Source organism: Campylobacter iguaniorum (assembly GCF_000736415.1).
Classification (GTDB): domain Bacteria; phylum Campylobacterota; class Campylobacteria; order Campylobacterales; family Campylobacteraceae; genus Campylobacter; species Campylobacter iguaniorum.
On sequence record NZ_CP009043.1, the window covers coordinates 1 to 115,343 of the forward strand.

A 115,343-nucleotide genomic window follows, 5' to 3' on the forward strand; every position below is an offset into this window, starting at 1 on the left:
TTGTTAGCAGATGAAATCTTAGAGCTCTTAGGTCAAGAGATATCTAAAAACGAGATGGAAAATTACATCTCACAAATCAAATTTAACGAAAAATCTTCAAATGAAGAAAATGCTGTTTTCACTGCACCAAATGAACTTATAGCAAAATTTATCCAAACTAGATATTCAGCTAAAATAGCAAACCTTTTTGAAGTAAAAACTGGCATAAAACCAGCAGTCAAAATCACAACTCTAAAAGGCAAAATCCAAACAAAAACCAAAGACGTCGATATAAAGCAAATTCGCACCCAAAGCTCACTTTTAAACCCAAGTTATACATTTGATACCTTTGTCGTGGGCGACTCAAACCAATTTGCTTATATCAGCTCAAAACAAGTCGCCACAAATCCTGGAAAAGTCTATAATCCGCTTTTTATCTACGGCTCAACTGGACTTGGCAAAACTCACTTGCTTCAATCAGTAGGAAACTACTGCTTAGAGCAGGGTAAGACTGTGATTTGTGTGACAAGTGAGCAGTTTATGAGCGATTTTATGCGAAATGTTGAAAATCGCACAATGAATAAATTTAAAGAAAAATATAGAAATTGTGATATCTTACTCATCGATGACGTGCAGTTTTTTCACAAATCAGAAAAAACACAAGAAGAATTTTTCCATACATTTAACGAAATCCACGCTAAAAAAGGTCAAATAGTCATGACCTCAGATAAGCCACCAAAAATGCTAAAAGGCTTTGAAGAGAGGCTAAAAAGTAGATTTGAGTGGGGACTTATGGCAGATATCACTCCACCTGAACTAGATACAAAAATCCGTATTATAAAAGCAAAATGTGAATTTGATGGTATAAATTTAAGCAGTGACATCATCGAATACATCGCCACAAATATGGGCGACAACATCCGCGAGATCGAAAGTGCTATCATAAACATAAACGCATTTGCAAATATCATGCGTCAAGAAATCACGCTAGAGTTTGCTAAAAACGTCATAAAAGACCAAATAAAAGAGAAAAAAGAAAATATCAGCCTTGAAAATATAATCGAATCAGTCGGTCATGAGATGAATATAAAACCAAGCGATATCAAAAGCAAAAGCCGCACAAAAGGCATAGTCGAGGCTAGGAGAATTTGCATATATTTAGCCAAAACTCTTACCCCAAATTCAATGCCTCAGCTTGCTACTCACTTTGGATTAAAAGACCACAGCGCAGTAAGCCACAACATCAAAAAAATAAATGAATTAATAAACAGCGATGATTACTTCAAAGCTAGAGTTGAAGAGCTAAAAAATAAGATAACTTCAAAGGAATAATGTGAATAACTGTGAACAATTAAAAGAAGTTTTTCAAAGTCTAAATAGTGAATTTAAGAGTATTTGGTGCTAGTTTTCACGAAATCAACACACCAACTAAAACAAAAAAAGATAATTAAAATTTAAAAAGGCAAAAAAGATGAAAGTTTTAATCAAAAAAAGCGTCCTTGAATCAATAGTCATAAACACAAATCCATACCTTGACAAAAAAGATCTAAGCTCGATAACTTCTCATATTTTTATATCAGCAAAAGATGGTATATTAAATATCAAAGCAACTGACCATGAAATAGGGCTTGCATACAAAATAAAAAACACAATTATACAAGATGAAGGCTCAGCTACAGCAAATGGTAAAAAACTTCTTGATATTATAAAAAGTCTAAAAGACGGCGATATCATGCTTGAAACTATTCAAAATCATCTTTATATCAAACAAAATAATTCAAAATATCGTTTGCCAATGCAAAATTCACAAGACTTTCCAACATTTCCAAATTTAGAAAACAAAAAGAAATTTGATATAAACGCTGGAGCTTTAAGTAAAAGTCTTAGAAAAATCTCAAGTTCAATTGAAACTATAAACTCAAAAATAGAGCTAACTGGAGCTTTGATAGATATCAAAAAAGATTATATAAATTTAGTTGGAACAGACACAAGAAGATTAAGTGTTTATAAATTAGACATTAGCTCAGATAATGATCCATTTAGCCTTATAATCCCTAAAAAAGCGATAGTTGAAATCCAAAAACTATTTTTTGAAGATATAGAAATTTATTATGATGAAAACACATTTATAGCTGTTTCTCAAAACTTTGAGTTCTTCACAAAACTCATAAATGGCAGATACCCAGACTACAATAGAGTTATCCCAACAGAAGTCAAACAAAGCTTAATTTTAAACCGTGAAAAGATAATCGAAGGCATAAAAACAATCTCAATGTTATCTGAACTCATAAAAATAACATTTACTCAAGATAATATAAGTTTTGAGAGTATAAACGAAGACAACAGCGAAGCAAAAACAGTAATAGAATATAAAAATAATATAAATGAAGATTTTATGCTAGGTATAAAAAGCAAATTTATACTTGATTTCTTATCAAGTATAGAAGATAGCGAATTTAATCTAGGATTTAATGGCTCTGGACTACCATTTGTTCTTAGTTCTGGTGATCTAAAAACAGTTGTAATGCCTGTAAATATTTAAGGAAAAATATGGAAAATTTAGAACAAAAAGATTATGGTGCTGGAAATATTAAAGTACTAAAAGGGCTTGAAGCAGTTCGCAAACGCCCTGGAATGTATATAGGTGATACAAACATAAGTGGTCTTCATCATATGATTTATGAAGTCGTAGATAACTCAATCGATGAGGCTATGGCTGGATATTGTGATACTATCACAGTTGAGCTTACTCGTGAGGGATCATGTATCGTCACTGATAATGGTCGGGGAATTCCAGTAGATATCCACCCTACAGAAAAAATATCAGCTGCAACTGTTGTTTTAACTGTGCTTCACGCTGGTGGTAAATTTGACAAAGACACTTATAAAGTCAGTGGTGGTTTACATGGTGTTGGTGTTTCAGTTGTAAATGCGCTATCTAAAAAACTTGTTTTAAATATCAAAAGAGATGGAAATTTATATCGTCAAGAATTTGCCAAAGGCATACCTCAAAATGTCCTTGAAGCAGTTAAAACCACAAACCGTACTGGAACAAGTGTAGAGTTTTGGCCTGATGATGAGATATTTGAAGTAACTGAATTTGACAAAAGTATATTAACCAAAAGATTTCGCGAGCTTGCATACTTAAATCCAAAAATAACTATAAATTTTAAAGATCAAAGAGATGGATTTAGTGAAACTTATCATTTTGAAGGTGGTTTAGAAAGCTTCGTAACTGATATGAACAAATCAAATCCAGTAAGCAAAGCTGTGAGCTTCAGTGGTGGCGAAGAAGACGTCATAGTCGATTTTGCACTGCTTTATAACGAAACTTATAGCGAAAATTTACTAAGCTTTGTAAATAATATCAAAACTCCAGATGGTGGTACTCATGAAGCTGGATTTAGAGCTGGACTTACAAGAGCTATCACAAACTACATCGCAGCCAACGCAGCAGCACGCGAAAAAGATACAAAAATCACAGGCGATGATATCCGTGAGGGTCTTATAGCTGTAGTTAGTGTAAAGGTTCCTGAGCCTCAGTTTGAAGGACAAACAAAAGGCAAACTTGGCTCAAGCTATGTAAAACCAATAGTTCAAAAGATGACTTTTGAAGTGCTTTGCAAGTATTTTGAAGAAAACCCAATCGAAGCTAGAGCTATAATGAATAAAGCTCTAATCGCAGCTAGGGGCAGGGAAGCAGCTAAAAAAGCAAGAGATCTAACACGCAAAAAAGATAATATAAATAGCGTTGGTACACTTCCTGGTAAGCTTGCTGATTGCCAAAGTAAAGATCCAAGCGAGAGTGAAATTTACCTTGTAGAGGGTGATTCTGCGGGCGGTTCAGCTAAGCAGGGCCGTGATAGAGTTTTTCAAGCTATCTTGCCACTTCGTGGTAAAATCCTAAATGTAGAAAAGTCTCGCCTTGATAAAATCCTAAAAAGTGAAGAGATCAAAAATATGATAACAGCGTTTGGCTGCGGAATCGGCGATGAATTTGATCCAGCTAAGCTAAGATACCATAAAATCATCATTATGACCGATGCCGACGTCGATGGTAGCCATATTCAGACTTTGCTTTTGACATTTTTCTTCCGTTTTCTTACTCCAATCATCGAAAACGGCTATGTTTATCTAGCTCAGCCACCACTTTATCGCTATAAAAAGGGCAAAAAAGAAATTTATCTCAAAGATGAAAAAGCCTTGAATGAATTTCTCATCGAAACTGGCATAGAAAATGAGAGTTTTGAGGGAGTTGGAAGTAAAGATTTGGTTGATTATCTTAAAATTATAGCAGCTTATAGAAGCATTTTGGTAGAGCTTAAAAAGCGTTTTAACGTGCTTGTAGCAATAAGATATATGATAGAAAATCCTGACATCGTGGGTAAAAGTTATAATGAACTTTATGAGATTATTAAAGTTATGCTTGAAAATGAGGGCTTTAATATCCTAAATTCATACGTCAATGAAGAAGAAATCAGGATTTATGTCCAGACTGAAAACGGTCTTGAAGAGCTGATTATCAATGATAATTTATTTGCAAATCCACTTTATGAAGAGGCACTTCATATCTACTCAAAGATGAAAGAGCGTGAGATAGATCTCAAAGATGATCCAGTAAAAGTGCTTGAAGAGATAGAAAAAAATGCTAAAAAAGGCGCTTATATCCAACGCTACAAAGGTCTTGGTGAGATGAATCCAGGACAGCTTTGGGAAACTACAATGAATCCAGAAAATCGCCGTTTGCTAAAAATAGATGTAAATAATCTTGAAACTGCAAGCGGAATATTTGAGCTATTTATGGGTGATGAAGTTGAGCCAAGACGTGATTACATCCAAGCCCACGCAAAAGATGTCAAACATCTGGATGTTTAATGCTATATAGCCAAACAAAAGAGCGAAGCAACCGCTTTGCTCTTGCCCTTAGGATTGCAACTCCTTTTATATTTTTACTACTGCTTTGGGCTTACACATTTGCAAATTTCAAAAACTACCAAATTTTTGAAATTTCTATGTTCGTGCTTTTAACTGTTTGCTATGTTTATTATACTTTTTATATGATTTATCATGGGTTTAACTCATCATTCATAGATCCAGTGAGCAAATGCTTCACACGTGAAAAAATCAGCAATATCTTACAAAAATCCATAAAAAATGGGGAAGATAAATGTATAGTTATGATAGGTATAAAAAACCTAAATGATATAAATGAACGTTATGGTTTTACGAATGTTGATAAGATTTCATATAAATTTTTAGTAAAATTACAAGATTTTTTAAAGTCAAATAAAATAAAAAAAGTTCCAATCGGCAAATATATTGATGGATATTTTTTGATGCTCGTTGATTATAAGGAGAGTAGTTTAAATCATTTGCTTAAAACTTTTGAGATAAGTTTATCAAAAAATGGTATAAATAATATCGAAATAAAGGTTATTTACAGCATTATTTCTACAAAATATGACTCAAATTTAAACAATGTCTTATCCACGCTTTTTTATAAAATTCTAAATAATGAAAATGAAAAATTCAGCGCCCAAGAGTATGAAAGTATCATAAAAGATGCTCTAAATAAGAAAAATTTCATCTTCAAATTTCAAACCATAAAAGATATAAAATCAAATAATGATATGATTTACGCTAGTCAAAAGCTTAAATTTGACAGTCAAAGCATGCCAAAAATTAAATTTAATCAAATCATAAATAAAATTGGCTATGAGATAGATTATGACAAAGAGGTCTTGAACTCACTCTTTAATCAAATCGATTTTAACGATATTAAAAATAAGCTTTTTATCGAAATCTCGCCAGTCACGATAAGAAATCATAAATTTAAAATTGACCTTTTCAAGCTGGTAAAAGACAAAAATATCGACCCAAAAAAGCTGGTATTTGAGTTCGTTGAAGACAGTGCTTATAGCGAAATTATCCAGTTTAGAGAGATTTTGGCTGAGTATACAAATGCTGGATTTGGCTTTGCTTTAACTCACTTTGGCGGAAACAATTCAAGCTTAGAATATTTCAAATATTTAGATGTTGATTATATAATTTATGATATGGAATTTAGCAAAAACTTTGATAATTTTAAATTTAGAAATCTTTTAGAAAATATGAACGTAGCTGCGAGCAAATTAAACGTTAAAACGATTATTCGTTTTGTTGATAAAAGTAGTTTTTATGATGAGATTATGAAAACTGGTATCGATTACGTGCAAGGTTTTTGTATAGACAAACCAAAATTAAGTTTAAAGGATTAAAATGGAAAATAAAAAATATGGTGAAAAAATTATAAACGAATTTAATATAGAAAAAGACTTTGAAATCTGGCCAAATTCAAGCAAAAATGATTATGCTATTCGCATTACTTTGCCTGAGTTTGCTTGCTTTTGCCCGCGAAGTGGATATCCAGATTTCGCGACTATTTATCTTACATACGTGCCGCGTGAGCTTGTAGTCGAGCTAAAAGCTATCAAACTATACATCAATAGCTTTCTAAATCGTCACATAAGCCATGAAGCCAGCATTAATGAAATTTATGATCTGCTCGATAAAAAGCTAAACCCAAAATATCTGCGTGTCGTTGGCGATTTTAACCCTCGCGGAAACGTGCATACAGTGATCGAAGTGGATTCAAATTTGGTTCGCGGCGAAAAATATGATACAAGTAGTATAACACTAGAAACTACTCGCAAATTTTAGCAACGCCTAGCTTCGCGATAATAAACTTAATTTCAAAGCTAAATTTGATAAAATTTAAACTGCTAAAAAGGAAAATTTATGATAAACGCAACTCTCATCGAGCATATTTTCAAAGCCGCTAGTATTTCACGTTGGAATGACTATCCAAAAATGGTAAATTTAGTCGAGCTCGATAAACAAGCGCATAAATTTATCATCGCATATTTCATAGCCAAGCTTGAAAATGACGTGGATATGAACTATATCATTGAAGGTGGTGTTTTTGAGTTTTTGAGCCGTGTTGTAGTCACCGATATCCGTCCAGATGTCTTCCATCAGATGCAAAAGACAAAAAACAAAGAGATAAACTCATGGGTTTTAACCAAGCTTGAACCAATGCTTTCAAGCATTCAAAATGGCGATTTTTTGGAGAGATTAAAGACTTATCAGACAGATTCCACACACAAAAAAGAACGCCTAATACTAAAAGCAGCAAGCTATCTTGCGACTAAATGGGAGTTTAGTATAGTTTATCAAACTAGCCAGTTTTTAAACGATATTGAAGAGCTGAAACAAAAAGTCGATGAAGAGCTAGAGGATTATTATGAGCTAATCGGCGTACGTAAAATCGCGATGAACCAAAAACTAGCTCGCATAGTCGATCTAAGCGGTCGTCTTCGCTTCCAAAAACGCTGGGCTCAAACCCAACGCATTCCAGAAACCACAGTTTTAGGTCATATGCTTGTCGTGGCGATATTTGGTTATTTTTACTCTTTAGAAGTAGGGGCTTGCCCTAAAAGGCTAGAAAACAACTTTTATTGCGCGTTATTTCATGACTTGCCAGAGAGCCTTACAAGAGATATCATCAGCCCAGTTAAATACGGTATCGACGGGCTAAATGAGATCATCAGCGAATACGAAATGCGCCTTATTGATGAGCGGATTTTGCCTTATGTACCAGCTAGCTACAAAGATGAGTTTAGTTATATTTTGGGCGTGAAAAAAGATGGCGAAATATATAAAAAAGATGAGTTTGAAAACCGCATAAACAGGCCTGAGCCAAAGCACTATGAGGGCAGTATGCAAAATGTAAATTCAGATGAGTTTAACGCAATTGATGGCAGAGCTTTAAAGTATTGTGATAATCTAGCTGCTTTTGTGGAGGCTGGGATTTCGATAAGTTATGGTGTAAAAAGCAAAGAGCTAACTGAGGGATTTGAGAAAATTTCAGATAAATTTGAGAAAAATCCAAAAATCGAAGGTGTTGATTTTAGTAAAATTTGCTTGGAATTTAAAAGGCATTTTGAGATTTAAAAACCCTTCCCCAGATGACTGCGGCACACACTAAGAAAAAGTGCTCTGCTATGTTCCCATCCTGAAGCGGTGCTTTTAAAAAGCATTGCACAGGTCTAAGGAAAGGCGATAGGAATTATAGCCAAATATACTTAAAATAGGATTATGCAATGAATATCAAATTTCACCTTTTATCGGTTTTTAGAGAGCTTTTCGTCCCTCATCACCGCTCTTTGGAGTTTCGTGCTAAGGTCTTTGCTGCTATGCTTTGTGCGAAAAAAGAGGTCAAAAATAGTGATTTTGATGATGTGAGATATATCGCTGGTGAAATTTATTCAAACGACCACAAAAGAGTAGGGGTCTTAGTCCAAACAGTCAAAGAATATGTAAATAAAGTCAAAGAATTCAATCTTCTTACCCTTGATTCTTTGCTTTTGGATATTGATTACGAGCTAAAAAATATCAAAAGATACGCCAAAAAAATCGACTTCTCACACCTGCGTCGCTTGATGATAGAGAGCGATGAAGACGATGCCTTAATCCAACAAAGAGTTTATGAATATTTTTTAGAAGAGGTTAAGAGATTTAGCTAAATATATAAATTCTAACTACATTCCTACTTAAAATTAAAAATTTAATGTATAATGCCAAACAATATAAATTCACAATTAGGAAAAAATATGCCTAAGAACTCAGCCTTTACCCCCCCCCTACTTCTAGCCACTAGTTTAGCAGTCAGCTCAGCTTTAGCTGACACACTCATTTATGACCCAGTAGGTGGCACTACTAATCCAACAACCTTTGCACCGACAACTATAACAATTGGCTCACGTAATTTGAGTAATGCCCTAGCACCAAACAACTCTACAAATAACAATACCATAACCGTAAAAAGCACTAGTGGTGCTGTAAATAATGTCTTTGGCGGATATAGTGATAATACAAACGTATATGAAAATACAGTAAATATATCTGGTGGAGCAGTAAATGATGTCTTTGGCGGAGAGAGCGATTCAGGCTCAGTCACTGGAAATATAGTCAATATTTCTGGCGGAAATATTCACTTGGTCTATGGTGGATATAGCGATTCAGGCTCAGTCACTGGAAATACTATAAATATCTCTGGTGGAACTATTGAATCTGTCTATGGTGGAGATAGTCGCTTAGGCGACATCACAGGAAATACTATAAACATTTCTGGTGGAACTATAAATGGAATGATTTATGGTGGAAAATCCTTTCGCTCAGGCAATGCCACTGGAAATACAATCAATATCTCAGGTGGAACTATAAATAGCTTTGTCTATGGTGGAGTTACTAAATCAGGCTTGGCTATCAATAATACTATAAATATATCTGGCAATCCAATATTTGGAGTTGGTGCTGGATTATTTGGTGGAGAAGCTGAAGACAATCTAACAACATTTGAATACTCAATTAAAGGCAATACGCTAAATTTAAGAACAAAAGATATAACGGTACAATATGTGGGATACTTCGAGTTTGTAAACTTTTATCTTTCAAATAATATTAAAGCAAATGATATAATCTTGGCTTCAGATCTTGTTAGAAGGCTTAATCAAGTCAAAATAGGCATAGGAGTAATGAATGGCAACACTCTAGCTATAAAGACTGGTGATAAGGTTACTCTTATAAATGCTCTAAATAATACTATAGACGCCCCATTAAATATCAATGATAAATTTACAGCCTATCAAGGCATTAGTAATGTTTATGAGTTTAGTGTCGCCCTTGAAGACAGTGACAAAAAACTAGTCGCCACCACCACAAAAGCTGGTGCCAACGAAAAACAAAAAGCCATAAATGAAGGAGCAATCTCAAGCTCACTAAGTGCTGTATCAAGTAGTGAGCAAGTAGATAGTGCGTTAAATGCTATAAACTCTTTAAGCTTTAATGGTTTTGGTGAAGCTAGTAGTGGAAGTATGGGAGCAAGTAGTATTAAGAGTAATACTGGAAGCTATGTAGATTCTAATATGATAGGACTAATAGCTGCTATTAGTAAAAGAGCAAATGATAGCTTTATATACTCAGCATTCTTTGAAGCTGGATATGGTAAGTATGATAGCTTTAATAGCTTTGATAGTGGAGATATAAAAGGAAGTGGAGATAACTCATACTTCGGGTTTGGTCTTATGAGTAAGACTAATCTAGTAAATAACTTCTATATAGATAATAGTATTAAATTTGGTCAAGTTAAGAGTGATTTTAAAAGTGATGATTTTGGAGATAGTAGCAATAAGATAAGTGCTAGCTTTGATTCTAAAAGAGCTTATTATGGATTATCTCTTGGAGTGGGTAATATAATAGAACTTGATAATAGATCAAATTTAGATATCTATACAAAGCTATATTATACTAGAGTAGGAAGTGATAGTGTAGATATGAGTACTAATGATAAATTTAGGCTTGATACATTTAACTCTTTTATAGCTAAGCTTGGAGCTAGATATAATTATGAACTAAAAGAGAGTACTACTTTATATACTGGGGCAGCTTATGAATATGAGTTTGATGCTAAACAAAAAGGATATAATCTAAGCTATAACTATGAGATAGATCCTACTGATATGCAAGGAAGTAGTGGGAGCATTGAAGCTGGTATCAAACTAAAACCACTTACTAACAGTGATAGACTTACTCTTGATCTAGGAATCAAAGGATTAAGCGGTAAGAAAGAAGGTGTGAGTGGTAATGTAGGGATTGAGTGGAGGTTGTAAGTTAAATTTAGTGTATAATATGGACGCTGGTAAAAAACTATCGTGCGTGGTATGAGTAAATTTAGATTAAAATAGTGCTATAGCATTTGAAGGTTAGAGATCGATGCTATTTGCACTATTTGATTAAGTAGTTTTAGCTACTTAAATTTGTGTTAGTAAAGTTTATATTTAGTTTCAATACCTCCTGCGATACCTTGTTTTTTGCCAGTTAGTCCTTGAAGATTTACATCTAATGAGAACTTATCGTTTTTGCCAATAGGATTTAGCTTCACTCCAAGCTCAAACAGTCCTGTGCTGCCTTTTACAGATGGCGCTTCTATATTTTGATTTGTGAAGCTGTTGTGAGCCTTGATCTTAGAATCAAACTCATGCTCTAAAGCTGCTCCAGCGTATAAATTTAAATTGTCATTAAATCCATATCCGTATCTAAAGCCTGTTTTGCTTACGATTGAGTTTATAGCTTCAAATTTTATATCTTCACCGCTAGATAAATTTACGTTTTTAGATCCTGTTCTAGTGTAGTAAACCTTAGAATATAGATCTAAATTTGACCTTGCACCCAAGTCAAATATCTTGCCAAGACCAAAATGAGTGCCATAATAGACTTTAGAAGCATTGTATTTAGTCTCAGCTTTGGCGTTTCCAATACCAAGATCGTTGCTTGAGTAGGTGCTTTTGACTTTACCGACTCTTGCGCTACCTTCGGCGTAGAAGTTGCTTGGAAGCTCTGCTTTGACTAATCCACCAAATCCAAAATGATGGCTATTACCATTACCTTTGACGTCGCCTTGAGTTGTGCTATTGAAACTATCATAAGAGCCACGACCAGCTTCAAAGAACACACCATGCAAGATATTTTCTTTTTTGTGGCTTACACCTGCTATAAGATTTATACCTTTGATATCTACGTGCGAACCTGATGAGTTGTATCTGATCTTTTTATTGTCGATTAACCCAAATGATGAGTTGCCAACTTGATTAGAAATTTGCTCTGAAGATAGGTATTTATCTAGCAGGGCTGATGCACTATTAGCAGCGTCCATATCGGCTATACCAGTTTCTGCGATATTTTTGATCTTTTTGTTTATTGTGGTTGATCCTATGGTGCCATCGACATCAAGTGTGGAAATAGCAGCTTCTTCGCTTTCAGAAGGTAAGACTTCATTGGCTACTGGTTTGTCCTCTTCAGAAAGTTCTTTATCCTTATCTTTAGGATCTACTGTTGGTTTATCAGTGTCTTTATCCTTATCTACTGTACTAGTTCCTGTACCAGCTCTGCTATCATCAGTAGGAGTTACAGGTTTAAGATCAGGATTAACTACAGGTTTATCGCTCTTATTTAAAATAATTGTGACACCTCTAGATACACCCTGCATAGTATTAATAATATCATTTTTTGGTTTACTTATAGTTCCGTTTGGTTTAGAAAAAAGTGTAATTTTATCTACAACTTTAGCTTCAAAGCTTGTTCCAAGATTGCTAACGCTAACAGTTGTTTTGCTTAAATCTGTAAGCCCATCTCCAGTAAGATTAACGATAGGGCTTCCATTTAGTGTAGCTTTAGTGACTTTGGTATTAATATTCTCAAAATTTCGTATATCTTTTGCAACGATTTTATTCGAAGTTACATTAAGAGTATTGCCTGTAAGGACGTCCCCGTGACCATTATCTGTTTTACCACCGTAAAGAATTGAATTTGGTAAATTTATACTTCCATATAAATTTACAGTATTGTTTGTGGCTTTTCCACCAAATTTACCATCGTGGACTTCACCGCCAATGACATTACCTGTGATATCAACGCCTTCTCTTATGCTTATAGTATTGTTTGTAGTTGAGCCTGTCGAGCTTTTACCACCAAGTACGTTACCATTTATAATGGAATCATCAGATAAATTTACAATATTATCCCTTACTTCCCCACTATTACTTTCACCACCAATTGCACCATTTGCAATTGTTTTTTTGCTTATATTGACAATATTTCTTATTACACTACCGTCTTTTTCGTTTTTACCACCATAAATTATCCCATTTACTATGCTTGAATTTACACTTGTGGTTGTATTTTTTATGGTTCCACTACCGTTTGCCCAAACTCCTAAGACATTACGTTTGACTTCTGAATTGGCTACGTTTACTGTTCCACCAGTTACAGAGCCATTGCCGCGAATATTTGCACCTATAACACGACCTTTTACCGTGGTATTTACTCCTATAGTGAGATTTGTTTTATCTATTGTTTTATCTTTATTCGTAGATGCTCCAACAGCCCATCCAGTTACGTTTGAATTATCAATATTACCATTAAATTTTTTTGCACCATATACATGATTTACTGTGGATTTATTTCTGATCGTTACAATAGCGTTATCGCTTGATGAAGTTAGGGTATTATTTTTTAGTAGCTCATCATTTCCATCGCCATATACTGTTCCTTTGACAGTAGAACCATCTATAGTTACTCTTGTATTTTTGGTTGTTGCACTGCTATTTTCTGCTTTAGTATATGTTCCTGCCGCATCGCCTTCGATCACTGAACCGTTAGCAATTGTTAGTGTATTGTTCTCGCCGACGCCATTTATACCAGGACGCATATTGCCAAATTGTGTTAAATCAGTTCTGTTACCATAAACGCTAGAATAAACTCCACCTTTTACTTTGGTGTTATTTACTGTAACTTTATTTCCAAATGGCATTCGCCAGTAGTTATATCCACCAAAAATACGCTTATTGATTGTAGAATCATTAACCGTCACGGTGTTAAGCGATGTAGAAAATATATCATACAAATTGCTATCAGCATTACCAAGAATCGCACCAGCTACATAATCGAGCGTAGAATTATCTACTTTGATGATATTGTTACTCATATGGTTATATGTTTCAACATGCCAAGGTTTATTATCGGCTGTGAGTTTATTGACATCCGACAAGACAGAACCTATGACAGATTTTATATTATTATCAGATTTATTTCTTACGGTGTAAATAAGTGCATTTATATCCCATCCTCCGTGAAAATTACCATTTATACCCTCTAGCATATCACCATATTGTAAACCACCTATTGGTACGTCATGTGGCTTGCCGACATAATCGAAAGTTGTTGTAAAATACAAGCTAGTAGCTGCTACTAAACTTATAATCACTGGAGCGATTACGCTTCTCCTTTTGTTGTTTGACTTTTTTGTTGAAGTCTTCATTTAAATATTTCCTTTCTTAATAGTAAATATTTTGGAATGCTATCAACAAAAAATAGAAAAATAATCGACATAATTAATGAAATTTATTAGTGTTTATTATATATCTATTAATAAATTTGGTTTTGTGTCTGAGTATTGGCTATTTAAATTTAAATTTGGATTAAATATTGTAATGAGAAAAAATATAAACTAGTAATTTAGTATATCAAATTATTTGGTAAAAAATGTAAAATTTAGACTAAATTTAGCCCATGAAAGATGAGCTAAATTTATTTCTTCATATTGATAGCTTTTTGTATCATTTGGTCGCTTGTAGTGATAGATTTCGCACTTGCGTCGTATGCTTTTTGGATGACTATCATATCAGTTAGAGCTGAGCCAAGATCCACGTTTGACATCTCTAATTTCCTATTTGAGATAGTTGCACCATAAATTACATCGCCATTTTTGTCTGTGTAAAATATCGGCTGACCCGAGTTTGAGCTGACTGCATATGTGTTGTCTCCGATCTTGGATAAGCCTTGATCATTTTGAAAATGATAGAGTGCTACTTTTGCCATTGTGGCTTGTTTGCCATTATCAAAAATAGCTACGATTTCTCCATTTGCATTCATAGTATAGTTTTTTAGTAGGCCTTCTTGCTCGCCGTCTTTTGTGATATTTAAGTTCAGATCTTGTCCAGCAAGCGATTTCATACCGTCAAATCCGCTATTTGGTACGTTTGGATCATAAAATGAGCCTAAATTTATCTCCACACCACCGATAGCTCCTAAAGTATTTGCGACTAATGCTCCATTTGGGCCAAATTCCAAAGCTCCGTTTGATGTTTCTATCAAGGTATTATCTGGCGCGTAGAGATTTGCTACCACGTCCCAAGTCGTGCTATCTCCGGCTTGTGGAACTCGCTTTGTAAATTCCATTTTTATCACGTTTTTATCGCCATTTGCTGCTATCACATCAGTGCTGAAGTTTTGTTTATTTGGTATCTCTTGTTTGAGAGTTGCGTTTGCACTTATCACAAGTGGCTCTTCTAAATTTAGATTTTTAACTGATAAATTATCCACTTTGAAATTTCCATCAGCATCGGCATCGACTCTGGTTTGGATAGATTTGCCATTTTTATCTGTTAGCGTGATATAGACGTCTTGACCATCATTTATGATTTGGATCTCTGGAGTGTCGTTTAGGTTTCCGCTGAGTGAAATTGTTTGGTTTGTCTCATCAAACGCTTGAGTAATTGCATCAGAATTTAGCTCTATAGTTGTGGTATCAACTATCTTTTGTGAGTCTAAATTTCCACTAAAATCAACCTTTGTAGTCGCAATAGCTGGTATAAAAAGCAGATCTGGAAGCTTGATATTTGTTTGTGAGCCGACATCAGTGAGATTGATTGTATTGCCAGTAGGCACGGTGAAGGCTTGATTTGTAGCCATTGTCACGCCATTTACGAGTGTGTTGCCAAGCTTTTCAGTCGCATTTTGACTAAGAGTCGTTGGCGAAATCGTAGTCATCGTCCCTTGCAAAAACAGACCATTTCTATTTACTAAATTTCCTTCGCCATCGACGCCAAAATCGCCATTTCTAGTAAAATAAATATTGCCATCACTTCCTCTAATACCAAAAAATCCATCGCCTTGTATAGCCATGTCAAAGACATTATCTGTGCTTGTCAGACTTCCTTGTTTGAAATTTAGTGAAGTGGCTGCAAGCGTGGAGCCAAGACCGATTTGTGATGTCGTAGGAGAAGAGGCAGTCTGTCCTAAAGTCTGATAAAACAAGCTTTTAAACTCAGCCGTGCTTGATTTAAAACCGACTGTATTTACGTTTGAGATATTATCAGCGACGACATCTAGCCCGTATCCTTGAGTCTTGACTCCACTTATTCCGTTGTAAAATGCACTCATCATGGCTTTGCCTTATTTTTCTGCTTCTGTAAATTCTCTAACATCGCTCATAGATACATACTCTCCAGCGATTTTGATTTTAGCCTCACCGTTTTCAAATTTGACCGCTTCGACTGGATAAGTTCCAAGAAGTGTCTCAGCGCTGTTGCCTTCTACATTTGTGTATTTTGCTTTGATTAGGTATTCACCAGGCAAGGTTTGGTCGCCGTTTTTGTCTGTTCCGTCCCAAGTGAATTTTTGTACCCCAGCAGATTTTTCGCCAAAATCGATAGTTTTTACGACATTGCCTTTTGTGTCATAGACCTCGATTTGACCTGATCTTGTGGCGTCTTTGAAATACAAACTAAAATCGATTGAGCTAGTTGTTGTGTCTTTTGATACTGAGTTTGATAAATTTGCTATCTTTCCAAGTGCGCTCATCGCAGTTAGTGAGTAGCTGCTTTGCATTTGAGTGGCTAGCTCTTGCATGATTTTGTTTGTGTTTTCTTGCATTTCTAAGCTGGCTAGCTGGCTGGTTTGCTCAAGCATACTTGCTGTATCCATAGGATCAGTTGGATCTTGGTATTGGAGTTCAGTAAGAAGGAGTTTCATAAACGCATCTTTATCAAGCGTTGCGTTTGGGTTGGTTCCAGTTCCAGCAGTGTTTGAGGCTTTTTGAGCTGCGTCTGCGGCTGCCCATTTGTCTGCTGTGAATTGCGTATCTGTAGTAGTTGCCATCATTTATCCTTTATTTTCTATATTTATCTAAGCAAATATTATTCCATTAGAAGTATTTTGGTATGACTACTTCTAGGACTACGTTTTCTTCTTCGCCGCCATTTAAGGTATCTTCGAAATCAGCGTTGTAGTTTTTAAATTTGGTATTGCCGTTTTGCTCTTTGTTGCTTCCGTTTTGGTCGCTGAAGTTCATCTCAAGCTCTGTAAATCCCATATTTACAAGGCTGTTTTTAAACTCGGCTTGGTTTTGGAGAAAAAGTTGCATTGTTTGGTTATTGGAGTTGAAATTTATATGCAAATTATTTCCACGATTTATGAGCGTGACTTCGACTTCGCCTAAATTTGTCGGATTTAGAGTTAAGTGAAAACGCGTGATTGGTGGTTTGTATTCGCTAATTTTTTCTTGTAAATTTGATGCGAAACTCTCAAAAGTCTGCTTGACTTGGTTATTTTTGACTTGGAGTTTTGCGTTTGCGACTATGTCTTTGACAAGTGAGTTTGCATTGTTTTGCTGCTCGTTTTGGCTTCCGTTTTGCTCGTTTGACTGACTAGTTTGGGCGTCTGATTTTAACTCTTTTGTCTCTAAATTTAGTGATTTTATATCAAATTTAGTAGGCTCATTTACCTGCTCTTTTAGTGCTTTTTGAGTTATGCTAGCAAGATAATCATCCACGCTTACTTCTTTTTTGTTTTTTGTGGGAGCTTGTTTTGAGCTTGGTTGAGCTTGGTTTATATCTTCTGGTTTAGATTGCAAGGCCTGTTTTGTGAGCTCTTTTTCATCAGATTTTTGGCTTGTTTTTAGCAAACTTTCTAAATTCACCTCTTTAGAGTTTGTGGGTTTGGTTTTTGTCTCTGTTTGGATCTCTTGAGTTTGCTCTTTTGATTTAGTTTTTGTCTCTGTTTTTTGGGCTAAATTTGTACTGACATTTTGCAGAAGTTTTGATAAATGTGCTGGTTCATCTTTTTTCGTGGTTTGGATCGCTGTTTGTATCTTTTTTTTGGTTATTTCGTTTAAGTTCATCTCTTTAAGGTCGAAAAATCCGCTTTTGCCAAGGTTTGTGAATTGTTCTTTTAGGGTTTTTATATCCTCTTTTGTGACGCTGATTTTGCTTAATCCAAGATCAAATTTTTTGCTTAAATTTATAAGATCAACCAAGCTTTTTGCGTCTTTTATCTCATTTACATTTTGCTCGATTGATAAAAATTTAGCCAAACTATCTGAAAAATTAGGAAATTTGCTTATGCTTTCCCCACCATTTAACGCTTCTAAAAGTCCTAAAATCTGGATAAAATTTGTATTTCCTAGTAAGGAATCATCTAAATTTTCTAAGCCAAGTCCCTGAGTTATGCTCTCTTTAGTGGCTTCATTTTTGGCTTTTTCTATGATTTTTTTAGCGTCCGATTCTGAGATTTTTTCGTTTTTGTTTATGCTATTTAAGACCATATTTAAAAAATCAGTTGAGCTAGTTTCATCTGTAGGTAGCTCTGATTGGCTAGTTTGTTTTTGTGCTTGAGGTAGTGAATTTAGGGCTAAATTTAGAGCTTCCATAGGCAATCCTGTGAATTTTTATCTTTTGTATGCAAAACTCATTCCAAATTTAAAACTCCAGTTAATTTTTGGTATATTTTTATAGTCGCAGAAAAAATTTAGTAAAATTTGGATATAATCGAGCCTTAAATTTAAAAATATCAAGGAAAAGCCTTTGGAAAAGATACGAAATATTGCAGTTATCGCCCACGTCGATCACGGTAAAACAACTATGGTCGATGAGCTCCTTAAACAATCAGGAACTTTCACAGAGCACCAAGCTGTCGGTGAAAGGGTGATGGATAGCAATGACATTGAAAGAGAACGCGGAATCACAATTTTGTCTAAAAATACAGCTATTCGCTACAAAGATCACAAAATCAACATCATAGACACCCCAGGACACGCCGATTTCGGTGGTGAGGTCGAGCGTGTTTTGAAGATGGTTGATGGAGTTTTATTGCTTGTTGATGCTCAAGAAGGCGTTATGCCACAAACCAAATTTGTCGTGAAAAAAGCACTAAGCCTTGGACTAAAACCAATCGTAGTAGTAAACAAAATCGATAAACCAGCAGCTGATCCAGATCGCGTGATAAACGAGATTTTTGACCTGTTTGTCGCTCTTGATGCGACTGACGAGCAGCTTGAGTTCCCAGTGGTTTATGCTGCAGCAAAAAATGGTTATGCTAAGCTAAAATTAGATGATGAAAACGTGGATATGAAGCCACTTTTTGAGACTATTTTGGCAAATGTTCCAGAGCCAACTGGCAAAGATGAAAACCCACTTCAACTTCAAGTTTTCACACTTGATTATGATAACTATGTTGGCAAAATCGGTATCGCGCGTATTTTCAATGGTAAAATTTCAAAAAATCAAAACGTAATGTTAGCCAAGGCTGACGGCACTAAAACAACTGGTCGTATCAGTAAGCTTATAGGATTTTTCGGACTTGATAGAATGGATATAAACGAAGCTGGAACTGGCGATATCGTAGCGATCGCTGGATTCGAAACTCTTGATGTAGGTGACAGCGTCGTAGATCCAAATAACCCAATCCCACTTGACCCACTCCACATCGAAGAGCCGACACTTAGCGTTGTATTTAGCGTAAATGACTCTCCATTAGCTGGAACTGAGGGTAAATTTGTCACTTCAAATAAGATTGATGAACGCCTTGAGAGCGAGATGAAAACAAATATCGCGATGAAATACGAAAACATCGGCGAGGGTAAATTTAAAGTAAGTGGTCGTGGTGAGCTTCAAATCACGATTTTGGCTGAAAATATGAGAAGAGAGGGCTTTGAGTTTTGTCTAGGTCGTCCAGAAGTCATAATCAAACAAATCGATGGCGTCAGATGTGAGCCTTATGAGCTTCTTGTAATCGATTCTCCAGATGATTGTACTGGAACTGTTATCGAAAAACTTGGTAAAAGAAAAGCTGAAATGGTAAGCATGAACCCAACAGGCGATGGTCAAACAAGAATTGAGTTTGAGATACCAGCGCGTGGATTAATCGGCTTTAGAAGTCAGTTCCTCACAGATACTAAAGGTGAGGGCGTGATGAACCACAGCTTTTTGGAGTTCCGCCCACTAAGTGGCTCAGTCGAGCATAGAAGTAATGGTGCTTTGATAAGTATGGAAAGTGGCGTGGCGCTTGCTTATTCGCTATTTAATCTTCAAGATCGTGGCGTGTTATTTTGCGATCCACAAACAAAGGTTTATGTAGGTATGATTATCGGTGAGCATAGCCGTCCAAACGACCTTGATGTCAATCCTATCAAAGGCAAAAACCTTACAAACGTTCGTGCGAGTGGCTCAGATGATGCTATCAAACTTGTTCCACCACGCAAACACAGCCTTGAGCGTGCGCTTGAGTGGATAGAAGAAGATGAGCTAGTAGAGGTTACTCCTACTAATATCCGTATCCGCAAACGCTACCTTGACCCAACTATCAGAAAAAGAATGGCAAAGACAAAAGAGTAATGATAGAGCTAGAAAACACCAGAAAACGCCTCAGAAAGAAGCTTCTTGGTTTGCTTTGCTTTTCTGGTGGGCTTGGCTTTGTGGTCGGGCTTGGGCTATTTTTTTTCGATCCTGCAATGGCGTTTATAGGCGCCATTTTTATCACACTTCTAATATATTATTACTTTAAATTTAAGCTAACTTCTGAGTTTGAAGCGAGCTTAAAAGAGCAAGTTTTGGCTAAATTTGCTAGTGAGTTTGGGTTTGAGATTTTGAGCCAAGATGACCCTAAAAATAACCCAAAAAGTGATTTTTTGTACTACTCAAATTTGCCTTTTAAAGATGTAAATTTTAGCTTTTATCCACTTTTTAAAACCAAAAATAGCGATGAAATTTACGATGTTTGCTTGTTTGACGGGGATCAAATTTACTTTTATGGAATGTTTATAAAGGCGTTAAATTTAAGCGATTATGAAGAAAAAATAGCAAATTTAAAAGCGGTTTTTGGCTGCGAAATCAGCTGCAAATTTGACGCAAATGTAGCATTTATCTATATAAATCAAGGTCATGATAGCCTAGCGCTCAATCTCAAAACTCCGCTAAATGATAACGGACTTGATATAAGCCAGTTTAGAGTAAAACTGCAAACAATACTAAAAAATTTAGCATAAAATTTAAAATCGTGCTAGAGAAAATCCCTAGCACTTTTAATTTATTTGGCACCTTTTGGGGCTTTGAACGCATCAAGACCTAAGGCTTTGCCTTTGTAAAGTTCGATATTTACAAGTGCAGTGTGAGAGATGTTGCCGTTTGCAAGCTTGCTTGTAGGAATGTCCATGGTTAGGACATTTGCGCAACCATTTTTGCAAACTTTGCTATCAAATCCATCATACCATGCTCCCTCTCTTAGTCTTACGACACCCTGCCTTATCTCATCGCTTACGACGACGCCAGCTAAGACCTCGCCACGTTTGTTATAGACTCTAACCAAATCGCCAGTTTTTACTCCAATGTCTTTTGCGTCTTTTGGATTTATTGTGATAGGCTCACGACCAGCTACAGCGTAGTTTTCTCTTAGGCTAGTATTGTTTTGTTGGGAGTGAAGACGATCGGTTGGGTGGACGCTTAGCATATGGAACTTAGCTGGTTTATCCTTCATGCCAAGCCATTCGACTGGCTCAAACCATTTTGGATACGCAGCGCAATCATCGTATTTCATCGCTTCTATGGTATCAGAGTAAATTTCAATCAGTCCTGATGGCGTGCCAAGAGCGTTTAAGATAGGGTCTTCTCTAAACTCGCCAAATCTCACCCAAGAGCTACTTTCCATAGTTGGGGCAAATGTAGTTGGCTCGTTTTTATTCCACCACTCATCAAATTTAGGCATACTCACGCCTAGAGCTACGTTTGCATTTACAGCGTTTGCAGCTACGTTGTAAAACTCTTCTAGCCAGTCCATCTCAGTCTTGCCATTTGCAGTATAAACCTCTACTAGTCCATCAGCGTAAGCCTTGCATAAATCGCTAAATACTTGATAATCATCTTTTGCGCCATTTTGTTTTTCTACGACTTGCTTTATTGGAGCTATATCCATGTTTGAGTAGTCTCCAGTCATGGTAAGGTCGTTTCTTTCGTATTGGCTAGTTACTGGGAAGACTATGTCTGCCATTTTAGCTGTTGGGGTCCAGTAGATCTCATTGACAACTACTGTGCGTGGTTTTCGCCAAGCTTTTATGTTTGTGTTTGTATCTTGGTGCTGGGTTAGTGGATTGCCGCCTGCCCAGTAGATGAAGTCTATGTCTGGATATGTTATTTTGTTGCCATTGTGGTCGATTGTTTTGCCTGGATTTAGCAATGCATCAGCTATTCTAGCCACTGGAAATGCGCTATCAGTTGCTTTTTGTAGCCAGCTTTGGCTAGCTGAGTTTGAGACTGCTGAGCTATTTGCTAAACCTATAAATTTATTGTTTTCAATCACACCAAGACTAGCAGCATTTATACCCCCAAGCACACCGCCAGCGCAAGTAGGAGCTCCACCATTGCTGTAGTGATAGCTTAGTCCAAATCCACCACCAGGAAGTCCTATTTGACCAAGCATACTAGCTAGAGTTACAAGCATCCAGTGAGGTTGCTCGCCGTGATGAGCTCTTTGCATGCCCCAGCCACTCATTAGCATTGTGCGGTTTTTATAAAATTTAATAGCTAGTTCTTTGATGATTTTTTCATCAATTCCACAAATTTGACTTGCCCAAGCTGGAGTTTTTGGAGTTTTGTCTGTTTGTCCAAGCAAATATGGCAAAAATTTATCAAATCCAATAGTGTATTCTTCTAAGAATTTTTTATCATAGTTTTTGGTTTCATATAGATGATAAGCCATACCAAGCATCATGGCTACATCTGTGTTTGGCACTGGAGCTATCCAGCTAGCTTTGTCACCGAAGTATTTGGCGGTTTCGCTTTTTACTGGGTCTATGATGATGATTTCTTTGCCACTATTTTTAAGCTCTTCAAAGTATTTAAACCCTTGCTCATCAGTCGAGCTCCAAGCAATCCTCAAAGTAGAAATGGGATTCATACCCCACATTACTACTACTTTTGAGCTTTCTAGCACTACGGGCCAGCTGGTTTGTTGCTCATAGACTTCTATGCCACCTACGACGTGAGGCATGATGATCTGAGTAGCACCAGTAGAATAATCACCCAAAGTACCAGTAAATCCACCGCTTAAATTCATAAATCTATGGAGCAGAATTCTTGGGTTGTGAAATTTGCCACTACTATACCAGCCATAGCTTCCTGCAAAAATGCTTTGGCTGCCTTTTTGCTTTCTGGTTTTTTTAAGCTCTCTTGCGACTAGTTTTATCGCATCTTCGTATTTGACTTCTACCCACTCATCTATGCCTCTTAGCTCTGGTTTTGGGCTATCTGGATTTTGCAAATAGCTTTTTCTCACCATTGGGGCTTTTATACGAGTTTTGTATACTAAATCTGGCATAGTGTATTGAAGTGGATTTGGTATTTTTGAGGTGATTTGATGAGGTTGTGAGCTGATAACTTTACCGTTTTTTACGGTGGCTTTTAGCATACCCCAGTGAGCTGCTGTAAATACGGTGCCATTTTTGATTATTGCTGTATTTGGGCTAGCAAACATACTACTTGGGATTAATGGAGCTAGCGACAGGGCTGCTCCAGCTTTTAAAAAGCTTCTTCTGCTATTATTTGTTTTCATTTGCTCTCCTTTGTTGTGTCTTTTGCGTGTTTTTGAAGATATTCTATGATAGTCCATTCATCTTTTTTGTCTATTGGTGTTCTTGAGATCATGGATTTGAGTAGTGAAGGCCATTGGTTGGCTGTGTATTGGCTCTCTTTATGCAAGGCATGACAGACTGAGCAGTTTTCTTGGTATTGTTTTTTTGAAGTTTCAAAAAGCGTATTTAAGTCACTTGTAAAATCCCCGCTTGTGGTGTAGGCTTCTACTTTTACTTCGTCCCAGCTTCCATTTTCGCCTTTTTTGATTAGTTCAAATTTAGGTGCTTTGGTTTTAGCAAAAGCTAAAGAGATTATTCTTTGACCGTCGCTGTAATAAATCACGTTTGATACGGCTGGATTTTGGTAGCCTTTGATACTAAATTTAACCATACCATTTTTTTCTTCTAAAACATCTATGGCGTTTGTAGGAAGCAACTTCCCAGCGACTGATTTGGAATTTGCATCTAGATAGACTGGCTTAACTGTCGTAGCATACTGGCTAGCTATGAGTGAGCTAGCTACTAGCAGGCTTGCTAATACAAATTTTTTCATATATTCTCCTTAAATTTGAAACAATTATATAGATAAAATTAAAAAAATAGTGTCATATCTATGACGCAAATTTACTTTTGTTTATGATAAATTTGTTAAAATCAAACAAAAGGACGAATATGCTTACTACTAGATTGCATCTTGGCGAATATAGGGATTTTGAGCTATTAAAAGATGATGATTTGAGTAAATTTCGTCATTCTAAAATCGCCAAATCGAGCATAATCTACGCTAATAACATAAAATTCCTTATCATAAAAGATGGTTCAGCCAAGCTTAGCTATATAGATGGGTCAAAAGAGTTTATCATAAACTTTTTGCAACCTGGCAATATGATATTTTTGGATAAAAATTGCGTGGTCGAAATACTTAACGATAGTGATATTTTGGAGCTAAATATCAAAGACATTTCTGAGCTTTTTGAAAATAGGGATTTTAGTATGTCTTTAGTCAATTCGCTCATAAGAAACGTGGTAATGCAAAGGCAGATTATAGCTGATATTGTCTTTGGAAATTTGGAGCTTAGGCTGGAGAATTTTTTGCGAAATTTGGCTAATGAACAAAATGAAAATTTGCGTGATAAAAGCATAGTCACGTTGCCTTTTTCTATCACTGTGCTTGCAAATCTGCTTGGATTTGAGAGGCAAAGCGTCTCAACTACTTTTAACAAGCTGCTTCGTAGCGGTGTTTTGCAAAAATATGGCAAAAATAAATTTATACTAGCTTAGCGTCACAGCCCACTGCCAAAACGGCAAAATTTGGCATTTTATACCCTCAAGTGCGGTGTTTGCTTCATTTGCATTGCTTATAATAATTACTTTATTAATCCCTAATTGCTTATAAAACTTCAAGTGTTTTTTAAATCTCAAAAAAATAATTTCAGGCGCAGAAAATGGAATAATGATAATCCCAAGACTCTCTTTTGGCAGGTAAAAATCGACTTCATCAGTGAAGTAAATCTCGCTTTCGAGCTTCAAAAGTTCGCAAAAAACCATATTTGCGATGATGATTTTTGGATCTTTGTCAAAGCTAAGAGCGTTTCGCAAACCAAAATCGCTAAAATAAACCCTTTTAAACATACTTTTTTCGTTAAAATTTGGAATGAAATTTATAAAATTATTCTCTTGCAAATAGCTGAAATTTTCATATAATTTGTCTTTTGAGATTTTGCCTAAATTTTTTAGATTTTTGTAAATTTGATGACCGTTGAAGTTTTGGTGGATTTGCAAAGCAATTTGTGAAAGGATCCCAATCCCAAAGCTATCAAGCCCTGCTCCAAGCTTTGTTTGCAAAAAAGGTGTAATCTCAAAATCTTGCAAAAATGCACTTTTAGCCGCGTTTCCACGAGCTAAAAAGTGGCTAAAAAGCGTCCTTGCTTCATAGCTTTTTCGGTAAAAGGCGATGAACTCTTCATAGTCTAAGCCACTAAGCCTAACCTCTGTAAAATCATCAAAATTAAGCAAATTTGAAGTGGTTGAAATAATGATATTTTCGCATTTGCAAGGTAAGATGAAGCCATTTTTTGCTCCGTCAAATCCAACGGCTTTTATATCGTTTGCTTTGATAAACTCACCTAAATTTTCCAAGCTTTGTGAGTTTAGTCTGAAATCTTCTAAATTTATATACAAAAAATTATCAAATCTCTCCAAATATTCGCACAAAAGCGTGGTTTTGCCACTATTCATGCTGCCTTTTAGCAAGATTTTATCATCATCAAAATAGACTTTTCTATCGATAAATTTAGTATTTTTAGGTGGGTTTTGGTAGAAGTATTCAAGCGTTTTCATCTAAGCTCATCAAATAGTGATTTTTCCATACTTTTGACGTGAAAACTGCTTCTTGTAAGCTCATTTGAGCCAAATTTACTAAGAGCTTCTATGTGTGCTTTTACGCCATAACCTTTGTGCTTAGCGTAGCCAAAGCTTGGAAAAACCTTGTCCCAAGCTCTCATCTGCCTATCACGGCTGACTTTTGCGATGATGCTAGCTGCACTGACTTGTTTGATTTTCGCGTCAGCCTTGATGAGCGTGGCGATGCCTCTCACGCCATAATCACAGTTGCCATCATAGATAAAATCGCAATTTTCAAAGCTAAATTTGATAACCTTTAAAGCTTGTCTTAAACATTGGCTAAGCCCGATTTCATCGACTATAGTATTGCGAAAATAAACCACTGTGTAATGGCTAAATTTGATTAATTCATCGTAAATTTTTTCACGTTTTGATTCGCTAATTTTTTTGCTATCGCCTAAGCCAAGAGATGAGATTTCACTCTCAAATCCAGGCTTAAAAACACATCCAGCCACGACAAGCTCACCAGCCAAAGCTCCACGTCCAGCCTCGTCGATACCGCAAATTTCAGCCATTTTCACGCCTATTTGCTACTAGTGAGCAGACAAAGGCTAGTACGATGAAACCAAATCCTATGGTGCCAGTAAGCGCTTCGCTGACTTCATGAAAGATGTTTATAAACATAATGATCGCAAGGGCGAGTATGGCATAATGCGCACCATGCTCAAGGTATCTAAAGCTCTCAAGCGTCTTTTTATGCACCATAAATAGTGTAAGACTTCTGACAAACATAGCTCCTATGCCAAGTCCTATCATGATGATGAAGATGTTTTCACTCATCGCAAATGCACCTATCACGCCATCAAAGCTAAAGCTTGCGTCAAGCACTTCAAGGTACAAAAATCCCATAAATCCACTTTTGACACCATTGTTGCTAAATATCTCATCGAAAAGATTTAACGCCATGTGGAGCAAAATCCCACAAAAATATGTGATTGAGTAGCTTAAATTTGACGTTATATATGAGATAATGATACCGACTAAAATAGCGATAAAAAGGGGCATAGAGCTAGTTTGAGTGAGTATTTTGACAAGGTAGCTATCTTCTATGAACTTTATCCAGCTAATCTCCTTTTCTTCAAAGAAAAATGACAAAAACACCATAAGTAAAAATGCGCCGCCAAAGATGTAAATTTGATTTTTGTTTGCCGCAAGTGCTGCGTGGTAGGCGTCTGGATCATTTAAGGCTAGGCTAAAAGTCTCCCACATACTAAGACCAGCTACAATTGAAACTATGAGTATCGGAAACAAAAATCGCATACCAAAAACCGCGATTGGAATGCCAAAAATGATAAATCTATCTTGCCATTTTTGACTCATTTTTGATAAGACTTTTGCGTTTACCACGGCATTATCAAAGCTAAGACTGACTTCTAAAATCCCAAGCAAAGCACAGATATAAACCGCCACAAATCCACCGATGAAATAAGCCAAAACAAGCCCGATTAGTGTAATAAAAAATGATGAATAAAAGTATTTCATAAACTCTCCAAAATGGGTTATTATAGCATAGATTTAATATTATGGTAATTTAAAAAGTACACTAAATTTATTAAATAAATAAAAATCTGATATAATTTCAAGGTACGCAAAAATAGTATTTTTATATCTTCAAGGTTGAAATTGTTTGATAAATTAAAGCCCAAATCAGAATTTAATAAAAACATTCTTACTTTACTTAGCGGAACTATTATATCCCAAGCCATACCTATTGCCATAAGCCCTATACTTACTAGGATTTATGCGCCAGATGACTTTGGTATATTTGCTTTGTTTTTGGCTATTTCATCTATATTTGGAACGATTGTTACGCTTAGATATGAGATGGCAATAATGCTTCCTAAAAAAGATGAAGATGCTATCAATATACTTGCTATGGGATTTATAGCAACTTGTTTTATGTCTTTGGTGTTTTTAATATTGGTAATAATATTTGGTGATTGGTTTGTGGCGAGGCTAGAAAATAAAGAGATTGGCTTATGGTTATATTTTATTCCTATAACTGTATTTTTTTTAGGTATATTTAATCTGCTAAGTTATTTTAATATCAGAAAGAAAAATTATGTAAATTTAAAAAATGCAACAATACTAAAATCAATAATTTTTTCAGTAGTTCAACTATGCGTAGGGATAATAAAGCCCGGTGCTTGCGGATTGATATTAGGTGATATAACATCAAAAATGTGTGCGAATTTGCAATTGTTAAAAAATATCATACAAGACAAGGCATTGATGTCAAAAATATCAAAAATCAAGATAATGGCTTTAGCAAAAAAATATAAAGACTTTCCTACGCACAATACTATTTCTAGTTTGTTTAACGCTTTTTCTGGGCAACTAGTATTTATAATGATTCCAAAAATATTTGGCTTTATTATTAGCGGATATTTCTTTTTGCCAAATAAAATGATAGATCTCTCATCGGCTTTAATATCAAATTCAATATCGCAAGTATATTTACAAAATATATCAGAAAATAAAAATAAAAATTTGCAAAATCTTCCTCTTTTTAAAAGCACTTTAAAAAAGCTTTTTTTAATAGCTTTATGTATTAGTATTGTTGGTTATATTTTATCGCCTTTAGTTTTTCCTTTTATTTTTGGAGAAAGTTGGGCGATATCTGGAGAAATAGCGCAATATTTATTTGTGATATTTTTGATTAAATTTTGCGTAAGACCATTGCAAGTTACTTTAATATCATATATGGAGTTAAAAAAATTAGCATTTTGGCAATATTTGTATTTTATTACTAGCGTTTCTTTATTTATAATTTCATTGCAATTAAAAGTAGATTTAAAGCTATTTTTGATATTATTTACACTTCATGAGTATTTGTTGTATGGGATATATTTATATCTGATATTTACATGCGTAAAGAAATTTGATAAACAAATAACAAAATCATAATTTTAGTATTTTTGTGTAAAAAAAAAAGGGGGGGGGTCGGTGCTAGGCGTAGCGTATTGGTTATTTTTGCTTTTTATTATTTTTTTAAATTTTATAAGCTTTAGAAATAGCATTTATTCAAAAACCATCTTACCTTTTATAATGATTTTATTGTGGTTGTTTATTGGATTTAGGTATGAAGTTGGCGGGGATTGGGCTGGATATATAGATGTTTTTAATCAAATAAATTCATATCCTTTTGTGCTGGGTAGGGATTTTGGATATTATGTTTTAAATATTTTAGCGGCTAAATTTGGCTTTGGTATAGTTTTTGTCAATGCTATGTGTGCCTCTATAGTCTGTTTGTTTTTGTATCTTTCACTGAGAAAATTAAGCTATCCATTTGCAAGTTTGCTATATCTATTTCCATTTGCTATAGTGGTGATTGTTATGGGATTTACTAGACAAGGAGCGGCTTTGTCTATCTTGCTTTTTGGCTTTATGCTTTTTGCATATGAGAAAAGATACTTGGCTTTTTTAGCCTGTGTTTTGCTCGGTAGTTTGTTTCATACATCAGTTTTGCTGATGCTTCCCCTAGTTGCATTTGGGTTCAAATTTAAGCTTAAATATACCTTGATTTTGTGTGCCGTAGTTGGCTTGGCATTTATCTCTTTATATTTTTATGGAGTGTTTGATAAATTTATAGGTAGCTATATAATAAAAGATCATTATCATTCGAAAGGGGCTATTTTTAGGGCTGGTTTACATTTGTTGCCTGTTTTTATCTATATTTTTTATAGAAAACAGATTATTAAATTTGATTTAAATTTTATATTGCTAGATGCAATGAGTATTTGTATCGCTGTTTTGTTTATTTTATCGTTTTATCTTTCTACTCCGGTTGATAGGATTATGTATTATTTTTATATCTATGATATTGTGATTTTGGATTGTTTACTTCGTTTAAACGATGGATTTAAACAAAAAATTATTTTATTTTTGTTGAGTGGATATAATATTTTATTATTTGGTATATGGTATTTTTATTCGTATTATGCGATTAATTTTTGGCGTACTGGTTCAAATTTGATTTTGGAGTATGTGTTTTGAATAAAATAATTATCATCTCAAATACTTCTTGGAGCATATATAATTTTAGATTAAATTTAGCTAAGGCTTTTATAGATAATGGCTATGAGGTTCAAATCGTCGCACCAAAAGACGGATATACAAATAAATTAAATCAAAAGTTTAACGTATATGATGTAGATATTGATTCTAACGGTATAAATCCACTAAAAGATCTTAAAACAATTTTTCAAATTTACAAAATATATAAAAAACTAAAGCCAGATATAGTTTTAAACTTTACTATAAAACCAAATATTTATAGCTCACTTGTTTGTAGATGTCTGCAAATCCCTTGTATATCAAATGTAACTGGACTTGGAACGATTTTTATAAAACAAAATTTCATTACTAAAATTGCAAAGTTTTTATATAAAATAGCCTTGAAGAAAAATAAAACAGTATTTTTTCAAAATGAAGACGATAAAAAATTATTTTTACAATATAATTTGATAGGTCAAAAAAGCAATATAGATGTACTTCCTGGAAGTGGAGTAGATCTTGATAAATTTAAGCCCATTATAAAGGCGGATAATGGTGAATTTATCTTTTTATTTGTTGGGCGACTTATAAAAGATAAAGGAATAACCGAGCTCATAGAAGCTAGTTTGATTCTAAGAAAAAAATATAAAAATTTTAAAATTTGGTTGCTTGGCAAACTAGAAGTTCAAAATAATACAGTAATTTCACAAAGTGAGTTAGATAATTGGCTGACAAATGATTTTATAGAGTATTTAGGTGCTACTGATAATGTCGCTGATATAATATCTAAGAGCGATTGCGTTGTTTTGCCATCATATAGAGAAGGAACGCCAAGATGCCTGCTAGAAGCTGCTGCTATGGAAAAACCTATCATAACTACAAACACAATAGGCTGCAAAGATGTAGTAGATGATGGTATAAACGGACTATTATGCGAGGTTAAAAATGTAAAAGATCTAGCTCAAAAAATGGAAACAATGCTAAACTCATCTATTAAACAACGAAGGCTATGGGGGGGGGTAGGACGCCAAAAGATCATACAAAAGTATGATGAGAAATTTGTTATTGATAGATATTTACTTCATATAAAAAATATACAAAATTACAATTAGGAAATTATCAAATGAAAAAAGTAATTTTTTTAATAAATTCTTTAGAAGGCGGTGGAGCTGAAAGAGTAGTAAGTACAATTTTAAATAATTTTGTAGAAAAATATGAATGTTATTTGATATTGATGCAAGACGGTATATTTTATGAATTGGATAAAAGAATAAATATTCTTTATTTAGATAGAGCAGAAAGCAGTTTGGGGCTTATTAAATTTCTAAAATTACCTATTTTAGCTTATAAATTAGCAATGATTATAAAAAAATATAAATTTGAACATATAGTTAGTTTTTTGTATAGAGCAAACTATATAAATGTACTATCAAATTTATTTACTCAACATAAAACTATTATAAACGAATGTTCTATGCCATCTATGAAATGCAAAAATGGAGATAGATTTAGCGGCAAGATAAACAAATTTTTGATTAAACTACTATATGGGAAATCAGATTTGTGTTTATCAAATTCTTATGTAAATATGATGGATTTAAAAAATAATTTTAACGTAAATAAAATAGGATATATTTATAATCCACTCAATATAGATATGATTAAAAAATTATCAAAAAGCAGTATTCAAACTACTAAAAAAAGATTTACGTTTGTCACAGTCGGTAGATTGATTGAAAGCAAAAATCATAAATTGATTATTGAAGCTATAAAAGATTTCGACGTCGATCTGTGGATAATAGGAGAGGGTCGATTAAAATTAGAGCTTCAAAATTTTGTTGAGAGTTGTGGGCTAAATGATAAAGTGTATCTACTTGGTGGTAAAGAAAACCCTTTTAGCTATTTATCAAAGGCTGATTGTTTTATATTTGGCTCAAATTATGAAGGTTTTCCAAATGTTTTGATTGAAGCCTTGGCCTGTGAATTGCCTATTATTTCTACTGATTGTCAAAGTGGTCCAAGAGAACTTTTGGCGCCAAATAGTGATGTAAATTTTTATCTAAAAGATAAAATAGAATTAGCTAAATATGGTATTTTAACTCCTATAAAAAATATAGAGAAAATGAAAGAAGCTATAAAATTAATAATGAATGATAATAAATTAAGACAAAGTTATAAAGAAAAAACAAGACAAAGAGCAAATGATTTTAGAGTAGAAAAAAATATTAAATTATATGAAGAGAAAATATTTGCAGATTAATTTAGTGGATAAAATTAAGCCAAATATAAACCGCATGAAAAAATATTTATAAAATATAAAATTATTAATTTCCATTGGTAAAGCGAAACTGCTTAAATAACATAAGATTTGTTTTATTTTTAATTCGATAAAATATATTTAGAATAGTTATATCTATAAGATAACTAAATTTATATAAATTAATACAGATATGAAAAAAGCTGTTAGATAGTGAAAAGCATAAAATATCTTCAATAAATAACTATTTTAAGGAAATAATAAAATATGTATATGGTAATAATATGATACTAAATTTAATCGGTCGCACAAAAGAGCTTTTTGCCAGTGATATAAACGCCCACGCAAAAGAGCTAAAAGAAATAGTCTCAAACTCATCGTTTTTAGTCATCGGTGGAGCTGGGAGTATCGGACAAGCAGTCACTAAAGAAATCTTTAAACGAAACCCACGCAAACTCCATGTAGTGGATATTTCAGAAAACAATATGGTAGAGCTTGTAAGGGATATAAGAAGCAGTTTCGGCTACATAGATGGCGATTTTGCGACCTTTGCACTAGATATTGGAAGTGTGGAATATGACGCATTTATCAAAAGTGATGGCAAATATGACTATATTTTAAATTTATCCGCCCTAAAGCACGTAAGAAGCGAAAAAGATCCATTTACGCTTATGCGTTTAGTGCAAACCAACATTTTTAACACAGATAAAACACTTCTTCAAGCTATCAAAAACGGTGCTACAAAATACTTTTGCGTCAGTACTGACAAGGCGGCAAATCCAGTCAATATGATGGGTGCGAGCAAACGCATAATGGAGATGTTCGCCTTTAGGCGTTCGCTTGATGTGAGCGTGTCAATGGCGAGATTTGCCAACGTGGCATTTAGTGATGGAAGCTTGCTTCATGGCTTTAATGAACGTATCAAAAAAGTTCAGCCCATAGTGGCTCCAAACGATATAAAAAGATACTTTGTCACACCAAAAGAAAGTGGCGAGCTATGCTTGATGAGTACGATTTTCGGGCAAAATAGGGATATATTTTTCCCGAAGCTCTCAAGCGAGCTAAATTTAATCACATTTAGCGATATTGCTATCAAATACCTTGAAAGCTTGGGCTATGAGCCGTATCTTTGCACTAGCGAAGATGAGGCTAGAGAGCTTGCAAAAACTCTTCCAAATAAAAAAATCTGGCCTTGTCTATTTACTCCTAGTGATACGACTGGCGAGAAAGATTTTGAAGAGTTTTACACAGACAACGAAACGCTAGACATGGATAGATTTATAAATCTTGGCGTGATAAAAAACGAAGCTAAATTTGACGAAACAAAACTAAATAACTTTAAAAATGCTATAAATGAGCTAAAATTTAGCCAAATTTGGAGCAAAGAAGATATCTTAAAAGAGTTTTTAAAACTCATTCCAGACTTCGCCCACAAAGAAACAAGGAAGTATCTCGATGCAAAAATGTAATATGCAAAGTATTGTTAAATTTATCAAACAAACCTTTAAAACTGATGGTTTTGTAGCACTTCATGAACCAAAATTTATAGGCAATGAAAAAAAATATTTAAACGAGTGTATAGATAGCACGTTTGTTTCAAGTGTAGGCAAATACGTGGATGAGTTTGAGCGAAATCTTGCCAAAATCACTGGCTCTAAATACGCAGTGGCCACAGTAAATGGCACTTCTGCTTTGCACGTGGCTTTGAAGCTTATGGGTGTTGGCGTGGGCGATGAGGTTATCACTCAGCCACTTACTTTTATCGCTACTTGCAACGCCATAAGCTACCTTGGAGCAAGACCAGTTTTTATTGATGTTGATCTTGAGACTCTTGGCATGAGTGACGTGGCTTTGAGCGAGTTTTTGGAGCAAAATTGCGTGGTTAAGGACGAAAAATGCTTCAATAAAACCACAAATAAACAGATAAAAGCTTGCGTGCCGATGCATACATTTGGTCATCCTTGCAAAATCGATAAGATAGCTGGTATTTGCCAAAATTGGCATATAAGCTTGGTCGAGGACGCAGCTGAAAGCCTTGGGAGTTTTTATAAAGGCAAACATACTGGGACGTTTGGTAAGATTTCTGCGTTTTCATTTAATGGCAACAAAATCGTCACAAGTGGCGGCGGCGGAGCTATCGTAACCGATGATGAAGAGCTAGCCAAAAGAGCCAAATCCATAACCACCACAGCCAAAGTCCCACACCCCTATGAATACGTCCATAATGAAGTTGGGTTTAACTACAGAATGCCAAATTTAAATGCAGCTTTGCTCGTAGCTCAGCTTGAGAATTTAGACAAATTTTTAGCTTCTAAAAGAGAATTAGCTGGGATTTATAGTGAGTTTTTTGCAAATTTGGGTATTAGGTTTATCACTGAGCCAAGTGAGGCAAAGTCAAATTACTGGTTAAATGCGATTTTTCTTGATGATTTGAGTGACAGGAACGAGCTTTTAGAGTTTTTGAGTACAAACGGTGTGATGAGTAGACCGATTTGGCGACTTATGAATGAGCTTGAAATGTTTCAAAACTGCCAAAGCGGAGATCTAAAAAATGCAAAGTTTTTGGAGCAAAGAGTGATAAATTTGCCAAGTAGCGTAAGGCTATAAGATGAGAGAAAATATCGTTTTAATAGGTGGTGGCGGACACGCTAAAAGCGTAATAGACGTGCTAGAAATGCAAGGCAGATTTAACATCATCGGCATAATCGACAGCCAAAACGTAGGCAAAATGGTGCTAAACTATCAAATAATCGGCACAGATGATGACCTAAAATCTATCTTTAAAGAGTGTAAAAACGCCATAATATCAGTCGGACAGATCAAATCTGTAGAGACTAGAATACGCCTTTTTGAGCTTGCTAAAAGCATTGGATTTATGCTTCCTACTATTATCTCTCCACTTGCTTATGTCTCAAAACATGCTAGTTTAGGTGAAGGCACAATCATCATGCACCAAGCACTCATAAACGCTGGAGCTAAAGTCGGCAAAAACTGCATTATAAATACAAAAGCCCTCATCGAACACGACGCCATAGTAGGCGATCACTGCCATATATCCACAGCAAGCGTGGTAAATGGCGGAGTGTTCGTGGGTGAAAAAACATTTTTTGGGAGTAATAGTATGGCAAGAGAGTATATAGAAATATCGCAAAATAGCGTGATAGGGGGGGGTCTCGCAGTTATGAGATAAACTTTTGCCCTAAAAATTTAGTCTTTTTATCAAATAAAAACCAAAAGCAGAACATATGATAAAAAGACTGAAAATAGGTTATTTTGCTGATGGAAAATGGGGGCATAATGCGTTTGATAAGCTCGTAAGTGACAACGAGATTGAAATTGGGTTTGTTTGTGTTAGATTTGATAGTAATGACGAAACATTATATAGGCTTGCAAAAACTTATAATATTGATTATCTAAAACATAAAAATATAAATTCAAAAGAATTTATACAAAGCGTTAAAAAGTATAATTGCGACCTGTTTGTTTCGATGTCGTTTAATCAAATTTTTAAAAGTGAGATTTTAAATCTACCTAAATTTAAGACAATAAATTGTCATGCTGGAAAATTACCAAAATACCGTGGTAGAAATATTTTAAATTGGGTGTTAATTAATGATGAAAAGGAGTTTGGTATAACCGTACACTATATGGATGAAGGTATAGATACTGGTGACATTATCTTACAAAAAACTTTTTGCATAAAAGATGATAGCACGTACGAAACGCTTTTAGAAGTAGCCTATAAGGAGTGTGCAAATATACTTTATGAAGCTATTTGTATGTTTAAAAAAGGCGCTCCAAAAGGTATTAAACAAAGCGGGATTGGATTTTATTGTTCTCAAAGAAAAGTTGGAGATGAGATTTTGGATTGGAATCAAAACTCACGTGATATTTTTAATTTTGTCCGTGCGATTTGTAGTCCTGGACCTATGGCAAGAGCTTTTATTGCTGGTAAAGAGATGAAGATAAATAAAGTAATAGAGCTTAAAAAGGCAGTGGATTACAGGTGCATTGTGGGTGCGATTTTGCATATAGACAAAGATGGGTTTTTAGTAAAAACCAAAGATAGTTTTGTTAAAATAGTTGAATTTGAGTTTGATGGTAAAATAAAAATTGGAGATAGATTTGATATTAAATAAAGTCTTTATAATAGCAGAAGCTGGGGTCAATCATAATGGCAGCTTGGAACTGGCTAAAAAGCTTATAGACGTAGCAAGCGATGCTGGAGCTGACGCGGTTAAATTCCAGACATTTAAAGCAGTAAATTTGGTATCAAAAAACGCTGATAAAGCCCAATATCAAAAGCAAACTACGGATAAAAATGAAACTCAGTTTGAGATGATAAAAAAGCTTGAGCTAGATAAAAACGCCCACGCTGAGCTGATAAGCTACGCTAAAAGCAAAAATATAATGTTTTTATCCACGCCATTTGATCATGATAGCATAAATTTATTAGCTGAATTTGGGCTTGAAATATTCAAAATCCCAAGTGGCGAGATAACGAATTTGCCATATCTTAGGCATATAGGAAGTCTTGGGAAAAGCGTAATTTTAAGCACTGGAATGGCAAATTTGGGTGAGATTGAAAATGCGTTAGAAATCCTCACTCAAAACGGCACAAAAAAAGAAAATATAACTGTTTTACACGCAAATACTCAGTATCCAACGCCATTTTGCGATGTAAATTTAAAAGCCATGATTACGATAGGCAGGGCTTTTGATGTCAAATTTGGCTATAGCGATCACACTTCTGGCATAGAAGTCCCGATCGCCGCAGTTGCTTTAGGCGCGACAGTCATTGAGAAACACTTCACACTTGATAAAACTATGCAAGGACCAGACCATAAAGCAAGCCTTGAGCCAAGCGAGCTAAAAAATATGGTAAAAGCTATAAGGAATATAGAGCTAGCCTTAGGAAGCAGTATCAAAAAACCAAGCCCAAGCGAGAGCCAAAATATAAATATAGCTAGAAAATCAATAGTCGCAAAATGCGAAATCAAAAAAGGCGAGATTTTTAGCGAATCAAATTTAGCTATCAAACGCCCAGGAAATGGCATAAGCCCAATGAGGTGGGATGAAATAATAGGACAGATCGCCACTAAAAACTACAAAGAAGATGAGTTAATATGAGAAAAATTTGTGTAGTCACGGGCACACGTGCAGAGTATGGCTTACTCTACTGGCTTATGAAAGAGATAGAAAATGAGCTAAATTTGCAGCTCCAAGTAGTCGTTACTGGTACGCATTTGAGTCCTGAGTTTGGTCTGACTTACAAAGAAATCCAAAAAGACTTTAAAATAGATAAAAAAGTAGAGATGCTACTATCAAGCGATACATCAGTTGGCATCACAAAATCAATGGGTTTAGCCATGATAGGATTTGGCGAGGTATTTGATGAGCTAAAGCCTGATATAATAGTAGTTTTGGGTGATAGATATGAGATATTTTGTGCTGCTAGTGCGGCGATGATATCGAGAATCCCAATAGCTCATTTACATGGTGGCGAAGCCACAGAGGGCTTAATCGATGAAGCCATTCGCCACTCCATAACCAAAATGAGCCATCTACATTTTGTGGCTACAGATGAGTATGCAAGGCGTGTTATCCAGCTAGGAGAAGAGCCAAGTAGAGTATTTAACGTAGGTGGAATGGGTATAGAAAATATAAAAAGACTAAATTTACTCTCAAAAGATGAGTTTGAAAAATCTATAAATTTTAAATTAAATCAAAAAAATTTGCTAGTCACATTTCATCCAGTTACATTGGAAAAAGAATCGGCAAAAGAACAATTTAACGAGCTTTTAAACGCACTTGATGAGCTAAAAGATACAAATATAATTTTCACAAAAGCCAACGCTGACACTGGTGGAAAAATTATAAACGAAATGATAGATGAATACGTAGCTAAAAACTCAAACAAATCAATATCTTTTGCCTCTTTAGGACAGCTTAGATACTTAAGTGCGTTAAAATACGTGGATATGGTAGTAGGAAATAGCTCAAGTGGATTAAGTGAAGCTCCAAGTTTTAAAATAGCTACTATAAATATAGGAGATCGCCAAAAAGGTCGCATAAAAGCAAGTAGTGTAATAGACTGCGAGCCTTATAAGCTAAGCATACAAAATGCAATAAAACAAGCCTACACAAAAGAATTCAGACAAATACTAAAAAACACAACCAATCCTTATGGCAATGGAAATGCTAGTAAAAAGATTATAGAAGTATTAAAAAAGGTAAATTTGGATAATATTCTAAAAAAGAAATTTTGGGATATAGGGGTGGATTAGTGAAAATAGTATTTATCGGTGCAGTGCAATTTTCAAAATCTGCTTTAGAAAAACTTGTGGATATAGGTGCAAACATAGTTGGAGTCTGCACAAAAGAAAATAGTAAGTTTAATAGTGATTTTGCCGATCTTACTCCTTTATGCAAAGCAAATAAAATACCATATAAATACGTTAATGATATCAATTCAAATGAAAATATAGAATGGATCAAATCTTTAGAGCCAGATATTGTTTTTTGTTTTGGATGGTCTAGCCTTATTAAAAAAGAACTTCTAAATTTATGCCCTATTATAGGTTATCATCCTGCACAATTACCGCAAAATCGTGGTCGCCACCCTCTTATTTGGGCTTTAGCTCTTGGGCTTAAACAGAGTGCATCTACATTCTTTTTTATGGATGAAGGAGCTGATAGTGGAGATATATTATCACAACAGAGTTTTAAAATCTCATATCATGATACAGCACAAACTTTATACGATAAAGTAAGCCAAATAGCCTTAAAACAGATATCTAAATTTACAAAGCAAATCTCTAAGCTTTACTTAGACAATTTACGAAATGGGGGGGGGTATGGCGACTCTTTTAAAAATACCTTGCTTGCAATTTCTGTCAAACAATATGGCTTGGCAAGTAATACTTGGCGAAAGAGAGATAAAAATGATGGTTTGATAGATTTTAGAATGACTAGTTATGCTATTTATAATCTAGTTAGAGCATTAAGCAGACCGTATGTTGGAGCAGAATTTATCTATAAAGAACAAAGTTTTAAAGTATGGAAATCCAAAGAAGTCACTGTAAATTTACCAAATATTGAAGCTGGTAAAGTATTAAAAGTAGATGAGAACGGTATTTTGGTTAAAACTTATGATAATGCTATACTTTTAATAGAACATGAATGTTCTATATTGCCTCGGATAGGAGAATATCTATAGCTTAATCTTGCTCCTTGTTATTAAATTTAAGGAGCAAAAATGAAAGATATAATCAAACAAACCTATATGGAAGTTTTAGAACAAACTGGTGCGGAGCTGTTGGTACCAGACTTAGAAAATGATGTAATATTATTAGAAAGTGGTTTAGATTCATTAGGATTTGCAATCTTGGTTGCAACACTTGATGAAAAACTTGGATTTGACCCTTTTACTATGATGGATAGACCATTTTATCCGTCTACTTTTGGCGAATTTGTTGATATATATGAAAAAATGAATCCAAACAAGTAGTTTGTAATGAGTATTTTAGAATATATATCTGATATTCCATCTAATAGAGTTGCTTTTGTTTCAAAATATGAAGAGTTTTCTTATAAAAATTTAAAAGAATTATTTGTAAAAAATAAAAAGACAATTGATAATTTAAAAAATTCTTGTATTGCCATAAATTCTGTAAGTAGATTCGAATTTGCTAAGTTGCTTTGTATTTTGGATGGAAATGTAAAACGCATAGCTTTTTTTTCTAATAATCTAGATAAAAATTTACTTAAAAAATATTATAAGCAATTGCATATTAATTATGATGTATTTTTAGATAATGATATTATACAATTAAATATTATAGACGAAAATACAGATATTGAGCTAAAAGAGATAAAAAATACCCAATGGGTTATTCCTACATCTGGGACCACAAATCAACCAAAATTAGTAGCACATACATTTGAAAGCCTTTCTAGGACAACTAAAACAAATACTGAAATTGGTTCAAAATATATTTGGGGATTAACATTTGACATTTATAGATTTTCTGGTATTCAAGTCCTTTTGCAATCAATACTCGGTGGTTCGACTATAATAATACCAGAATCAAATTATTCTATGAAAGATATCATAAATTTATTTATAAATAATTCTTGTAACATAATATCTGCCACTCCATCTTTTTGGAGAAAGGTTTTAATGACAAAAGAATCAAATAATTTAAAGCTAAGAAGGGCAACTTTAGGAGGAGAGATATCTGACCAATCAATATTGGAAGCTCTTAAAATTAAATTTAAAAATATAAAAATAACGCATATATATGCTTCTACAGAAGTAGGTGTTGGATTCGTAGTTACAGATGGTTTTGCTGGATTTCCATATTCATATATAAAGGATGGAATAGAAAATATTAATATGAAAATTAGTAATGATTCTGTGTTGTTTATTAAGCCAAAAGAAAAATTACAAGAATATATCTCAAACAATTCTATGTATGATGATAATGGGTTTATAGATACAGGTGATTTGGTAACAATACAAAATGATAGAGTTTTATTTTTAGGTAGAAAATCAGGTTCTATCAATGTTGGTGGCAATAAAGTGCAACCAGAAGAAGTTGAAATAAAACTATTAGCTTCTAATTTGATATCAAATGCTTTTGTATATGCTAAAAAAAGTACAATTATGGGTTATTTGGTTTGTGCAGATGTTATACCAATAAATAATAATTTAGATAAAAATGAACTGAAGAAAAAACTACTATCTTATTGTCGTAAAAATTTAGATGGCTTTAAAATACCTGCTATTGTAAATATAGTAGATGATTTAGAGATTACACAAAATGGAAAGTTGAGAAGGAATTAGTATGGATTTAATAATAGTAACAGGTTCATCTAAGGGTTTGGGTTTTTCTATTTGTAAAAGATTATTGGAATCTAATTATATGGTGGTTGGAATAGCAAGAACTAAAAGTGAAGAATTTTTAAATTTGCAAAAAGCTTATCCTAAAGAGCTATTTTATAAAGAATATGATTTTAATAATACGGCAAATATACAGTTGCTTGTAAGAGAAATAACTAAAGAATATGGGAATATTTACGGACTGATAAATAATGCAGCATTGGGATATGATGGTATTTTAGGAACGATGCATGAAAGCCAAATATCGGAGCTTATAAGGGTAAATATTGAAGCGCCAATTATTCTTACAAAATACGTGAGTCGTTCTATGATTATGAAATTTAGAGGGAGGATTATCAATATTGGATCCATTATAGGGAATACTGGATTTAATGGATTATCTGTTTATGGAGCTACAAAAGCTTCAATGCAAGGATTTACAAGATCATTAGCTAGGGAATTAGGTAAAGCAAATATTACCGTGAATACTATAGCTCCAGGATATATGCAAACTGCAATGACAAGTAAACTTCAAGGTCAGAAGTTAGAAAGTATTAAAAGAAGATCTCCATTAGGACACCTTGTTACGGTTGATGATGTGGCTGGATCGGTGCTATTTTTGTTATCAGATGATGCTAAAAATATTACAGGAACCATAATTACAGTAGATGCCGGAAGTGTATCATGAAAATAGAGTATCTAATACTAAAGAGCAAAGAAGAAAAAAATTATTACAAATATGATATTCAAAGAAATTTTTCTGATGTTTATCACAAAGAGTTAAAAGATGATCAATGGGAACATCAATTTATAAATTCACCATATAATGATACGGCTTTATTTTTGGCAAAAGATATTGATAATAATTTAATAGTCGGAACTTCTCTTATGATTTTGCAAAAATATGCTACAAAAGAAAAAGAGGGTAATTTTTATCTTTTTACTACTTCTATGGTAATAAAAGAGTATAGGAATAGAGGAATTTATGTACAATTGTTAAAACTACAAAAAGAATATGCGCAAAAAAATAATGTAGATTTTATTTTGGCGTTTCCCAATAAATTAGCCTATCCATGTTTAAAGTTATTTGGTGGATTTAAGGATATAAAAAAGATAAAATTAATAAGGACAAATTTAGAAAATGTAAATTTAAATAGCTTTGAAAGCAGCTTGGTGATTGATAAAGAGATGCTTAAGTGGAGATTTGAACATAAAAATTATCTATTTTGTGTAAGAGATAATAAGATAATAATTTTCAAAAAATTTGAAAATGCATATGATATTTTGGCGGTATTGGATTATATAAATTTTGACCATAATCTAATGCAAGCAAATATTTGTGACCTATCAGTTGTAAATATTTTAGAGTTTAATGCAAAAAATGATAATAATATAGAAGTAATAGATACGATTAATGCAACCTATTTGCCTATACAAAGTGATTTTGATTATTCCAAAATTTACATAAATTTACTTATGTCGGATGTATTTTGATGAAAAAAATATTAGCTTTTACATCTATTCGTTCAGATTATGATTTGTTATCACCTTTATATAAATTACTAGATAAAGATGAAGATATAGATTTTAAAATTATAGTTAGTGGTGCTCATTTATCTCCAAATTTTGGATATAGTGTGCAAGAGATAAAAAAAGATGGTTTCGATATTTTGTTAGAAATAGAGACATTGTTGAGTTCGGATACAAATTTATCTAGATTAAAAAGTGCAAGTTTGTTGTTGCAAAATAGCCTAGAAACTATTGCAAAATTTAATCCTGACGTACTCATTTATGCCGGAGATAGAGAAGATGTACTTATATACTCTATGATAGGTGGATATCTTGGTATTCCTACATTACATTTTTTTTCTGGAGATCATGCAGAAGATGGCTATATTGATAATCCTATAAGACACGCAACTTCTAAGCTTTCGACTGCTCATTTCGTCACGTTAGAACAGCATAAAAAAAGACTGATTAGGCTTGGCGAAGAGGAGAATAGGATATTTGTCATAGGAAATATATCTCTAGATAAATTTGAAGATTTTAAACCAATAAATAGGAGTGAAATTAAAAACTACTTTGGTATAAAAAATGGTTTTGATAATTTTGCTTTAATGATATTTCACCCCATTACTTCTGAACTAGCGTTAGTGGATGAGTATTTTGAGAATATTTTATTAAATTTAAAAGATAGAAAAATAGATACATTTGTAAGTTATCCAAATATTGATCAAGGAAATACTAAACTTCTTAAAGTTATTGATAAATATAAAAATGATAAAAATTTTATTTTTTATAAAAATTTAGATAGAATTATGTTTATGTCTATTTATAAACAATCTAAATTTATAATAGGAAATTCGTCTTCTGGTGTGTGTGAAGCTGCTAGTTTTAAAATACCAGCAATAAATGTAGGATATAGACAGGTCGGAAGATACGCGGATAGAAATGTTATATTTTGCACTACCGATTATAATGATATAGGTAGAAGTATAGATACTGCTACATCTAAAGAATTTATAGGTAGTTTAAATAATCTTTTAAACTCTTATGGGGATGGCAAAAGTGCCACTAGGGCTTTTGATATTATTAAAAAAACAGATTTTAAATCGACGATTGTGAAATCAATAGATCCATTAAAGGTAAATTTATAATGAAAAATAAAATTTTAGTCATAGCGGTTCATCCGGATGACGAAACTTTAGGTTGTGGTGGGACATTGCTAAGACACAAAGCAAATGGTGATGAGATTCACTGGCTGATTTGTACCAGCATAGATCAAAATCATAGTTATTACACTGCAAGAGAACAAGAAATAAAAGAAGTTGCTAAAGCATATAAATTTGATAGTGTTATAAATTTAGGGTTAAATACTATGCGAGTTGATGAGTATAGTATGAGTGAGTTGATAACCAGTATTTCTAAAGTGATGAATGATATCAAGCCAGATACTATTTATTTGCCATTTAAAGGCGATGTGCATAGCGATCATCGTAAGATATTTGAAGCTGCTTATAGCTGTACTAAATCATTTCGTTATCCATTTATAAGGCGAATTTATATGATGGAGACTTTGAGCGAGACAGAATTTGCTCCAAGTACAAAAGAAGATAGTTTTATACCAAATGTTTTTGTAGATATATCCGAGTTTATAGAAAAAAAATGCAAGATTATGCAAATTTTTAAAAGTGAAGTAGCTACAGCTCCATTTCCTAGAAGTATAGAAAACATAAAAGCTCTTGCGACATTTAGAGGCTGTACTTTAGGGGGGGGGTATATAGGTTGTGACAAATCTATATACGCAGAGAGCTTCGTTCTCATTAAAGAAAGGCAGATATAGCAAAAAGATTATGGTAGTCACTGGGACTAGAGCAGAGTATGGACTGCTTTATTGGCTTATAAAGGGTATTGAAAAAAGTGATGATTTAGAGTTACAACTCATCGTAACTGGAGCGCATTTAGAAGAGTGTTTTGGCTACACTTATAAAGAAATAGAGAAAGATTTCCCAAATTTTGATAAAATTCCACTTGATCTAAAAAACGATGATGAAAGCAGTATTTGTCATTCTATGGGTTTGGCTACTCAGCGATTTGGGGATAAGCTTAAAACTCTAAAACCAGATATTTTAGTGGTTTTAGGTGACAGGTATGAAATGTTATCTACTGCTATAGCAGGAATGATTTATGGAATACCTATCGCGCACATTCACGGTGGAGAAAAGACTGAAGGTGCATTTGATGAAGCCATTCGCCACTCCATAACCAAAATGAGCCATCTACATTTTGTGGCTACAGATGAGTATGCAAGGCGTGTTATCCAGCTAGGAGAAGAGCCAAGTAGGGTATATAATGTAGGTGGAATGGGTATAGAAAATATAAAAAGACTAAATTTACTCTCAAAAGATGAGTTTGAAAAATCTATAAATTTCAAACTAAATCAAAAAAATATACTAGTTACATTTCATCCAGTTACATTAGAAAAAGAATCGGCAAAAGAGCAATTTAGCGAGCTTTTAAACGCACTTGATGAGCTAAATGATACAAATATAATTTTCACAAAAGCCAACGCTGACACTGGTGGAAAAATCATAAATGAAATGATAGATGAATACGTAGCTAAAAACTCAAACAAATCAATATCTTTTGCCTCATTAGGGCAGCTTAGATATTTAAGTGCGTTAAAATACGTGGATATGGTAGTAGGAAATAGCTCAAGTGGATTAAGTGAAGCTCCAAGTTTTAAAATAGCTACTATAAATATAGGAGATCGCCAAAAAGGTCGCATAAAAGCAAGTAGTGTAATAGACTGCGAGCCTTATAAGCTAAGCATACAAAATGCAATAAAACAAGCCTACACAAAAGAATTCAGACAAATACTAAAAAACACAACCAATCCTTATGGCAATGGAAATGCTAGTAAAAAGATTATAGAAGTATTAAAAAAGGTAAATTTGGATAATATTCTAAAAAAGAAATTTTGGGATATAGGAGAATAGATGCGAACAAGAATAATTGCGAAGCTTGACGTAAAACCACCATACGTTGTAAAGCCAGTATATTTTGATGGGTTAAGAAAAATTGGTTTATCATCAATGTTAGCCAAGAAGTACTATGAGCAAGGTGCAGATGAGATAGTGTATATAGATATAGTTGCATCTTTATATCAAAGAGAGATTATTTTATCCGATATAAAGCAAACTGCAAATGAGATTTTAGTTCCTTTTGCAATAGGGGGGGGGGTTACATCTATAGATGATATTTCATCTATATTTAGATCTGGTGGCGATAAGGTCATTATAAATACATATGCTATACAAAATAATCCGCAAATAATAAATCAAGCTTCAGAAATTTTTGGCAATCAATCGATAATTATAAATATCGAAGCAAAAAAATGGGATAATTGGTATGAATGCTACAGCGATGGTGGAAAAATTCAAACAGGAAAAAATGTAATATCATGGGTTAAAGAAGTTGAACAAAGAGGTGCTGGAGAAATAATACTTCAATCTGTAGATAACGATGGCATACAAAAGGGCTTTAATAAAGAACTTGCAAAAATGGTAGTTGATGCTGTAAATATACCAGTGATAGTTGCAAGTGGTGCTGGTAGTTTAGAAGATATCTATAACTTAATTACTTATGCCAATCCTAGTGGAGTAGCGATTTCTAGCGTCTTGCACTATAATAAATATACTATCAACGATATCAAGGATTATTTGTCTAAACATGGTATAGAGGTATTTAGATGAGTAATATAATAGGAATTGTAGATTATGGAATAGCTGGAAATTTATATAGTATTCAAAAAGCCATAGAACAAGCTGGAGGCCTTGTAAAAATTATCAGTAATGAGCAAGATTTTTATATAGTTGATAAAATAGTCTTGCCAGGTGTTGGTAGCTTTAAGGATGCAATGATAAGATTTAGTAAGGATAATTTTTTAGAAATCTTAAAAACATCTATTGCTATTAAGCCAACTTTAGGTATTTGCCTTGGTATGCAACTTCTTTGCAAATTTGGTTTTGAACATGGAAAAACTGATGGTTTGGGTATGATAAGTGGTGAAGTTCAGCCACTTTTGATTGATGAAAAATTACCTCATATGGGATTTAATAAGATATGCGTGATAAAACCAAACAAGCTTTTAAAAGGAATAGAAAATGAAGAATTTTATTTTATGCATTCTTACGAAGTTATAAACTTAGATAATGTGATAGCTACTACGAAATATGCAGATCGCTCTTTTGTATCTGCTATTTTAAAAGATAATATTTATGGTGTGCAGTTTCATCCTGAAAAAAGCAAAGAACCAGGGATTCAGCTATTTAGAAATTTTATTAGTCTAGGAGAATAAAATGATATTACATAAAGATACTCAAAAAAGATATAATCTACCTACGGAGGTAAAATATTGTAAAAAGTGCACTATATCGAATCAAAGACCTAGAATCACTTTTAATGATGAAGGTGTATGCTCTGCTTGTCAATATGCAGATTTTAAGCAAAATAAAATTGATTGGGTTTTAAGAGATAAAGAGCTTAAGGAATTATGTGATAGATTTAGAAAAAATGATGGCTCGTACGACGTTATAGTCCCATCAAGCGGGGGCAAGGACAGCAGCTTTGTTGCTTATCAACTTAAATACAAATATGGTATGAATCCATTAACGGTTACTTGGTCTCCCCATATTTGGAGCAAAGATGGTTTTAATAATTTTCAATCGCATATTCATATTGGTGGGTTCGATAATGTGCTTGGAACACCAAATGGAATTATTCATAGAAAACTTACAAAAATATCATTTGAAGTCTTGGGCGATCCATTTCAACCATTTATATATGGACAGTCAAATTTTCCAATGCAAATGGCTTTAAAACATAATGTTTCACTTATAATGTATGGTGAAAATGGTGAAGTTGAGTATGGTGGCAGTATGAAAAATGCCTTTAAACCAAATCGTGATTATAAGATAGATCATAAAGCGCATTATTTTTCCGGATTAGCTCCAGAGGATTTATTACAGTACGGTATAAATTCAAATGATATTTTACCTTATATGGCACCAGAAGATGAATTATTAGATAAGCTTGGTCTAGAAATTCATTTTTTTGGATACTATAAAAAGTGGATTCCGCAAGAGTTATATTATCATGCTGTTGAGCATACTGGTTTTAAGCCTAGATTTTGTAGAAACGAAGGTACATATTCTAAGTATGCATCTTTAGATGATGAAATAGATGGGTTTCATTACTATCTTTCATATATCAAATTTGGTTTAGGCAGAGCGACTTCTGATACTGCACATGAGATTAGAGATGGACATATTACTAGAGATGAAGGTATTAAACTTGTTAAAAGATTTGATGGGGAATTCCCAATGTTGCATTTCAAGACATTTTTGGAGTATTGTGATATAACCGAGGAATATTATTATGATATTATTGATAGTTGGAGATCTCCACATTTATGGGAAAATAGATATGGAAAGTGGAAGTTAAAAAAACCTATTTGGGAAAGATAATATAAAATGATATTATTTTTTGTATTTAAAGATATTTTTAAAGAATATCTGTATAATAGTTTTTTGCTTAAATGCAAAATATAAAATATTTTTAAGGAACAAAAATGAAGCATCAAGATTATATATATTTAAGTGAGGATTATTATAATAAACCAAAACAGATATTCTCTTATCTATTGGATTTATTGGAACAAAATTTAGGTAGTACCCCCCCCCCATTTTTCAAATCTAAAAAGCTATTAGATATAGGTTGTAGCAGGGGAGAGTTTTTATATTTTTGTAAAAAGAGTTTAAAATTTGATACAAATTTACTCTATGGGTTGGATTACAGCAGCAATCTTATAGACGAGGCTATAAAATTTGATGGGTTAAAGGGTGTAAATTTTAGTGTTGGTTCGGCTGAAAATTTTAACTTAAATACTCAGTTTGATATTGTTTTTATGACCGGTGTTTTATCATATTTTGATGATGTGTCAGATACTATAAAATGTATAGATTCTCACTTATCTCCAAATGGCATAGCTATCATTACTGGTGGTTTTAACGACGCCGATGTAGATTTAATCACAAGATATAGAAACAATAGATATTTTAATACTTTTGAGCCTGGCTGGAATATGCACTCTATTCATACTATAAGAAAAATCTTAAAAACATACAAACTTGATATCATCGATATTAAGACGTTTTATCTTTCATTTAATAGTATACCTCAAGAAGATCCATGCAGAAGTTGGAACATACAAACCGAAAATGGAGTTAAATTCACAAATGGTATGAGTCTTTTGTATGATATAAGGTCACTTATTATAAAAAGAGTATAACCGGGATTGACCCCGGTTTATTTCCAAATTGGATTTTTTAATACCCATCTGCCAAAGCTATCTTTTTCAAATATTTCTCTATTATAAAATTTATCTATAATTGTCCAAAACTCAGTTTCGCTATAGCCAGTAAATTTACAAAAATCTTCCACTGCTTTTGGGTCTAAAGCATGATCTTTTTGTTTAATTATTTTTATAGCTTCTTCTCTATTTAACATACCATATCTAATAAACCTAGCAGTATAATCTGTAGCACAAGCATGACCAAATTTAGGATATTTCATCCAAGCATGAACGAGATAAGCAATAGAATCTACTTGATCAAAATTTTCAGCTGTCATTGTTCTATCCCACTCTCCAGTGAGGTCATGAAAGCCGCGTGATTTTGCAAATACATAATTTGAGTATGAATTCCAAGGTAGGAAATATGATAAGTATATTGGGTCTAATTTGTTTATTTCTTCTTTTGACGGAGCGATTGTTAAATCTAAGTCTTGTTTACTTATACCCCCCCCCATTAACTCTTCCAATGATATATCGATTGCTACGCCATTGCTTAAGATATGCTTTGCACTATAAGTCTCTTCTTTGCTATCCGATCCACCGTATTCGTAACTTACATCTTCTCCATATACTAGAAGCGGTGTATTAAATTTAAGCGCCATATTGATTGGATATGTATATATGAGTCTGTCAATGAACCATGTAGGTTTGCCGTATTTTTCAAATGTTATCTTCATAAGCTTTTTTTGCGTTTTTATATCTGGTTTTAGAGATATTATGTTACAGCCAAATTCCTCTGATATATTTTTTAGATTATGTTTGCCAGCTTCTGTCATAGTGAAATTATCTTCTACTGTAAAAAGCACGGGATTCATCTTCATGACTTCTTTCATGATATGGACTTGGAAGTGTGAGTCTTTGCCTCCGCTTACTGCTACAGCGCAATCATAAGAATTCCCATTCATTCCGCGATATTTATCGCATAATTTTTCTAATTCTTTAAATCTTGCTTTATAATCTACTTGTGCTTTGCGTTCATGATTTTTACATGGTACACAGATTCCATCTTGATCAAATTTAATGCCCGGTCTAGTGTCTGGTATAGTACATTTTTTGCAGTATTTCATAACAAATCCTTATGTGTTTAAATTATATTTGAGAAATATTATTATACCCAATATATTAATTTTTGCGTATAAAATATAAAAAATAATTTGCTTTTAAATTGAGTTTGATATAATTATTATCGGTAATTTATGCCTTTTTATTTGGAGTATTAATGAATAATATAAATAATATAAAAATAAATCAATTTTCTACTATTAAAGAAGCCTTAGTTATTATTGATGCTGGATCTATGCAGATAGCTTTAGTAACCGATAAACTTGGTAAGCTTATAGGAACTATCACCGATGGCGATATAAGGCGCGGTTTGTTAAATGGACTAGATCTAAATAGCTCTATAGAAAATATAATAAATAGGCATCCAACAGTAGCAAAAAGTAGTGACACAAAAGAGACTATTATAAGACTTGCTATAGATAGAAAACTAAAACAAATACCTATATTAGATAATAATGATATTGTTATTGGTATACAAGAAATTGATGAGCTAATACAACCAAAAACCAAACCAAACAAAGTCATTTTAATGGTTGGTGGGCTTGGAACTCGCCTTAGGCCACTCACTGATGATATGCCAAAACCTATGCTAAATGTGGGCAATAAACCAATACTTCAAACCATAGTTGAGAAATTTGCAGAGTATGGATATACAAATATTATAATGTGCGTGAATTATAAGTCAAATTTGATTATGGATTATTTTGGAAATGGAGAGAAATTTGGTGTAAATATAGAGTATGTTTTAGAGGGTAGTCGCATGGGAACAGCTGGAGCACTTAGTTTACTCAAAGACAAGCCAAATGAAGAGTTTTTTGTGATGAATGGCGACTTGCTTACAAATGTAAATTTCGAGCATCTTCATGAATATCATAAATCAAACAAATCAGCCGCCACTATGTGTATCAGAGAGTATAGCATGCAAGTCCCTTATGGTGTGGTAAATCTCAAAGATGACAAAATCTGCTCAATCACAGAAAAGCCAGTTCATAAGTTTTTTGTAAGCGCTGGGATATATATGCTTTCACCTAAAGTGCTTGATTTTATACCTAAAGACGAGTTTTATGATATGCCAAGCTTATTTAATGTATTATTACTAAAAAATTTAGCTATACACCCATTCCCTATCAGAGAATACTGGCTAGATATCGGACGCATGGAGGAGTATAAAAAGGCAAATGAAGAATATGATGAGATATTTTGATGTACAAAAATAAAACATTTTTAGCTATTATACCCGCCCGCGGCGGGAGTAAAAGATTGCCTAGAAAAAATATTCTTGACCTTTGTGGAAAGCCACTTATTGCTTGGAGTATTGAGGCTGGACTAAAAAGTAAATATATAGATAAAATAGTGGTTAGTAGTGATGATGATGAAATACTAGATATATCTGTTAAATTTGGTGCAGATACTATAAAAAGACCATCTGAGTTGGCAAGTGATACAAGTACTACATTTGATGCTATTAAGCATTCGATTGATAATTTGGAGCATTATGATTATGTAGTTTTACTTCAGCCTACAAGTCCATTGCGTAATGAAAAGCATATAGATGATGCCATAGATCTACTTGATACTAAAAAAGCAGATTTTATAATTAGCGTTTGCGAATGTGAACATTCTCCTTTATGGACAAATACGTTATCAGAAAATTTAAAATTTGATAATTTTTTAGATAGAAAAATTATAAATACAAGAAGTCAAGATCTAACAAAATTTTATAGATTGAATGGTTCTATATTTATAGCAAACACAGATAAATTTTTACATAATAGAAGTTTTTATGGTGCTAAAAATTCATTTGCTTTTATTATGCCCCAAATTTATTCAATAGATATAGACACAGAGCTTGATTTTGAAATTTCTAAAGTTATAGCAGATAAACAAATAAATAAGTGGGGGGGGGTAGAATCTAATTTAAAACCTCTTAACTCTCAATTGTCTATACAATACTTTAAGAGTTTAAATGCCGCTTAAAATATTGATCATAGGCTTTGGTTCCATCGGTCGTAGGCATTTTGAGGTTTTATCTAGCTTAAAACAGATGAATTTTATAAATTTAGTCACGAAACAGCGTCTAGAAAATCAAATTTGCTATGAGAGCTTAGAGAGCGTTGATGACTTGCAAAGTTATGATTATTTTGTTATTTCTTCGCCTACAAATTTGCATTACGAACAACTAAAATATATAAATGAAAATGTTAGTAATAAAATTATATTTTGCGAAAAGCCACTTTTTGAGAGCAAAAAAGAGCATTTCGTACCAAAAAATCAAATTTATGTAGGTTATGTTTTACGTTATCATCCACTCATGCAAAAGCTAAAAAACATGCTTGGGGGCGAAAAAATCATATGTATAAATGCAAAATGCGGTCAGTATCTACCTGCTTGGCGACCTGATAGTGATTATACAAAATGCTATAGCGCAAATAAAAATATGGGCGGTGGAGTTTTGCTAGATCTTAGCCATGAGATTGATTATTCATTGTGGCTTGGTGGTGAGATAAAGAGTATCAAGGGCTACCAAGACAAGGTCAGCGATCTATCCATAAATAGTGATGATCTAACTATGTTAATTGGCAAAATAAAGCATGGTTATATTAATATTTGCTTGGATTATATAAGCAAGATAACGCATAGAAGGCTTTTTGTGGAGAGTATGGAGCGTAGTTTTGAGCTAGATTTTGTGGCAAATCGCTTGATGGTTTGTGATAAATTTGGCGTAAAAAGCGAATTTGTCGTACCAAATTTGCAAAGAAATTATATGTTTGAGCAGATGCATTTAGATATTTTGGGCGAGCGAGTTTGGGCTTGTGATTTTGAGTTTGGACTAAAAACTATGAAAGTGATAGAAGCTATCCAAGGGGTAATTTATGAGTAGTGTTTTATGCACGATTTGTGCTAGAGGCGGTAGCAAAGGTGTAAAAAATAAAAACATAAAAGAGCTTTGTGGTAAACCACTCATTGCTCACACAATCGCTCAAGCTAAGGAGTGTGGGCTCTTTGACCACATTGTCATAAGCACTGATAGTGATGAGATAGCTGACGTGGCTACAAGGTATGGTGCTGAAGTGTTTTTTAAAAGAAGCGATGAATTAGCCAGCGATATAGCTGGAAAACTTGAGGTCATAAAAGACGCTTTTTTGAGAAGCGAGGAACATTATGGGGTTAAATTTGAGCATTTGATTGATTTAGACGCTACTTCTCCGTTAAGGTTGCCAAGCGATATAATAAATGCTTACGAGCAGTTTTTAAAAGATGATAATGATAACCTAATAACTGCGATGCCAAGCAGAAGAAGCCCATATTTTAACCTAATCGAGCAAGACAAGAGTGGCAAAATTTCGCTATCAAAAAAGCTGTATTTTAATGTTCTTAGGCGTCAAGACGCACCAAAAAGCTATGATATGAATGCTTCTATTTATATCTGGAAAAGAGATGTTTTGCTAAGTGAGAATTCGTTATTTTTGGATAAAACTGGGCTTTATGTGATGCCTGAAATGCGTTCCATAGATATAGATTGCGAGTTGGATTTTAAATTTGTTGAGTTTATTATGAGTGAGAAAAAATGCTAAAAAACAAAGTAATAGTAATAGCTGGAGCAGCTGGAGCCATAGGGGCTGAGTTCGTAAAAGTGGTAGCAAAAAACGGTGCAAATGTCATTATCGCAGACATAAATGAAGAAAATGGCTTAAAGCTAAAAGATGAGATAAATGCTAAATTTGGGCAAGATAGAGCTGATTTTTTTAAATTTGACCTGACAAGCAAAGAGAATATTTGCGAATGTATTGAGTTTGCTGATTTGAAATTTGGTAAGATTGATGCAGTGGTGAATGCTGCTTATCCAAGGACAAAAACTTTTGGAAACCACTTTTTTGATGTGAGTTATGAGGATTTTTGTGCAAATACAAATTTGCAGCTTGGCGGAGCATTTTTAATTACACAGCAATTTGCTAGCTATTTCAAGACTCAAGGATATGGGAATATCATAAATTTATCATCCATTCAAGGAGTTGTAGCTCCTAAATTTCAGACGTATAAAGGCACAAATATGAGCTCTCCAGTGGCATATAGCGCAATCAAAGCTGGAGTCATACATATGACAAAATACGTCGCAAAATACCTAAAGGGCACAAATATAAAGGTTAATTGCATAAGTCCTGGTGGTATTTTGGCGGGGCAAAACGCGAAATTTTTGGAGCAATACCGTGAAGTTTGTCTAAACAAAGGTATGCTTGATGCAAGTGATTTAAACGGAGCATTGCTATTTTTGCTTAGCGATGGAAGTGAGTTTGTAAATGGTCAAAATATCGTTGTAGACGATGGATTTTGTTTATAAATGTAATTTTTAAGGATCGGGATCTAAAAAAAGTATTTCAGAATAAATGGGGTTATTTATATATGTGGTTCTAAAAGGCTTTTAGAAGAAGAGATTGCTTATAAAAGATAATATTTTGTATATATTTATATATAAAAATATTCTTATAGATATAGGTGATGAGCTAGATTTTAACCTAGTAAAATTTTTATTAAAGGATATTTGTTTGTTAAATTTTAAAAAAATAAGATACATATTATCAAAACATGATAAAATATATTTGCTTATATTGTTATTTATGAGTATATTTTTATCATTGATAGAAACAGTTGGAATCTCTGCGATAATGCCTTTTATAACGGTTGCTACAAATCCGGCTCAAATTACACAAAATGTATATTTTAAAACTATATATGATTTTTTAGGTTTTGACAAAGAGATAAATTTTGTTATGGCTTTTGGAGTTTTACTTATAATATTTTATATTTTTAGAGCTTTATACAATATATTATATGCTTATTTGTTAAATAAATTTGCTTTTAGTAGATATTATATTTTTTCATTTCAGTTATTTAAAAAATATATTAATTTTCCGTATGTAAATTTTGTCAAAAGAAATAGCTCACAACTCACAAAAGCTATAATTACCGAGGCATATAATTTATCAATTTATATTCAAAATTTATTAATGGTCTTATCAGAGATTTTTATTATTGTCTTATTATACTCTATTTTATTAATAGTAGATTGGAAAATGACCTTAGTTTTGACTTTTATTTTGGGAGTAAAAATTTTATTTCTTATGAAACTATTGACAAGTAAGATAAAGTATCAAGGGAAAAAAAGATCGGATGCACAATTAGCATTTTATAAAATATTGGACGAAACTTTTGGGAATTTTAAGATTGTTAAATTTATACAAAATGAAAAAAAAATATTGAATGAGTTTTCAAAGGCAAGTACCGATTATTCGATAGCAAATATCACAAATGCAGCACTACAACAGCTTCCAAAAAATATTTTAGAAACTATAGGATTTGGTTCTTTAATCACTATAGTCATATTTATTCTTATAAAATACGAAGACGCTAGTATTGTATTGCCTATTATATCAATGTATGCTTTGGCTTTATATAGAATGTTGCCGGCAATAAATAGGATATTAAGCAGCTATAACACAATGCTTTTTCTATCAAAATCATTAGATATAGTTTATGAAGAACTTCAATATAACCCACCTATAGAAGGTAATAAAAATATAAGTTTTAAAAGCGAAATAAAATTAAATGATATTTCGTTTGAGTATATCGCATCAAAGCCAGTTTTAAATCATACTTCTTTGAAAATAAAAAAAGGAGAAAAGATAGCTTTTATAGGGGAAAGCGGGAGTGGAAAATCAACACTAGTAGATTTGATCATTGGGCTATATAGACCAACGAGTGGAGAAATATATATAGATGGAATTGTGCTTAATGATGAAAATATAAGATCTTGGCGATCCAAAATAGGGTATATACCTCAGTCAATATATCTTTTTGATGGAACGGTAAAAGAAAATATCGCATTTGGATATGATTTAGACGAATCTAAAGTAGTTGAATGTCTTAAAAAGGCAAATATTTATGAATTTTTATTGCAAAAAGATGGTATAAATACAAAAGTTGGCGAGGGTGGAATTCAACTTAGTGGAGGTCAAAAGCAACGTATTGGTATAGCACGAGCTTTGTATGATAACCCAGAAATTTTAGTATTAGATGAAGCGACTTCAGCTCTTGATAATGACACTGAAGCTAAAATTATGGATGAAATTTACGAAGTTAGTAGTGATAAAACGCTTATCATCATTGCTCATAGGCTAAGCACCATAGAGAGATGCGAGAGAAAGATAAGACTTAATAAAGGAGAGGTACTAAGTTGATATTGCTAGATCTTATATTGAGAGATAAATTTAAAGATGAATATCAAATATATAAAAAACCGTATATAATCAAGGTGAGAACCATTATGAAGGGTGAAAATAGGTTTAATTTTGTTAATAAATTAAAATTTATATATAAAATTATTAGTGCAGTTATTTATTTGAGATTTAAGTCTTACAATTGTGATTATATATACTTAGAGCAAGATAACAATATTAAATTTAGGGCAAAGCATATGGCTTATAATTTTGGTATTAATAGTATAAGAGGGGGGGGGTATAAAGAAGGATTTTATATCTCTTCTATTTATCAATTTTTTATATTTTTTAAAAAATATTTTTATAACTATAAATATATATTTTTATTATTTTTTGATAATACAAAAATAGATTGGAATGATCTAGCAAATTTTTTAAATTCGGCTTTGGCTATAGATTTGCAAATAAATAGTAATAAGTCATATTTTATATATAACTTATTAAATGCCAATACCTATTTATTGGCAAATTATATTATAGCTCAAAATAAGAAATGCAATGTTTATTGCATTTATTCATCTTGTTCTTCTACTTATTTTAATTGTAGATATGATTCGTTTAAAAATACTAATATATGTTTTTGTTCAAAGGTATTAAATGGTGAATTTGAATATTTTATTAAAAAAGGTTGGTTGCGTTCTTGTAATAATAAATTTATTAATCTATCCACTGATTTCATATATTATGATATTAATATTTCAAAAAAAATAAAAAGAACAATATCATTTTATTCTAGTGGACATTGGGCTAGATATATGGGCTTGTATCAAATTTTTGACAAAAATAAAATAAAGACTTATTATTATAAAGATAATCTTCTATCCAATATATCAAATGAATTAATAAATTTTTTATATAACTATTCGGTAAAAAATGGATTAAAGTTTAAAATTCATCTTCATCCTTATGAAAAATCTTTAATTAAAAATTATAACGTTTTTCCACCGTATTTTGAGCAATATAGACAAAATATAGTAGATGTTAACATTGATCAAATTTACGATAATGATATTGGTGTTACTTTGGGATCATCTGTATTTTATGATAGACATAATTATAATTTAGATACTTTTATGATGTGTGATATCAATTGTCCAGCAATGCCTAGACTGGTATATGTCAGTAAAGAATATAGGCAATTTTTATATAAAGATATTAGTGAATTAGAGTATAAATTAAATCAAAAGTTATTGAGCATGGATATTTCAGCAAGTTAATATTAGTTTTTTGCTATACTAATTGAGTATTAATTTAGCAGAAGGAATTCATATGAGTAAGTTAGATATATTAAATCTAGAATGGCCCAATTCCGATAGAGATCTTCATATAGTAACGCCTGTTTTGGAGTATCTTAAATCAAAATATAATATAAGATATAAAACACTTTCAATTTTTAGTGGATATTATTATGTGCTGAAATATAAACCAAAATTGATTTTAATTTCAAATTATGTTGGTGCAGATACTAATCATAAATTAATAAAAAATATTAGATCATTAGATATGGGGGGGGGTGTAAAATTGTTACCTTAATATCAGAGGGCAATGTTAGTGATTTAAATCCTATACCATATTTTTGGGGTTGGAACAGAGATAAAAAATTGTATGTAGATAAAATAATTTTATGGAGTACTCGTTCTAAAAATCACTTTTTAAGCGCTTATCCTAAATTTGAAGAAAAAATAGCTGTTTCGGGTGCGACTGGTTTTGATAGATATAAGCTTTTTAAATTTACAAATAAAACTAATTTTCTAAATAAGCACAAATTAAAATATAAAAAAATAATAGGAATAGGTAGCTTTGTTTTTGATTTATATTTTGATAAATTATTAGAGCAGACTATTAAACTTGGTGCATGCCCAAAAGAAAATATAGAATTATTTCAGCAAGATAGATTTAAATTGCACGAAATATATAAAAAGCTTATTGAAAATAATAAAGATATCCTATTTATTCTTAGATATCACCCAGGTACTGTTAATTTTGAAAAAAATGAATTTTATGGATTTGAACATTATGAAAATGTATTTATATCAAATAGTTTTACAAATACTGATATAAAAATAACTGATATAATAAATATTTCCGATTTATGGGTGGCTTATGAATCTACAACTATAATGGAAGCTTGGTTGCTTGGAAAACAAACATTTTTGATAAATCCTACAAGAAGTGATTTTATAAGAGAAAATGTACATAAAGGTTCGCCGATAGTAAAAACAATAGAAGAGGCTCAAAAATTAATAGATGAGTTTTTTTCAACAAATACTATAAAATCTTTTGAGGATTTGAAAAATATTAGACGGCAAGTAATAAAAGATACTATAGAGCATGATGATGGAAAAAATTATCAAAGGGCGGCGAGAGAAATTATTAAAATTTTAAATAATAAAGAATATAAAGAGATAAAGTTTAGTTTTAAGATATATATTGAGGCTGCTAAACAAATTTTAAAATTATTTTTATCAAAAACAATTTTAAAAAATAGATGGCCAGAATTAAAATATAAAAGTAATTTTGCAAAAAAATATCAAGATATGTATAGCAAAGTAATAAAAATTTGATTTTACTAAATTTATAGGAGTGTTATTATGAATAAAATATTTCATGATGGTAAGTATTATTCTGAGCTGGAGATTAAAGAAATTGTAAAAAGATACTATCAATCTGCTTTTTCAAGAAAGATTGACCGTCATGTTCAAATGCAAACCTTATTTCCAGATACATTAGACAATAAAAGTAAAATTCTAGACTATGGATGTGGAATGGGGGGGGTCAGCCAGTTGTTTTATGATAGATATGGTTGCAATGTAGATGGTGTGGATATATCTGAGAATGAACTAATTAAAGCCAAGATTGCATTTGGTGATAATGCTAAATTAAATTTTTTATTGTTGAGTCAATTTGGTTTTCCGAAAAATACTTACGATTTAGTATTTAGCTCTCAAGTTATAGAACATGTCCATAATCCTGGAAATTATCTATCAAATATAAATAATATGCTGAAAAATGATGGTTATTTATTAATCGGATTACCAAATATTGTTAATATTAATTATTTAATAAATTTGATATTATTTTCAAATAAAAGAGCTATTAAGACATCAAAAAAAATACTTAATAGCTATAATAAAGCAAGCGATCACATTAATGGCTGGGATCCATTCCATTTTATCAATCTTTGCTCCTCATGCGGTTTTGAGTTGGTTAAGTATATCCCAACAGAAGAAACTCCGATTTCATTCTTCCTCCAAAGAATTCCATTTATAGGAAAGTATATTTATAGGTTGCCTTTTACAACAAGGTTATCATATACAATGTTTTTCTTATTTAAAAAATCCAAGAATATAAAGATAAATATTAATGATTAAGTCTATACTGCAAAGTATGAAGTATTTTAAGTAGTTTTAGTATATAATCTATAGTTGTTTATGGTCTAAGAAATAAGTACAAATTAAGAAGACATACGGATAATTATATGGAAACACTTTTATTGGTGATGTTTTAAAATAGTATAAAATTTTATACTATTTTCTAGTGAGAATTGTACTTAACTTATAAATTAGGATATATTATGAAAATCAAGGTAGTAATTTGAATAAAAATATTATAAAAATTGATTGCAAATTAGGAAAAAATATATGTGTGGAATAAGTGGATTTTTTTCATACCAAAATACTTGTAAAACAAAAAAATATTACCAAGCCCATAAAAAAATAGCCCATAGAGGGCCAGATGATGAGGGGTTTATTTTTAGAAATGAAAATAATACATTTGAATTTTTAAGTGGGGATGATACAATAGAAGAATTAAAAGGATATGCCCATATCGTTAGTAAAAATAGTTCGTCATTACTGCTTGGACATAGAAGACTTAGCATTATAGACTTAACACCGCTTGGTCATCAGCCATTCGTTTTTGAAAATCTATATTTGGTTTATAATGGAGAAATTTTTAATTATATTGAACTCAGAGATGAGCTTATAGCCTTAGGTTATGATTTTAATACTAATAGTGATACAGAGGTTTTTTTAAAAGCTTACCATTGTTGGGGTGTAGAATCTTTTAATAAATTTAATGGTATGTGGGCGGCTGCAATTTATGATAGAGATGAAGATAATATTGTTTTAACTCGTGATAGATTTGGTATAAAGCCACTTTATTACTCAATTATAAATAATAATCTTATATTTGGAAGTGAGATTAAATTTATAAGTTCTTTTTTTGATAAGTTAGAATCTAACCAGCAGATGATATATGAATATTTGCGGTTTAATCACATAGATCATACAAAGCAGACTTTATTTAAAGATATTTATGAACTTGAACCGAGCACTTTTATGATTTATTCCAAAGAAAATATAAAAATTAAAAAATATTTTGAACTTTTTGATGTTGAGTCTTCAAAGGATATTATTGAAAGATATTTAAAGGAAAGTATAAAACTAAGAATGCGTTCGGATGTTGAAGTTGGTTCATTACTTAGTGGTGGTATTGATTCATCGGCTATTTTAGGAATAATTAATAAAGAAAAATATATAAGTAAATTTCAAACCTTTTCCGCAGTATTTTATGAAGAACAGTTTAGCGAAAAAATGTATATAGATGAATTTGTTGCAGAGAATTTAGATTTAAAAAAACATTTTATTTATCCTAATATTGCAAATTTTAATGAGATAATAGATGAGCTAATTTATATTCAAGAAGAACCTTTTAGGAGTTTAGCTGTATTTTCTCAGTATGAAATATATAAATATATAAAAGAAAACACAAATGTAGTTGTTCTTTTAAATGGACAGGGTGCTGATGAAATATTTACAGGATATACAAAATTTTATTATATATATTTTTTAGAATTATTAAGAACTTGTAAATTTAAGTTATTTTTAAATGAAATTTTCTCTTTTAAAAAGAATAGAAGTTTATCATTTATGAATATTCTAATGCAGCTTATAAAAACTTTGATTAGTATTTTTATGCCTAGAAAAGATAAGTATAAAATTTTTAATGGTAATTTTATGCCAACAAAACCTTTCAATAAATTTAGAGATTTATTGAAAAATAATTTATATCAAAATTTGACTTTTTCTGCTTTAAGGGAATATCTAAAATATGAAGATAAAAATTCTATGAGATTTTCTTTGGAAAGCAGACTTCCCTTTTTGGATTATAGATTGGTTTTAAGTATATTTTCTTTAAGTAATCAAGATAAAATTAGAGATGGTATTTCAAAATTTACACTTAGACAAATACTAAAAAATAAAATACCACAAAAAACACTTGATAGAAAAGATAAAATGGGTTTTGTATCTCCTCAAGAGATATGGCAAAGAACTATTTTGAAAGATGATTTAGATTTAGCATTTGGAGATATTAAACAAAATGGCTTATTTGGCTTTATAAATACAAAAAAATTGATAGATATGTATAATTCTTATCAGGAAGGCAAAGATCAAGATTGGGCTTTTATATGGAGAGTATATTGTTTATATAAATGGAAAAAAGTATGGAATGTTATATAAAACCTAAAATTTATTATCTAACTCGCTCATATCATCCATATCAAAAAGGTGGCGGTCCTCTTATGAGAAATGGGGCGGTGAAATATTTGCAAGAGTTAGGGTATGAGGTTATAGTAGTAATGCCCAATTATAACAATAGAGATTTTATTATAGAGAATAATATTTGGCAAATACCATTTAAAGGCAAATATATTCAAAAATTGGTTTCTTTTTTAGAACGGATTGGATTCTATGAGGATTATCTTGATAAATGGGTATGTAATGCCTTTGAGTATTTAAAAGATAAGGTTAGTCAAAATGATATTGTTTTTGCTACTAGTGGAGGTGAGCTTGGAACTATAAAATTAGGGTCTATTTTAAAAAATAAATTTAAAATCGCGCAGATTTATTATAAATCGTGCAGATTTATTATAAATCTGCACGACCCCATAGACTATACTTTAGTTCATGGTAAAAAATTAAATACCAAATTTCATATTAGTAGGGAAGCTCAAGAGCAAAAATATTTAAGCAATAGTGATCTTATTATTACATCTTCAAAATCAAATCAAACCTCTTTGATATCTAAATATCCAGAGTTTAAGGACAAAATAAAATGTAATTATTTTGGTTATATTGAAAAAATAAATATTGTCGGCAATAGATATCAAAAATCAAATAAATTAAAAATAGCATATATAGGAAATATGAGCGCTACTCAGAAACCTGAAATTTTATATCAAGCGTATAAAAGACTCAGTAAAAAAGAAAATATTGAGATATATTTTATAGGAAATTACAAAAACTACAAACCTCTATGCAATATATATGAGAGTAACGTGCACTTAATAGATTTTATGCCACATAAAGAACTTTTAAAATTTATGACTGAAAATATAGATATTGGATTTGTAAGTTTAGCAAATGACTATTTGGGTGCTTGTGTTCCGTCTAAGATTTACGAATATATAAATTTAGAACTTCCCATGATAGGAGCTCTGCCAAGTGGTGATGGAATGGAAATAATTAACAATAATAATTACGGGATAGCATGTAAGTACTATGATACCGAAGGGATCAGCGATGCTATTTTAAAATTTAGTGATAAATTATTTTTGGAAAAGATAAGAAATAATATAATTGATGATAAGCACTTATGGGCTATGAGTTTAAAAATTAAAGAAGTTGATTTATTATTGAAAGAGTTAATTTATGAAAATTAGTATCTTTACACCGCCTAAATTTAGCAAAAAAGCTTTAGATATTGAATATTTAAATAAATTTACTGACAAAAATTGGATATATTCTTCAAATGGTAGGGCATCCATTTATCATATTTTAAAATCTATAGATGTTGATAAAATTCTAATACCCATATATATATGCGAGACTGTTTTGTTGCCAATAAAAAAGTTAGGAGTATCAGCATTTTTTTATGATATAGATATGGAAGATCTAAACCCATCTTTAGAATCTATTAAAAAGTTATCTGAATTGTATGGTGTAAAAGTTGTATTGGTGTCCAGTATGTATGGAAATCCAGCAAATTTAATTGAAATAGAAAAATATTGTAAAGAAAATGATATTTATATGATAGATGATGGTGCGCAAAGTTTTGGAGCAAAACTAGATGATAGGTTTGTTGGGACTTTTGGAGATGCAGGGTTTTTTTCTTTTAGTCCAGGTAAGCCAACGGCGGGACATATGGGAAGTTTTTTTTGGTCAAAAAATTCAATAGATATTGCTAGAACACATCATTTTTGTACGCATTATTTTAGATGGCTTGATTTTTATATAAATAGATATAGTATATATAAAAAATATAATAGTATTTTAAGAAAATTTGTAAACATAATATCTAGAGCGCTATATAAATTTGTAAATATTAATAATGATGCGATATGCGGTTTTGAAAAAAATATTTTGGGTGGAATTTTATTTTCAATACTAAATAATAAATTTGAATTTAGGAATAAATATTCAAAGGATTTTATGGAAGCATTTAAAATTAGTAAAACATTTAGAATAATAAAAAGTATTAGAGGTGTCGCAAATAACCATAAGCTTGTAATGATATTTTTTGAAAGTAACAAAGCAGATATATTTATTAAATTTATGTTAGAAAATAATATTTATAGTTCAAATGGGTATAAGATGGTAAGCGATAATTTACAAGATCTACCTAATGCAAAAATTATAAATAAATGTGTCGTTGAATTGCCAATAGAAGATGATAAAGAAAAGATGAAATTTATATTTGACAAGGTATTAGAATTTGAAAATAGTTATTAAGTATGATAATTTTGAAGAATTAGGATATATTTTATCAAATCCTGATTATTTAAGCATGAATGGTAGAAACTATGGTTGGTTATGTGGATATGAAAATGAAAAACTTTGCTATATAATTCCTTTTGTAGAGAAAAAAAAATGGATATTTAGATATATGCAAGTCCAAAGCTCAACTATTATTTTAAATGGTTCTAAACAATCTGAAAAAGAGTTTTTGAATTTGGCTATAGATAAGCTTAGACAAATTGGTAAAATAGATTTTATATCTCAACCAAAAACAAATGCCGTGTTTGACATATATCCAGATAATGCTATTTATTGTAACTTTGGAAGTTATATTGTTGATTTATCGATTAACGAAGAAGAACTGTTTCGAAATATCCATATGAAGCATAGAAATGTAATAAAAAGAGCTATTGCTAATGGAGTAGTGATTAAATTTGGATATGAAGTATTTGATGATGCTTACGATACCATTCTTGATACATTATATAGAAATAATATGTCTATGATAGATAAAAATAAACTATTAGAATTTATATCAACAAATAGAAAATCATGTTTGATTGGTTGTAGCTATCTAGATGATATTCCGCAAAGTGCGGCAATTATTTTGTATGATAACTATAAAGGTTATTATTTTTGGGGCGGCACTAGTGAAAATGTAAGTTTGGGTGCGAATAATCTACTGCATTGGGAGATAATCAAGAAATTAAAAAGTTTAGGTGTGCAATATTATGATTTTGTTGGCGCAAGGATACATACTAACAATGATAGGCTTTTAGGTATACAGAGATTCAAAAGTAGGTTTGGTGCATTATTACAATATGGTTATCTTTGGAAATATCCAATAAAAAGATGGAAATTTGACTTATTTAATATGTTGTATAATTTTAAAATGGGTAAGAAGGATATTATAGATGAAGAAAAAAATAATATTAACATTTGATTACGAATTATACTTAGGCAAAGATAGTGGAACCATAGACAAGTGTATGCTTGAACCAACGCAAAAGATCTTGGAATCATTAAAAAGACATAATGCAAATGGAATTTTCTTTATTGATGCTAATTTTTTAGTAATCCTAAAGCAACAATGTCTATCCGGATATCAGATGGTTAAAAAACAGATATTGGATATGCTTAAAAATGGGAATGATATAGGGCTTCATATACATCCTCATTGGATAGATAGCTATATGATATCAAAAGATAGATGGAGTTTTAGGAGCTATGAGAATTTTAGAATTCATAACTTAAATAAAGAGCAAATATCAAGTATTTTAAAAGATTCATTTAAAGAATTAGATTTGATATGTAAAGAATTTTCACAACATTATAAAATAGATAGTTTTAGAGCTGGAGGATGGTGTGTACAACCATTTAGTAGTGTAAAAGAAATATTAAAAGAAATTGGTATAAAATATGATTTTAGTGTCTTGCCTGGCATGAAAAAAAATAGTTTACCTAGACATTATTACGATTATTCGTTAACTCCTAATAAGCCATATTGGAAATTTGCTGATGATCCATTAAAAGAAGATAGTAATGGTGATTTTATAGAAATTCCTGTAACGGTAACTAAGTTAAATATTTTTAGTGTTCTATACAATAAAAGAAAAATAAGGGCTTATTCTATATATGGCAATGGAAAGGGTGCATATTCTACTTCTGGGTTTTTTGAGTTGCTAAAAAAAATACGTATATTTATTAAATATGCTTTTAGTAGCGATTATATGTCATTTGATGTATTTGTAAAAAATATGATAAATACAAATAAAGAGCTTATAGTTTACGTTGCACACCCTAAAAATTTTAGTTCTGAGTCTTTTTTAATATTGAAATATTGTTGTGAAAATTATAATGTAATTAAATACAAGGATATTGTATGAAATCCAAAATTCTTTTTTTGTTATCGCACCAACCAAATCCTAGATTTATAAAACAGATTAATTTTTTAAGTCAAAAATATGAAATTAGTGTTATATATTTCAATAGAGACTATATGAAAGATCTGTCAAGTGAATATATACAATACTGTTCTGCTAATATAAATATTGGAAATATATCAAATGGTAACTATACAAAAAGGATAATTACATATTTTAGAATGATTAAACAATTATATAGAATATTTCAACAGAATAAAAGTGATATAATAATAGTTAATAATATAGACATTTTAATAATATTTAAAATTTGCACGTGCTTTTCTAGAATAACTACAAAAATTATTTTAGAAATTTCAGATTTATTGGGCTATAATTATAGGAATAGTTTTAAATCAGAGATCATTAGATTTATTGAGCGATATATATTTAGATACGTTGATAAATTAATAGTTACCTCACCCAAATTTTATGATATTTACTATAAAAAAATATTCAAAAAAGATTATTTTATTTTAGAAAATAAACCTCTTTTAAATATGCTGCCATCAAAAATAGAAAAAGTCAATAATCAAAAAATAGTTATAGGTATAGTAGGTCTTCTTTTGCAAGGTAAACCGTATAAAGCACTATTTGATGTGATAAAGGGTGATAATCGCTTTGAAGTGCATATTTATGGTAAAGGTATTTATGAATACTTAATAAAAGAGTATTCTAAGACATATGAAAATATAAAATATTTTGGAGAATATAATTTTTTTAAGGATAGTGCAAAAATATATGGTAGCATTGATATCCTATATATGTCATATGATACAACTTCTTGGGACTCATTTAATAATAAAATTGCATTGCCAAACAAATTTTACGAAGCTATGTATTTTAGAGTACCAATTATCACTAGTAGTGAAACTTATCTCGGAGAATTGGTTGAAAAATATAAAATAGGAAAAACTATTAAATGTTGTGATGGCGGTGAAATACTAAATGCATTAATCGATATTAATTTAAATCAAATATCTAGAAATTTTGATAAAATATCAAAAGATATTTATTTAGGTGATAATGATTATATTAGATTGGCGGAGTTTATTCAAAAATGATAAAAAATATATTGATTGTATTATGCACCTCTCTTATGCTGTATTTAATGAATTTTCATCAAACACAATCAAGTGTTTGGGTTGCCCCATATCTGTCAGCTGCCAGTAATTTTAATTTTTCTAGCTTGACTATGTATATAGATCAAAGTCAAATTGATTATTTTTCACAATTAACAAGAGAAGAACAATTTAAATTTAACTTTGAAAAAAGCGAAAATATTGTTCAATATGAGTATTTGGCAATAGGCTTTTATTTCATAGCTATAATTGCAACAAAAATATTTTTCTTTTTAGGTGATCTAGAATCAATACAATTGCTCCAACAATTAATTCATATTGGAATATCTATTTTAATACTTAACCAATTCTCAATAAATAGAAACAAACTACTATTCCTGTTTTTTTATACGCTTAATCCGATCATATTATATTTTGTGAATTTTCCATATTATTATTTTTGGCAGTTTTTGCCGGCTGCAATTTTTATATATTATTATTTAAGTAATAAAAAAATTGGAAATATTATATTTTTAATGGCTTTTGTTATGTTTATCGCATATATAATAAGACCAACCATCCTATTTTTTGCATTATTTTTCTTTATATGGTTTGCAATTAAAGAAAATCTGAAAAAATCTATAGTCGCTATAATATTTTTTTTGTGGTTAATTAATTGTTTTCAGTCTTATAGTTTTGGGCCATGGCATACTATGTATATAGGAATTGGTGCATATAATAATGATTTTGATATAAAATTAAGTGATACAAGTGGCTTTGATTATTTTAATAGTATACAAGATAAAATAATAAATAGTTCTTTGATATCAGATGATGATGAGCTAAAACATGATTACTATGATGTTTTAAAAGATAGATATTTACAAATCATTCAATTAAATCCTTTATTGATTATAAAAAATGGAGTATTGAATATCATAGGCTCTTATGGATTTGGATATAAACCAGAAAATACAATATTGATTTATACAAATATATTGTGTGGTTTAATATTTATGATTATGCTATTATACTGTAAACAATATACTTTATTTTTTGCTATAGGTATATCATCAATAAGTTTTACGCCATATTATCCACCAATAAGTGCCTACATGTATGGCAGTTATATATTGATAGCTATTGGTATTATAAATATAATACATTATGTAATAATTAAAAGAGGCAATGATGCATAAATTTATGATAAAATGATTGTAAATATTATATAGCAAAATATATTGTAGAATAAAAATTAATTTGTATTTTATGGGATTAGAAATAATGTGCGGAATAATAGGGTTTAACTTTAAAAGTAATAATGATAAGATCTTTAGTATTGCATCTCATAGGGGTCCTGATAATACTTCAAAAGTAGAAATGGGCAATTTTACATTTGGACACAATCGTTTAAGTATAGTAGATCATAATAGTCTATCAAATCAGCCGATGATAAGTGAATGCGGTAGATATGTAATAGTCTTTAATGGTGAAATCTATAATTTTGCTACCATAAAAGAAAAATTAAAAAGTAAATACCACTTTAAGACATCATCTGATACTGAAGTTTTGCTTTATAGTTATATTGAGTATGGAGAAAGCTGCATAGATGAGTTTAGAGGTATGTTTGCATTTGCTATTTATGATAAGGAGCTTGATAAATTATTTTGTGCTAGAGATAGACTGGGTATAAAACCATTTGTTTATTATGCACAAAATGGTAAATTTATATTTGCTAGTGAAATAAAAGTGATATTAGAAGTGCTAGGCTCTAAACCTAATATAAATAATGAAGCTATTTCTCAATACCTTCATTATTTATATATACCATATCCAAATACGATATTTCAAGATATTATGAAGTTGCCGCCCGCTCATACTTTGACTTATCAACATGGAAAATATAAAATAAAAAAATATTGGGATATAGAAGATTACAAAGGGTTATATGGGCAAATAAATGAAAATGAAGTAGTATCTTCTTTAGATTCATTGATTGATGAATCTGTGAGACTAAGAATGATAGCAGATGTAGAGCTTGGATCATTCTTGAGTGGTGGAATAGATAGTAGCATGATACTCTATTATATGCAAAAACATAGTAGTAAGAAAATAAATACATATACATTAGGTTTTAAAGATGCTAAGAAATATGATGAAACAAGTGATGCTAGAATTATGGCAAAATATTTCAATACAAATCATACGGAGATAATTATAAATCCAAATGCAAGTGAATTGCTTCCAAAAATGGTAGAATCTTTTGATGAACCATTTGGTAATCCAACATCTCTCTTAATATACGAACTCACCAAAGAGACCAAAAAATTAGCTACGGTAGCATTGGCTGGAGACGGTGGAGATGAAGTTTTTGGTGGATACCCAAGATATGAAGCAGTATTATTATCTCAAAAACTAAAGCATATACCAAAAAGCTTATTTAGTTTGGTTGCCAAATTTACAGATTTTATACCTGAAAACTCAAGCGGAAATCATAAATTACGTAGAATAAAAACTTTTATCAATTCTTTGTCAAAAAATGAAAGTGATATGTATGAAGATTGGATTGGATATTTTAGTGATAATGAACTAAACAAATTATTAAAAGAGTATAAAGCATATAAACACATAGTAAAGGATGTTTGGAAAACTCAAAATTGCAACAACGGAATACTGAAAAGCTCTATAGTAGATTTAAAAACATTTTTACCAAATAATCTTCTAGCTTATGGTGATGCTATGAGTATGGCTAATTCTTTTGAAGTAAGATTTCCGTTAATTGATCATAAGGTTGTAGAGTTTGTGACTGGCGTAGATACAAAGTATCGCATTAAAAATGGTCAGACCAAATATCTTATGAAAAAAATACTTAATGGAAAAATTCCTAATACCATAATAAACAAGCCAAAATTAGGCCTAAATCCACCTATGGGTATATGGCTTAAAAACGATTTAAAAAAACTTATAGATGAATATTTATCTAAACAAAGTGTAAAAAATAGAGGTTTGTTTAATTGTGAATATATTAAACAAATTATACATGAACATGAAACCAATAAAAGAGATAGGTCTCTTTATATTTGGTCCTTGATAGTGCTTGAAGAATGGTTTAGGCGATATATTGACTAAGAATCAAAGGAATAAAATATGAAACAACTAATACAATCATTTAAAACAGGCGAACTAGGTTTATTTGATGTTCCAGCACCATTGTGCTTAGATAATGGAGCCTTAGTGCAAACGACTGCTAGCTTAGTTAGTGCAGGCACAGAAAAAATGCTTGTAGATTTTGCTAAAAAATCGATGATCCAAAAAGCCAAAGATAGACCAGATCTCGTAAAACAAGTCATTGATAAAATGAAAAAAGAGGGCGTAAAAAATACTCTTGAAAAAGTCTTTACCAAGTTAGATACTCCTATTCCACTGGGCTATAGCTTAGCTGGAAAGGTTATTAAAGTCGGTGAAAATCTATCTGGAATAAATATCGGTGATAGAGTGGCTTGTGGTGGTGCAGGATATGCAAATCACGCAGAGATAAACTATATACCAAAAAATCTTATGGTTAAGATTCCTGATGAGGTTGATGATATAGATGCTTCTTTTGTCACTGTAGGCGCTATAGCATTACAAGGTGTTAGGCAAGCAGCTCCACTCCTTGGAGAAAAGATAGCTGTCATGGGTCTTGGACTTCTTGGACAGCTTACAGTCCAACTACTAAAAGCTAATGGTTGTAAAGTCATAGCTTCAGACATAGATCCGTCTAAAATGCAGCTAGCTAAAAAGCTTGGGTGTGATGAGGCGTGTCATGCCAGCGAGCTTATACAGAGAGCAAATGCTTTTACTGGAGGACGTGGAGTGGACGCTGTTATTGTAGTAGCATCAACTAGCTCTAATCAGCCCATAATAGACGCTGCTGAGATCTCTCGTATGCGTGGTAGGGTTGTGCTAGTAGGGATGGTTGGTATGGATGTCCCTAGAAATGTATATTATAAAAAAGAGTTAGAGATAAAGCTATCTATGGCTTATGGACCTGGGCGTTATGACTCACAGTATGAAGAAAAAGGCATAGACTATCCTTACGATTTGGTTAGATTCACAGAACAAAGGAATTTCGAAAGCTTCTTGGGGCTTATACAAGAGGGAAAAGTAACTCCAAAGGCTCTTATAACTCATTATTATGAATTTGATGATGCTATGAGTGCTTATGATCTTTTAGAAGGAAAGATTAAAGAAAAATATCTAGGCATAGTTCTAAAATACAAAGCAAATTTATACTTAAAAGACCATGCAGTTATCAAAAGATATGAAAAATCTGTTGGTTTAGATAAGATAAATGTAGGGCTAATTGGTGCTGGTAATTTTACAAAATCTGTTATATTGCCAAATTTACAAAAAGTAGATGGATTTAGCTTGGTTGGACTTTGTACCGCTACTGGAGTAAGCGCAGAAGGAACTGGTAAAAAATACGACTTCAAATACATCACAACAAATAGTGATGAACTATTTGCTAATGGCGAAATAAACACCGTATTTATCACAACCAAGCACAACGATCATGCAAATAAAGTCATAAAAGCTATTAATAACAAAAAACATTGCTTTGTCGAAAAGCCGCTTTGTATCACGCAAGAAGAGCTAGAGCAGATCAAATTGGCTTATAGCGGTCAAAGCTTGGTTCAAGTTGGATTTAATAGAAGATTTTCGCCTATGATAAAAAAGATGAAAGATCAAATTTTTGGTCAAATTTCTATCAATTACAGAATCAACGCTGGCGTAATACCAAAAGATGTTTGGATACAAGATAGACAAATAGGTGGAGGCAGAATAATAGGAGAAGTGTGCCATTTTATTGACACTTGTAGCTATTTGATAGGTAGTGATGTAAGTAGCGTATTTGCAACCACTGTGAGCAAATCAGACCAGTCAATCCCAGATGAAGATAACGTAAATATAGTGCTAAACTATAAAAATGGAAGCACTGCTGTTATAAATTATTACGCTTATGGCGATACTTCTATGCTAAAAGAATATATAGAAGTATTTGGCAATGGCATAAGTATGCAAATGAACGATTTTAGAGAGCTTGTCGTATATAAAAAAGGTAAAATCACAAAAGAAAAACATGCTAATCAAGATAAAGGATTTATTGGTGAGTTTAAAGCGTTTAAAGATGCTATAAATAGTGCAAAAAATGGTGCAAAACCGGCAATTGATTTTTCAAGCATCTATAATACGACATTATGCACCTTTAAAATCCTAGAATCAATAAAATCAAAGAGTTTGATAAACATAAATGAATAAATTTATTAGGCTATTTAACACTGTAAAATTTTTGAAATTTAGTCAAATTTATTATAGGCTTTTTTATTTTGTTAGAAATAAAATTAGGAAAACTACTAAATTTAAATATGATTTGACTAAAAAATCAAAGCCTGTAAGGCTAAATTTGATAGATTCTATAGGTCATTACAGCAAATTTGAAAATGGTAAATTTGATATACTAAATTTACCATTTAAATTTGATAAAAATATAGACTGGAATTATGATAAATTTGGTAAGCTTTGGGCATATAATCTTACGTATTTTGAGTATTTAAAAGATAAAAATGATCTTTGGCTTATTTATGATTTTATTGATAATATCCAAAATATTAAAGATGGTTTAGAGCCATTTCCTATTAGTTTAAGGTGTATTAACTGGATCAAATTTATCACAAAATTTGATATCAAAGATCAAAAAATTAATGATAGTTTGTATGCTCAGTATTATGTTTTGCTTGATAATATAGAATATCACTTGCTTGGAAATCACTTGCTTGAAAATGGATTTAGCCTGCTTTTTGGGGCCTATTATTTTCAAGATGATAGACTTTATGAAAAAGCAAAAAGAATTTTGCAAAATGAACTAGATAGGCAAATTTTACTAGACGGTGCACATTTTGAGTTAAGTCCTATGTATCATCAATTGATGTTTTTTAGGCTATTAGACTGTATAAATTTAGTAAAAAATAACAGCTATAAACAAGATTATAAATTTGAAAATTTATTATGCTTAAAAGCTTCAAAAATGCTTACTTGGCTTAAAAATATAACTTACGCAAATGGGGATATACCACTATTGGGCGACAGCGCAAACAAAATTGCACCTACCTCTGCTGAGTTATATAAATACGCTAATTCTTTAAATATAACTCCATTAAATTTAAAAATAAATAGATCTGGTTATTATAAAATAAATAGACCCAAATACGAATGTGTTGTTGATATTTGCGATATAAAAGCTAGTTATATACCAGGACATACTCACGCCGATACTTTTAGTTTTGAGCTTATGATTGATGGTAAGCCTTGCATAGTTGATAGTGGGATAAGTACGTATGATATTTGTGATTTGAGGTCTTATCAAAGAAGTACAAAAGCGCATAATTGCGTTGAGATAAATGGCTTAAATAGTAGTGAGGTTTGGAGTAGTTTTAGGGTTGCAAATAGGGCTAAAGTCTTTAGCGTCGTTAAAAAAGAAGATTATATCAAAGCTACACATAATGGATATAGAAAATTTGGTGTTTTGCATACTAGAGAGTGGAAATTTGATGATGATAAACTTATTATCGCTGATAGTCTAAACAAAAAATGTAACGCGATATTTAGACTTCATTTTCATCCAAATATCACTCAAGAGATGATAAATAATATGCTAAATTCCAAAGACTATAAGATGAAATTTAATACTTACGATTATGCTAGTGAGTTTAATAAGACGCAAAAAGCACTGTTTGTAGAGATTAAATTTGAGCAGTTTTTGGAAGTTGAGATAAATTTATGAAAAAAATACTATTTTTAACTGATAATTTTCCACCCGAGTTCAATGCTCCAGCTACTAGAACCTACGAGCACGTAAAAGAGTGGCTAAAAGACAAAGACGTGCAAGTCCAAATAATAACTTGCTTTCCAAATTTCCCTAGCGGTAAAATATATAACGGCTATAAAAATAAATTATATCAAAAAGAAAATTATGACGGAATAGAAGTTATTAGAGTATGGAGTTTTATGAGCTCAAACTCTGGATTTATCAAACGTGTATTGGATTATATGAGCTATGCTTTTATGGCTTTTTTTGTTGGTTTATTTTGCAAATTTGATATTATAGTTGCTACTTCACCACAGTTTTTTACTACTTGGGCTGGTTTTGGGCTTAGCAAGATCAAAAGAAAACCTTGGGTATTTGAGCTAAGAGATATTTGGCCAGAATCAATCAAAACAGTTGGAGCTATGAAAGATAGTGCTATTTTGAGATTTTTAGAAAAAGTAGAGCTGTTTTTGTATAGTGATTGTGCTAAAGTCATCGCTGTAACAGACGCCTTTAAGTCAAATTTAATAAGCCGCGGCATAGATGGTAAAAAGATAGAAGTAATAACAAATGGCTCAAATTTAGAGCTATTTTTCGCTCGCCCTAAAGATAATGAATTAATCAAAAAATATAATCTTGAAAACAAATTTGTGGTCGGATATATAGGAACTCATGGTCTAGCTCATAGCTTAGATTTTATTGTCAAAAGTATTTCAAAGCTCCAAGATAACGATATATGTTTTTTATTTGTTGGAGATGGGGCGGTAAAAGCTTCAGTGGTGAGTTTAGCCAAAGAGTTAAAACTAGAAAATATAGTTTTTTTGGGTCCCGTAGAAAAATCAGAAGTTCCAAAATATCTTAGCATATGTGATGTTTCTTTAGCTCCTTTAAAGAAAGAAGATAATTTCAAAACTGTTATACCATCTAAGATTTTTGAAGCATCAGCAATGCTAAAACCTACTTTGCTTGGAGTAGAAGGGCAAGCTAAGGAGATAATAGAAAAATATGGGGCGGGAATTTGCTTTGAGCCAGAAAATAAAGCTGATTTTATAGAAAAATTATGTAAAATAAAAGATAATAATATTTATGAAAATTGCCAAATTGGATGTCAAAAACTAGCAAACGATTTTGATAGAAAAAAACTTGCAAAATCTATGCTTGATATATTAAAAGAAATTTATTAGAGTAAATGGAGTAAATTTGAAAAAAGTTTTATTAGTATTTGGAACTCGCCCAGAAGCTATCAAGATGGCGCCTCTCGTAAAAGAGCTTCAAAAACATGAAGATATTATAACAAAAGTTTGCGTCACAGCCCAACACAGACAGATGTTAGATCAGGTTTTGGAGATTTTTGACATCAAGCCAGATTTTGATTTAGATATTATGAAAAAAGATCAAGATTTATATGATGTTACATCAAATGTACTTTTGGGCATGAAAGATGTATTTTCTAAATTTTTACCAGATGTTGTGCTTGTGCATGGGGATACTACTACAACGTCTGCGGCATCTTTGGCGGCATTTTATAATAAGATCAAGATAGGCCATGTCGAAGCTGGTCTTAGGACATATGATATCTACTCTCCATATCCAGAAGAGGCCAATCGTCAAATAACTGGTGTTTTGGCTACTTATCATTTCGCACCCACAATGACATCAAAACAAAATCTTCTAAAAGAAAATAAAGATCCAAATACAATAGCAGTTACTGGAAATACTGTTATAGATGCACTATTTTTAGCACTAAATCAAATACAATCAAATCCAAATTTAAAGTCAAAAATACTAAATTTATTAGATCAGCAGTATAAAATCAGCGATAGAAAGTTTATACTAGTAACCGGTCATAGAAGAGAGAATTTTGGTAATTCGTTTATAAATATCTGTAATGCATTAAAAAATATTGCTATAAATAATCCAAGTATCGATATAGTCTATCCCGTACATCTAAATCCAAACGTACAAAAGCCAGTAAACGAAATACTATCTGCCATATCAAATATCTATCTCATAAAGCCTTTAGAGTATGAGAGCTTCATATATTTGATGAATAAGAGTTATTTTATCATTACAGATAGTGGCGGCGTGCAAGAAGAAGCTCCAAGTCTTGGTAAACCGGTGCTTGTCATGCGTGATACTACAGAGCGTCCAGAAGCAGTTGAAGCTGGAACCGTAAGACTAGTAGGTGCAGATACAAGTAAAATAATTAGCGAAGCCACTAAGCTTTTAAATAATGAATTAGAATATGCAAAAATGAGTAAAGCAAGCAATCCATATGGGGATGGAAATGCTTGCAAAGCAATAGTTGAATTTATAAAAAGGACAGATAATGAATAAAATTTGTATAATTGGTTTGGGATATATAGGACTACCTACAGCTGCTTTGCTTGCTAGCAAGGGTTATGATGTGCATGGTGTAGATGTCATCCAAAAGGTTGTAGATACTATAAATGATTATAAAATCCATATCGTTGAGCCAGATTTAGATAAGTTTGTGAAATTGGCTGCTGAAAATAAAAAACTCAAAGCAGATACTAAACCAAAAGAAGCAGATGTATTTATCATAGCAGTTCCAACTCCTTTTCATGATGGATTTGTACCAAATATAGATTATGTTATTAGCGCCGCCAAATCCATAGCCCCTTATGTTAAGGCTGGTAATATTATTATATTAGAATCAACTTCTCCTGTAGGAACTACTCATAAAGTTGAAGAGATTTTAAAGGAAAATGGCGTTGATATATCACAAATTTACGTAGCTCACTGTCCGGAGCGAGTGCTACCTGGAAAAATAATGACTGAGCTAGTAAAAAATGACAGAATTGTCGGTGGAACCACTGATGCGGCTACAAAAATAACTGCTAAATTTTATAGGAAGTTTGTTGAAGGTGAAGTTCTTGAGACTGATGCAAAAACAGCAGAAATGGCAAAACTTACAGAAAATTCTTTCAGAGATGTAAATATTGCATTTGCAAATGAGCTTAGTATGTTGTGCGATAAATTTGGTATCAATGTATGGGAACTTATAAATCTTGCAAATAGACATCCAAGAGTAAATATTTTAAATCCTGGAGCTGGTGTTGGTGGGCATTGCATAGCTGTGGATCCATGGTTTATAGTCAATGCTGGTGGAGATACAGCAAAGCTTATAAAGGCTGCTAGAGAGGTAAATAACTATAAAACGCAGTGGGTCATAGAAAAAATTAAAAATGCGGTATTGAAATTTGAAAATAAAAATAGCAAAAAGGCTAAAGTGGCTTGCATGGGACTTGCATTTAAGCCAGATATTGATGATTTAAGGGAATCTCCAGCTCTAAATATAGCCAAAAGATTAAAAGCTGATGGACTAGATATACTAGCTGTTGAGCCAAATATAAAAACACATAATGATTTTGAAATAGTAGATTATAAAAAAGCCATAGATATAGCAGATGTTATTGTTATGCTAGTTGGTCATAAAGAATTTAAAGAATTAAATATAGAAACTGATTTAGATTTTTGTGGAGTATTAAATAAATGATATTTTGTTGGAAGAAGTAGATTTATAATCCCCTTCTTCCAATCACCACAAGCATAGTTTTGTATATGACTTTAAGCTCAAGCCAAAGGCTCCAGTGCTTGATATAGTATAGATCATACATCAGCTTTTGTTTAGCGTCTTCAGTGTTTGCACCGTATGGATACATCACTTGAGCCCAGCCAGTTATGCCTGGACGTACGAGATGACGCTCATTGTAGTAGGGGATTTCATCTTCATATTTTTTGACTAGTATATCCCACTCAGCTCTTGGACCGATTAGGTGCATCTCTCCACGAAATATATTGAGTATTTGAGGAAGTTCGTCCATTCTAGTCTTTCTCATGAAGTTGCCAAATGGATATACTCTACTATCACCTTCTTTTGTGTATGGATCGTGATAGCTATTTTCGTGCATTGTGCGAAATTTAATACAGCGAAATATCTCATGATCTTTGCCAACTCTATTTTGTTTGAAATATAATTTGCCTGGTGATTCTTTGGCGATTTTGTGCTTGATGTAGTAGATGAGCGGCCATAGTGTGAGAAACATCGTGCCGGCAAAACTCCAATCAATGATAGCCTTTTGGAAAAGCTCAAATTTCCCAAATGCTTTTATGTGGCTTAAAAATCTTAAATCCGCGTTATCTTCAGGGATATAGCACTTAAAAAGATACTTTTCCATAAGATTTTCCATTGTGATGATTTTTAGACGTTTGTGTTGTTTGGCGAATTGTAGTTTGGTGATGTATTTGATGATTTCGTTGCCGACTGTGACTTTTGTGTTTAGCACAAGTATATCGATGGGCTCAGTTTTAGCTATATTTTCAAGCTCGTTTAAAACCTCTTTCTCATCTCTATTTCGGTATCTTACGATATTTACGTGGTGAAATTTTTTATTTAGCTGTTTTAGCTCGCTATCTGTAAATTTGTATTTTCTACCAAGTATTATCATCAAAACTCCACTCATTAATATATAAATTATACCTAAATTTAAGTTAAATAAATCTTGCAGTAAATATCTATAAATTATATGTATAATTAATTTTTTTATTTTAATATTGTTATATTTGTGTTAAGTTAAACAATCTAATATAATTATTTAATTACTAGTAAAGAATATTTTTATTATTATGTTAGATGACAAAATAAATTCTTAAAAAGGAGAAACCGTGAAATCCATAATATATCTGCTTTTAGCCAGCTTATTTCTTGTTGGTTGTTCTAGCAAACCGCAGTCTATAAACTATCTTGCCAAATACGGTGGCGATCCATACGATCAAGATCCACTAAGACTTGGCTCAACTCCAAAAGAGCCAGCGATTCAAAAAATACCAGCGTTGCTTATCGGTGAAAATAAATTTTTTAAACAAAGCATACCAGGATTTAGTGGTTCACCGCAAAGCGATCCAGTTCATGGGCCAAATCCCCAAGATCCAGATAATCCTTTTGATGAGACGAAAGTGTTTTACAACACCCCACAAGCCTCTGATTATGTTTCTATCGTCTCTCACAACGACGCACTTATGACGATTTGGGCTTTGGCTTATGGCAATTGGGTTTGGTCGTATTCGGCTAGTGCTAGCACGAGTTTTGGGGATGCGAGAATTTGGAAGATAATAATATACCCAAAAAACTTCATTCAACTGCAAAATAAACTGACTGGCACTTGCCTTAGCGCTTACCAAAACGGCGTCGTGCATTATCCTTGTGATGATACAAACCAAGCGCAATTTTGGCAGTTAAATCAGTTTGCCAATGGAGCAGTCCAGTTCAAAAACTTTGCTTCAGGAGAGTGCCTGGCTACAGACACCACAAAAGGAAGTAGCTACTATGCTATAAACGCCGTATCTTGCATAAATGAAGGGCAAAGAAGCCTATCTCAACAATGGATAATCTCAGCGCCGTTTATAGAAGTTCCACCTATAAATTTGCCAGATGTTGGCTCGACACCAAAAGGATTTTAGATGAAACGTTTTATTATTATTTTGATAGCTAGTTTTAGTACGTTGCTTGCAAATATCGAAGACTTTAGCATTGCTACTTGGAATATGCAAGGCTCATCAGCTTCTACTGAAAGCAAGTGGAATGTAAATATCAGACAGCTTGTCTCTGGCAGTAGTGCGGCTGATATTTTGCTAGTGCAAGAAGCCGGAAGCATACCAGTGAGTGCAGTCTATACCGGCACAGTGGTTCAGCCTGTCGGCGTGGGGATTCCTATCGATGAGTTTACTTGGAATCTAGGCACAGCCTCAAGACCAAATTTGGTTTATATCTATTATTCTAGAGTAGATGTCGGGGCAAATAGGGTAAATTTAGCCATAGTTTCAAGAAGAAGAGCTGATGAGGTTATCGTCCTTCCGCCTCCGACTGTCGCTTCAAGACCGATTATAGGTATTCGCTTGGGTAATGACGTATTTTTTAGCATTCATGCTCTTGCAAACGGTGGCACTGACGCTCCTGCGATAGTGGAAAATGTGCATAGATTTTTTATAGGTAGACCAGAGATAAACTGGTTTATCGGTGGGGATTTTAACAGAGATCCAAACTCGCTCTCAAGGGCGTTAGAAGCAAGAGTGAGAGATAGAACAAACATAGTCTTTCCTAGCGGTGCGACGCAAAATAGCGGTGGAACTTTGGATTATGGTGTGAGTGGTAACTCAGCTACAACTAGCTTTGTAGCTCCAGCGATCGCAGCTGTTTTGATGCTCGCAAATATGCGTTCACAAATCACTTCAGACCATGTGCCTGTAAATTTCAGAAGATTTTAGGAGTTAAAAATGAAAATATTTATAAAATTATTACTAGTTATCTCATTTGTGATCCCTAGTTTTTCAGCCGAGGATGAAAATGTCATGCCACTAGTCTCTTTAAGAAGCCTGACAACTGGCATTTTGATAGCTTATGAAGACAACGCGCCAAATTTGATAGATAGAAACTGGAGGCTCAAAGATGTGATTTTGCCTTTTGAAATAAGCAAGCATTATCCATTTGGCAATATCCAGTTCATGCACCCAAGCCAAACTGATCTTTGTCTTGGCTTGGACGGGGCGAAGCTAACTTTAATGAAGTGCAATAATATAAATGTTGGTGATTTTAGGACTGCTTTTTCGCTGTTGCCGACTACGACTTCAGCAGTCCAGATAAAAGCGGTCAATGATCTAAATGAGTGCTTAAGCATTGGGACTTCGACTACAGGGACGTCGTTTTCAAGAATGGGGCTTAGAAGCTGCGAATTTGATGAAAGATTTAACGTCAGGATAGAAAATTTATTCGTTTTATCTGTGCCGATTTTGGATTCAAAACTTGTAAAATAAATTTACTGTATAAGCAATCTTGTGGTTGCTTATACTCTATTTTGGCAATTTATATAAAATAAAATACTTAATTAAATAATTTAAGTTTTAATTTAAGTATTTTTATAAATTTATCTTAGAACTACGTTTTTATCACTAAATTTAATATTTGTAATCTTAAAATATAACTCTAAATTTACTTAAAAAAGCCAGTTGTTACTTTTTTGTGGCTTTAAATTTGACTTTGAAACTTAAGCTTTTTCAAACTCTAAAGCAAGTATAATTCTGCCAAAAATCCAAGGATAAATTTTGAAAATAGTAAAACGTGATGGTAGCTTGCAAGATTACGAGAGCTACAAAATAGAAAGCGCAATCAAAAAAGCATATAAAAGTGTTTCAAAAGAGCCAAATTCGACCCTAATATCTAAAGTTTTAGCCAAAATTGAAGATCAAATGAGCGTCGAAGAGATCCAAGATAGTATCGAAAAAGCTATGTTTGAGAGTGGGGATTTTGAAGTATTAAAAAGCTTTATGCTATACCGCCACACTCACACTATGCAACGTGGTGGCGAGCTAGAAGAGCGCACCACTTACATTAATTCTACTCAAACAATCAACGAATACATAGGCAAATCCGACTGGCGTATCATGGCAAACTCCAACACAAGCTACTCAAATGCAGGTCTTATCAACAATACAGCTGGCAAAGTTATCGCCAACTACTGGCTAGATGCGGTCTATAGCGACATCGAAGGCGCAGCGCACAGAAACGGTGATTATCATATCCACGATCTTGATTGTCTCACAGGATATTGTGCTGGCTGGAGTCTGAGAGCCTTGCTAAATGAGGGATTTAACGGCGTTCGTGGTAGAGTGGAGAGCAGGGCGCCAAGCCACTTTAGAGAGGCACTTTCTCAAATGGCAAATTTCTTAGGAATTTTACAAAGCGAATGGGCTGGAGCTCAGGCTTTTAGTAGTTTTGATACATATCTTGCGCCTTATGTTTTCAAAGATCAGCTAAGCGACGCTGAGATCAAAAAAGCACTAACTAGCTTTATTTTCAACCTAAATGTTCCAGCGCGTTGGGGTCAAAGTCCTTTTACAAATGTCACGATAGACATCGTTCCGCCAAGCGATTTAAAAGATCAAATTCCTACTAAAAACAACGAGCATTTGTTTTTAAATTTGAGCGATGATGAGCTTTTAAAAGAGTGTAAGAAGCGTGGTAAAGCAGATTTTAAAGATATGACTTATGGCGATTTCAAGCCTGAAATGGATAGGATAAACACTGCATTTTACGATATTTTGACTGCTGGAGATAAGTGCTCTCAGCCTTTTACATTTCCTATTCCGACTGTGAATTTGACTGAGGATTTTGACTGGGATAGTCCTGTGGCGCATAAACTTTTTGAAAACACAGCCAAAATGGGTTCAAGCTACTTCCAAAACTTCATCGGCAGCCAGTACACTACAGACGAAAACGGCAACCGCGTCCCAAATGACAAGGCTTACAAGCCTGGAGCCGTGCGTTCGATGTGTTGCAGGCTTCAGCTAGATTTACGTGAGCTTTTAAAGCGTGGTGGTGGGCTTTTTGGTAGTGCTGAAATGACTGGAAGTATCGGCGTAGTCACGCTAAATTTAGCCCGTCTTGGGTATCACTTTAAAGGTGATAAAAAAGCCCTTTTCACAAGACTTGATGAGCTATTAAATTTAGCCAAAAGCACGCTAGAAAAGAAGCGTAAATTTATCAACGAAATGTACGCACGTGGGCTTTATCCATATACTGCAAGGTATCTCAAAAACTTCAACAATCACTTTAGCACGATTGGGATAAACGGCGCAAATGAGATGATTCGCAACTTTACAAATGATAAAGAAAATATCGCAACTCCGTTTGGCATAGCGCTAGCAAAAGAGCTGATAGAGCACCTTAGAGCCAAGATGATTGAGTTTCAAACAGCCACTGGCAATCTATATAATCTTGAAGCCACTCCAGCTGAGGGCACGACATATAGATTTGCTAAAGAAGACAAAAAACGCTATCCTGACATCATTCAAGCAGGATTTGATGAGAAGGTTTATTATACTAATTCAACCCAGCTCCCAGCGGGATTTGGCGATGATCCATTTAACGCTCTAAATCTCCAAGACGAGCTCCAAAGCAGCTACACTGGCGGAACTGTTTTTCACTTGTATATGAAAGAGCGTATCAGCAGCACAGAGGCTTGCAAAAAGCTAGTAAAAAGCATAGTGACAAACTATAAATTGCCTTATATCACGATTACACCAGTCTTTAGCGTGTGTCCGAAGCATGGGTATATAGCTGGAGAACACGAATATTGTCCGAAGTGCGATGAAGAGATAATCGCGGGAGCTTAAAGCTTTGTCTTTTTCCACTATACTTTGTTGATTTTTAAATTTAGTCAGTCACGGACGCTTTAGTCCGCTCTTTCCTAAATTTAAAAATCGCCTTGTCTAGTGAAAAAATACTTCAGCTATTTATATATGAAATTATATAAATTTAATTTCACAATGAAACCAAATTTAATAAACCAATTACTCTTTATAGGAAATACGTTCTAGAAAAAGGGGATTGGGGGATTTTAAGGGGTGCGGGGGCAAGGGGAAAACTATAACGCAGTTTGATAAAAAGAGTTTTCCCCTTGTTCCCCTTACGAAAGAAAAAATAAGTTTATAATACATCTTAAATTTAATGAAAAATACTTCAGCCTTGATGTGGTATAAAGAAGTTAAATTTATTCAAATTTAGATAAAATTGCAGATAAATTTTATAAGGGAAAATAGATGAATTTGATCCTAAACACCGATAGTTATAAAACAAGCCATTATTTGCAATACCCAAGCGATGTGAAATTCGTAAGCTCATATATAGAAAGTCGTGGTGGGCGGTGGAATAGGCTTTTGTTTTATGGTTTGCAGATGTTTTTGATGGAATATTTAAGCAAAAAAATAACAAAAGAAGATATTTTAGAAGCTAAAGAGATCATCACGGCTCACGGAATGCCATTTAATGAAGATGGTTGGAACTACATCTTAAACGAGCATGGTGGCAAACTCCCTCTTGAGATCGAGGCGGTTCGTGAGGGTAGCGTCGTCCAAACAGACAATGTCTTAGTCCAAGTGCGAAACACAGACCCAAAACTCCCATGGCTAGTAGGCTACATAGAAACCGCACTTCTAAGGGCGATCTGGTATCCTGTAGCAGTGGCGACAAATAGCTATTTTTGTAAGCAGAGGATTTTGACGGCTTTAAGAGAGACTGGCACACCTGAGCTGATTGATTTTTGTTTGCATGATTTTGGTGCAAGGGGCGTGAGTAGCTATGAGAGCGCAGGGATAGGCGGAAGCGCGCATATGGTAAATTTCAAAGGTTCAGATACGATGAGCGGAATTGTGTTTGCTAGAAAATATTATGAGGCTGATATGCCGGCATTTAGCATACCAGCTAGCGAGCATAGCACGATGACTAGCTGGGGCAAGGCTAGTGAGCTAGAAGCGTACGCGAATATGGTCGATAAATTTGCCAGTGGGCTTTTTGCTTGTGTGATTGATAGCTACGATACATTTAATGCTATTGAGCTTTGGGGCAGGCTTTTTGATAAGGTTAAGGCTAGTGGCGGCAGAGTCGTCTTGCGTCCTGATAGTGGCAATCCAGTAACCATGGCTAGTGAGTGTTTGGAAAAGATGATGGATATCGCTGGATACTCGCTCAATCAAAAAGGCTATAAAGTCTTGCCAGATCACATTCGCATGATTTATGGTGATGGGATTGATCCCCAAAGTATCGGCGATGTTTTGGCTGAGCTAAAACTACGTAAAATTAGTAGCGATAATATGGCTTTTGGTATGGGTGGCGCACTTTTGCAACACCTTAACCGCGATACACTTAAATTTGCTATGAAGACAAATGCAGTTTCACATGACGGTATAAACTGGATAGATGTGAGAAAAGATCCTGCAACAGATCCAGCCAAACGCTCTAAATCAGGGCGTCTAGCACTGATAAGGCAAGGCAGCTTGTATAAGACAATTAGGTTTGATGAGCTTGGAGATAGACAAAACAAACTAATAACTGTTTTCAAAAATGGAGAGCTTACGAGCAAGGTGAGCTTTGAAGATATTCGCACTAGAGTGTCTAAATTTAACGAAAGGATTGGACTATGAATAAAGAACAAATTTTAGAAAAGCACAGCGACAAACGCACAAAATGCGTCATTTACACAAGAGTTATGGGCTACCACAGACCAGTGGAGAGCTTCAATCTCGGCAAAAAGGGCGAACACACAGAACGTGTGAAATTTAGCGAACCAAAATGCTAAAAAAGCACAGAATTAAGGTGAAGTATTTTTTCGCTAAACAAGGCGAAATTTGATTTTTAAACGGAGCAGACTGAGTGTCTGTGAGTATAAAAATCAAATTTTAACGCAGTGTAGTAGAAAAAAGACAAGCCCTATATTAGTAAAATCTGTAAAAGAAATAAAATGATATACGATATCACGCCGTTTAGCGTCATCGATTACCCTGGCGAGCTGGCGGCTATTTTGTGGTTTGCTGGGTGCAATATGCGGTGTTTGTACTGCTACAATCCGCATATTGTTTTAAGCGAAGGCAAACTTAAATTTGATGATGTGAGTGAGTTTTTGCACTCCAGAAATGGGCTTTTGAGTGCGGTTGTTTTGAGTGGTGGAGAATGCACGAAATCTAAGGATTTTGATAAGGTTTTGCAACTAGCTAAAGAGCTTGGATATAAAACTAAAGTCGATACCAATGGCTCAAATTTAGACGCGATTAAAGCAAATGTGGATTTTATTGATTTTGTGGCTTTGGATTTTAAGGCTGTGAAAGATAAATTTAGCCAAATTACTGGCTCAAATTTATATGAAAACTGGCTTGAAACTTTGCGATTTTTGGTCGCAAGTGGGGTTAAATTTGAAGTTCGCACGACAGTGTATAGCGATTTGCTAAGCCCTAATGACATCAATGATATGGCAAATCTGCTTGAGCAAAATGGTTACACTGGCACTTACTGCTTGCAAAATTACTTTGAAGCTCCAAATTTAGGCAATCTATTAAAACCAAAAGCCAAATTTGACCCAAATTTAATCAAATCAAATTTAAAAATAGAACTTAGGAATTTTTAATCCTACTTAAATATTCCACTTCCGCCAAGTTTAACGCCGTTTTCTATCCACTCTTTGACTGTTGGGTGAGCGTGCAAATCTTGGCAAAAACTTTTTGTAGACTGCTTATAAAATTTGATTATATATCCTCCGGAAGTATCTTTTTGTATATATGGCATAGCGCAATATACCCACTGGTTTGCATTGTTATATTCTACTTGGGCTGTTCCAAAGTCTTTTCCAGTTATTGCCATTACTAGCAATATATAAGATTCAAGTTCATTGCCTGTGCTTGCTTGTTGTATGGATTTGTGATTAGTCATTTCTAATGTCGAAACAGTCGTTGTAAAATTTTTCATTTGGACTACCATTTTTGCTATATCTGCATCTGTCTTTGTAGCTACGAGTTTTGGCACAGCTATGCTCGCTAAAATTCCTAAAATAACTATAACAAACACAAGCTCTATCATGGTAAAGGCTTTTTTGCTCATCCCCCCCCCCATATTTGGATTTGGCGAATTATAATAAATAAATTATAATGAATATCAAATAACTATCCAAATCAAACATTACATATTGTACGATTTTCATATTACTTTAAAAGTTATTTAGATAAAATCGAATAATAAAATTATTAAAGAAAGATATATTATGGATAGAAAAAAGATTTATAATCCAAGTTCGAATGAAACTCTAGGCGATAGAAAAATATTTGGTGGAAATCCTCACGGCATACTAAATTTCACAAAAGCAAAATACGAATGGGCTTTGAAACTTTGGGATCTTATGGAGGCTAATACGTGGTTTCCTAAAGAGGTCGATACGACTGATGATGTGCGTGACTATGCGTGCAATCTCACAACAGCTGAAAAGCGTATGTATGACCTAGTCTGGAGCCAACTCATCTCGATGGATAGCTTCCAGACAAACAATCTAGCTGATAATATAAATCCTTATATAACAGCCCCTGAGATTAATGCGATTTTGGCTCGTCAAGCTTACGAAGAAGCAAATCACTCAAAGAGCTATGCTGTAATGGTAGAAGCGATCTGTGATAATACTGATTTGATATACGAAATGGAAAAACACGACGATATTTTGCGTAAGAAAAACGACTACATCTCAAGCGTTTATGAAGAGCTTGCAGGCGAAGTGACAGACGAAAAACTGCTTCTTGCTATGGTCGCAAACCAAATCCTTGAAGGGGTCTATTTCTACAGTGGATTTACAGCGATTTATGCTCTGGCTCGCGCTGGAAAAATGCTAGGCTCAGCTCAGATGATACGCTTCATCCAAAGAGATGAGATAACACATCTTTTGCTCTTCCAAAACATGATAAACTCAGTTCGCAAAGAGCGTCCAGATCTATTTACCGATGAAATTATAAATAAGATTTATGATATGTTTAAAAAGGCAGGCGATCTAGAGATCGAGTGGGGCAAATACATCACTGGCAACCAAATAATGGGCTTTACAGACGACATCATAGAAGAATACATTCACTATCTTGTCGATGATAGGCTCACTTCAATCGGACTTAAAAAGCTATATAATGCCAAACATCCGATAAAATGGGTCGATGATTTTGCTAAATTTAACGACCAAAAATCAAATTTCTTTGAAAGTAAGGTCACGAACTACAGTAAAGGAAGCTTAAGCTTTGACGATTTCTAAACTAGGATATATCGAACTAAACTCATGTGGGGCGCTTGTAAGAGCTAGTGAGCTTTGTGATAAAGCAAGAGGTTTGTCCCCTGGTGAGCTGCGGCTTGGCGGGGAGCTTTGCGTGAGTGGGTACGAATATCTTGGGGAGGATTTCGAAACCTCACTGATAAAAAATCTACAAGCCGCCTTAAAACCGGGTGCGCTTCTAGGTTTTACGCATTTTAATGGTGCTTTTAACGAATTCATTCTTCTTTCCCACGAAAAAATCATCTACAAACAATCCAAATTTAAACTCTTCACTCCAAACAACGAACAAGATAAATTTAGTGCTGGAATCGTAGAAGATATTAAGCTTTTTGAAGTTGGCGGGGTCAAAATCGGCGTTCTTATCTGCTTTGAGCTTAGATTTTTGGAGCTTTGGGAGAGATTAAAAGGTGCTGATATAGTGCTTATTCCAGCTCTTTGGGGAGCTAAAAGAGGCGAAGATTTTAAGGTATTATCACAGGCTCTTGCCTTGCAAAATCGTTGTTATGTCGTGGCGTGCAGCGATAGAGATTTGAAATTTGGCTGCGTTTATGCACCAAATGGCGAAGCGAATTTCGAGTGTGAATTTGATCCAAATTTGGCTAGCAAATTTAAAACATCGCTTGGAATTGTTGATTAAAAACGATATAAGTAAATTTAATATATAATATCCGTTTTTCAATGAAAGGTAAAAATGGATAGTTTAGAACAAGCAAAATGTCAAAAAATGGCTGACGATATAGCAGATATCATGCCGCTCACTCCGATGATTTATAAGGCGTTTTGCCAAATCCCAAGAACGCATTTTGTTCCAGTTTCTATCTATGCTTTCAAGCTTGACGCTCATCCAATCGCTGGAAATCAGTGGATAAGCTCTCCACTCACGGTGGCTAAAATGACTTTGGCTCTTGAGGCTGAAAACTGCGATAACGTGCTAGAAATCGGCTGCGGAAGTGGCTATCAAGCTGCGATTTTAAGCAAGCTAGCTCATAGGGTTTTTAGCGTAGAGCGCATCGAAACTCTTGCAAATGATGCTAAATCTAAAATGAGGCAACTTGGATTTAACAACGTAAATATCAGGCACGATGATGGCAATGTCGGCTGGAAAAGTTACGCTCCTTATGATAGGATTATTCTTAGTTGTGCTTGCGATGAAATCCCAAAAAGGCTGATTGATCAGCTCAAAGATGGCGGAATTTTGGTAGCTCCTATCAAAAACTCTCACAAACAATCCATAACTAAATTTATAAAAAAAGGCTCAAATTTAGAGCAAATCACTCTTGATGAGTGTGAATTTGTCCCGCTTTTGGAAGGCAGAGAGTAGATTAGCTTATTGTTCGGATGCTGTTTAAGATTGCTTGGTATGATGCCACATAAATCTAACACAAGGAAACAAAGATGTTCGAACTTAGACCACTACCTTTTGATCCAGCGAAAAACGGTGCTATCAGCGAAGAAACATGTAAATTTCACTACGGCAAACATCATCAAACTTACGTAAATAATCTAAACAATCTCACAAAAGATACTAAATTTGAAGCTCTTGGACTGTACGAAATAATGAGCTCTTCAGATGGAGCGATATTTAATAACGCAGCTCAAATTTACAACCATGATTTTTACTGGGACTGTATCGCTTGTAAAAGCCAGATATCTGATGATCTAAAAACGGCTCTTGAAGCGAGTTTTAAGGACTTTAAGGCTGAGTTTTTAGCTAGTGCGGCTACGCTTTTTGGCTCTGGTTGGACATGGCTTGTTTATGATCCAAAGCTTAAAACCTTATCTATAAAAAACACTCAAAACGCGCAAAATCCAGTCTCTGCTGGGCTGGTTCCACTTCTAGTAGTTGATGTGTGGGAGCATGCTTATTACATAGATGAGAAAAATGCAAGAGTGGCTTATCTTGAGAAATTTTATGAAAATATTAACTGGAAATTTGTAAGCGAGGCTTATGAATGGGCGAAAAAAGAGGGGCTAAATTCAGTTAAATTTTATATAGATGAGTTGCATTCTAATTAAATTTAGCTCTAAATTTAACTTTTAAATTCCAAAATCACTTCTCTAAAATACCAATTCTTTCCTGTAAAAAAGGAAAGAATTTCTACAAAATACTACAAAATCTTAGTAAAATTTGCTATTAATAGATATTTTTAGATATAATACGCGTCTTTTGATGAAAAGGCTATGCCTGCTTGTATGCTTGATTTTAACCCAAAAGAGCCTATGCAAGTCTCATTATATCAAAAGGTCACGAGTCGTGACAAGTTATTTTTAAAGGAAAAACAATGGAAAGAATTAGGCTTAAGCTAAAAGCTTATGACCACAGAGTTCTAGACCGCACAGTTGCAGCTATCGTAGAAGCTGTTAAAAGAACAGGTGCTGATGTAAGAGGCCCAGTTCCAATGCCTACAAAGATCAAACGCTATACAGTGTTAAAATCTCCACACGTAAATAAAGATTCTCGCGAACAATTCGAAATGAGAATTCACGCTCGTATGTTAGACATCGTAGCAGCTACTCCAGATACAGTTGATAGCTTAACAAAACTTGACTTAGCTCCAGAGGTTAATGTCGAAGTTCGTGCTATGGGCAAGTAAGAGTAAAAGGAAAAAATGATGGAATATATCGTAGAAAAAATAGGCATGAGTAGAACTGTCTCATCACCAAGTACTCCTGTTACACTACTTAAACTTTTACCAGCTAAAGTTTGCGAACTTGGCGAAAATGGTAGAGCTATAGTAGCTTATGCTCATACAAAAGCAAACAACAAAGCTATAGTAGGTCAACAAAAAAAATACGGCCTAAGTAGTGAGTTTAATTCATTTGCAACTTTAAGTGTTTCAAATAGCGAAGTTGGTGATTTAGACGTAGCTCCACTAAGTGAAGCAAAAGTTCTAAAAGTTAGCTTCAACACAAAAGGTAGAGGCTTCCAAGGTGTTATAAAAAGACATGGTTTCTCAGGCGGTCCAGCAAGTCATGGTTCTCGTTTCCACAGACGTCCAGGATCAATCGGAAACTGCGAATGGCCAGGTCGTGTTCAACCAGGTAGAAAAATGGCAGGACATTATGGCGACGACAAAACTACAGTTAAAAATGAAGTAGTAAGCTTTGACGCAGCTAATGGCGTTTTGGTTTTAAAAGGTTCAGTACCAGGATTTAATGGTGCTATGGGTAGAGTAAGGATAGTCAAATGAGTAAAATAGCTGTTTTAAATGACAAATTTGAAAAAACAAGCGAAATGGAACTTCCAGCAAGCTATGCTGAGATAAATTCGCACAATCTATATTTATATGTAAAAAGCTACCTTGCTGGTATGAGATCAAATTCAGCCCATACAAAAGGTCGCTCAGATGTAAGCGGTGGTGGTAAAAAACCTTGGAGACAAAAAGGTCGTGGTGGCGCTCGTGCTGGTTCAACAAGAACTAACGTATGGGTAGGCGGTGCAGTTGCATTTGGTCCAAAAAACAATAGAAATTACGATCAAAAAATCAATAAAAAACAAAAAAGACTTGCACTTGAGTTTGCATTAAATGATAAAGTAGCAAATGGCAAATTTTTTGCTGTTGATAGTATAGAGATTGCTAGTGGCAAAACAAAAGAAGCAGCAGCAATCATAAGCAAACTTGGTGTTAGAGATGCACTTATTATCAAAAACGAACTTGATGCAAAAACACTTTTAGCATTTAGAAACTTAGCAAACTGCTACGTTGTAGATGCTAGCGAAGTAAATGCATATTTAGTTGCAGTTTATGGTGCAGTAATTGCAGAAAAAGCAGCACTACAATCAATCGTAAAAGAGGGCTAAAAATGGCAGATATAACAGATATCAAAACTATACTTTATACAGAAAAAACTCTTGGCCTTCAAGAAGCTGGTGTAGTGGTTATCCAAACTTCACCAAAAATGACTAAAAATAGTCTAAAAGAGGTTTTAAGAGAGTATTTTGGTGTAACGCCACTTAGAGTAAATTCACTTAGAATGGACGGAAAAGTTAAGCGTTTCAAAGGAAGAGTTGGCGTAAGAAATGATTTCAAAAAATTCTATGTCAAATTACCAGATGGCGTTAGCCTAGCAAACCAGGAGGCATAAGATGGCTATAAAAAGTTTTAAACCATATACTCCAAGTAGAAGATTTATGACAAGCTTGTCTAGTGAGGATATCACTGCTAAACCAAGCGTTAGAAGCCTACTTGTGAAAATAGCTGCAACTTCAGGTAGAAACCACAACGGTAGAATAACAAGCCGTCATAAAGAAGCTGGTGCTAAAAAATTATATCGTATTATCGATTTCAAAAGAAAGAAATTTGATGTACCTGCAAAAGTAGAAGCTATAGAGTACGATCCAAACAGAAACTGCCGTATAGCACTTTTATCTTATGCAGACGGTGAAAAAAGATACATCATTCGCCCTAGCGGTTTGAATGTTGGTGATGTTGTAAGCTCAGCTGAAGCTGGTCTTGATATAAAACCAGGTAATGCAATGAAACTAAAAAGCATTCCAGTGGGTACTATCGTTCACAATATCGAGCTAAAACCAGGCAAAGGTGCTCAAATGGCAAGAAGTGCTGGTGGATACGCTCAACTTATGGGTAAAGAAGAAAAATACGTTATCCTAAGATTGCCAAGTGGTGAGATGAGACAAGTTCTTGCAGAATGTATGGCAACTGTTGGTGTTGTAGGTAACGAAGATTGGGCAAACGTAACTATCGGTAAAGCAGGACGCAATCGTTATAGAGGAATCCGCCCACAAACTCGTGGTTCAGCTATGAACCCAGTAGATCACCCACACGGTGGTGGTGAAGGTAAGAAAAACTCTGGCCGTCATCCAGTTACTCCATGGGGTAAACCAACTAAGGGTGCTAAAACTCGCCGTAAAAAAGCTAGTGATAGACTTATAATATCAAGAAGGAAAGGTAAATAACGATGGCTAGATCACTAAAAAAAGGTCCATTTGTTGATGATCATGTTATGAAAAAAGTTCTAGCTGCAAAAGCTGCTAATGACAACAAACCGATCAAAACTTGGTCAAGAAGAAGTACTATAACACCAGAGATGATAGGTTTGACTTTTAACGTTCATAACGGCAAAAGTTTTATACCAGTTTATGTAACAGAAAATCACATAGGCTATAAACTTGGTGAGTTCGCACCAACACGCACATTCAAAGGCCACAAAGGCTCAGTGCAAAAGAAAATCGGTAAGTAAGGGGAAGTTATGAGTAAAGCAATTATTAAATTCATAAGACTATCTCCAACAAAAGCTAGACTAATAGCAGACGAAGTTCAAGGAATGAATGCAGAGCTTGCACTAGCTAGCCTAAGCTTTATGCCTAACCGTGGTGCAAAATACATTGCAAATGCTATAAGCTCAGCTGTAGCTAATGGCGGATTTGAGCCAGAAGAGGTAGTTGTAACAAGTTGTAGAGTAGATGCTGGTCCTGTTCTTAAAAGATTTAGACCACGTGCAAGAGGAACTGCTAGTAGAATCAGAAAACCAACTAGCCACATTCTTGTAGAAGTATCTAAACCAGAGAGTAAGGAAGCATAACATGGGACAAAAAGTAAATCCAATAGGTCTTAGACTAGGTATCAATAGAAACTGGGAGTCTAGATGGTTTCCATCAAAAGCGACTTTACCAGAAAATATAGGTGAAGATTATAAGATAAGAAAATTCCTAAAAACTAAGCTTTATTATGCTGGTGTTAGCCAAATTCTTGTCGAAAGAACAGCGAAAAAACTTCGCGTTACAGTTGTAGCAGCTCGTCCAGGTATCATCATCGGTAAAAAAGGTGGCGAAGTAGAAAACCTAAGAGCAGAAGTAGCTAAACTTGTAAATAAAGATGTTACTATAAACATCAAAGAAGAGAGAAAAGCAGGAAGTTCAGCTCAATTAGCAGCAGAAAACGTTGCTATGCAACTTGAGCGCCGTGTTGCTTTCCGCCGTGCGATGAAAAAAGTAATCCAAGGCGCACAAAAAGCAGGCGCTAAAGGTATCAAAGTTTCAGTTGCTGGCCGTTTAGGTGGTGCTGAGATGGCTAGAACAGAGTGGTATCTTGAAGGTCGCGTTCCACTTCATACATTAAGAGCTAAAATCGATTATGGTTTTGCAGAAGCTCACACTACTTATGGCAACATAGGTATAAAAGTTTGGATCTTTAAAGGCGAAGTTCTTCAAAAAGGTATCCAAGCTGAGAAAAATGAAGATGCAGCGCCAAAAAAACCAAGACGTGCTAGAAGGGGTAAATAGTTATGTTATTACCAAAGAGAACTAAATATCGCAAAATGATGAAAGGCCGCAACCGTGGCTATGCAACAAGAGGTACTGATCTTGCTCTTGGTGAGTTTGGACTAAAAGCTGTTGAAGCAGGACGTGTAAATTCACGCCAAATCGAATCAGCTCGTCAAGCTTACACTCGTCATGTAAAAAGACAAGCTAAAACTTGGATAAGAGTTTTCCCAGATAAACCTATCACTAAAAAGCCTCTTGAAACTCGTATGGGTAAAGGTAAAGGTGGCGTTGAAGAGTGGGTTATGAATATAAAACCAGGTAGAATTATATTTGAAATGTCTGGAATTAGCGAAGAATTAGCTAGAGAAGCTTTAACTCTTGCAATGCATAAGCTACCATTTAAGACTAAGTTTGTAACTAGAGAGAGCGAAAATGAAGTATACTGAGATAAATGGCAAAAGCGTAAGTGAGCTTAACGCATTATTAAAAGAGAAAAAGGTGCTTTTATTTACACTTAGACAAAAGCTAAAAACAATGCAGCTAACTAATCCTAATGAGATTGGCGATGTAAGAAAAGATATCGCTAAAATTAACACTGCAATTAGTGCTGCAAAATAAGGGGCGAACAATGGCAGTAGAAATGAAAAGACAAATTCAAGGCGTTGTCGTTACAAAAGCTGGTGATAAGACTGCAACTATTCTTGTTGAAAGAAGAGTTATGCACCCAAGATATCACAAATTCGTAAAACGCTTTAAAAAATATCTAGTTCATGATGAAAAAAATGAACTAAAAGCTGGAGATACTATATTAGCTGTTGAATGCAGACCGCTAAGTGCTAGAAAAAACTTCCGCTTACAATCAGTTTTGAAAACAGGAGTTGAATAATGATACAAAGTTTTACAAGACTAGCAGTAGCTGATAATAGCGGCGCTAAAGAGCTTATGTGTATTAAGGTTTTAGGCGGTAGCAAAAGAAGATATGCAAGCCTCGGCGATATCATTGTTTGCTCAGTAAAAAAAGCTCTACCAAACGGTAAAATAAAAAAAGGTCAAGTAGTTAAAGCAGTAGTAGTTAGAACTAAAAAAGAGGTTCAAAGAGCAAATGGATCGCTTATTAGATTTGACGAAAATGCAGCCGTTATACTTGATAATAAAAAAGAGCCAGTAGGCACTCGTATATTTGGCCCAGTTGGTAGAGAAGTAAGATATGCAAACTTTATGAAGATTGTATCTCTTGCACCGGAGGTTCTATAATGGCAATAAAATATAAAATTAAAAAAGGCGATGAAGTAAAAGTAATCGCAGGTGATGACAAAGGTAAAGTTGCAAAAGTTCTTGCTGTGTTACCAAAAAACGGTCAAGTAATCGTTGAAGGCGTTAAAGTAGCTAAAAAAGCAGTTAAACCAACTGAGAAAAACCCAAATGGTGGTTTTGTTAGCAAAGAGATGCCTGTTGACATTTCAAATGTGGCAAAAGTTGAGGGCTAAGTATGAGACTAAAAGCAAAATATAATGAGAGCATTAAACCAGCTCTAGTAAATGAATTTGACATAAAAAATCCTATGCTTATCCCAGCACTTGATAAAATCGTTATCAGCGTTGGTGCAGGTGAAGGTGCAAAAGATCAAAAACTTTTGCAAAATATGGCTGATACAATATCTTTGATAGCTGGTCAAAAAGCAGTTATAACAAACGCTAAAAAATCAGTTGCAGGCTTCAAAGTCCGTGAGGGCTACCCTGTAGGTATCAAAGTTACTTTAAGAAAAGAGCAAATGTATGCTTTCTTAGACAAACTTGTGAGCGTTGCATTGCCAAGAGTTAAAGACTTCCGTGGTCTTCCAAGAGATGGATTTGATGGTCGTGGAAACTACAATTTCGGTCTAAACGAACAACTAATGTTCCCAGAAGTTGTATATGATCAAATTTTAAGAACACACGGTATGAACATAACTGTAGTTACTACAGCAAATGACGATAAACAAGCATTCAGACTACTTGAATTGCTTGGTATTCCGTTCGCAAAAGGAAAGTAATATGGCAAAAAAATCAATGATAGCAAAAGCAGCACGCAAACCTAAATTTAGTGTGCGTGGATATACTAGATGTCAAATTTGTGGTCGTCCACACTCTGTTTATAAAGATTTTGGAATTTGCCGTGTGTGCCTAAGAAAAATGGCTAACGAAGGACTAATACCAGGTCTTAAAAAAGCAAGTTGGTAAGGAAGCAAGATGATAAATGATTTAATTTCAGACGGACTAACACGTATTAGAAATGCTAGTATGAGAAGACTTGATACAACAAAACTTCTTCATTCAAATGTTGTTGAAGCAACTTTGAAAATCCTAGCTGATAAAGGCTATATCGAGAGCTTTAATGTTGTTGAAGAAAACAACAAAAAATTCATCAATGTAGTATTAAAATATGATGAGCGTGGAAGAAGCGTTATAAATGAACTAAAAAGAGTTTCTAAACCAGGTCGTAGAGTTTACCAAGGTAAAGATGAGATCAAAAGATTTAAAAATGGTTATGGAACTATCATAGTAAGTACAAGTAAAGGCGTTTTAAGTAACGACGAAGCTCACAAAATTGGCGTGGGTGGCGAAGTACTTTGTACAGTTTGGTAATAGTTGATTAGCCCGTTTGGGCTAATTCTTTTTATGGCATTGGATATCCATTCGTAAATTTACGTAGAAATATCCTAGACAAATAAAAGGAAAAAGATGTCAAGAATTGGAAAACAACCAATATCTATCCCAAGTGGTTTAGATGTTAGTTTAAATGGCAGTGTTTTAGTTTTTAAAAAGGGAAACCTTACAAAAGAACTAGATACTAAAGGCAATGTAAATGTCGAGATTGCTGATGGACACATTGTTTTTGCAAGCAAAGGTGAAGATAGACAAAGTAGAGCTTATTGGGGAACTTACAGAGCTTTAGCTAACAATACAGTTGTTGGTTTGACAGCTGGATTTACAAGACAACTTGAAATCAATGGTGTTGGTTATAAAGCAGCAGCAAAAGGTAAAGTTCTTGAGCTTGCTCTTGGTTTTTCACACCCAATTAACTATGAACTTCCTGAAGGTGTAGAGGTAAGCGTTGAGAAAAACATTATCACTATCAAAGGTAGCGACAAACAAGTTGTTGGTCAAGTCGCAGCTGAAGTTAGAGGATTTAGACCACCAGAGCCTTATAAGGGTAAGGGTGTTAAATATGTTGAAGAACGTATCATCCGCAAAGCCGGCAAAACATCTAAGAAATAAGGGTAAGTAATGGTAGCAAATATATTAAAAAGAAAATTATCTCTAAGAATCAAGAGAAAAAGAAGAATAAGAGCTAAAATTAACGGTACTACAACTTGCCCAAGAATTTCTATCTTTAAGTCAAATAGAACTCTATACGTTCAAGCAATTGAAGATATCAACGGAACAACTCTTTGTGCAAGTGATGGTAGAAAACTAGGCATTAAAGCAAATAAAGCTGGTGCTGCTGTTTTAGCTAAGGATATCGCAGGTAAGCTAAATGCAAAAGGTATAAACGAAGGCGTATTTGATAGAAATGGCTATCTATATCACGGTGTAGTTGCAGCTTTTGCTGAAGCTTTAAGAGAAAATGGCATTAAGCTATAACGCAAGGATTGTTGATGGAAAAGTATAACAGAGAAGAATTTGAAGAAGTAATCGTCGACATCGGTCGCGTTACAAAGGTTGTTAAGGGTGGTAGAAGATTTAGATTTACTGCTCTTGTAGTTGTAGGTGATAGAAAAGGCCGCGTTGGTTTTGGTTTTGGTAAAGCTAAAGAAGTTCCAGATGCTATGAGAAAAGCAGTTGATGATGCTTTCAAAAACATAGTTGAAGTAAAACTAAAAGGTAGCACAATTCCTCATGATGTTGAAGTTAAATTTAACGCAAGTAGAATCCTACTAAAACCAGCTAGCGAAGGTACTGGAGTTATCGCTGGTGGTGGTGCAAGACCTGTTGTAGAGCTAGCGGGTATCAAAAATATCCTTACAAAATCACTTGGCTCAAACAATTCTGCAAACGTCGTTCGTGCTACAATCAAAGCACTTAGTATGCTAAAAGGTTAAGGAGAGAGCATGGGACTAGAAAATTTACAAAAAGCTGATGGCTCAACTCGCAACACCAAAAGAATTGGTCGTGGTCAAGGTAGTGGCTGGGGAAAAACAGCTACAAAAGGTGGCAAAGGTCAAACTGCTAGAAAAGGTTACAACGAAAAAAGAGGTTTTGAAGGCGGTCAACAACCACTTCAAAGAAGACTTCCAAAAGTTGGCTTCACTTCTAAATTTGAAAAAGCTTATGCTATCAATGTAGATAAGAACGTAGCTATTAAAGAGCTAAGCGAGATCACTCTTGATACTCTTAAAACAGTTCACAAATTTTCAAACAGCATCCAAAAAGTAAAACTTATCGGTGCTGGCGCTAAAGAATTAGCAAGTAAAATTAAAGATGAGAACATAAAAGTTACTGGACTTAACTAATGAATAAAACATTAATCAACAAGATATTAATTACGCTTGGATTTTTGTTTGCTTACAGGGTGCTGGCTTACGTGCCAGTCCCTGGCGTTAATATTGACGTTATAAAAGAATTCTTTACTTCAAATAGCAGCAATGCTTTAGGAATGTTTAATATGTTTAGCGGCGGTGCCGCTGAGCGTTTAAGCATCATCTCACTTGGCATTATGCCTTATATCACAGCTTCTATTATCATGGAGCTTTTAGCCGCAACTTTCCCAAATTTAGGTAAGATGAAAAAAGAGCGTGATGGTATGCAAAAATATATGCAAATCATTCGTTACGCTACTATCGTCATCACAATCGTTCAAGCTATCGGCGTGAGCATTGGACTACAAAGTCTTACTGGAAGAGGCGGAGAGCAAGCTATCATGATAGATGCGAATTTATTCATTGCGATAAGTTGTATATCTATGATGACTGGTACAATGCTGCTTATGTGGATTGGAGAGCAAATCACACAAAGAGGTATTGGAAATGGTATAAGCCTTATAATCTTTGCTGGTATCGTAAGTGGAATTCCTAGTGCTATTGGCGGAACTATAAATTTAGTAAATACTGGAGAGATGAACTTCTTAGTTGTTATTGGTATAGCTCTTGTTATACTTATAACAGTAGGTATAGTTATCTTTGTTGAAATGGGAGAAAGACGTATTCCTATCTCATATTCAAGAAAAACAGTAATGGAAAATCAAAACAAAAGAATCATGAATTACATTCCTATAAAAGTAAATTTAAGTGGTGTTATTCCTCCGATTTTTGCAAGTGCGATTTTGATGTTCCCTGGCACGATTTTACAAGCAAGCACAAATGAATTTATACTAGCTATAAATGACTTTTTAAATCCAAATAGCTACTTTTTCAACTTTTTAACATTTTTATTTATTCTATTTTTTGCATATTTTTATGCGTCAATCACATTCAATGCAAAAGATATAAGTGAAAATCTAAAAAGACAAGGCGGGTTTATCCCAGGAGTTAGACCAGGCGAAAGCACAGCTTCATACTTAAATGAAGTAGCAAGTAGACTTACTCTAACTGGATCAATATATTTGGGTCTTATATCTACACTTCCTTGGATTTTAGTTAAATTTATGGGAGTTCCGTTCTACTTTGGTGGAACAAGCGTTCTTATCGTTGTTTCAGTTGCACTTGATACAATGAGAAAGATCGAAGCTCAAATTTATATGAATAAATATCAAACACTAAGCGCGGTTGGACTATAAAATAATGGCAATTTCTATAAAAACGCCAAAAGATATAGAGGGCATGAGAGCGGCAAATAAAGTTGTCGCTTCCGTGCTTGATTATCTTCATGGCTATATAAAACCAGGCTTGAGCCTACTTGAGATTGATAAAGTTTGCGAAGATATGATAAGAGCAGCTGGAGCAAAGCCAGCCTTTAAAGGGCTTTATGGATTTCCAAATGCAGCTTGTATCAGCGTCAATGAAGTAGTAATCCACGGCATACCAAATGACTATAAACTCCAAGAAGGCGACATCGTAAGCGTAGATCTTGGCTCAAATTTAAAAGGATATTTCGGCGATAGCGCTAGAACTTATCCAGTAGGCAAAATCTCTGAAACTGACGCAGCTTTGATAGCTTGTAGCAAGGACTCTTTGGAGTTTGCAATCGATTTTATAAAAGTTGGAATGCATTTCAAAGAAGTCTCAAACGCAGTTGAAGAGTTTATCTTAAAAAGAGGATTTGTTCCACTTAAAGGATTTTGTGGTCATGGCATAGGCAAACGCCCTCACGAAGAGCCAGAGATCCCAAACTATCTTGAAGGTAACAATCCAAAAAGTGGTCCAAAAATCAGAAATGGTATGGTTTTTTGCATAGAGCCGATGATTTGCCAAAAAGATGGTACTCCAGTCATTGCAGATGATGAATGGACAGTGACAAGCAAAGATGGACTAAGAACTAGCCATTATGAGCATTGCTTAGCAATTGTTAATAATAAAGTCGAGATACTAAGTCAAATTTAGTAAGCTTATTTTTAGTTTTAAGCCGGTTGATTTAAATTAGCTTAAAGCTCAAATACAACTTTAGTTTGTAAATTTAGATTTTCAAATTTGACAACGACAAGGGTTACCATACCTGTAGAGACTTTAGTGTTTTTGCAACGCTCGCTCGCAACTGCAAGCAGAAGGTTTTTAGTGGAAGCTTGGCTCTCACGCTAAAGAACATAAAAATGAACAAGGGTTACCCTATTTATAGTGGCTTTTGTGTTTGGTTCTTTAGTACGAATTTATTCGTACGCTAAAAGAGCATAAGAGACAAAATGGTTGCTTTAGCAACGAACTTTAGTGTTTGCAAAACTTTAGCATAGCTTTGCTATGCGCTAAAAGTTTATTAAGATAGAAAGGAGAAAATATTGGCAAAAGATGACGTTATAGAGATAGATGGCAGTGTAGTTGAAGCTCTTCCAAATGCGACTTTCAAAGTTGAGCTTGACAACAAACACATCATTCTATGCCACATTGCAGGTAAAATGAGAATGCACTATATCAAGATTATGCCGGGGGATAAGGTCAAAGTTGAGCTTACACCATACAGCCTTGACAAGGGTAGAATCACATATAGATATAAGTAATTCTAAAGCTAAATTTGGGTAAAATCCAAGTTTTTGCAACTAACTGTGTGAAGAAGTGTTTTCAAAATGAACCACGGTTTTGAAAACAGTTGGTTTAAAACTTTCTTTAAACCTAAGTGCAGTTGAATAAAAGTGGTAATAAATTTTTAGGAGACTCAGATGAAAGTTCGTCCTTCTGTTAAGAAGATGTGTGACAAATGTAAAATTGTCAAACGCAAAGGCATAGTTCATGTTATTTGCGAAAACCCAAAACATAAACAAAGACAAGGATAAGGTATGGCTCGTATAGTAGGTGTTGATTTACCAAAGAAAAAAAGAGTTGAGTATGGCCTTACCTATATCTATGGTATAGGCTTATTTACTTCAAGAAAAATTCTTGATGCTGTTGGAATCTCTTATGACAAGAGAGTATATGATCTAAGTGAAGATGAAGCCGCAGCTATCCGTAAAGAGATCCAAGAACACTACATGGTTGAGGGTGATCTTAGAAAAAGCGTTGCAATGGATATCAAAGCTCTTATGGATCTAGGTAGCTTTAGAGGCTTAAGACACAGAAAAGGTCTTCCTGTTCGTGGTCAAAAAACAAAGACTAATGCAAGAACAAGAAAAGGTAGACGTAAAACTGTTGGCGCGGCTACAAAATAAGGATAGAAAATGGCAAAAAGAAAAGTAATTAAGAAAAAAGTAGTTAGAAAAAATATAGCAAAAGGTATCGTTTATATCTCTGCTACATTTAACAACACAATGGTTACAGTAACTGATGAAATGGGAAATGCTATTGCATGGAGTAGTGCAGGCGGTCTTGGATTTAAAGGTAGCAAAAAATCAACTCCTTACGCAGCTCAACAAGCAGTTGAAGATGCATTAAGCAAAGCAAAAGAACATGGTATCAAAGAAGTTGGTATCAAAGTTCAAGGACCAGGAAGCGGTAGAGAAACAGCAGTTAAAAGTATAGGTGCAGTTGAGGGCATCAAAGTATTGTATCTAAAAGATATAACTCCACTTGCTCACAACGGTTGTAGACCACCAAAACGCCGCCGCGTGTAATGTTAGATAGAATTTAGGAGAATTATAATGGCAAGATATAGAGGACCAGTTGAAAAATTAGAAAGACGCCTAGGTGTATCTCTTGCACTAAAAGGTGAAAGAAGACTAGCTGGTAAAAGTGCGCTAGATAAAAGACCATATGCGCCAGGTCAACACGGACAAAGAAAAGCAAAAATAAGCGAGTATGGTTTACAACTAAGAGAAAAACAAAAAGCTAAATTTATGTATGGTGTAAGTGAAAAACAATTCAGAAGATTATTCTCTGAAGCTGCTAGAAAAGAAGGCAACACAGGTGCACTTCTTGTTTCACTTTTAGAGCAAAGACTTGATAATGTAGTTTATAGAATGGGATTTGCTACAACTAGAAGATTTGCAAGACAACTTGTAACTCACGGACATATTTTAGTAAATGGTAAAAAAGTTGATATCCCTTCATACAGAGTTAGCGCTGGCGAGAAAATCGAAGTAGCTGAAAAAAGCAAAGCTAACCCACAAATAGTAAGAGCTATCGAGCTTACAAATCAAACTGGCATTGTTGCTTGGGTTGATGTAGAAAAAGACAAAAAATACGGAATTTTCACAAGAATTCCAGAACGCGAAGAAGTAGTCATTCCAGTTGAGGAAAGATATATAGTAGAGCTTTACTCAAAATAGTAGGGGGCGATCATGAGAAAAATTACAACATCAGCTTATATGCCAACTGAGATTGAGGTTGTTAATGTAAGTGAGAATGTAGCTACAATTATAGCTTATCCATTCGAAACAGGTTACGCTGTAACTCTAGCGCATCCACTTCGCCGATTACTTTATGCAAGCACAGTTGGATTTGCTCCAACTGGCGTTAAAATAGAGGGCGTAGCGCATGAGTTTGATAGCATGCGTGGTATGCTTGAAGACGTTACACTTTTCATTATAAACTTAAAAAACTTACGTTTCAAGTTGAAAAATGATTCTGAGCGTGAGGTTATAGAGTATAGTTTTAAAGGACCAAAAGAGATAACTGGAGCAGATCTATGCAACGATATCGTTGATATAGTAAATCCAGATGCTTACCTTGCAACTATAAATGAAGATGCTGAGCTTAAATTTAGCATTATCATTCAAAAGGGCATTGGCTATGTTCCTAGTGAAGAGATCAGAGATCATAGAGATGAAAGAGATAGCGATTATATAGCGCTTGATGCTTTCTTTACTCCTGTTAAAAAAGCAGTTTATGAGATCGAAAATGTTCTAGTTGAAGACAACCCAGACTATGAGAAGATAGTTCTTACTATCACAACAGACGGTCAAGTAGGTCCAGTTGAAGCATTCAAACACTCAATTGAAGCTATGTATAGACAAATGTCAGTATTTAATAATGTTTTAAATATTGATGCAAATGTCGCTATATCTTCAACTCAAAGCTCAAGCGAACACGCTAAATTGCTTGAAAGTGTTGAGAACCTAAATTTAAGTGCTAGAAGTTTTAACTGCTTAGACAAAGCCGAAATCCGTTTTATCGGAGAGCTTGCTCTTATGGAAGAAAGCGAACTTAAAGATCTTAAAAACTTAGGCAAAAAGTCTCTTGATGAGATAAAAGCTGTAATGGCTGAAATAGGCTATCCTTTTGGTGAAAATACACTTGGCGATAGCAAAGAAGCACTCAGAAAAAAAATAACTGAGTTAAAATCATAAAAAGCGAAGGAAAATATAATGAGACATAATCACGGATATAGAAAACTAGGCCGCACTAGCTCTCACCGTGCTGCTTTGCTTAAAAACCTTACGATAGCTATCGTTAAGGCTGGTAAAATCGAAACAACTTTACCAAAAGCAAAAGAGTTAAGAGGCTATGTAGAAAAACTTATCACAAGAGCTAGAAAAGGCGATTTTAACGCTCATAAATTTGTATTTGCAAGCTTACAAGATAAAGAAGCTACAAATAAACTTGTGACTGAAATAGCTCCAAAATATGCTACAAGAAATGGTGGCTATACTCGTATCATCAAAACTCGCGTCAGAAAAGGCGATGCAGCTGAGATGGCTTATATCGAGCTAGTTGCTGAATAATTTTTTGCCGAGATTATCTCGGCAAATTCAGACTTTTATATAAATCATATTTGCAAATCATACTTTTTTACTCATAATATCCAAAATTTACCTAATATTGCTTATTTAGACTTAAAATGATAAGATACATTTTAGTGCTATAGTGATATAATTACCAAAAAATTCAAGAGGAAATTTATGATACCATTTAGCGATGAAGAACTAATGCAACCAGTAAAAGAAAGCTTAAAAGTTGTTATGCCAATGCTTGAAAGAGATGGCGGCGGAATGGAGCTTTTAGGTATAAAAAATGGCGTTGTTTATGTCCAGCTTACAGGTCATTGTCATGGATGCGCTGCTAGCGGTCAGACGCTGAAATATGGCGTAGAAAGACAGCTTAAAATAGACATACACCCAGAACTTACAGTAGTAAACATTCCAATCGGAGAAAAATTTGAACTCTGACGAATATAGAAATCTTGGGATAAAACTTCTTAAAAGACGTAAATTTGATATGGCAAAAGCCTGTTTTTCCTTGGCTTATGAGGCTAGTGCCAGCGATGAGCTTTTGTCTTTTATCGAGCTTTGCGAAGTTGCGAAATCAAACGCAGATGACGTAATGGGGCTTTTTGACATTTACATAGGCACCAAAACTAGTGACCAAACTAGCAACATACAAGAGATTATAAATTTAGTCACCCAAAGTGACCAAGAATTAAACGAAAAAATAGACTATGAAGACGCTATAACTTATTTGGATTTTAAAGAATTAGTAAAGAATAGCGGTGATTTTAAAGCTGTTTTTTCAAGTATTATTTTTTCGACAAGGGTTGTGATCACAAACAAGGATGATTTACTAGAATTTGTTGAAAATTTAATCAAAAATGGCTATAAAGAAATGGGGCTAAACTATCTTGAAAGCTCAGCCAACATATTTTTAGGCGATGTAAAAATAGAAAAAATTATAAAAGATTTGGGGTTGAAAAATGAAAATAGCGCTAGATGAAGTTAAATTTATAACCGACAATTCCCAAGATTGCGACAAAAACGCTTATTTTGTATACACAAACTCAAACTCCAAATTCCACTCTAAAGCAGGAGAGCAAGGCGCAACTCTAATAAGCCCAGCTAAGGCAAAAGAGCTTTTAGGAATAGGCAAAAATATAAAATTAATTGGCATCACAGGGACAAATGGCAAAACCACAACGTCTGCCATTATAGCTAGTGCATTAGAAAATTTGGGTTTCAAGGCTGGACTTTCAGGCACAAGGGGCACGTTTTTAGGTGAGAAACAAATCGCTCCAAAGGGTCTCACAACCAGCCAAGCCCTAGAAACTTTAAGCTACTTAAAAGCTGCGATAGACGTAGGTTGCGAGTATTTTGTCATGGAAGTAAGCTCCCACGCAATCGCGCAAAACCGTATTGAAGGGCTTGATTTTGATCTCAAAATATTTACAAATTTAAGCCAAGATCACCTGGATTTTCACAAGACTTTTGATGAATACGCTAGAGTCAAATCAAGCTTTTTTAGCGATGAGACTCCAAAACTCATAAACAAAGATGATAAATTTATTAAATTTAATCCCAAAAATTCTATGACATATTCTTTGGAAAGCGAAGCTGACTTTTTCGTGGATAAATTTAGCCTAAAAGGCGGCATAGAAGCGAGCATTGCCTTCAAGCAAAACTCAACTCTCAAAAGCCATTTGCAAGGTAAGTTCAATCTTTACAATCTTTTAGCAGCATTCGGGGCTATTAAGTTTTTGACAAATTTAGACGATCAAAAAATAGCCGACGCTCTTGGTAAATTTGAAGGCGTGGAGGGCAGAGTCGAGATAGTGTCAAAAAATCCGCTTGTGATAGTTGATTTTGCTCATACTCCAGATGGCATCGAAAAAGTCCTTGGTGCTTTGAGCCATGATGAACTTATTGTGGTTTTTGGTGCTGGTGGCGATAGAGATAGAACAAAACGCCCTATAATGGGTAAAATAGCTCAAAAATACGCTAAATTTACTGTCGTGACAAGTGATAATCCAAGAAGCGAAGAGCCAGATTTTATCATAGATGAGATTATGGCTGGAATGAGTTTGAATGACAAAGTTTTTAGAGAGAGCGACCGTAAAAAAGCTATAAATTTGGCTTTAAGCTTAGCCAAAAATGGCGAGACTATCGTGATTTTGGGTAAAGGCGACGAGCCATATCAAGAGATAAACGGCGTCAAACACCCATTTAGCGACAAACTTATCGCTCAAGAGATTATAAACGCTACAAAATAAGGACGATGATGAAAATAGAAATGATGTGCTCTAAAATCCACAGAGCCACAGTAACTGATGCAAATTTAAATTATATAGGCTCAATAACCATAGATGAAAAACTCATGAAAGCAGCAAATTTGCTTGAGTTTCAAAAGGTCGAGATACTTGATGTAAATAATGGTGAGAGATTTGCGACATATGTTATCAAAGGGCAAAAAGACGGCGAAATCTGCCTAAACGGCGCAGCTGCTAGAAAAGTTTGTGTGGGAGATATAGTTATCATCGTGGCTTATGCAAGCATGGAATTCCAAGAAGCTAAGAGCTTCAAACCAACGATAGTGCATGTAAATAATAAAAATGAGATAGATGGATAAATGTCTTGTCAAAAATACTTTTAAAGGATTGTTATGGGTTTATTTAGCGATTTGAAGGTTTCTACGAAGCTATATTTGAGTTTTGCTGTTGTTATCTTTTTGATGATAATTGTTAGTGCTATTGGTATTAATAAGGTAAATTTTATCGATAAATCGCTTACTACGATGACAGATGTAAACTCGCTCAAACAAAGATATGGGATCAACTTTAGAGGCTCAGTCCACGATAGAGCAATTGCCATAAGGGACGTTATACTCACAAACGATGAAAATAGCCTAAACGCTCTTTTGAGTGATATAACAAGGCTTGAAAATATGTATAATGACTCAGCAGCCCCTCTTTCTAAATTTATAAAACAAAAAGACGTTGTTTCTCAAAGCGAAATTAAGATGCTAGAAGATATTTCGCAAATCGGCAAAAGCACCGTGGCGTTTTATAAAGACGCTATAAAGCTTAAACAAGAAGGCAATCTATCTGAAGCTCAAAATCTGCTAGAAAGCAATATTGCAGGTGGATTTGTTAAGTGGCTAGCTGCTATAAATAAATTTATAGATTATCAAGAAGCAGCAAACAAAGAGCTTACAAACTCTGTCAAAAACGAGACTTCTGCGTTTGAAAATATCATGATTATTTTGACATTAATAGCTATTTTGATAGCTGGATTTATAGCATTTATGATACAAAGTGGTATCAAAAAAGACCTTGGCGGAGAGCCAAAAGAGGTAAAAGATATCATATCGCAAGTCGCTAGAGGCGATCTAAGCTTAGCGGTTCAAACCAAATTTGAAAATAGCATTCTATCTCAAGCCATAATAATGCAAGACAAACTAAAAGAGATAGTAAAATCGATCAACGAAGCATCTGACGCAGTAGATAGCAAGACAAATAGTCTGATCCAGACATTTGCTAGTGTAAGTAGCTCTGTGCAAAAACAAAGCCAAATAGCCACAAGCTCTACACAAATAGTCCAATTAGCCAAACAAAAAACTGGCGATGTAGTAACCATGGCACAAAACACAGAACTAAACTCAAATAAAGCAACCGAACTTTGCCAAAATGGTAAAAACGCAGCAAACGAAGTGGCTTCAAAAATGAATGAAATAAACGCAAACGTAGCAGAACAAGTAAATCAAATCAAGCTTTTAAGTAGCCATGCAAAAGATATTAGCGGAGCTGCTGAGCTTATCGCTGAGATAACAGACCAGACAAATTTACTTGCTCTAAATGCCGCAATCGAAGCAGCACGCGCAGGAGAGGCTGGACGTGGATTTGCCGTAGTCGCTGATGAGATAAGAAAACTAGCTGAAAAAACAGGAACAGCTACAAGCGAAATAACAAACACTATAAAAATTATCCAAGAACAAACCGACGTCGCAGTAAATATCATAGAACAAGGCGTCCCAAAAGTAGAAGCTGGATATAAGATCTCAAATGACGTCGCTGGGCTCCTTAGCGAGGTTTATGACCAATCTCTTGATTCATCAGATAAGGCAAAAGAGGTTGTAAGTGTGGCTATCAATCAAGTTGAGTCTATGAACTCACTATCAGCAAACATAGAAGATATAACAAAGGTGGCTGCAGATACAAAAGATAGCATGGAAGAAAACCAAGCTAGACTTCATGAGCTAGAAACTATATCTAGAAAACTAAATGATTTAATGGGATTTTTCAAGGTTTAGCTTGAAATTTGAAAAGCTAAATTTAAAGCCCATTTTGTTATAATAAACCAAAAGGTTAAAGTATGTTTAAAGATTTTGATTTTTCTAAAATGGGCGAAGCTTTGGCTCAGGCTCAACAAAAAGCAAAAGAATTTGAGGAAGAAAACGCAGCAAAAGAGTTCATCTCAAAAAGTGGCGGTGGGCTTATAAGTGTCAAGTCAAATGGCAATGGCGAAATCTTAGATATAAATATCGATGATAGCTTGCTAGATGACAAAGACAGCTTGCAAATCTTGCTTATATCGGCCATAAATGACGCTATGAAATTAGCCGCAGATGAGAAGAAAAAGGCAGCCGCTTCTATGCTTGGTGGGCTTGGCGGATTTGGATTGTAATATGAAAAAACTACTTTTAGCAATCATATTTGCAGTCATTGCAGTAGCTGAGCCAAGACCAAGCGAGCAAGATATCCAGGCGATCTATGAGAAAAACAAAGACTCACAGTTCATCTACAAAGATCATATCGCCATATCTCTTACCAAAGATAAAGCAGCTGTTATTTATGATAAAACCAAAAAATTAGATAAGGCTGATTATGTCAAATTTGACCCATATCTTGGGCTTTATCTTATCAAAAGCGATCTGACTTTAAGAGCTGCTTTTATGATAGATGAGCTAAATGCAAAAGAAAGTATGTGGGTAAATATTTTAGAACAAAACGCCACTGCCATGGGGCATATAGCAAAATTTGGATCAAATTTAGGCGAACTTGACGAGCTTAGTTATGATGCGAACAATACTGGACTTTTGGTCTGTGATTGTGGCTCTATGGTGGGAATCGGAGTTGGTGGAAATAAATTTGTAGGCAACAGATACCTTAGAAATTTTGTGAAATATGATGACGTTCATTATGGCGATATCGGCGTGAGCTTTGAGGATAATAATTCTACTTTAAGTGTAAAAAGTGCAAACCCATTTGGCGTGGGAAATATGCTCCTAGCTGGCGATATCGTAATAAAACTAAATGACAAAACTCCAAAAAGCTTAAGAGAGCTAAATGAAGCCGTGCTGTTCGCTGATAAAAATGCTACTTTGAGTTTTGAAGTTTTAAGAAATGGCAAATTAGAAAAATTTGATGTGAAATTAGCAGATCTAGCCGTGGCAAATCCACCAGAGCAAACAAAAGCCCAAAACGCACAAAAACCAAAACCAAAAAAAGTGGTCGTAAAGCCGTTTTTGCCAAGTTATGGTCTTAGCCTAAATAGAAATCTGATAATTCAAAAGGTATCTCCAAACTCAAAAGCTAAACGAGCTGGTTTGCAACGTGGCGATAAAATACTTGCCATAGACAAAGTGCCAGTTAGAAGCGTAGCAGATATCGAAAAAATCATGCGTTCGACAGATAGAAGCAAATTTTATTATCTCATTAGCAGAGATGATTTTCAGTTTTTTGTAAGAGTTTATAAATGAGCTTTGACGAATATTTAGAGCTAAATTTACCAAAAATTGATAGCTTTCATCCACATTTTAATGATGCTTTGGCTTGGGTTTTGAGAGCTGGCGGGAAGCATTTTAGGGCTAAACTTTTGCTTGGCATAGTTGAAACTCTCAGGCCAGAACTCACTAAGGATGCCTTTAGCGTGGCATTTGGCGTGGAATGCTTGCATACTTATTCGCTTATTCATGATGATTTGCCAGCTATGGATAATGCTAGTTTGAGACGTGGTGTTGCGACTTTGCACGTCAAATATGACGAAGTTACGGCTATTTTGGCTGGAGACGCCTTGAATACTCATGCGTTTTATCTCATAAGCCACGCAAATTTAGATCCAAAAACCCTTTTAAAATGTATCCAAACTCTCTCAAGCGATGGTGGGATTTATGGAATGATAATCGGTCAGGCAATTGACTGCTATTTCGAGCATAAACATCTAAGCTTAGAAGAGCTGGAGTTTTTACACGCCCACAAAACTGGAGCATTGATCGCTGCAAGTATGAAAATGGGCGCTATCATTTCAGGTCTTGATGATGAGAGCTGTGAGCAAATTTACAAAATAGGGCTTAAACTTGGCCTTGCCTTCCAAATCCACGATGACATCATAGATGCCACGCAAGATGAAAAATCTGCTGGCAAACCTACAAATAACGACGGAATAAAAAATTCATTTACAAATTTACTCGGAGTAAAAGGAGCTATAAAAGCTAGAGATAAGCTAGAAAATGAGATTTTAGACGAACTAGCAAATAGTCCTATTTTGCCGCTAGTAAATGACTTAATAAACAAATACCTAAAGGAACAAAATGCTTAAAAAACAAGCTGATACTATAAGATTTTTATGTGCCGATATGGTACAAAAGGCAAACTCAGGCCACCCAGGAGCGCCAATGGGGCTTGCTGATATTATGAGCGTACTTATGCGTCACATCAAACACAATCCCAAAAATCCAAGCTGGCTAAACCGCGACCGTTTGGTGTTTAGTGGCGGACATGCAAGTAGTTTGGTTTATAGCTATTTATACTTAAGTGGATATGATTTAAGTATGGATGATCTTAAAAACTTCAGACAACTTCACTCAAAAACTCCAGGTCACCCTGAGATAGAAACTAGCGGTGTAGAGATAGCCACAGGCCCGCTTGGTCAAGGCGTGGCAAACGCTGTTGGCTTTGCTATGGCAGCTAAAAGTGCTGCAAATTTACTTGGCGAGGACGTGATAAATCATAAGGTTTATTGTCTTTGTGGTGATGGCGACCTTGAAGAGGGAATTAGCTATGAGGCTTGTGCCTTAGCTGGCAAACACGCTTTAAACAACCTAGTTATCATCTATGATAGCAATCATATCACGATAGAAGGCGACACAAGCATAGCGTGGAATGAGGATGTAAAAGTGCGTTTTGAAGCTGCTGGATTTGAAGTAGCAAGGATAGATGGACACAATTTTGATGAGATTGAGTTTGCTCTAAGCGAAGCCAAAGACAAGGAAAAACCATATCTAATCATCGCAAATACAAAAATCGCAAGAGGTGCTGGCAAACTTGAAGGTAGCCACCAAGCTCACGGCGCGCCACTTGGCGAAGAGATCATCAAAGAAGCTAAGATAAATGCTGGATTTGACCCAGAAAAATCATTTTTCGTTGATGAAGACGTGCTATTTAGATTTAGAAGCGCAGTTGAGCTTGGAGACCTTGAAGAGGCTAAATGGAATAAGCTTGTAAGCGAGCTTTCAGATGATAAAAAAGAGCTTTTAAACGCGCTTTTAAATCCTGATTTTTCTAAGATTGATTTTCCAAATTTAAAAGGTGAAAAACTAGCCACAAGAGATAGCAATGGCAAAATCTTAAACGCTATTGCAGCGGCGTTGCCTGGATTTATCGGAGGAAGTGCCGACCTTGCACCAAGTAATAAAACTGAGCTAAAAGGCGCTGAGGATTTCCCAAATGGTAAAAATTTACACTTTGGTATCAGAGAGCACGCGATGGCAGCCATTTGCAACGCTTACGCTCGTTATGGCATTTTCTTACCATTTAGTGCGACATTTTTTATCTTCAGCGACTACTTAAAAGCTGGAGCCAGAATAGCAGCGCTTATGGGTATCAAGCACTTTTTTGTCTGGACTCATGATAGTATCGGCGTGGGCGAAGATGGTCCAACTCACGAGCCAATCGAGCAGCTAAGCACGTTTAGAGCTATGCCAAACTTCTATACATTCCGTCCAGCCGATGGTGAAGAAAACGTGGAGTGCTGGAAAACAGCGCTTAGCTTAAATGCTCCAAGCGCTTTTGTATGCTCACGCCAAGCTCTTATGCCTTTAAATGAGGCTAAATTTGGTGGTGTAAAAAATGGTGCGTATCTACTTCAAAAATCACAAAATCCAAAAGTAACTTTAGTGGCTAGTGGTAGCGAAGTAGGGCTTTGCCTTGAAGCAGCTAAGATTTTAGAAGAGCAAAATATCGGTACAAACGTAGTTTCGGCTCCTTGTTTTGATCTACTTTGCGAGCAAAATAAAGAGTATATAAATACTATTTTTGATCCAGCTACAAAGGTCTTAGCAGTAGAAGCTGCGAGTGGTTTGGAATGGTATAAATTTGCTGATGAGATTCTTGGAATGAAGAGTTTTGGTGCAAGTGCTCCGGCAAATGAGCTATTTAAACATTTTGGCTTCACAGCTCAAAACGTAGCAAATAAAGCAAAAGAACTACTTTAATATTTTATCAAGGTACGTAAAAGTACCTTGATTTATTCTTAAAATTTAAAGCAATACACAGTATGCTTAGCGTTATCATAACCAACAACTAAAAGCTCATTTTTTACAAATGTCATGGCTCTTATATTTGTCAGAATACTTGGCAATCCATACACATCGATTATAGATTTTTGTTTAGGATCTATGACGATCATTGTGTTGTACGCCTTGCTAATAGCATAGAGTAGCCCATCTTTGATAGCTAGAGCAGTAATATAAAGCTCATCTATGCTTCTTTTGTCTTTTAGCACTACATCAGAGCTTAGCTCAAGACTCCACTCAGCAGCCAAGCCTTTATCCGAAATTAATTGCTGAGTTACAAAAAGCTTTTTATAAAGATTGTTTGGAACTGTAAACATATATGTATATTTCTCATCGTTTTTTGCTGTCAAAACATAATAATTTTTCGCACGGCTTGTCTTTAGGCGGTCTCTTCCAAGCTCGTCAAATTTATCGGCACCTTCTACAAAATAGCGGTAATTCGCGACATTATTGGCTTTTGGATTTTCTCTTATATCCACGCTTGTTTTATTCATGCCCATAATTCGCAATGTATCCCCAAACACACTTATTCCAGCAAATTTATCAATTGTAGCTGAGTAGTATGGATCAAGTATGAAATGCGAGATGATCTTATCAAAGCTCTTATCGCTGACGTATAATCCATGATTTTCAGTAGCTATTAGCATTTTTCCATTTGCGTAGTTTATATCGCTTATTGGCGAGTTTAAATTTAGTGATATTATTTTACTGTAGCTTACTAGTAACTCTTTTTCTATTTCAAAAGGTGAGTCTTCGTAATTGCTGCTAAATGAAAAATCCTTGCTAGGTTTTGAAGCAAGATCTGGCAGATTTACATCTCTTTTGCCTAAAAAATTTGTAGGTGCTCTCATATCGCTCCAGCCCTCAGCACTCCAAACGCTAAATTTAGGATTCCAGCTAAATCTGACAGGATCGCCTTGTCCCCAAAATGGAGGTGGTCCAGTCGAAACAAAAGCTTGAACTATGTTTGAGGCAATAACAACAAAAAATACCCAAAATGCAACGATATTTGCAGTTGTGAGCTTTCTAAATTTCTGGCCATTCATCTCTTGGACAAATCCATTCATGCAAGGCGCGAAGAAAAACATAACTCCAAGCAAAACTATCACAGACCAAAATACTACTTCAGCCCAAAACTGTGTATGAAGCCCAAAAATGGCTAATCCAAATCCTTATCCGACATCTTCAAGCCCATGACTTCCAAGATGATAAAAACTCTCCCAAAGCCCAAAAGCTGTAATTATAAGTAGCATGGCTAAATATTTTGGTTTAAAACCATATCTAAGCATAAATAGAGCCATTGCACCTATGTATATTATGCTTTGACGTTGCCCCCAACAAAGTGTGCAAGGCGAATCGCCAAGAGCGTAGCCAAAAAAGAAATTTGCAATCCCAACAGGAAGTGCAATAATACCAATTGCCGCAAGTGAAAGCAATAAATAAAAAGTTTTAGCTTTTTGCATATTTATTCCTTATAAATTTATGTTTGGCAATATGCTTGATGTATGACATATATACATTGTAGCAGCCATAATCCACGCAAATGCAAGCAACCAAAAAGCTAACTTTTCCTTTTCTGGTTTCTTATATATTAAACAAATAGCTATAAAAGCTATTATTAAGCCAAAAAACTCCATGATTTCTCCTTATTAAATCTATAAAATTATGAAATGGTATCAATAAAAAGTAGAAAAAAAATCTCATAAATAATAAAATAAATTAATATTTATTGCATAATTATACATTATTCGATTTTTTTGCTATTTTTTATTGGTATATTATTTGGTATACTATCAAGATATTAACAATATATTGACATTGTAGTATCCTTGAGTAATCAAAATATAAAAGGTATTATTTATGAATAGTAAAATATTGAGCAAGTTGAAGAATTTGACAGTTCTTTACGCTGAAGACGAAGAGGGTATTAGAAAAAATATTTCTAATAGTTTGAGATATTATGTAAAAGAAGTTTATGAAGCCACAAATGGCGATGAGGCTTATCAAATTTACCTAGAAAAAACACCAAGCATAATCCTTAGTGATATACATATGCCTCTTGTAAATGGTATTGACTTTGTTAAAAAGATTAGAAAAGAAGATCGCGCGACGCCGATTTTTATGATTACAGCGCACGTGGATCAAAAATATCTCATGGAAGCAGTGGAGCTACACATGGAAAGATATTTAGTCAAGCCAATAGCCTTAGATGCCTTGTTAGAAGCTTTGGAAAAATGCGTAGAAATAATAGATATAAACAATATAAAAAAATTAAATATAGACGAAGATTACACATATGATTTTGATAAAAAAGAGCTTTGCTACAAATCAGAATTGTTGCTACTAAACAAAAAAGAGATACTATTTTTTGAAACATTGCTAAATGGTCAAGATAGGATAGTTATGTATGAGGAATTCCAAAATAAAGTTTGGTGCGATGGCGTGATGACCGATAGTGCGTTAAGATCTTTGGTAAGAAATTTGAGAAAAAAACTACCAACAGATATAATAAAAAATATATCTGGATATGGATATCGCTTTGCTTAGATTGATTTTTGTAGTAATTTTATTTTGTTGTTCTATGGCATTGGGGATTGATAATGATCTGTTTATAAATGAGATCAATTATAGAAATGACGTGAGTAAAGATAACACTGCTAAAAGGCTTCATCCTACCTCACATATAAAGATTTTTTTGCCTTCCATTGCATATTCTTATATAGCCAAATCAACAAATTCAGGACTTATACGCTCTTATGATAATGCTGAGGACTTTGTCTATGATCTGGCTAAAAGCCATAAAAGAGTTGATAAGTTTACATATATTTTTGAGCTAAGAAAAGGGCTTAAATTTCAAAATGGAGATAGCTTTGGCGTAGATGACGTCATATATAATTTAAATTATTTCAAAAAGCATCCATTTTTATATACAAATATTGATAAAATAGATTTTGATGTGACAAAACTAGATGATTTGCATTTCAAAATCACGCTCAAAGAGCCATACGAAATGTTTTTTAC

120 protein-coding genes, 1 other RNA gene and 1 pseudogene (1 of these 122 running past the window's edge) are annotated in these 115,343 nt (G+C 33.7%); 107 read left to right on the forward strand and 15 right to left on the reverse strand.

Annotated features, from left to right (window positions below):
• The 6 genes from dnaA to CIG1485E_RS00030 all read left to right on the forward strand — a co-directional run bounded on the left by dnaA (position 1) and on the right by CIG1485E_RS00030 (position 7,971).
• Positions 1-1,311 (forward strand): chromosomal replication initiator protein DnaA, encoded by a 1,311-nt coding sequence (dnaA, locus tag CIG1485E_RS00005; RefSeq protein WP_038452418.1) that lies wholly within the window; start codon positions 1-3, stop codon positions 1,309-1,311.
• Between the two features lie 139 nt (positions 1,312-1,450).
• The gene (gene dnaN, locus CIG1485E_RS00010; RefSeq protein ID WP_038452420.1) at positions 1,451-2,521 is read left to right on the forward strand and encodes a DNA polymerase III subunit beta; all 1,071 of its coding nucleotides are present in this window, start codon (positions 1,451-1,453) and stop codon (positions 2,519-2,521) included.
• An 8-nt stretch (positions 2,522-2,529) separates the two neighbouring features.
• Positions 2,530-4,854 carry a DNA topoisomerase (ATP-hydrolyzing) subunit B gene (gene gyrB, locus CIG1485E_RS00015; RefSeq protein WP_038452422.1) on the forward strand — a complete coding sequence of 775 codons (2,325 nt, stop codon included), beginning with the start codon at positions 2,530-2,532 and terminating at the stop codon, positions 4,852-4,854.
• Complete coding sequence (locus CIG1485E_RS00020) at positions 4,854-6,236, forward strand: EAL domain-containing protein (RefSeq protein ID WP_038452424.1); 1,383 nt, start codon at positions 4,854-4,856, stop codon at positions 6,234-6,236. The genes gyrB and CIG1485E_RS00020 overlap by 1 nt, the downstream gene beginning before the upstream one ends.
• A gap of 1 nt (position 6,237) precedes the next feature.
• Positions 6,238-6,678 carry a preQ(1) synthase gene (gene queF, locus CIG1485E_RS00025; RefSeq protein WP_038452426.1) on the forward strand — a complete coding sequence of 147 codons (441 nt, stop codon included), beginning with the start codon at positions 6,238-6,240 and terminating at the stop codon, positions 6,676-6,678.
• Positions 6,679-6,756: 78 nt separating this feature from the next.
• Positions 6,757-7,971, forward strand: coding sequence for an HD domain-containing protein (locus CIG1485E_RS00030; RefSeq protein WP_038452427.1), 1,215 nt, complete (start codon positions 6,757-6,759; stop codon positions 7,969-7,971).
• Between the two features lie 4 nt (positions 7,972-7,975).
• Here the strand turns inward: CIG1485E_RS00030 and ffs are convergent.
• Positions 7,976-8,073, reverse strand: an RNA gene (gene ffs, locus CIG1485E_RS09270) — signal recognition particle sRNA small type.
• A 47-nt stretch (positions 8,074-8,120) separates the two neighbouring features.
• Here ffs and CIG1485E_RS00035 point away from each other — a divergent pair.
• Entirely contained in the window at positions 8,121-8,543 is a 423-nt protein-coding gene (locus tag CIG1485E_RS00035) for a hypothetical protein (RefSeq protein ID WP_038452429.1), read from the forward strand.
• 87 nt (positions 8,544-8,630) lie between these two features.
• The gene (locus CIG1485E_RS00040; RefSeq protein WP_038452431.1) at positions 8,631-10,688 is read left to right on the forward strand and encodes an autotransporter outer membrane beta-barrel domain-containing protein; all 2,058 of its coding nucleotides are present in this window, start codon (positions 8,631-8,633) and stop codon (positions 10,686-10,688) included.
• A gap of 152 nt (positions 10,689-10,840) precedes the next feature.
• Here the strand turns inward: CIG1485E_RS00040 and CIG1485E_RS00045 are convergent, their stop codons facing one another.
• From CIG1485E_RS00045 to fliK, 4 genes are all read right to left on the reverse strand, one after another.
• Positions 10,841-13,894: an autotransporter outer membrane beta-barrel domain-containing protein gene (locus tag CIG1485E_RS00045; RefSeq protein ID WP_038452432.1), complete on the reverse strand. Its 3,054-nt coding sequence runs from the start codon at positions 13,892-13,894 to the stop codon at positions 10,841-10,843.
• A 269-nt stretch (positions 13,895-14,163) separates the two neighbouring features.
• Positions 14,164-15,801 carry a flagellar hook protein FlgE gene (locus tag CIG1485E_RS00050; RefSeq protein ID WP_038452434.1) on the reverse strand — a complete coding sequence of 546 codons (1,638 nt, stop codon included), beginning with the start codon at positions 15,799-15,801 and terminating at the stop codon, positions 14,164-14,166.
• A gap of 9 nt (positions 15,802-15,810) precedes the next feature.
• On the reverse strand, positions 15,811-16,515 hold the full coding sequence (locus CIG1485E_RS00055; RefSeq protein ID WP_038452435.1) for a flagellar basal body rod modification protein: 705 nt from the start codon (positions 16,513-16,515) through the stop codon (positions 15,811-15,813).
• 46 nt (positions 16,516-16,561) lie between these two features.
• Entirely contained in the window at positions 16,562-18,064 is a 1,503-nt protein-coding gene (fliK, locus tag CIG1485E_RS00060; protein ID WP_038452437.1) for a flagellar hook-length control protein FliK, read from the reverse strand.
• A gap of 154 nt (positions 18,065-18,218) precedes the next feature.
• Between fliK and typA the strand changes: the two genes are divergently transcribed.
• Positions 18,219-20,027: a translational GTPase TypA gene (gene typA / locus CIG1485E_RS00065; RefSeq protein ID WP_038452439.1), complete on the forward strand. Its 1,809-nt coding sequence runs from the start codon at positions 18,219-18,221 to the stop codon at positions 20,025-20,027.
• The gene (locus CIG1485E_RS00070; RefSeq protein ID WP_038452441.1) at positions 20,027-20,677 is read left to right on the forward strand and encodes a hypothetical protein; all 651 of its coding nucleotides are present in this window, start codon (positions 20,027-20,029) and stop codon (positions 20,675-20,677) included. Before typA ends, CIG1485E_RS00070 begins: the two co-directional genes overlap by 1 nt.
• A 41-nt stretch (positions 20,678-20,718) precedes the next feature.
• On the opposite strand, the gene CIG1485E_RS00075 is transcribed toward CIG1485E_RS00070, so the two are convergent.
• Positions 20,719-23,235 (reverse strand): molybdopterin guanine dinucleotide-containing S/N-oxide reductase, encoded by a 2,517-nt coding sequence (locus tag CIG1485E_RS00075; protein ID WP_038452443.1) that lies wholly within the window; start codon positions 23,233-23,235, stop codon positions 20,719-20,721.
• On the reverse strand, positions 23,232-23,807 hold the full coding sequence (locus tag CIG1485E_RS00080; RefSeq protein WP_038452445.1) for a cytochrome c: 576 nt from the start codon (positions 23,805-23,807) through the stop codon (positions 23,232-23,234). The genes CIG1485E_RS00075 and CIG1485E_RS00080 overlap by 4 nt, the downstream gene beginning before the upstream one ends.
• A gap of 119 nt (positions 23,808-23,926) precedes the next feature.
• Between CIG1485E_RS00080 and CIG1485E_RS00085 the strand changes: the two genes are divergently transcribed.
• On the forward strand, positions 23,927-24,535 hold the full coding sequence (locus CIG1485E_RS00085; protein ID WP_038452447.1) for a Crp/Fnr family transcriptional regulator: 609 nt from the start codon (positions 23,927-23,929) through the stop codon (positions 24,533-24,535).
• On the opposite strand, the gene CIG1485E_RS00090 is transcribed toward CIG1485E_RS00085, so the two are convergent.
• The 3 genes from CIG1485E_RS00090 to CIG1485E_RS00100 are packed head-to-tail and all read right to left on the reverse strand — an operon-like array spanning position 24,527 to position 27,139.
• Positions 24,527-25,594 carry an ATP-binding protein gene (locus CIG1485E_RS00090; protein WP_038452448.1) on the reverse strand — a complete coding sequence of 356 codons (1,068 nt, stop codon included), beginning with the start codon at positions 25,592-25,594 and terminating at the stop codon, positions 24,527-24,529. The genes CIG1485E_RS00085 and CIG1485E_RS00090 overlap by 9 nt on opposite strands.
• Positions 25,591-26,172 carry a ribonuclease HII gene (locus CIG1485E_RS00095; protein ID WP_038452449.1) on the reverse strand — a complete coding sequence of 194 codons (582 nt, stop codon included), beginning with the start codon at positions 26,170-26,172 and terminating at the stop codon, positions 25,591-25,593. Before CIG1485E_RS00095 ends, CIG1485E_RS00090 begins: the two co-directional genes overlap by 4 nt.
• Positions 26,165-27,139, reverse strand: coding sequence for a DUF475 domain-containing protein (locus CIG1485E_RS00100; RefSeq protein WP_038452450.1), 975 nt, complete (start codon positions 27,137-27,139; stop codon positions 26,165-26,167). Before CIG1485E_RS00100 ends, CIG1485E_RS00095 begins: the two co-directional genes overlap by 8 nt.
• 141 nt (positions 27,140-27,280) lie before the next feature.
• Here CIG1485E_RS00100 and CIG1485E_RS00105 point away from each other — a divergent pair, with 141 nt between their 5' ends.
• From CIG1485E_RS00105 to CIG1485E_RS00210, 22 genes are all read left to right on the forward strand, one after another.
• Positions 27,281-28,564 carry a lipopolysaccharide biosynthesis protein gene (locus CIG1485E_RS00105; protein WP_038452451.1) on the forward strand — a complete coding sequence of 428 codons (1,284 nt, stop codon included), beginning with the start codon at positions 27,281-27,283 and terminating at the stop codon, positions 28,562-28,564.
• Positions 28,565-28,603: 39 nt separating this feature from the next.
• Positions 28,604-29,653: an EpsG family protein gene (locus CIG1485E_RS09130; RefSeq protein WP_051870881.1), complete on the forward strand. Its 1,050-nt coding sequence runs from the start codon at positions 28,604-28,606 to the stop codon at positions 29,651-29,653.
• Positions 29,650-30,765 (forward strand): glycosyltransferase family 4 protein, encoded by a 1,116-nt coding sequence (locus CIG1485E_RS00115; protein ID WP_038452452.1) that lies wholly within the window; start codon positions 29,650-29,652, stop codon positions 30,763-30,765. The genes CIG1485E_RS09130 and CIG1485E_RS00115 overlap by 4 nt, the downstream gene beginning before the upstream one ends.
• A gap of 11 nt (positions 30,766-30,776) precedes the next feature.
• Positions 30,777-31,913 (forward strand): glycosyltransferase, encoded by a 1,137-nt coding sequence (locus tag CIG1485E_RS00120; RefSeq protein WP_038452453.1) that lies wholly within the window; start codon positions 30,777-30,779, stop codon positions 31,911-31,913.
• A gap of 281 nt (positions 31,914-32,194) precedes the next feature.
• A complete protein-coding gene (locus CIG1485E_RS00125) occupies positions 32,195-33,379 on the forward strand; it encodes a UDP-N-acetylglucosamine 4,6-dehydratase (RefSeq protein ID WP_038452454.1) in 1,185 nt (394 codons plus the stop codon).
• A complete protein-coding gene (locus CIG1485E_RS00130) occupies positions 33,366-34,517 on the forward strand; it encodes a LegC family aminotransferase (protein WP_407637571.1) in 1,152 nt (383 codons plus the stop codon). Before CIG1485E_RS00125 ends, CIG1485E_RS00130 begins: the two co-directional genes overlap by 14 nt.
• A 1-nt stretch (position 34,518) precedes the next feature.
• Positions 34,519-35,100 (forward strand): NeuD/PglB/VioB family sugar acetyltransferase, encoded by a 582-nt coding sequence (locus CIG1485E_RS00135; RefSeq protein ID WP_051870882.1) that lies wholly within the window; start codon positions 34,519-34,521, stop codon positions 35,098-35,100.
• 55 nt (positions 35,101-35,155) lie between these two features.
• The gene (locus CIG1485E_RS00140) at positions 35,156-36,049 is read left to right on the forward strand and encodes a methionyl-tRNA formyltransferase (protein ID WP_038452455.1); all 894 of its coding nucleotides are present in this window, start codon (positions 35,156-35,158) and stop codon (positions 36,047-36,049) included.
• A complete protein-coding gene (gene neuB, locus CIG1485E_RS00145) occupies positions 36,039-37,040 on the forward strand; it encodes an N-acetylneuraminate synthase (RefSeq protein ID WP_038455445.1) in 1,002 nt (333 codons plus the stop codon). Before CIG1485E_RS00140 ends, neuB begins: the two co-directional genes overlap by 11 nt.
• A complete protein-coding gene (gene neuC / locus CIG1485E_RS00150; RefSeq protein WP_038452456.1) occupies positions 37,037-38,197 on the forward strand; it encodes a UDP-N-acetylglucosamine 2-epimerase in 1,161 nt (386 codons plus the stop codon). The genes neuB and neuC (CIG1485E_RS00150) overlap by 4 nt, the downstream gene beginning before the upstream one ends.
• Complete coding sequence (locus CIG1485E_RS00155; protein WP_038452457.1) at positions 38,197-39,129, forward strand: formyltransferase family protein; 933 nt, start codon at positions 38,197-38,199, stop codon at positions 39,127-39,129. The genes neuC (CIG1485E_RS00150) and CIG1485E_RS00155 overlap by 1 nt, the downstream gene beginning before the upstream one ends.
• A 39-nt stretch (positions 39,130-39,168) precedes the next feature.
• Positions 39,169-39,420, forward strand: a complete 252-nt coding sequence (locus tag CIG1485E_RS00160; RefSeq protein ID WP_038452458.1) for a hypothetical protein — start codon at positions 39,169-39,171, stop codon at positions 39,418-39,420.
• A 6-nt stretch (positions 39,421-39,426) separates the two neighbouring features.
• Positions 39,427-40,758: an AMP-binding protein gene (locus CIG1485E_RS00165; RefSeq protein ID WP_051870883.1), complete on the forward strand. Its 1,332-nt coding sequence runs from the start codon at positions 39,427-39,429 to the stop codon at positions 40,756-40,758.
• Position 40,759: 1 nt separating this feature from the next.
• Entirely contained in the window at positions 40,760-41,482 is a 723-nt protein-coding gene (locus CIG1485E_RS00170; protein ID WP_038452460.1) for an SDR family NAD(P)-dependent oxidoreductase, read from the forward strand.
• Entirely contained in the window at positions 41,479-42,288 is an 810-nt protein-coding gene (locus tag CIG1485E_RS00175) for a GNAT family N-acetyltransferase (RefSeq protein ID WP_038452461.1), read from the forward strand. The genes CIG1485E_RS00170 and CIG1485E_RS00175 overlap by 4 nt, the downstream gene beginning before the upstream one ends.
• Positions 42,288-43,451, forward strand: a complete 1,164-nt coding sequence (neuC, locus tag CIG1485E_RS00180) for a UDP-N-acetylglucosamine 2-epimerase (protein WP_038452462.1) — start codon at positions 42,288-42,290, stop codon at positions 43,449-43,451. Before CIG1485E_RS00175 ends, neuC (CIG1485E_RS00180) begins: the two co-directional genes overlap by 1 nt.
• Positions 43,451-44,137: a PIG-L deacetylase family protein gene (locus CIG1485E_RS00185; protein WP_038452463.1), complete on the forward strand. Its 687-nt coding sequence runs from the start codon at positions 43,451-43,453 to the stop codon at positions 44,135-44,137. The genes neuC (CIG1485E_RS00180) and CIG1485E_RS00185 overlap by 1 nt, the downstream gene beginning before the upstream one ends.
• Before the next feature lie 10 nt (positions 44,138-44,147).
• A complete protein-coding gene (gene neuC / locus CIG1485E_RS00190; protein WP_038452464.1) occupies positions 44,148-45,293 on the forward strand; it encodes a UDP-N-acetylglucosamine 2-epimerase in 1,146 nt (381 codons plus the stop codon).
• Entirely contained in the window at positions 45,294-46,049 is a 756-nt protein-coding gene (gene hisF, locus CIG1485E_RS00195; protein WP_038452465.1) for an imidazole glycerol phosphate synthase subunit HisF, read from the forward strand. It abuts the gene before it with no gap.
• Complete coding sequence (gene hisH, locus CIG1485E_RS00200; protein ID WP_038452466.1) at positions 46,046-46,654, forward strand: imidazole glycerol phosphate synthase subunit HisH; 609 nt, start codon at positions 46,046-46,048, stop codon at positions 46,652-46,654. The genes hisF and hisH overlap by 4 nt, the downstream gene beginning before the upstream one ends.
• A 1-nt stretch (position 46,655) precedes the next feature.
• Positions 46,656-47,822: an N-acetyl sugar amidotransferase gene (locus CIG1485E_RS00205; RefSeq protein ID WP_038452467.1), complete on the forward strand. Its 1,167-nt coding sequence runs from the start codon at positions 46,656-46,658 to the stop codon at positions 47,820-47,822.
• Between the two features lie 104 nt (positions 47,823-47,926).
• Positions 47,927-48,646 (forward strand): class I SAM-dependent methyltransferase, encoded by a 720-nt coding sequence (locus tag CIG1485E_RS00210; RefSeq protein ID WP_038452468.1) that lies wholly within the window; start codon positions 47,927-47,929, stop codon positions 48,644-48,646.
• A 17-nt stretch (positions 48,647-48,663) separates the two neighbouring features.
• Here the strand turns inward: CIG1485E_RS00210 and CIG1485E_RS00215 are convergent, their stop codons facing one another.
• Complete coding sequence (locus CIG1485E_RS00215; protein ID WP_038452469.1) at positions 48,664-49,776, reverse strand: N-acetyl sugar amidotransferase; 1,113 nt, start codon at positions 49,774-49,776, stop codon at positions 48,664-48,666.
• A gap of 152 nt (positions 49,777-49,928) precedes the next feature.
• Here CIG1485E_RS00215 and CIG1485E_RS00220 point away from each other — a divergent pair, with 152 nt between their 5' ends.
• The 23 genes from CIG1485E_RS00220 to wecC all read left to right on the forward strand — a co-directional run bounded on the left by CIG1485E_RS00220 (position 49,929) and on the right by wecC (position 77,195).
• A complete protein-coding gene (locus tag CIG1485E_RS00220) occupies positions 49,929-50,975 on the forward strand; it encodes a nucleotidyltransferase family protein (protein WP_038452471.1) in 1,047 nt (348 codons plus the stop codon).
• Positions 50,975-51,748, forward strand: a complete 774-nt coding sequence (locus CIG1485E_RS00225) for an acylneuraminate cytidylyltransferase family protein (protein ID WP_069107382.1) — start codon at positions 50,975-50,977, stop codon at positions 51,746-51,748. Before CIG1485E_RS00220 ends, CIG1485E_RS00225 begins: the two co-directional genes overlap by 1 nt.
• Entirely contained in the window at positions 51,738-52,652 is a 915-nt protein-coding gene (locus CIG1485E_RS00230) for a Gfo/Idh/MocA family protein (protein ID WP_038452472.1), read from the forward strand. The genes CIG1485E_RS00225 and CIG1485E_RS00230 overlap by 11 nt, the downstream gene beginning before the upstream one ends.
• Positions 52,645-53,346 (forward strand): acylneuraminate cytidylyltransferase family protein, encoded by a 702-nt coding sequence (locus CIG1485E_RS00235; protein WP_038452473.1) that lies wholly within the window; start codon positions 52,645-52,647, stop codon positions 53,344-53,346. Before CIG1485E_RS00230 ends, CIG1485E_RS00235 begins: the two co-directional genes overlap by 8 nt.
• Positions 53,340-54,110, forward strand: a complete 771-nt coding sequence (locus CIG1485E_RS00240; protein ID WP_038452475.1) for an oxidoreductase — start codon at positions 53,340-53,342, stop codon at positions 54,108-54,110. Before CIG1485E_RS00235 ends, CIG1485E_RS00240 begins: the two co-directional genes overlap by 7 nt.
• Before the next feature lie 94 nt (positions 54,111-54,204).
• On the forward strand, positions 54,205-56,007 hold the full coding sequence (locus tag CIG1485E_RS00245) for an ABC transporter ATP-binding protein/permease (RefSeq protein ID WP_321029100.1): 1,803 nt from the start codon (positions 54,205-54,207) through the stop codon (positions 56,005-56,007).
• Positions 56,004-57,263, forward strand: a complete 1,260-nt coding sequence (locus CIG1485E_RS00250) for a hypothetical protein (RefSeq protein WP_038452476.1) — start codon at positions 56,004-56,006, stop codon at positions 57,261-57,263. The genes CIG1485E_RS00245 and CIG1485E_RS00250 overlap by 4 nt, the downstream gene beginning before the upstream one ends.
• A gap of 52 nt (positions 57,264-57,315) precedes the next feature.
• Positions 57,316-57,579: a hypothetical protein gene (locus tag CIG1485E_RS00255; protein WP_038452477.1), complete on the forward strand. Its 264-nt coding sequence runs from the start codon at positions 57,316-57,318 to the stop codon at positions 57,577-57,579.
• A 32-nt stretch (positions 57,580-57,611) separates the two neighbouring features.
• Positions 57,612-58,610 (forward strand): BFO_1060 family glycosyltransferase, encoded by a 999-nt coding sequence (locus CIG1485E_RS00260; protein WP_407637578.1) that lies wholly within the window; start codon positions 57,612-57,614, stop codon positions 58,608-58,610.
• Positions 58,611-58,637: 27 nt separating this feature from the next.
• Entirely contained in the window at positions 58,638-59,417 is a 780-nt protein-coding gene (locus tag CIG1485E_RS00265) for a class I SAM-dependent methyltransferase (protein WP_038452480.1), read from the forward strand.
• A gap of 270 nt (positions 59,418-59,687) precedes the next feature.
• Positions 59,688-61,568, forward strand: coding sequence for an asparagine synthase (glutamine-hydrolyzing) (gene asnB / locus CIG1485E_RS00270; protein ID WP_038452481.1), 1,881 nt, complete (start codon positions 59,688-59,690; stop codon positions 61,566-61,568).
• The gene (locus tag CIG1485E_RS00275) at positions 61,553-62,770 is read left to right on the forward strand and encodes a glycosyltransferase (protein WP_038452482.1); all 1,218 of its coding nucleotides are present in this window, start codon (positions 61,553-61,555) and stop codon (positions 62,768-62,770) included. The genes asnB (CIG1485E_RS00270) and CIG1485E_RS00275 overlap by 16 nt, the downstream gene beginning before the upstream one ends.
• On the forward strand, positions 62,760-63,839 hold the full coding sequence (locus tag CIG1485E_RS00280; RefSeq protein WP_038452483.1) for a DegT/DnrJ/EryC1/StrS family aminotransferase: 1,080 nt from the start codon (positions 62,760-62,762) through the stop codon (positions 63,837-63,839). Before CIG1485E_RS00275 ends, CIG1485E_RS00280 begins: the two co-directional genes overlap by 11 nt.
• Positions 63,823-64,788: a peptidoglycan bridge formation glycyltransferase FemA/FemB family protein gene (locus tag CIG1485E_RS00285; protein ID WP_038452484.1), complete on the forward strand. Its 966-nt coding sequence runs from the start codon at positions 63,823-63,825 to the stop codon at positions 64,786-64,788. Before CIG1485E_RS00280 ends, CIG1485E_RS00285 begins: the two co-directional genes overlap by 17 nt.
• Positions 64,760-65,731, forward strand: a complete 972-nt coding sequence (locus CIG1485E_RS00290; protein ID WP_038452486.1) for a polysaccharide deacetylase family protein — start codon at positions 64,760-64,762, stop codon at positions 65,729-65,731. Before CIG1485E_RS00285 ends, CIG1485E_RS00290 begins: the two co-directional genes overlap by 29 nt.
• On the forward strand, positions 65,728-66,831 hold the full coding sequence (locus CIG1485E_RS00295) for a glycosyltransferase (RefSeq protein ID WP_038452488.1): 1,104 nt from the start codon (positions 65,728-65,730) through the stop codon (positions 66,829-66,831). The genes CIG1485E_RS00290 and CIG1485E_RS00295 overlap by 4 nt, the downstream gene beginning before the upstream one ends.
• Complete coding sequence (locus CIG1485E_RS00300) at positions 66,828-68,027, forward strand: hypothetical protein (RefSeq protein ID WP_144242161.1); 1,200 nt, start codon at positions 66,828-66,830, stop codon at positions 68,025-68,027. The genes CIG1485E_RS00295 and CIG1485E_RS00300 overlap by 4 nt, the downstream gene beginning before the upstream one ends.
• 85 nt (positions 68,028-68,112) lie before the next feature.
• Complete coding sequence (gene asnB, locus CIG1485E_RS00305) at positions 68,113-69,957, forward strand: asparagine synthase (glutamine-hydrolyzing) (protein ID WP_051870884.1); 1,845 nt, start codon at positions 68,113-68,115, stop codon at positions 69,955-69,957.
• An 18-nt stretch (positions 69,958-69,975) separates the two neighbouring features.
• A complete protein-coding gene (locus CIG1485E_RS00310) occupies positions 69,976-72,129 on the forward strand; it encodes a bi-domain-containing oxidoreductase (RefSeq protein ID WP_038452492.1) in 2,154 nt (717 codons plus the stop codon).
• 145 nt (positions 72,130-72,274) lie between these two features.
• Positions 72,275-73,651, forward strand: a complete 1,377-nt coding sequence (locus CIG1485E_RS00315; RefSeq protein WP_158336094.1) for an alginate lyase family protein — start codon at positions 72,275-72,277, stop codon at positions 73,649-73,651.
• Positions 73,648-74,859: a glycosyltransferase family 4 protein gene (locus tag CIG1485E_RS00320; protein WP_038452496.1), complete on the forward strand. Its 1,212-nt coding sequence runs from the start codon at positions 73,648-73,650 to the stop codon at positions 74,857-74,859. Before CIG1485E_RS00315 ends, CIG1485E_RS00320 begins: the two co-directional genes overlap by 4 nt.
• A 16-nt stretch (positions 74,860-74,875) precedes the next feature.
• The gene (gene wecB / locus CIG1485E_RS00325; protein ID WP_038452498.1) at positions 74,876-76,012 is read left to right on the forward strand and encodes a non-hydrolyzing UDP-N-acetylglucosamine 2-epimerase; all 1,137 of its coding nucleotides are present in this window, start codon (positions 74,876-74,878) and stop codon (positions 76,010-76,012) included.
• Positions 76,005-77,195 carry a UDP-N-acetyl-D-mannosamine dehydrogenase gene (gene wecC / locus CIG1485E_RS00330; protein ID WP_038452500.1) on the forward strand — a complete coding sequence of 397 codons (1,191 nt, stop codon included), beginning with the start codon at positions 76,005-76,007 and terminating at the stop codon, positions 77,193-77,195. Before wecB ends, wecC begins: the two co-directional genes overlap by 8 nt.
• 22 nt (positions 77,196-77,217) lie before the next feature.
• On the opposite strand, the gene CIG1485E_RS00335 is transcribed toward wecC, so the two are convergent.
• Positions 77,218-78,147 carry a sugar transferase gene (locus tag CIG1485E_RS00335; RefSeq protein WP_038452502.1) on the reverse strand — a complete coding sequence of 310 codons (930 nt, stop codon included), beginning with the start codon at positions 78,145-78,147 and terminating at the stop codon, positions 77,218-77,220.
• Between the two features lie 217 nt (positions 78,148-78,364).
• Here CIG1485E_RS00335 and CIG1485E_RS00340 point away from each other — a divergent pair, with 217 nt between their 5' ends.
• The 7 genes from CIG1485E_RS00340 (at position 78,365) to CIG1485E_RS00370 (ending at position 85,650) form a co-directional block, all read left to right on the forward strand.
• Positions 78,365-79,159, forward strand: a complete 795-nt coding sequence (locus CIG1485E_RS00340) for an RICIN domain-containing protein (protein WP_051870885.1) — start codon at positions 78,365-78,367, stop codon at positions 79,157-79,159.
• On the forward strand, positions 79,160-79,963 hold the full coding sequence (locus CIG1485E_RS00345; RefSeq protein WP_038452504.1) for a cytolethal distending toxin subunit B family protein: 804 nt from the start codon (positions 79,160-79,162) through the stop codon (positions 79,961-79,963).
• 9 nt (positions 79,964-79,972) lie between these two features.
• Positions 79,973-80,509 (forward strand): RICIN domain-containing protein, encoded by a 537-nt coding sequence (locus CIG1485E_RS00350; RefSeq protein WP_038452506.1) that lies wholly within the window; start codon positions 79,973-79,975, stop codon positions 80,507-80,509.
• Between the two features lie 288 nt (positions 80,510-80,797).
• Positions 80,798-82,867 carry a ribonucleoside triphosphate reductase gene (locus tag CIG1485E_RS00355; RefSeq protein WP_407637572.1) on the forward strand — a complete coding sequence of 690 codons (2,070 nt, stop codon included), beginning with the start codon at positions 80,798-80,800 and terminating at the stop codon, positions 82,865-82,867.
• Positions 82,868-83,293: 426 nt separating this feature from the next.
• On the forward strand, positions 83,294-84,673 hold the full coding sequence (locus CIG1485E_RS00360; protein WP_038452510.1) for a nicotinate phosphoribosyltransferase: 1,380 nt from the start codon (positions 83,294-83,296) through the stop codon (positions 84,671-84,673).
• Complete coding sequence (gene nrdD / locus CIG1485E_RS09395) at positions 84,670-84,828, forward strand: anaerobic ribonucleoside-triphosphate reductase (RefSeq protein WP_038452511.1); 159 nt, start codon at positions 84,670-84,672, stop codon at positions 84,826-84,828. The genes CIG1485E_RS00360 and nrdD overlap by 4 nt, the downstream gene beginning before the upstream one ends.
• 162 nt (positions 84,829-84,990) lie before the next feature.
• Positions 84,991-85,650, forward strand: a complete 660-nt coding sequence (locus CIG1485E_RS00370; RefSeq protein ID WP_038452513.1) for an anaerobic ribonucleoside-triphosphate reductase activating protein — start codon at positions 84,991-84,993, stop codon at positions 85,648-85,650.
• A 2-nt stretch (positions 85,651-85,652) separates the two neighbouring features.
• Here the strand turns inward: CIG1485E_RS00370 and CIG1485E_RS00375 are convergent, their stop codons facing one another.
• The gene (locus CIG1485E_RS00375) at positions 85,653-86,120 is read right to left on the reverse strand and encodes a type II secretion system protein (RefSeq protein ID WP_038452514.1); all 468 of its coding nucleotides are present in this window, start codon (positions 86,118-86,120) and stop codon (positions 85,653-85,655) included.
• A gap of 160 nt (positions 86,121-86,280) precedes the next feature.
• On the opposite strand from CIG1485E_RS00375, the gene CIG1485E_RS00380 reads away from it, so the two are divergent.
• The 42 genes from CIG1485E_RS00380 to tkt all read left to right on the forward strand — a co-directional run bounded on the left by CIG1485E_RS00380 (position 86,281) and on the right by tkt (position 112,241).
• Complete coding sequence (locus CIG1485E_RS00380; protein WP_038452515.1) at positions 86,281-87,303, forward strand: ribonucleotide-diphosphate reductase subunit beta; 1,023 nt, start codon at positions 86,281-86,283, stop codon at positions 87,301-87,303.
• On the forward strand, positions 87,290-87,958 hold the full coding sequence (locus tag CIG1485E_RS00385; RefSeq protein ID WP_038452516.1) for a carbon-nitrogen hydrolase family protein: 669 nt from the start codon (positions 87,290-87,292) through the stop codon (positions 87,956-87,958). Before CIG1485E_RS00380 ends, CIG1485E_RS00385 begins: the two co-directional genes overlap by 14 nt.
• A 54-nt stretch (positions 87,959-88,012) precedes the next feature.
• Positions 88,013-88,642 carry a protein-L-isoaspartate(D-aspartate) O-methyltransferase gene (locus CIG1485E_RS00390; protein ID WP_038452517.1) on the forward strand — a complete coding sequence of 210 codons (630 nt, stop codon included), beginning with the start codon at positions 88,013-88,015 and terminating at the stop codon, positions 88,640-88,642.
• A 74-nt stretch (positions 88,643-88,716) separates the two neighbouring features.
• Positions 88,717-89,337: a superoxide dismutase gene (locus tag CIG1485E_RS00395; protein WP_038452518.1), complete on the forward strand. Its 621-nt coding sequence runs from the start codon at positions 88,717-88,719 to the stop codon at positions 89,335-89,337.
• A gap of 266 nt (positions 89,338-89,603) precedes the next feature.
• Complete coding sequence (gene rpsJ, locus CIG1485E_RS00400) at positions 89,604-89,915, forward strand: 30S ribosomal protein S10 (protein ID WP_002847957.1); 312 nt, start codon at positions 89,604-89,606, stop codon at positions 89,913-89,915.
• Positions 89,916-89,933: 18 nt separating this feature from the next.
• The gene (rplC, locus tag CIG1485E_RS00405) at positions 89,934-90,512 is read left to right on the forward strand and encodes a 50S ribosomal protein L3 (RefSeq protein WP_038452519.1); all 579 of its coding nucleotides are present in this window, start codon (positions 89,934-89,936) and stop codon (positions 90,510-90,512) included.
• The gene (gene rplD, locus CIG1485E_RS00410) at positions 90,509-91,123 is read left to right on the forward strand and encodes a 50S ribosomal protein L4 (protein ID WP_038452521.1); all 615 of its coding nucleotides are present in this window, start codon (positions 90,509-90,511) and stop codon (positions 91,121-91,123) included. Before rplC ends, rplD begins: the two co-directional genes overlap by 4 nt.
• Positions 91,124-91,125: 2 nt before the next feature.
• Positions 91,126-91,407 (forward strand): 50S ribosomal protein L23, encoded by a 282-nt coding sequence (locus CIG1485E_RS00415; RefSeq protein ID WP_038452522.1) that lies wholly within the window; start codon positions 91,126-91,128, stop codon positions 91,405-91,407.
• 1 nt (position 91,408) lies between these two features.
• Positions 91,409-92,239 (forward strand): 50S ribosomal protein L2, encoded by an 831-nt coding sequence (gene rplB / locus CIG1485E_RS00420; RefSeq protein ID WP_038452523.1) that lies wholly within the window; start codon positions 91,409-91,411, stop codon positions 92,237-92,239.
• A 2-nt stretch (positions 92,240-92,241) separates the two neighbouring features.
• Positions 92,242-92,523, forward strand: coding sequence for a 30S ribosomal protein S19 (gene rpsS, locus CIG1485E_RS00425; RefSeq protein ID WP_038452524.1), 282 nt, complete (start codon positions 92,242-92,244; stop codon positions 92,521-92,523).
• A 9-nt stretch (positions 92,524-92,532) separates the two neighbouring features.
• Positions 92,533-92,865 carry a 50S ribosomal protein L22 gene (gene rplV / locus CIG1485E_RS00430; RefSeq protein WP_038452526.1) on the forward strand — a complete coding sequence of 111 codons (333 nt, stop codon included), beginning with the start codon at positions 92,533-92,535 and terminating at the stop codon, positions 92,863-92,865.
• A 1-nt stretch (position 92,866) separates the two neighbouring features.
• The gene (gene rpsC / locus CIG1485E_RS00435; protein WP_038452527.1) at positions 92,867-93,565 is read left to right on the forward strand and encodes a 30S ribosomal protein S3; all 699 of its coding nucleotides are present in this window, start codon (positions 92,867-92,869) and stop codon (positions 93,563-93,565) included.
• Between the two features lie 2 nt (positions 93,566-93,567).
• Positions 93,568-93,993, forward strand: coding sequence for a 50S ribosomal protein L16 (gene rplP, locus CIG1485E_RS00440; RefSeq protein WP_038452529.1), 426 nt, complete (start codon positions 93,568-93,570; stop codon positions 93,991-93,993).
• Positions 93,980-94,165 carry a 50S ribosomal protein L29 gene (gene rpmC, locus CIG1485E_RS00445; RefSeq protein WP_038452532.1) on the forward strand — a complete coding sequence of 62 codons (186 nt, stop codon included), beginning with the start codon at positions 93,980-93,982 and terminating at the stop codon, positions 94,163-94,165. The genes rplP and rpmC overlap by 14 nt, the downstream gene beginning before the upstream one ends.
• 22 nt (positions 94,166-94,187) lie before the next feature.
• Positions 94,188-94,433 (forward strand): 30S ribosomal protein S17, encoded by a 246-nt coding sequence (gene rpsQ, locus CIG1485E_RS00450; RefSeq protein WP_407637579.1) that lies wholly within the window; start codon positions 94,188-94,190, stop codon positions 94,431-94,433.
• Positions 94,433-94,801, forward strand: coding sequence for a 50S ribosomal protein L14 (gene rplN, locus CIG1485E_RS00455; RefSeq protein WP_002847983.1), 369 nt, complete (start codon positions 94,433-94,435; stop codon positions 94,799-94,801). Before rpsQ ends, rplN begins: the two co-directional genes overlap by 1 nt.
• Positions 94,801-95,034 carry a 50S ribosomal protein L24 gene (rplX, locus tag CIG1485E_RS00460; RefSeq protein WP_038452537.1) on the forward strand — a complete coding sequence of 78 codons (234 nt, stop codon included), beginning with the start codon at positions 94,801-94,803 and terminating at the stop codon, positions 95,032-95,034. Before rplN ends, rplX begins: the two co-directional genes overlap by 1 nt.
• Positions 95,035-95,036: 2 nt before the next feature.
• Complete coding sequence (gene rplE / locus CIG1485E_RS00465) at positions 95,037-95,579, forward strand: 50S ribosomal protein L5 (RefSeq protein ID WP_038452540.1); 543 nt, start codon at positions 95,037-95,039, stop codon at positions 95,577-95,579.
• A gap of 1 nt (position 95,580) precedes the next feature.
• A complete protein-coding gene (locus tag CIG1485E_RS00470) occupies positions 95,581-95,766 on the forward strand; it encodes a type Z 30S ribosomal protein S14 (protein ID WP_038452543.1) in 186 nt (61 codons plus the stop codon).
• 9 nt (positions 95,767-95,775) lie between these two features.
• A complete protein-coding gene (gene rpsH, locus CIG1485E_RS00475; protein ID WP_038452545.1) occupies positions 95,776-96,171 on the forward strand; it encodes a 30S ribosomal protein S8 in 396 nt (131 codons plus the stop codon).
• 96 nt (positions 96,172-96,267) lie between these two features.
• Positions 96,268-96,804 (forward strand): 50S ribosomal protein L6, encoded by a 537-nt coding sequence (rplF, locus tag CIG1485E_RS00480; RefSeq protein ID WP_038452547.1) that lies wholly within the window; start codon positions 96,268-96,270, stop codon positions 96,802-96,804.
• Positions 96,805-96,813: 9 nt separating this feature from the next.
• Positions 96,814-97,170: a 50S ribosomal protein L18 gene (rplR, locus tag CIG1485E_RS00485; protein ID WP_038452548.1), complete on the forward strand. Its 357-nt coding sequence runs from the start codon at positions 96,814-96,816 to the stop codon at positions 97,168-97,170.
• 14 nt (positions 97,171-97,184) lie between these two features.
• The gene (gene rpsE / locus CIG1485E_RS00490; protein ID WP_038452551.1) at positions 97,185-97,628 is read left to right on the forward strand and encodes a 30S ribosomal protein S5; all 444 of its coding nucleotides are present in this window, start codon (positions 97,185-97,187) and stop codon (positions 97,626-97,628) included.
• 9 nt (positions 97,629-97,637) lie between these two features.
• Positions 97,638-98,039, forward strand: coding sequence for a 50S ribosomal protein L15 (gene rplO, locus CIG1485E_RS00495; protein WP_038452553.1), 402 nt, complete (start codon positions 97,638-97,640; stop codon positions 98,037-98,039).
• A complete protein-coding gene (secY, locus tag CIG1485E_RS00500) occupies positions 98,039-99,301 on the forward strand; it encodes a preprotein translocase subunit SecY (protein ID WP_038452555.1) in 1,263 nt (420 codons plus the stop codon). Before rplO ends, secY begins: the two co-directional genes overlap by 1 nt.
• Positions 99,302-99,305: 4 nt before the next feature.
• Positions 99,306-100,064, forward strand: coding sequence for a type I methionyl aminopeptidase (gene map / locus CIG1485E_RS00505; protein ID WP_038455457.1), 759 nt, complete (start codon positions 99,306-99,308; stop codon positions 100,062-100,064).
• A 389-nt stretch (positions 100,065-100,453) separates the two neighbouring features.
• Positions 100,454-100,672 carry a translation initiation factor IF-1 gene (gene infA / locus CIG1485E_RS00510; protein WP_038452556.1) on the forward strand — a complete coding sequence of 73 codons (219 nt, stop codon included), beginning with the start codon at positions 100,454-100,456 and terminating at the stop codon, positions 100,670-100,672.
• Positions 100,673-100,831: 159 nt separating this feature from the next.
• Complete coding sequence (rpmJ, locus tag CIG1485E_RS00515) at positions 100,832-100,945, forward strand: 50S ribosomal protein L36 (protein WP_002848032.1); 114 nt, start codon at positions 100,832-100,834, stop codon at positions 100,943-100,945.
• Between the two features lie 3 nt (positions 100,946-100,948).
• Positions 100,949-101,317 carry a 30S ribosomal protein S13 gene (rpsM, locus tag CIG1485E_RS00520; protein ID WP_038452557.1) on the forward strand — a complete coding sequence of 123 codons (369 nt, stop codon included), beginning with the start codon at positions 100,949-100,951 and terminating at the stop codon, positions 101,315-101,317.
• Between the two features lie 9 nt (positions 101,318-101,326).
• Entirely contained in the window at positions 101,327-101,719 is a 393-nt protein-coding gene (gene rpsK / locus CIG1485E_RS00525; RefSeq protein WP_038452559.1) for a 30S ribosomal protein S11, read from the forward strand.
• Positions 101,720-101,746: 27 nt separating this feature from the next.
• Positions 101,747-102,373, forward strand: coding sequence for a 30S ribosomal protein S4 (gene rpsD, locus CIG1485E_RS00530; protein ID WP_038452561.1), 627 nt, complete (start codon positions 101,747-101,749; stop codon positions 102,371-102,373).
• A 12-nt stretch (positions 102,374-102,385) separates the two neighbouring features.
• Entirely contained in the window at positions 102,386-103,393 is a 1,008-nt protein-coding gene (locus CIG1485E_RS00535) for a DNA-directed RNA polymerase subunit alpha (RefSeq protein ID WP_038452563.1), read from the forward strand.
• An 18-nt stretch (positions 103,394-103,411) separates the two neighbouring features.
• Complete coding sequence (rplQ, locus tag CIG1485E_RS00540) at positions 103,412-103,768, forward strand: 50S ribosomal protein L17 (protein WP_038452565.1); 357 nt, start codon at positions 103,412-103,414, stop codon at positions 103,766-103,768.
• Positions 103,769-103,945: 177 nt separating this feature from the next.
• Positions 103,946-104,212 carry a NifU family protein gene (locus tag CIG1485E_RS00545; protein ID WP_038452568.1) on the forward strand — a complete coding sequence of 89 codons (267 nt, stop codon included), beginning with the start codon at positions 103,946-103,948 and terminating at the stop codon, positions 104,210-104,212.
• Positions 104,202-104,753, forward strand: coding sequence for a hypothetical protein (locus CIG1485E_RS00550; protein WP_038452570.1), 552 nt, complete (start codon positions 104,202-104,204; stop codon positions 104,751-104,753). The genes CIG1485E_RS00545 and CIG1485E_RS00550 overlap by 11 nt, the downstream gene beginning before the upstream one ends.
• Complete coding sequence (locus CIG1485E_RS00555) at positions 104,734-106,023, forward strand: UDP-N-acetylmuramoyl-L-alanyl-D-glutamate--2,6-diaminopimelate ligase (protein WP_038452574.1); 1,290 nt, start codon at positions 104,734-104,736, stop codon at positions 106,021-106,023. Before CIG1485E_RS00550 ends, CIG1485E_RS00555 begins: the two co-directional genes overlap by 20 nt.
• Before the next feature lie 8 nt (positions 106,024-106,031).
• On the forward strand, positions 106,032-106,379 hold the full coding sequence (panD, locus tag CIG1485E_RS00560; RefSeq protein ID WP_038452575.1) for an aspartate 1-decarboxylase: 348 nt from the start codon (positions 106,032-106,034) through the stop codon (positions 106,377-106,379).
• Between the two features lie 33 nt (positions 106,380-106,412).
• On the forward strand, positions 106,413-108,059 hold the full coding sequence (locus CIG1485E_RS00565) for a methyl-accepting chemotaxis protein (RefSeq protein WP_038452576.1): 1,647 nt from the start codon (positions 106,413-106,415) through the stop codon (positions 108,057-108,059).
• Between the two features lie 62 nt (positions 108,060-108,121).
• Entirely contained in the window at positions 108,122-108,433 is a 312-nt protein-coding gene (locus tag CIG1485E_RS00570; RefSeq protein ID WP_038452578.1) for a YbaB/EbfC family nucleoid-associated protein, read from the forward strand.
• A 1-nt stretch (position 108,434) separates the two neighbouring features.
• On the forward strand, positions 108,435-109,508 hold the full coding sequence (locus CIG1485E_RS00575; protein WP_038452581.1) for a DUF7488 domain-containing protein: 1,074 nt from the start codon (positions 108,435-108,437) through the stop codon (positions 109,506-109,508).
• The gene (locus CIG1485E_RS00580; RefSeq protein WP_038452583.1) at positions 109,505-110,347 is read left to right on the forward strand and encodes a polyprenyl synthetase family protein; all 843 of its coding nucleotides are present in this window, start codon (positions 109,505-109,507) and stop codon (positions 110,345-110,347) included. Before CIG1485E_RS00575 ends, CIG1485E_RS00580 begins: the two co-directional genes overlap by 4 nt.
• Positions 110,340-112,241 (forward strand): transketolase, encoded by a 1,902-nt coding sequence (gene tkt, locus CIG1485E_RS00585; RefSeq protein WP_038452585.1) that lies wholly within the window; start codon positions 110,340-110,342, stop codon positions 112,239-112,241. Before CIG1485E_RS00580 ends, tkt begins: the two co-directional genes overlap by 8 nt.
• A 38-nt stretch (positions 112,242-112,279) precedes the next feature.
• Here the strand turns inward: tkt and CIG1485E_RS00590 are convergent.
• A pseudogene (locus tag CIG1485E_RS00590) lies at positions 112,280-113,785 on the reverse strand (disulfide bond formation protein B).
• A 9-nt stretch (positions 113,786-113,794) separates the two neighbouring features.
• The gene (locus CIG1485E_RS09495; protein WP_197408324.1) at positions 113,795-113,959 is read right to left on the reverse strand and encodes a hypothetical protein; all 165 of its coding nucleotides are present in this window, start codon (positions 113,957-113,959) and stop codon (positions 113,795-113,797) included.
• Positions 113,960-114,182: 223 nt separating this feature from the next.
• Here CIG1485E_RS09495 and CIG1485E_RS00595 point away from each other — a divergent pair, with 223 nt between their 5' ends.
• A complete protein-coding gene (locus CIG1485E_RS00595) occupies positions 114,183-114,869 on the forward strand; it encodes a response regulator transcription factor (protein ID WP_038452587.1) in 687 nt (228 codons plus the stop codon).
• Positions 114,862-115,343, forward strand: partial view of an ABC transporter substrate-binding protein gene (locus CIG1485E_RS00600; RefSeq protein ID WP_051870886.1) — the 5' portion only. The gene runs 1,192 nt beyond the window's last position; only the first 482 of its 1,674 coding nucleotides appear in the window; it begins with the start codon at positions 114,862-114,864; its stop codon lies off the right edge, out of view. The genes CIG1485E_RS00595 and CIG1485E_RS00600 overlap by 8 nt, the downstream gene beginning before the upstream one ends.

What these genes read in the sequence shown, in the direction of transcription:
- dnaN (WP_038452420.1), top strand. Translation starts at nt 1,451, where the DNA reads ATGAAAGTTTTAATCAAAAAAAGCGTCCTTGAATCAATAGTCATAAAC.
- gyrB (WP_038452422.1), top strand. Translation starts at nt 2,530, where the DNA reads ATGGAAAATTTAGAACAAAAAGATTATGGTGCTGGAAATATTAAAGTA.
- CIG1485E_RS00020 (WP_038452424.1), top strand. Translation starts at nt 4,854, where the DNA reads ATGCTATATAGCCAAACAAAAGAGCGAAGCAACCGCTTTGCTCTTGCC.
- queF (WP_038452426.1), top strand. Translation starts at nt 6,238, where the DNA reads ATGGAAAATAAAAAATATGGTGAAAAAATTATAAACGAATTTAATATA.
- CIG1485E_RS00030 (WP_038452427.1), top strand. Translation starts at nt 6,757, where the DNA reads ATGATAAACGCAACTCTCATCGAGCATATTTTCAAAGCCGCTAGTATT.
- CIG1485E_RS00035 (WP_038452429.1), top strand. Translation starts at nt 8,121, where the DNA reads ATGAATATCAAATTTCACCTTTTATCGGTTTTTAGAGAGCTTTTCGTC.
- CIG1485E_RS00040 (WP_038452431.1), top strand. Translation starts at nt 8,631, where the DNA reads ATGCCTAAGAACTCAGCCTTTACCCCCCCCCTACTTCTAGCCACTAGT.
- CIG1485E_RS00045 (WP_038452432.1), bottom strand. Translation starts at nt 13,894, where the DNA reads ATGAAGACTTCAACAAAAAAGTCAAACAACAAAAGGAGAAGCGTAATC.
- CIG1485E_RS00050 (WP_038452434.1), bottom strand. Translation starts at nt 15,801, where the DNA reads ATGATGAGTGCATTTTACAACGGAATAAGTGGAGTCAAGACTCAAGGA.
- CIG1485E_RS00055 (WP_038452435.1), bottom strand. Translation starts at nt 16,515, where the DNA reads ATGGCAACTACTACAGATACGCAATTCACAGCAGACAAATGGGCAGCC.
- fliK (WP_038452437.1), bottom strand. Translation starts at nt 18,064, where the DNA reads ATGGAAGCTCTAAATTTAGCCCTAAATTCACTACCTCAAGCACAAAAA.
- CIG1485E_RS00070 (WP_038452441.1), top strand. Translation starts at nt 20,027, where the DNA reads ATGATAGAGCTAGAAAACACCAGAAAACGCCTCAGAAAGAAGCTTCTT.
- CIG1485E_RS00075 (WP_038452443.1), bottom strand. Translation starts at nt 23,235, where the DNA reads ATGAAAACAAATAATAGCAGAAGAAGCTTTTTAAAAGCTGGAGCAGCC.
- CIG1485E_RS00080 (WP_038452445.1), bottom strand. Translation starts at nt 23,807, where the DNA reads ATGAAAAAATTTGTATTAGCAAGCCTGCTAGTAGCTAGCTCACTCATA.
- CIG1485E_RS00085 (WP_038452447.1), top strand. Translation starts at nt 23,927, where the DNA reads ATGCTTACTACTAGATTGCATCTTGGCGAATATAGGGATTTTGAGCTA.
- CIG1485E_RS00090 (WP_038452448.1), bottom strand. Translation starts at nt 25,594, where the DNA reads ATGAAAACGCTTGAATACTTCTACCAAAACCCACCTAAAAATACTAAA.
- CIG1485E_RS00095 (WP_038452449.1), bottom strand. Translation starts at nt 26,172, where the DNA reads ATGGCTGAAATTTGCGGTATCGACGAGGCTGGACGTGGAGCTTTGGCT.
- CIG1485E_RS00100 (WP_038452450.1), bottom strand. Translation starts at nt 27,139, where the DNA reads ATGAAATACTTTTATTCATCATTTTTTATTACACTAATCGGGCTTGTT.
- CIG1485E_RS00120 (WP_038452453.1), top strand. Translation starts at nt 30,777, where the DNA reads ATGAAAAAAGTAATTTTTTTAATAAATTCTTTAGAAGGCGGTGGAGCT.
- CIG1485E_RS00125 (WP_038452454.1), top strand. Translation starts at nt 32,195, where the DNA reads ATGATACTAAATTTAATCGGTCGCACAAAAGAGCTTTTTGCCAGTGAT.
- CIG1485E_RS00130 (WP_407637571.1), top strand. Translation starts at nt 33,366, where the DNA reads ATGCAAAAATGTAATATGCAAAGTATTGTTAAATTTATCAAACAAACC.
- CIG1485E_RS00135 (WP_051870882.1), top strand. Translation starts at nt 34,519, where the DNA reads ATGAGAGAAAATATCGTTTTAATAGGTGGTGGCGGACACGCTAAAAGC.
- CIG1485E_RS00140 (WP_038452455.1), top strand. Translation starts at nt 35,156, where the DNA reads ATGATAAAAAGACTGAAAATAGGTTATTTTGCTGATGGAAAATGGGGG.
- neuC (WP_038452456.1), top strand. Translation starts at nt 37,037, where the DNA reads ATGAGAAAAATTTGTGTAGTCACGGGCACACGTGCAGAGTATGGCTTA.
- CIG1485E_RS00160 (WP_038452458.1), top strand. Translation starts at nt 39,169, where the DNA reads ATGAAAGATATAATCAAACAAACCTATATGGAAGTTTTAGAACAAACT.
- CIG1485E_RS00165 (WP_051870883.1), top strand. Translation starts at nt 39,427, where the DNA reads ATGAGTATTTTAGAATATATATCTGATATTCCATCTAATAGAGTTGCT.
- CIG1485E_RS00170 (WP_038452460.1), top strand. Translation starts at nt 40,760, where the DNA reads ATGGATTTAATAATAGTAACAGGTTCATCTAAGGGTTTGGGTTTTTCT.
- CIG1485E_RS00175 (WP_038452461.1), top strand. Translation starts at nt 41,479, where the DNA reads ATGAAAATAGAGTATCTAATACTAAAGAGCAAAGAAGAAAAAAATTAT.
- neuC (WP_038452462.1), top strand. Translation starts at nt 42,288, where the DNA reads ATGAAAAAAATATTAGCTTTTACATCTATTCGTTCAGATTATGATTTG.
- CIG1485E_RS00185 (WP_038452463.1), top strand. Translation starts at nt 43,451, where the DNA reads ATGAAAAATAAAATTTTAGTCATAGCGGTTCATCCGGATGACGAAACT.
- neuC (WP_038452464.1), top strand. Translation starts at nt 44,148, where the DNA reads ATGGTAGTCACTGGGACTAGAGCAGAGTATGGACTGCTTTATTGGCTT.
- hisF (WP_038452465.1), top strand. Translation starts at nt 45,294, where the DNA reads ATGCGAACAAGAATAATTGCGAAGCTTGACGTAAAACCACCATACGTT.
- hisH (WP_038452466.1), top strand. Translation starts at nt 46,046, where the DNA reads ATGAGTAATATAATAGGAATTGTAGATTATGGAATAGCTGGAAATTTA.
- CIG1485E_RS00205 (WP_038452467.1), top strand. Translation starts at nt 46,656, where the DNA reads ATGATATTACATAAAGATACTCAAAAAAGATATAATCTACCTACGGAG.
- CIG1485E_RS00210 (WP_038452468.1), top strand. Translation starts at nt 47,927, where the DNA reads ATGAAGCATCAAGATTATATATATTTAAGTGAGGATTATTATAATAAA.
- CIG1485E_RS00215 (WP_038452469.1), bottom strand. Translation starts at nt 49,776, where the DNA reads ATGAAATACTGCAAAAAATGTACTATACCAGACACTAGACCGGGCATT.
- CIG1485E_RS00220 (WP_038452471.1), top strand. Translation starts at nt 49,929, where the DNA reads ATGAATAATATAAATAATATAAAAATAAATCAATTTTCTACTATTAAA.
- CIG1485E_RS00225 (WP_069107382.1), top strand. Translation starts at nt 50,975, where the DNA reads ATGTACAAAAATAAAACATTTTTAGCTATTATACCCGCCCGCGGCGGG.
- CIG1485E_RS00230 (WP_038452472.1), top strand. Translation starts at nt 51,738, where the DNA reads ATGCCGCTTAAAATATTGATCATAGGCTTTGGTTCCATCGGTCGTAGG.
- CIG1485E_RS00235 (WP_038452473.1), top strand. Translation starts at nt 52,645, where the DNA reads ATGAGTAGTGTTTTATGCACGATTTGTGCTAGAGGCGGTAGCAAAGGT.
- CIG1485E_RS00240 (WP_038452475.1), top strand. Translation starts at nt 53,340, where the DNA reads ATGCTAAAAAACAAAGTAATAGTAATAGCTGGAGCAGCTGGAGCCATA.
- CIG1485E_RS00255 (WP_038452477.1), top strand. Translation starts at nt 57,316, where the DNA reads ATGAGTAAGTTAGATATATTAAATCTAGAATGGCCCAATTCCGATAGA.
- CIG1485E_RS00265 (WP_038452480.1), top strand. Translation starts at nt 58,638, where the DNA reads ATGAATAAAATATTTCATGATGGTAAGTATTATTCTGAGCTGGAGATT.
- asnB (WP_038452481.1), top strand. Translation starts at nt 59,688, where the DNA reads ATGTGTGGAATAAGTGGATTTTTTTCATACCAAAATACTTGTAAAACA.
- CIG1485E_RS00275 (WP_038452482.1), top strand. Translation starts at nt 61,553, where the DNA reads ATGGAATGTTATATAAAACCTAAAATTTATTATCTAACTCGCTCATAT.
- CIG1485E_RS00280 (WP_038452483.1), top strand. Translation starts at nt 62,760, where the DNA reads ATGAAAATTAGTATCTTTACACCGCCTAAATTTAGCAAAAAAGCTTTA.
- CIG1485E_RS00290 (WP_038452486.1), top strand. Translation starts at nt 64,760, where the DNA reads ATGAAGAAAAAAATAATATTAACATTTGATTACGAATTATACTTAGGC.
- CIG1485E_RS00295 (WP_038452488.1), top strand. Translation starts at nt 65,728, where the DNA reads ATGAAATCCAAAATTCTTTTTTTGTTATCGCACCAACCAAATCCTAGA.
- CIG1485E_RS00300 (WP_144242161.1), top strand. Translation starts at nt 66,828, where the DNA reads ATGATAAAAAATATATTGATTGTATTATGCACCTCTCTTATGCTGTAT.
- asnB (WP_051870884.1), top strand. Translation starts at nt 68,113, where the DNA reads ATGTGCGGAATAATAGGGTTTAACTTTAAAAGTAATAATGATAAGATC.
- CIG1485E_RS00310 (WP_038452492.1), top strand. Translation starts at nt 69,976, where the DNA reads ATGAAACAACTAATACAATCATTTAAAACAGGCGAACTAGGTTTATTT.
- CIG1485E_RS00320 (WP_038452496.1), top strand. Translation starts at nt 73,648, where the DNA reads ATGAAAAAAATACTATTTTTAACTGATAATTTTCCACCCGAGTTCAAT.
- wecC (WP_038452500.1), top strand. Translation starts at nt 76,005, where the DNA reads ATGAATAAAATTTGTATAATTGGTTTGGGATATATAGGACTACCTACA.
- CIG1485E_RS00335 (WP_038452502.1), bottom strand. Translation starts at nt 78,147, where the DNA reads ATGATAATACTTGGTAGAAAATACAAATTTACAGATAGCGAGCTAAAA.
- CIG1485E_RS00345 (WP_038452504.1), top strand. Translation starts at nt 79,160, where the DNA reads ATGAAACGTTTTATTATTATTTTGATAGCTAGTTTTAGTACGTTGCTT.
- CIG1485E_RS00350 (WP_038452506.1), top strand. Translation starts at nt 79,973, where the DNA reads ATGAAAATATTTATAAAATTATTACTAGTTATCTCATTTGTGATCCCT.
- CIG1485E_RS00360 (WP_038452510.1), top strand. Translation starts at nt 83,294, where the DNA reads ATGAATTTGATCCTAAACACCGATAGTTATAAAACAAGCCATTATTTG.
- nrdD (WP_038452511.1), top strand. Translation starts at nt 84,670, where the DNA reads ATGAATAAAGAACAAATTTTAGAAAAGCACAGCGACAAACGCACAAAA.
- CIG1485E_RS00370 (WP_038452513.1), top strand. Translation starts at nt 84,991, where the DNA reads ATGATATACGATATCACGCCGTTTAGCGTCATCGATTACCCTGGCGAG.
- CIG1485E_RS00375 (WP_038452514.1), bottom strand. Translation starts at nt 86,120, where the DNA reads ATGAGCAAAAAAGCCTTTACCATGATAGAGCTTGTGTTTGTTATAGTT.
- CIG1485E_RS00380 (WP_038452515.1), top strand. Translation starts at nt 86,281, where the DNA reads ATGGATAGAAAAAAGATTTATAATCCAAGTTCGAATGAAACTCTAGGC.
- CIG1485E_RS00390 (WP_038452517.1), top strand. Translation starts at nt 88,013, where the DNA reads ATGGATAGTTTAGAACAAGCAAAATGTCAAAAAATGGCTGACGATATA.
- CIG1485E_RS00395 (WP_038452518.1), top strand. Translation starts at nt 88,717, where the DNA reads ATGTTCGAACTTAGACCACTACCTTTTGATCCAGCGAAAAACGGTGCT.
- rpsJ (WP_002847957.1), top strand. Translation starts at nt 89,604, where the DNA reads ATGGAAAGAATTAGGCTTAAGCTAAAAGCTTATGACCACAGAGTTCTA.
- rplC (WP_038452519.1), top strand. Translation starts at nt 89,934, where the DNA reads ATGGAATATATCGTAGAAAAAATAGGCATGAGTAGAACTGTCTCATCA.
- rplD (WP_038452521.1), top strand. Translation starts at nt 90,509, where the DNA reads ATGAGTAAAATAGCTGTTTTAAATGACAAATTTGAAAAAACAAGCGAA.
- CIG1485E_RS00415 (WP_038452522.1), top strand. Translation starts at nt 91,126, where the DNA reads ATGGCAGATATAACAGATATCAAAACTATACTTTATACAGAAAAAACT.
- rplB (WP_038452523.1), top strand. Translation starts at nt 91,409, where the DNA reads ATGGCTATAAAAAGTTTTAAACCATATACTCCAAGTAGAAGATTTATG.
- rpsS (WP_038452524.1), top strand. Translation starts at nt 92,242, where the DNA reads ATGGCTAGATCACTAAAAAAAGGTCCATTTGTTGATGATCATGTTATG.
- rplV (WP_038452526.1), top strand. Translation starts at nt 92,533, where the DNA reads ATGAGTAAAGCAATTATTAAATTCATAAGACTATCTCCAACAAAAGCT.
- rpsC (WP_038452527.1), top strand. Translation starts at nt 92,867, where the DNA reads ATGGGACAAAAAGTAAATCCAATAGGTCTTAGACTAGGTATCAATAGA.
- rplP (WP_038452529.1), top strand. Translation starts at nt 93,568, where the DNA reads ATGTTATTACCAAAGAGAACTAAATATCGCAAAATGATGAAAGGCCGC.
- rpmC (WP_038452532.1), top strand. Translation starts at nt 93,980, where the DNA reads ATGAAGTATACTGAGATAAATGGCAAAAGCGTAAGTGAGCTTAACGCA.
- rpsQ (WP_407637579.1), top strand. Translation starts at nt 94,188, where the DNA reads ATGAAAAGACAAATTCAAGGCGTTGTCGTTACAAAAGCTGGTGATAAG.
- rplN (WP_002847983.1), top strand. Translation starts at nt 94,433, where the DNA reads ATGATACAAAGTTTTACAAGACTAGCAGTAGCTGATAATAGCGGCGCT.
- rplX (WP_038452537.1), top strand. Translation starts at nt 94,801, where the DNA reads ATGGCAATAAAATATAAAATTAAAAAAGGCGATGAAGTAAAAGTAATC.
- rplE (WP_038452540.1), top strand. Translation starts at nt 95,037, where the DNA reads ATGAGACTAAAAGCAAAATATAATGAGAGCATTAAACCAGCTCTAGTA.
- CIG1485E_RS00470 (WP_038452543.1), top strand. Translation starts at nt 95,581, where the DNA reads ATGGCAAAAAAATCAATGATAGCAAAAGCAGCACGCAAACCTAAATTT.
- rpsH (WP_038452545.1), top strand. Translation starts at nt 95,776, where the DNA reads ATGATAAATGATTTAATTTCAGACGGACTAACACGTATTAGAAATGCT.
- rplF (WP_038452547.1), top strand. Translation starts at nt 96,268, where the DNA reads ATGTCAAGAATTGGAAAACAACCAATATCTATCCCAAGTGGTTTAGAT.
- rplR (WP_038452548.1), top strand. Translation starts at nt 96,814, where the DNA reads ATGGTAGCAAATATATTAAAAAGAAAATTATCTCTAAGAATCAAGAGA.
- rpsE (WP_038452551.1), top strand. Translation starts at nt 97,185, where the DNA reads ATGGAAAAGTATAACAGAGAAGAATTTGAAGAAGTAATCGTCGACATC.
- rplO (WP_038452553.1), top strand. Translation starts at nt 97,638, where the DNA reads ATGGGACTAGAAAATTTACAAAAAGCTGATGGCTCAACTCGCAACACC.
- secY (WP_038452555.1), top strand. Translation starts at nt 98,039, where the DNA reads ATGAATAAAACATTAATCAACAAGATATTAATTACGCTTGGATTTTTG.
- map (WP_038455457.1), top strand. Translation starts at nt 99,306, where the DNA reads ATGGCAATTTCTATAAAAACGCCAAAAGATATAGAGGGCATGAGAGCG.
- rpmJ (WP_002848032.1), top strand. Translation starts at nt 100,832, where the DNA reads ATGAAAGTTCGTCCTTCTGTTAAGAAGATGTGTGACAAATGTAAAATT.
- rpsM (WP_038452557.1), top strand. Translation starts at nt 100,949, where the DNA reads ATGGCTCGTATAGTAGGTGTTGATTTACCAAAGAAAAAAAGAGTTGAG.
- rpsK (WP_038452559.1), top strand. Translation starts at nt 101,327, where the DNA reads ATGGCAAAAAGAAAAGTAATTAAGAAAAAAGTAGTTAGAAAAAATATA.
- rpsD (WP_038452561.1), top strand. Translation starts at nt 101,747, where the DNA reads ATGGCAAGATATAGAGGACCAGTTGAAAAATTAGAAAGACGCCTAGGT.
- CIG1485E_RS00535 (WP_038452563.1), top strand. Translation starts at nt 102,386, where the DNA reads ATGAGAAAAATTACAACATCAGCTTATATGCCAACTGAGATTGAGGTT.
- rplQ (WP_038452565.1), top strand. Translation starts at nt 103,412, where the DNA reads ATGAGACATAATCACGGATATAGAAAACTAGGCCGCACTAGCTCTCAC.
- CIG1485E_RS00545 (WP_038452568.1), top strand. Translation starts at nt 103,946, where the DNA reads ATGATACCATTTAGCGATGAAGAACTAATGCAACCAGTAAAAGAAAGC.
- CIG1485E_RS00555 (WP_038452574.1), top strand. Translation starts at nt 104,734, where the DNA reads ATGAAAATAGCGCTAGATGAAGTTAAATTTATAACCGACAATTCCCAA.
- panD (WP_038452575.1), top strand. Translation starts at nt 106,032, where the DNA reads ATGAAAATAGAAATGATGTGCTCTAAAATCCACAGAGCCACAGTAACT.
- CIG1485E_RS00565 (WP_038452576.1), top strand. Translation starts at nt 106,413, where the DNA reads ATGGGTTTATTTAGCGATTTGAAGGTTTCTACGAAGCTATATTTGAGT.
- CIG1485E_RS00570 (WP_038452578.1), top strand. Translation starts at nt 108,122, where the DNA reads ATGTTTAAAGATTTTGATTTTTCTAAAATGGGCGAAGCTTTGGCTCAG.
- CIG1485E_RS00575 (WP_038452581.1), top strand. Translation starts at nt 108,435, where the DNA reads ATGAAAAAACTACTTTTAGCAATCATATTTGCAGTCATTGCAGTAGCT.
- CIG1485E_RS00580 (WP_038452583.1), top strand. Translation starts at nt 109,505, where the DNA reads ATGAGCTTTGACGAATATTTAGAGCTAAATTTACCAAAAATTGATAGC.
- tkt (WP_038452585.1), top strand. Translation starts at nt 110,340, where the DNA reads ATGCTTAAAAAACAAGCTGATACTATAAGATTTTTATGTGCCGATATG.
- CIG1485E_RS09495 (WP_197408324.1), bottom strand. Translation starts at nt 113,959, where the DNA reads ATGGAGTTTTTTGGCTTAATAATAGCTTTTATAGCTATTTGTTTAATA.
- CIG1485E_RS00595 (WP_038452587.1), top strand. Translation starts at nt 114,183, where the DNA reads ATGAATAGTAAAATATTGAGCAAGTTGAAGAATTTGACAGTTCTTTAC.